The sequence below is a fragment of the Mycobacterium sp. NGS24 genome, assembly GCF_059813065.1.
This window is the reverse complement of the sequence record NZ_JCALDW010000001.1, coordinates 344,965-460,307: the sequence shown is the minus strand read 5'-3', so window position 1 is coordinate 460,307 and position 115,343 is coordinate 344,965. Positions and strand designations below refer to the sequence as shown.

107 protein-coding genes, 1 tRNA gene and 3 pseudogenes (2 of these 111 only partly in view) are annotated in these 115,343 nt (G+C 66.0%); 30 read left to right on the top strand and 81 right to left on the bottom strand.

Annotation, left to right across the window (positions count from 1 at the left end; translation table 11 throughout):
* Positions 1-181 carry the beginning of a M20/M25/M40 family metallo-hydrolase gene (locus AC5Y6Y_RS02110; protein ID WP_499929155.1) on the bottom strand. 1,160 nt of this gene lie to the left of the window's left edge, so the window shows 181 of its 1,341 coding nt (coding positions 1-181); the start codon lies at positions 179-181; its stop codon lies beyond the left edge, outside the window.
* A gap of 110 nt (positions 182-291) precedes the next feature.
* Here AC5Y6Y_RS02110 and AC5Y6Y_RS02105 point away from each other — a divergent pair.
* Positions 292-377 (top strand) — tRNA-Leu (locus AC5Y6Y_RS02105).
* On the opposite strand, the gene AC5Y6Y_RS02100 is transcribed toward AC5Y6Y_RS02105, so the two are convergent.
* The 4 genes from AC5Y6Y_RS02100 to AC5Y6Y_RS02085 form a co-directional block, all read right to left on the bottom strand.
* A complete protein-coding gene (locus tag AC5Y6Y_RS02100; RefSeq protein ID WP_011560558.1) occupies positions 359-2,005 on the bottom strand; it encodes a recombinase family protein in 1,647 nt (548 codons plus the stop codon). The genes AC5Y6Y_RS02105 and AC5Y6Y_RS02100 overlap by 19 nt on opposite strands.
* 189 nt (positions 2,006-2,194) lie before the next feature.
* Positions 2,195-3,694: a replication initiator gene (locus AC5Y6Y_RS02095; protein WP_011560559.1), complete on the bottom strand. Its 1,500-nt coding sequence runs from the start codon at positions 3,692-3,694 to the stop codon at positions 2,195-2,197.
* Between the two features lie 4 nt (positions 3,695-3,698).
* Positions 3,699-5,144, bottom strand: a complete 1,446-nt coding sequence (locus AC5Y6Y_RS02090; protein WP_017205322.1) for an FtsK/SpoIIIE domain-containing protein — start codon at positions 5,142-5,144, stop codon at positions 3,699-3,701.
* 92 nt (positions 5,145-5,236) lie between these two features.
* A complete protein-coding gene (locus AC5Y6Y_RS02085; RefSeq protein ID WP_011560561.1) occupies positions 5,237-5,581 on the bottom strand; it encodes an SCO3933 family regulatory protein in 345 nt (114 codons plus the stop codon).
* Between the two features lie 253 nt (positions 5,582-5,834).
* On the opposite strand from AC5Y6Y_RS02085, the gene AC5Y6Y_RS02080 reads away from it, so the two are divergent.
* A complete protein-coding gene (locus AC5Y6Y_RS02080) occupies positions 5,835-6,635 on the top strand; it encodes a hypothetical protein (RefSeq protein ID WP_011560562.1) in 801 nt (266 codons plus the stop codon).
* Between the two features lie 6 nt (positions 6,636-6,641).
* On the top strand, positions 6,642-7,109 hold the full coding sequence (locus AC5Y6Y_RS02075) for an NUDIX hydrolase (protein ID WP_005110618.1): 468 nt from the start codon (positions 6,642-6,644) through the stop codon (positions 7,107-7,109).
* A gap of 8 nt (positions 7,110-7,117) precedes the next feature.
* Here the strand turns inward: AC5Y6Y_RS02075 and AC5Y6Y_RS02070 are convergent, their stop codons facing one another.
* The 8 genes from AC5Y6Y_RS02070 to AC5Y6Y_RS02035 form a co-directional block, all read right to left on the bottom strand.
* On the bottom strand, positions 7,118-7,654 hold the full coding sequence (locus tag AC5Y6Y_RS02070) for an HD domain-containing protein (protein WP_005110615.1): 537 nt from the start codon (positions 7,652-7,654) through the stop codon (positions 7,118-7,120).
* A gap of 349 nt (positions 7,655-8,003) precedes the next feature.
* Positions 8,004-8,246, bottom strand: a complete 243-nt coding sequence (locus AC5Y6Y_RS02065) for a hypothetical protein (RefSeq protein WP_005110614.1) — start codon at positions 8,244-8,246, stop codon at positions 8,004-8,006.
* Entirely contained in the window at positions 8,243-10,018 is a 1,776-nt protein-coding gene (locus AC5Y6Y_RS02060; RefSeq protein ID WP_011768281.1) for a ThiF family adenylyltransferase, read from the bottom strand. Before AC5Y6Y_RS02060 ends, AC5Y6Y_RS02065 begins: the two co-directional genes overlap by 4 nt.
* The gene (locus AC5Y6Y_RS02055) at positions 10,015-11,028 is read right to left on the bottom strand and encodes an SMODS domain-containing nucleotidyltransferase (protein WP_005110610.1); all 1,014 of its coding nucleotides are present in this window, start codon (positions 11,026-11,028) and stop codon (positions 10,015-10,017) included. Before AC5Y6Y_RS02055 ends, AC5Y6Y_RS02060 begins: the two co-directional genes overlap by 4 nt.
* A complete protein-coding gene (locus tag AC5Y6Y_RS02050; RefSeq protein ID WP_011560565.1) occupies positions 11,015-12,130 on the bottom strand; it encodes a CBASS cGAMP-activated phospholipase in 1,116 nt (371 codons plus the stop codon). The genes AC5Y6Y_RS02055 and AC5Y6Y_RS02050 overlap by 14 nt, the downstream gene beginning before the upstream one ends.
* Before the next feature lie 177 nt (positions 12,131-12,307).
* A complete protein-coding gene (locus tag AC5Y6Y_RS02045) occupies positions 12,308-13,051 on the bottom strand; it encodes a nucleotidyl transferase AbiEii/AbiGii toxin family protein (protein WP_011560566.1) in 744 nt (247 codons plus the stop codon).
* The gene (locus tag AC5Y6Y_RS02040; RefSeq protein WP_017205323.1) at positions 13,048-13,959 is read right to left on the bottom strand and encodes a hypothetical protein; all 912 of its coding nucleotides are present in this window, start codon (positions 13,957-13,959) and stop codon (positions 13,048-13,050) included. Before AC5Y6Y_RS02040 ends, AC5Y6Y_RS02045 begins: the two co-directional genes overlap by 4 nt.
* A gap of 614 nt (positions 13,960-14,573) precedes the next feature.
* Positions 14,574-15,736 (bottom strand): IS3 family transposase gene (locus tag AC5Y6Y_RS02035; protein WP_225323256.1). Its coding sequence is split into 2 segments (ribosomal slippage): positions 14,574-15,449 and positions 15,452-15,736, totalling 1,161 coding nucleotides; the frame shifts between segments, so codons are not numbered across the junction.
* Between the two features lie 68 nt (positions 15,737-15,804).
* Here AC5Y6Y_RS02035 and AC5Y6Y_RS02030 point away from each other — a divergent pair.
* Positions 15,805-16,248: pseudogene (locus AC5Y6Y_RS02030) on the top strand (DDE-type integrase/transposase/recombinase); the annotation flags it as partial.
* Positions 16,249-16,288: 40 nt separating this feature from the next.
* Here AC5Y6Y_RS02030 and AC5Y6Y_RS02025 read toward each other — a convergent pair.
* The 14 genes from AC5Y6Y_RS02025 to AC5Y6Y_RS01960 form a co-directional block, all read right to left on the bottom strand.
* A complete protein-coding gene (locus AC5Y6Y_RS02025; protein ID WP_011856018.1) occupies positions 16,289-17,488 on the bottom strand; it encodes an acyl-CoA dehydrogenase family protein in 1,200 nt (399 codons plus the stop codon).
* Between the two features lie 160 nt (positions 17,489-17,648).
* On the bottom strand, positions 17,649-18,755 hold the full coding sequence (locus AC5Y6Y_RS02020) for an NDMA-dependent alcohol dehydrogenase (RefSeq protein ID WP_011560572.1): 1,107 nt from the start codon (positions 18,753-18,755) through the stop codon (positions 17,649-17,651).
* Between the two features lie 148 nt (positions 18,756-18,903).
* A complete protein-coding gene (locus AC5Y6Y_RS02015) occupies positions 18,904-19,314 on the bottom strand; it encodes an SCP2 sterol-binding domain-containing protein (protein ID WP_005110592.1) in 411 nt (136 codons plus the stop codon).
* Between the two features lie 91 nt (positions 19,315-19,405).
* Entirely contained in the window at positions 19,406-20,464 is a 1,059-nt protein-coding gene (locus AC5Y6Y_RS02010) for a BtrH N-terminal domain-containing protein (protein WP_005086581.1), read from the bottom strand.
* A gap of 49 nt (positions 20,465-20,513) precedes the next feature.
* Positions 20,514-21,659 (bottom strand): acyl-CoA dehydrogenase family protein, encoded by a 1,146-nt coding sequence (locus AC5Y6Y_RS02005; protein WP_005086582.1) that lies wholly within the window; start codon positions 21,657-21,659, stop codon positions 20,514-20,516.
* Between the two features lie 38 nt (positions 21,660-21,697).
* A complete protein-coding gene (locus AC5Y6Y_RS02000) occupies positions 21,698-23,317 on the bottom strand; it encodes a fatty acid--CoA ligase (RefSeq protein ID WP_017205326.1) in 1,620 nt (539 codons plus the stop codon).
* A 26-nt stretch (positions 23,318-23,343) separates the two neighbouring features.
* Positions 23,344-23,997: a transglutaminase-like domain-containing protein gene (locus tag AC5Y6Y_RS01995; protein ID WP_011560574.1), complete on the bottom strand. Its 654-nt coding sequence runs from the start codon at positions 23,995-23,997 to the stop codon at positions 23,344-23,346.
* Entirely contained in the window at positions 23,994-25,451 is a 1,458-nt protein-coding gene (locus tag AC5Y6Y_RS01990) for a cytochrome P450 (RefSeq protein ID WP_011560575.1), read from the bottom strand. Before AC5Y6Y_RS01990 ends, AC5Y6Y_RS01995 begins: the two co-directional genes overlap by 4 nt.
* Before the next feature lie 145 nt (positions 25,452-25,596).
* Entirely contained in the window at positions 25,597-27,096 is a 1,500-nt protein-coding gene (locus AC5Y6Y_RS01985; RefSeq protein ID WP_017205328.1) for a flavin-containing monooxygenase, read from the bottom strand.
* Positions 27,097-27,172: 76 nt separating this feature from the next.
* Complete coding sequence (locus tag AC5Y6Y_RS01980) at positions 27,173-28,138, bottom strand: alpha/beta hydrolase (protein ID WP_012296509.1); 966 nt, start codon at positions 28,136-28,138, stop codon at positions 27,173-27,175.
* Positions 28,135-29,652, bottom strand: coding sequence for a flavin-containing monooxygenase (locus tag AC5Y6Y_RS01975; protein ID WP_011560579.1), 1,518 nt, complete (start codon positions 29,650-29,652; stop codon positions 28,135-28,137). Before AC5Y6Y_RS01975 ends, AC5Y6Y_RS01980 begins: the two co-directional genes overlap by 4 nt.
* A 44-nt stretch (positions 29,653-29,696) precedes the next feature.
* The gene (locus tag AC5Y6Y_RS01970) at positions 29,697-31,190 is read right to left on the bottom strand and encodes a flavin-containing monooxygenase (protein ID WP_011560580.1); all 1,494 of its coding nucleotides are present in this window, start codon (positions 31,188-31,190) and stop codon (positions 29,697-29,699) included.
* Positions 31,187-32,110 carry a hypothetical protein gene (locus AC5Y6Y_RS01965; protein WP_005086594.1) on the bottom strand — a complete coding sequence of 308 codons (924 nt, stop codon included), beginning with the start codon at positions 32,108-32,110 and terminating at the stop codon, positions 31,187-31,189. Before AC5Y6Y_RS01965 ends, AC5Y6Y_RS01970 begins: the two co-directional genes overlap by 4 nt.
* A gap of 13 nt (positions 32,111-32,123) precedes the next feature.
* Positions 32,124-32,978, bottom strand: a complete 855-nt coding sequence (locus AC5Y6Y_RS01960) for an SDR family NAD(P)-dependent oxidoreductase (RefSeq protein WP_011560581.1) — start codon at positions 32,976-32,978, stop codon at positions 32,124-32,126.
* A 128-nt stretch (positions 32,979-33,106) separates the two neighbouring features.
* Between AC5Y6Y_RS01960 and AC5Y6Y_RS01955 the strand changes: the two genes are divergently transcribed.
* Positions 33,107-33,739 carry a TetR/AcrR family transcriptional regulator gene (locus AC5Y6Y_RS01955; RefSeq protein ID WP_005086596.1) on the top strand — a complete coding sequence of 211 codons (633 nt, stop codon included), beginning with the start codon at positions 33,107-33,109 and terminating at the stop codon, positions 33,737-33,739.
* Between the two features lie 181 nt (positions 33,740-33,920).
* Here the strand turns inward: AC5Y6Y_RS01955 and AC5Y6Y_RS01950 are convergent, their stop codons facing one another.
* Complete coding sequence (locus AC5Y6Y_RS01950) at positions 33,921-34,790, bottom strand: metal-dependent hydrolase (RefSeq protein WP_011560583.1); 870 nt, start codon at positions 34,788-34,790, stop codon at positions 33,921-33,923.
* A gap of 69 nt (positions 34,791-34,859) precedes the next feature.
* Between AC5Y6Y_RS01950 and AC5Y6Y_RS01945 the strand changes: the two genes are divergently transcribed.
* The 6 genes from AC5Y6Y_RS01945 (at position 34,860) to AC5Y6Y_RS01920 (ending at position 43,120) form a co-directional block, all read left to right on the top strand.
* Positions 34,860-35,534 carry a TetR/AcrR family transcriptional regulator gene (locus tag AC5Y6Y_RS01945; protein WP_011560584.1) on the top strand — a complete coding sequence of 225 codons (675 nt, stop codon included), beginning with the start codon at positions 34,860-34,862 and terminating at the stop codon, positions 35,532-35,534.
* A gap of 343 nt (positions 35,535-35,877) precedes the next feature.
* Positions 35,878-37,479, top strand: coding sequence for an acyl-CoA carboxylase subunit beta (locus tag AC5Y6Y_RS01940; protein ID WP_011560585.1), 1,602 nt, complete (start codon positions 35,878-35,880; stop codon positions 37,477-37,479).
* A 5-nt stretch (positions 37,480-37,484) separates the two neighbouring features.
* Entirely contained in the window at positions 37,485-39,518 is a 2,034-nt protein-coding gene (locus tag AC5Y6Y_RS01935; protein WP_005116476.1) for an ATP-binding protein, read from the top strand.
* 54 nt (positions 39,519-39,572) lie between these two features.
* A complete protein-coding gene (locus AC5Y6Y_RS01930; RefSeq protein WP_011560586.1) occupies positions 39,573-40,727 on the top strand; it encodes an acyl-CoA dehydrogenase family protein in 1,155 nt (384 codons plus the stop codon).
* A 26-nt stretch (positions 40,728-40,753) separates the two neighbouring features.
* Positions 40,754-42,307, top strand: a complete 1,554-nt coding sequence (locus AC5Y6Y_RS01925) for an acyl-CoA synthetase (RefSeq protein ID WP_011560587.1) — start codon at positions 40,754-40,756, stop codon at positions 42,305-42,307.
* A gap of 219 nt (positions 42,308-42,526) precedes the next feature.
* Positions 42,527-43,120 (top strand): TetR/AcrR family transcriptional regulator, encoded by a 594-nt coding sequence (locus AC5Y6Y_RS01920; protein WP_011560588.1) that lies wholly within the window; start codon positions 42,527-42,529, stop codon positions 43,118-43,120.
* Here AC5Y6Y_RS01920 and AC5Y6Y_RS01915 read toward each other — a convergent pair.
* The 11 genes from AC5Y6Y_RS01915 to AC5Y6Y_RS01865 form a co-directional block, all read right to left on the bottom strand.
* A complete protein-coding gene (locus AC5Y6Y_RS01915; RefSeq protein WP_011560589.1) occupies positions 43,117-44,841 on the bottom strand; it encodes an acyclic terpene utilization AtuA family protein in 1,725 nt (574 codons plus the stop codon). The two genes, AC5Y6Y_RS01920 and AC5Y6Y_RS01915, sit on opposite strands and share 4 nt — an antisense overlap.
* Entirely contained in the window at positions 44,838-45,650 is an 813-nt protein-coding gene (locus tag AC5Y6Y_RS01910) for a TIGR03084 family metal-binding protein (RefSeq protein WP_011560590.1), read from the bottom strand. The genes AC5Y6Y_RS01915 and AC5Y6Y_RS01910 overlap by 4 nt, the downstream gene beginning before the upstream one ends.
* Before the next feature lies 1 nt (position 45,651).
* The gene (locus tag AC5Y6Y_RS01905) at positions 45,652-46,419 is read right to left on the bottom strand and encodes an enoyl-CoA hydratase/isomerase family protein (protein WP_011560591.1); all 768 of its coding nucleotides are present in this window, start codon (positions 46,417-46,419) and stop codon (positions 45,652-45,654) included.
* Between the two features lie 43 nt (positions 46,420-46,462).
* On the bottom strand, positions 46,463-46,933 hold the full coding sequence (locus AC5Y6Y_RS01900; protein ID WP_011560592.1) for a hotdog family protein: 471 nt from the start codon (positions 46,931-46,933) through the stop codon (positions 46,463-46,465).
* Positions 46,930-47,421 carry an FAS1-like dehydratase domain-containing protein gene (locus tag AC5Y6Y_RS01895; protein ID WP_017205330.1) on the bottom strand — a complete coding sequence of 164 codons (492 nt, stop codon included), beginning with the start codon at positions 47,419-47,421 and terminating at the stop codon, positions 46,930-46,932. The genes AC5Y6Y_RS01900 and AC5Y6Y_RS01895 overlap by 4 nt, the downstream gene beginning before the upstream one ends.
* Positions 47,422-47,453: 32 nt before the next feature.
* Positions 47,454-47,879 carry a dihydroxy-acid dehydratase gene (locus AC5Y6Y_RS01890; RefSeq protein ID WP_011560594.1) on the bottom strand — a complete coding sequence of 142 codons (426 nt, stop codon included), beginning with the start codon at positions 47,877-47,879 and terminating at the stop codon, positions 47,454-47,456.
* A complete protein-coding gene (locus tag AC5Y6Y_RS01885) occupies positions 47,876-48,334 on the bottom strand; it encodes an FAS1-like dehydratase domain-containing protein (RefSeq protein WP_011560595.1) in 459 nt (152 codons plus the stop codon). The genes AC5Y6Y_RS01890 and AC5Y6Y_RS01885 overlap by 4 nt, the downstream gene beginning before the upstream one ends.
* Complete coding sequence (locus AC5Y6Y_RS01880) at positions 48,327-49,370, bottom strand: LLM class flavin-dependent oxidoreductase (protein ID WP_014382413.1); 1,044 nt, start codon at positions 49,368-49,370, stop codon at positions 48,327-48,329. Before AC5Y6Y_RS01880 ends, AC5Y6Y_RS01885 begins: the two co-directional genes overlap by 8 nt.
* Positions 49,367-49,804 carry a Zn-ribbon domain-containing OB-fold protein gene (locus tag AC5Y6Y_RS01875; RefSeq protein ID WP_011560597.1) on the bottom strand — a complete coding sequence of 146 codons (438 nt, stop codon included), beginning with the start codon at positions 49,802-49,804 and terminating at the stop codon, positions 49,367-49,369. The genes AC5Y6Y_RS01880 and AC5Y6Y_RS01875 overlap by 4 nt, the downstream gene beginning before the upstream one ends.
* The gene (locus AC5Y6Y_RS01870; RefSeq protein WP_011560598.1) at positions 49,801-50,967 is read right to left on the bottom strand and encodes a thiolase family protein; all 1,167 of its coding nucleotides are present in this window, start codon (positions 50,965-50,967) and stop codon (positions 49,801-49,803) included. Before AC5Y6Y_RS01870 ends, AC5Y6Y_RS01875 begins: the two co-directional genes overlap by 4 nt.
* A gap of 280 nt (positions 50,968-51,247) precedes the next feature.
* Positions 51,248-52,252 carry a helix-turn-helix domain-containing protein gene (locus AC5Y6Y_RS01865; RefSeq protein WP_011560599.1) on the bottom strand — a complete coding sequence of 335 codons (1,005 nt, stop codon included), beginning with the start codon at positions 52,250-52,252 and terminating at the stop codon, positions 51,248-51,250.
* Positions 52,253-52,366: 114 nt separating this feature from the next.
* On the opposite strand from AC5Y6Y_RS01865, the gene AC5Y6Y_RS01860 reads away from it, so the two are divergent.
* The 3 genes from AC5Y6Y_RS01860 to AC5Y6Y_RS01850 are packed head-to-tail and all read left to right on the top strand — an operon-like array spanning position 52,367 to position 55,302.
* A complete protein-coding gene (locus tag AC5Y6Y_RS01860; RefSeq protein ID WP_011560600.1) occupies positions 52,367-52,687 on the top strand; it encodes a 2Fe-2S iron-sulfur cluster-binding protein in 321 nt (106 codons plus the stop codon).
* A 30-nt stretch (positions 52,688-52,717) separates the two neighbouring features.
* Positions 52,718-54,106 (top strand): cytochrome P450, encoded by a 1,389-nt coding sequence (locus AC5Y6Y_RS01855; protein WP_011560601.1) that lies wholly within the window; start codon positions 52,718-52,720, stop codon positions 54,104-54,106.
* Positions 54,103-55,302, top strand: a complete 1,200-nt coding sequence (locus AC5Y6Y_RS01850) for an NAD(P)/FAD-dependent oxidoreductase (RefSeq protein WP_011560602.1) — start codon at positions 54,103-54,105, stop codon at positions 55,300-55,302. The genes AC5Y6Y_RS01855 and AC5Y6Y_RS01850 overlap by 4 nt, the downstream gene beginning before the upstream one ends.
* Positions 55,303-55,318: 16 nt before the next feature.
* Here the strand turns inward: AC5Y6Y_RS01850 and AC5Y6Y_RS01845 are convergent, their stop codons facing one another.
* The 4 genes from AC5Y6Y_RS01845 to AC5Y6Y_RS01830 form a co-directional block, all read right to left on the bottom strand.
* Complete coding sequence (locus AC5Y6Y_RS01845) at positions 55,319-55,900, bottom strand: TetR/AcrR family transcriptional regulator (RefSeq protein ID WP_005110548.1); 582 nt, start codon at positions 55,898-55,900, stop codon at positions 55,319-55,321.
* 90 nt (positions 55,901-55,990) lie between these two features.
* Positions 55,991-56,902, bottom strand: a complete 912-nt coding sequence (locus AC5Y6Y_RS01840) for an alpha/beta fold hydrolase (protein WP_011560604.1) — start codon at positions 56,900-56,902, stop codon at positions 55,991-55,993.
* Complete coding sequence (locus tag AC5Y6Y_RS01835; protein ID WP_011560605.1) at positions 56,902-57,339, bottom strand: PaaI family thioesterase; 438 nt, start codon at positions 57,337-57,339, stop codon at positions 56,902-56,904. The genes AC5Y6Y_RS01840 and AC5Y6Y_RS01835 overlap by 1 nt, the downstream gene beginning before the upstream one ends.
* A gap of 45 nt (positions 57,340-57,384) precedes the next feature.
* Positions 57,385-58,038, bottom strand: a complete 654-nt coding sequence (locus AC5Y6Y_RS01830; RefSeq protein WP_370474583.1) for a TetR/AcrR family transcriptional regulator — start codon at positions 58,036-58,038, stop codon at positions 57,385-57,387.
* Positions 58,039-58,122: 84 nt separating this feature from the next.
* Between AC5Y6Y_RS01830 and AC5Y6Y_RS01825 the strand changes: the two genes are divergently transcribed.
* Genes AC5Y6Y_RS01825 through AC5Y6Y_RS01815 form a run of 3 tightly spaced genes read left to right on the top strand, consistent with a single transcriptional unit; the run spans position 58,123 to position 61,327 of the window.
* Positions 58,123-59,616, top strand: a complete 1,494-nt coding sequence (locus AC5Y6Y_RS01825; RefSeq protein ID WP_024445489.1) for an acetyl-CoA acetyltransferase — start codon at positions 58,123-58,125, stop codon at positions 59,614-59,616.
* Positions 59,613-60,713, top strand: a complete 1,101-nt coding sequence (locus AC5Y6Y_RS01820) for a zinc-dependent alcohol dehydrogenase (protein WP_017205332.1) — start codon at positions 59,613-59,615, stop codon at positions 60,711-60,713. Before AC5Y6Y_RS01825 ends, AC5Y6Y_RS01820 begins: the two co-directional genes overlap by 4 nt.
* A gap of 35 nt (positions 60,714-60,748) precedes the next feature.
* A complete protein-coding gene (locus tag AC5Y6Y_RS01815; protein WP_014382408.1) occupies positions 60,749-61,327 on the top strand; it encodes a carboxymuconolactone decarboxylase family protein in 579 nt (192 codons plus the stop codon).
* A 267-nt stretch (positions 61,328-61,594) separates the two neighbouring features.
* Here the strand turns inward: AC5Y6Y_RS01815 and AC5Y6Y_RS01810 are convergent, their stop codons facing one another.
* Entirely contained in the window at positions 61,595-62,740 is a 1,146-nt protein-coding gene (locus tag AC5Y6Y_RS01810; protein ID WP_499929151.1) for a PPE family protein, read from the bottom strand.
* A 27-nt stretch (positions 62,741-62,767) separates the two neighbouring features.
* Positions 62,768-63,592: a PPE family protein, SVP subgroup gene (locus AC5Y6Y_RS01805; protein ID WP_463824443.1), complete on the bottom strand. Its 825-nt coding sequence runs from the start codon at positions 63,590-63,592 to the stop codon at positions 62,768-62,770.
* Positions 63,593-63,797: 205 nt separating this feature from the next.
* On the opposite strand from AC5Y6Y_RS01805, the pseudogene AC5Y6Y_RS01800 reads away from it, so the two are divergent.
* Positions 63,798-64,511: pseudogene (locus AC5Y6Y_RS01800) on the top strand (phosphoribosyltransferase); the annotation flags it as partial.
* 8 nt (positions 64,512-64,519) lie between these two features.
* Here the strand turns inward: AC5Y6Y_RS01800 and AC5Y6Y_RS01795 are convergent.
* The 20 genes from AC5Y6Y_RS01795 to AC5Y6Y_RS01700 all read right to left on the bottom strand — a co-directional run bounded on the left by AC5Y6Y_RS01795 (position 64,520) and on the right by AC5Y6Y_RS01700 (position 87,206).
* Positions 64,520-64,798, bottom strand: a complete 279-nt coding sequence (locus AC5Y6Y_RS01795; RefSeq protein ID WP_499929149.1) for a hypothetical protein — start codon at positions 64,796-64,798, stop codon at positions 64,520-64,522.
* A gap of 114 nt (positions 64,799-64,912) precedes the next feature.
* Complete coding sequence (gene wag31 / locus AC5Y6Y_RS01790) at positions 64,913-65,716, bottom strand: DivIVA-like cell division protein Wag31 (protein WP_463824445.1); 804 nt, start codon at positions 65,714-65,716, stop codon at positions 64,913-64,915.
* Positions 65,717-65,970: 254 nt separating this feature from the next.
* Positions 65,971-66,264, bottom strand: a complete 294-nt coding sequence (locus tag AC5Y6Y_RS01785) for a YggT family protein (protein ID WP_499919284.1) — start codon at positions 66,262-66,264, stop codon at positions 65,971-65,973.
* 192 nt (positions 66,265-66,456) lie between these two features.
* On the bottom strand, positions 66,457-67,140 hold the full coding sequence (locus AC5Y6Y_RS01780; protein WP_463824447.1) for a cell division protein SepF: 684 nt from the start codon (positions 67,138-67,140) through the stop codon (positions 66,457-66,459).
* A 64-nt stretch (positions 67,141-67,204) separates the two neighbouring features.
* Positions 67,205-67,993: a YggS family pyridoxal phosphate-dependent enzyme gene (locus AC5Y6Y_RS01775; protein WP_499923069.1), complete on the bottom strand. Its 789-nt coding sequence runs from the start codon at positions 67,991-67,993 to the stop codon at positions 67,205-67,207.
* A 5-nt stretch (positions 67,994-67,998) separates the two neighbouring features.
* Positions 67,999-68,706 (bottom strand): peptidoglycan editing factor PgeF, encoded by a 708-nt coding sequence (gene pgeF / locus AC5Y6Y_RS01770; RefSeq protein ID WP_463824449.1) that lies wholly within the window; start codon positions 68,704-68,706, stop codon positions 67,999-68,001.
* 100 nt (positions 68,707-68,806) lie between these two features.
* Positions 68,807-69,949 carry a cell division protein FtsZ gene (gene ftsZ, locus AC5Y6Y_RS01765; RefSeq protein WP_463824450.1) on the bottom strand — a complete coding sequence of 381 codons (1,143 nt, stop codon included), beginning with the start codon at positions 69,947-69,949 and terminating at the stop codon, positions 68,807-68,809.
* Positions 69,950-70,803: 854 nt separating this feature from the next.
* The gene (locus tag AC5Y6Y_RS01760; protein WP_499929338.1) at positions 70,804-71,721 is read right to left on the bottom strand and encodes a cell division protein FtsQ/DivIB; all 918 of its coding nucleotides are present in this window, start codon (positions 71,719-71,721) and stop codon (positions 70,804-70,806) included.
* Between the two features lie 41 nt (positions 71,722-71,762).
* Positions 71,763-73,220 (bottom strand): UDP-N-acetylmuramate--L-alanine ligase, encoded by a 1,458-nt coding sequence (gene murC / locus AC5Y6Y_RS01755; RefSeq protein ID WP_463824451.1) that lies wholly within the window; start codon positions 73,218-73,220, stop codon positions 71,763-71,765.
* Positions 73,217-74,419, bottom strand: coding sequence for an undecaprenyldiphospho-muramoylpentapeptide beta-N-acetylglucosaminyltransferase (murG, locus tag AC5Y6Y_RS01750; protein ID WP_499929146.1), 1,203 nt, complete (start codon positions 74,417-74,419; stop codon positions 73,217-73,219). Before murG ends, murC begins: the two co-directional genes overlap by 4 nt.
* Positions 74,416-75,993 (bottom strand): putative lipid II flippase FtsW, encoded by a 1,578-nt coding sequence (gene ftsW / locus AC5Y6Y_RS01745; RefSeq protein ID WP_499929144.1) that lies wholly within the window; start codon positions 75,991-75,993, stop codon positions 74,416-74,418. The genes murG and ftsW overlap by 4 nt, the downstream gene beginning before the upstream one ends.
* 5 nt (positions 75,994-75,998) lie before the next feature.
* Positions 75,999-77,444, bottom strand: coding sequence for a UDP-N-acetylmuramoyl-L-alanine--D-glutamate ligase (gene murD / locus AC5Y6Y_RS01740; RefSeq protein WP_499929142.1), 1,446 nt, complete (start codon positions 77,442-77,444; stop codon positions 75,999-76,001).
* Position 77,445: 1 nt separating this feature from the next.
* Complete coding sequence (mraY, locus tag AC5Y6Y_RS01735; RefSeq protein WP_499929140.1) at positions 77,446-78,546, bottom strand: phospho-N-acetylmuramoyl-pentapeptide-transferase; 1,101 nt, start codon at positions 78,544-78,546, stop codon at positions 77,446-77,448.
* Positions 78,543-80,042 (bottom strand): UDP-N-acetylmuramoyl-tripeptide--D-alanyl-D-alanine ligase, encoded by a 1,500-nt coding sequence (locus AC5Y6Y_RS01730; RefSeq protein ID WP_499929138.1) that lies wholly within the window; start codon positions 80,040-80,042, stop codon positions 78,543-78,545. Before AC5Y6Y_RS01730 ends, mraY begins: the two co-directional genes overlap by 4 nt.
* On the bottom strand, positions 80,039-81,625 hold the full coding sequence (locus AC5Y6Y_RS01725; protein ID WP_499929136.1) for a UDP-N-acetylmuramoyl-L-alanyl-D-glutamate--2,6-diaminopimelate ligase: 1,587 nt from the start codon (positions 81,623-81,625) through the stop codon (positions 80,039-80,041). The genes AC5Y6Y_RS01730 and AC5Y6Y_RS01725 overlap by 4 nt, the downstream gene beginning before the upstream one ends.
* 41 nt (positions 81,626-81,666) lie before the next feature.
* Positions 81,667-83,655, bottom strand: coding sequence for a peptidoglycan D,D-transpeptidase FtsI family protein (locus tag AC5Y6Y_RS01720; protein WP_463824457.1), 1,989 nt, complete (start codon positions 83,653-83,655; stop codon positions 81,667-81,669).
* The gene (gene ftsL / locus AC5Y6Y_RS01715; RefSeq protein WP_499929134.1) at positions 83,652-84,776 is read right to left on the bottom strand and encodes a cell division protein FtsL; all 1,125 of its coding nucleotides are present in this window, start codon (positions 84,774-84,776) and stop codon (positions 83,652-83,654) included. The genes AC5Y6Y_RS01720 and ftsL overlap by 4 nt, the downstream gene beginning before the upstream one ends.
* Positions 84,773-85,945: a 16S rRNA (cytosine(1402)-N(4))-methyltransferase RsmH gene (rsmH, locus tag AC5Y6Y_RS01710; protein ID WP_499923176.1), complete on the bottom strand. Its 1,173-nt coding sequence runs from the start codon at positions 85,943-85,945 to the stop codon at positions 84,773-84,775. Before rsmH ends, ftsL begins: the two co-directional genes overlap by 4 nt.
* Before the next feature lies 1 nt (position 85,946).
* Complete coding sequence (mraZ, locus tag AC5Y6Y_RS01705; protein WP_463824460.1) at positions 85,947-86,378, bottom strand: division/cell wall cluster transcriptional repressor MraZ; 432 nt, start codon at positions 86,376-86,378, stop codon at positions 85,947-85,949.
* A 423-nt stretch (positions 86,379-86,801) separates the two neighbouring features.
* A complete protein-coding gene (locus tag AC5Y6Y_RS01700; protein ID WP_463824461.1) occupies positions 86,802-87,206 on the bottom strand; it encodes an SCO2097 family morphological protein in 405 nt (134 codons plus the stop codon).
* A gap of 283 nt (positions 87,207-87,489) precedes the next feature.
* Between AC5Y6Y_RS01700 and AC5Y6Y_RS01695 the strand changes: the two genes are divergently transcribed.
* The gene (locus AC5Y6Y_RS01695) at positions 87,490-88,095 is read left to right on the top strand and encodes a GNAT family N-acetyltransferase (protein WP_463824462.1); all 606 of its coding nucleotides are present in this window, start codon (positions 87,490-87,492) and stop codon (positions 88,093-88,095) included.
* A 116-nt stretch (positions 88,096-88,211) separates the two neighbouring features.
* Positions 88,212-88,859: a lipoprotein LppM gene (gene lppM, locus AC5Y6Y_RS01690; RefSeq protein ID WP_463824914.1), complete on the top strand. Its 648-nt coding sequence runs from the start codon at positions 88,212-88,214 to the stop codon at positions 88,857-88,859.
* 1 nt (position 88,860) lies between these two features.
* Here the strand turns inward: lppM and AC5Y6Y_RS01685 are convergent, their stop codons facing one another.
* Positions 88,861-89,769 carry a mycobacterial-type methylenetetrahydrofolate reductase gene (locus AC5Y6Y_RS01685; RefSeq protein ID WP_499929131.1) on the bottom strand — a complete coding sequence of 303 codons (909 nt, stop codon included), beginning with the start codon at positions 89,767-89,769 and terminating at the stop codon, positions 88,861-88,863.
* Between the two features lie 234 nt (positions 89,770-90,003).
* Between AC5Y6Y_RS01685 and AC5Y6Y_RS01680 the strand changes: the two genes are divergently transcribed.
* Both AC5Y6Y_RS01680 and AC5Y6Y_RS01675 read left to right on the top strand, forming a co-directional pair.
* The gene (locus tag AC5Y6Y_RS01680) at positions 90,004-91,065 is read left to right on the top strand and encodes a polyprenyl synthetase family protein (RefSeq protein ID WP_463824464.1); all 1,062 of its coding nucleotides are present in this window, start codon (positions 90,004-90,006) and stop codon (positions 91,063-91,065) included.
* 4 nt (positions 91,066-91,069) lie between these two features.
* Positions 91,070-92,617, top strand: a complete 1,548-nt coding sequence (locus AC5Y6Y_RS01675; protein ID WP_499929129.1) for an alpha-(1->6)-mannopyranosyltransferase A — start codon at positions 91,070-91,072, stop codon at positions 92,615-92,617.
* Here AC5Y6Y_RS01675 and AC5Y6Y_RS01670 read toward each other — a convergent pair.
* Positions 92,604-93,008: an Rv2175c family DNA-binding protein gene (locus AC5Y6Y_RS01670; protein ID WP_463824466.1), complete on the bottom strand. Its 405-nt coding sequence runs from the start codon at positions 93,006-93,008 to the stop codon at positions 92,604-92,606. The genes AC5Y6Y_RS01675 and AC5Y6Y_RS01670 overlap by 14 nt on opposite strands.
* A 97-nt stretch (positions 93,009-93,105) precedes the next feature.
* Between AC5Y6Y_RS01670 and AC5Y6Y_RS01665 the strand changes: the two genes are divergently transcribed.
* Entirely contained in the window at positions 93,106-94,377 is a 1,272-nt protein-coding gene (locus AC5Y6Y_RS01665) for a protein kinase domain-containing protein (protein WP_499929127.1), read from the top strand.
* A 10-nt stretch (positions 94,378-94,387) separates the two neighbouring features.
* Here AC5Y6Y_RS01665 and AC5Y6Y_RS01660 read toward each other — a convergent pair whose 3' ends face one another.
* From AC5Y6Y_RS01660 to AC5Y6Y_RS01650, 3 genes are all read right to left on the bottom strand, one after another.
* Positions 94,388-95,776, bottom strand: coding sequence for a class II 3-deoxy-7-phosphoheptulonate synthase (locus AC5Y6Y_RS01660; RefSeq protein WP_463824468.1), 1,389 nt, complete (start codon positions 95,774-95,776; stop codon positions 94,388-94,390).
* Between the two features lie 36 nt (positions 95,777-95,812).
* Entirely contained in the window at positions 95,813-96,304 is a 492-nt protein-coding gene (locus AC5Y6Y_RS01655) for a polyadenylate-specific 3'-exoribonuclease AS (RefSeq protein WP_463824469.1), read from the bottom strand.
* Between the two features lie 147 nt (positions 96,305-96,451).
* Positions 96,452-97,345: a hypothetical protein gene (locus AC5Y6Y_RS01650; protein WP_463824470.1), complete on the bottom strand. Its 894-nt coding sequence runs from the start codon at positions 97,343-97,345 to the stop codon at positions 96,452-96,454.
* Between the two features lie 66 nt (positions 97,346-97,411).
* Here AC5Y6Y_RS01650 and AC5Y6Y_RS01645 point away from each other — a divergent pair, with 66 nt between their 5' ends.
* Positions 97,412-98,689 carry a glycosyltransferase 87 family protein gene (locus tag AC5Y6Y_RS01645; RefSeq protein WP_499923050.1) on the top strand — a complete coding sequence of 426 codons (1,278 nt, stop codon included), beginning with the start codon at positions 97,412-97,414 and terminating at the stop codon, positions 98,687-98,689.
* A 24-nt stretch (positions 98,690-98,713) separates the two neighbouring features.
* On the opposite strand, the gene AC5Y6Y_RS01640 is transcribed toward AC5Y6Y_RS01645, so the two are convergent.
* The 5 genes from AC5Y6Y_RS01640 to AC5Y6Y_RS01620 all read right to left on the bottom strand — a co-directional run bounded on the left by AC5Y6Y_RS01640 (position 98,714) and on the right by AC5Y6Y_RS01620 (position 102,156).
* Entirely contained in the window at positions 98,714-99,463 is a 750-nt protein-coding gene (locus AC5Y6Y_RS01640; RefSeq protein WP_463824472.1) for a lysophospholipid acyltransferase family protein, read from the bottom strand.
* A gap of 87 nt (positions 99,464-99,550) precedes the next feature.
* Entirely contained in the window at positions 99,551-99,946 is a 396-nt protein-coding gene (locus tag AC5Y6Y_RS01635) for a hypothetical protein (protein ID WP_499923047.1), read from the bottom strand.
* Complete coding sequence (locus AC5Y6Y_RS01630) at positions 99,943-101,217, bottom strand: ArsA family ATPase (RefSeq protein WP_463824915.1); 1,275 nt, start codon at positions 101,215-101,217, stop codon at positions 99,943-99,945. Before AC5Y6Y_RS01630 ends, AC5Y6Y_RS01635 begins: the two co-directional genes overlap by 4 nt.
* A complete protein-coding gene (locus AC5Y6Y_RS01625; RefSeq protein ID WP_499923046.1) occupies positions 101,214-101,648 on the bottom strand; it encodes an SRPBCC family protein in 435 nt (144 codons plus the stop codon). The genes AC5Y6Y_RS01630 and AC5Y6Y_RS01625 overlap by 4 nt, the downstream gene beginning before the upstream one ends.
* Positions 101,649-101,766: 118 nt before the next feature.
* On the bottom strand, positions 101,767-102,156 hold the full coding sequence (locus tag AC5Y6Y_RS01620) for a polyketide cyclase / dehydrase and lipid transport (protein ID WP_463824475.1): 390 nt from the start codon (positions 102,154-102,156) through the stop codon (positions 101,767-101,769).
* A gap of 104 nt (positions 102,157-102,260) precedes the next feature.
* Between AC5Y6Y_RS01620 and AC5Y6Y_RS01615 the strand changes: the two genes are divergently transcribed.
* Positions 102,261-104,063, top strand: a complete 1,803-nt coding sequence (locus tag AC5Y6Y_RS01615; protein WP_499929124.1) for an AMP-dependent synthetase/ligase — start codon at positions 102,261-102,263, stop codon at positions 104,061-104,063.
* Between the two features lie 24 nt (positions 104,064-104,087).
* On the opposite strand, the gene pimB is transcribed toward AC5Y6Y_RS01615, so the two are convergent.
* The 4 genes from pimB to AC5Y6Y_RS01595 form a co-directional block, all read right to left on the bottom strand.
* Positions 104,088-105,224, bottom strand: coding sequence for a GDP-mannose-dependent alpha-(1-6)-phosphatidylinositol monomannoside mannosyltransferase (gene pimB, locus AC5Y6Y_RS01610; protein WP_499929122.1), 1,137 nt, complete (start codon positions 105,222-105,224; stop codon positions 104,088-104,090).
* A gap of 51 nt (positions 105,225-105,275) precedes the next feature.
* Positions 105,276-106,097 carry a hypothetical protein gene (locus tag AC5Y6Y_RS01605; protein ID WP_499929120.1) on the bottom strand — a complete coding sequence of 274 codons (822 nt, stop codon included), beginning with the start codon at positions 106,095-106,097 and terminating at the stop codon, positions 105,276-105,278.
* Between the two features lie 41 nt (positions 106,098-106,138).
* The gene (ripC, locus tag AC5Y6Y_RS01600) at positions 106,139-107,293 is read right to left on the bottom strand and encodes a peptidoglycan hydrolase RipC (RefSeq protein ID WP_499929118.1); all 1,155 of its coding nucleotides are present in this window, start codon (positions 107,291-107,293) and stop codon (positions 106,139-106,141) included.
* Between the two features lie 173 nt (positions 107,294-107,466).
* Complete coding sequence (locus tag AC5Y6Y_RS01595) at positions 107,467-107,721, bottom strand: hypothetical protein (protein ID WP_463824480.1); 255 nt, start codon at positions 107,719-107,721, stop codon at positions 107,467-107,469.
* A 101-nt stretch (positions 107,722-107,822) separates the two neighbouring features.
* On the opposite strand from AC5Y6Y_RS01595, the pseudogene AC5Y6Y_RS01590 reads away from it, so the two are divergent.
* A pseudogene (locus AC5Y6Y_RS01590) lies at positions 107,823-109,673 on the top strand (DEDD exonuclease domain-containing protein); the annotation flags it as partial.
* On the opposite strand, the gene trpD reads toward AC5Y6Y_RS01590, so the two are convergent.
* The gene (trpD, locus tag AC5Y6Y_RS01585) at positions 109,611-110,690 is read right to left on the bottom strand and encodes an anthranilate phosphoribosyltransferase (protein WP_463824481.1); all 1,080 of its coding nucleotides are present in this window, start codon (positions 110,688-110,690) and stop codon (positions 109,611-109,613) included. The pseudogene AC5Y6Y_RS01590 and the gene trpD sit on opposite strands and share 63 nt — an antisense overlap.
* A gap of 139 nt (positions 110,691-110,829) precedes the next feature.
* Between trpD and ctaE the strand changes: the two genes are divergently transcribed.
* Genes ctaE through qcrB form a run of 4 tightly spaced genes read left to right on the top strand, consistent with a single transcriptional unit; the run spans position 110,830 to position 115,235 of the window.
* Positions 110,830-111,441 (top strand): aa3-type cytochrome oxidase subunit III, encoded by a 612-nt coding sequence (gene ctaE, locus AC5Y6Y_RS01580; protein WP_463824482.1) that lies wholly within the window; start codon positions 110,830-110,832, stop codon positions 111,439-111,441.
* Positions 111,442-111,481: 40 nt separating this feature from the next.
* Positions 111,482-112,345, top strand: a complete 864-nt coding sequence (gene qcrC / locus AC5Y6Y_RS01575) for a cytochrome bc1 complex diheme cytochrome c subunit (RefSeq protein WP_499929116.1) — start codon at positions 111,482-111,484, stop codon at positions 112,343-112,345.
* The gene (gene qcrA / locus AC5Y6Y_RS01570; protein ID WP_463824484.1) at positions 112,342-113,571 is read left to right on the top strand and encodes a cytochrome bc1 complex Rieske iron-sulfur subunit; all 1,230 of its coding nucleotides are present in this window, start codon (positions 112,342-112,344) and stop codon (positions 113,569-113,571) included. Before qcrC ends, qcrA begins: the two co-directional genes overlap by 4 nt.
* Positions 113,568-115,235 (top strand): cytochrome bc1 complex cytochrome b subunit, encoded by a 1,668-nt coding sequence (gene qcrB, locus AC5Y6Y_RS01565; RefSeq protein WP_463824485.1) that lies wholly within the window; start codon positions 113,568-113,570, stop codon positions 115,233-115,235. The genes qcrA and qcrB overlap by 4 nt, the downstream gene beginning before the upstream one ends.
* 62 nt (positions 115,236-115,297) lie before the next feature.
* On the opposite strand, the gene AC5Y6Y_RS01560 is transcribed toward qcrB, so the two are convergent.
* Positions 115,298-115,343: the final stretch of a DUF2561 family protein gene (locus tag AC5Y6Y_RS01560; protein WP_463824486.1), read on the bottom strand. Its footprint extends 605 nt past the window's final position; 46 of the gene's 651 nt are visible here — the last part of the coding sequence; its start codon lies off the right edge, out of view — the gene reads right to left on this strand; it ends in the stop codon at positions 115,298-115,300.

Sequence of the window (115,343 nt, the reverse complement as noted above, 5' to 3'; positions counted from 1 at the left end):
CGGACTCGACGTATTCGGTCCGGTAGCCGACCTCGGCCAGTTGCCCGGCTATCCACTGGGCACACTGCGCCTCGCCCTTGGTGGTCGCCAGATCGCCGGTGTTGGTGGTGTCGAACCGGATCAGCGTGCTGACCACCTCAGCCACGTCGTCGACGAAAACCTGGTCAGCGGGAAGGGTCACAGTCTCCTTTCCTACCACTCCGCAGCGCGCTCCCGCCGCCCGTGCTGGGCCGATTGGGTCGTGGCGGACCGATCCGATAGCCTTAGCTGCCAACTCTTGCGGTTGGTTATGTCCGAGTGGCGGAATGGCAGACGCGCTAGCTTGAGGTGCTAGTGCCCTACTAATGGGCGTGGGGGTTCAAGTCCCCCCTCGGACACATCCGGCGACACGACTCAGGTCGGCAGTCGCCGTGACTCGCCGAAGATGCGGGTCGTAGTCGAGACGCAGGCCCAAGCTTGCGTACACCTCGGCGCGCTCAGCTCCGGTTGCCGCGCCGAGGATGACCGACAGTCCGCCTAACTCCTTAACTAACTCACTGATCTCGGCGGCACACATGGCGCGGGGCCGCTCCACTCGCTCAACGCGTGCCCTCAGCTCGTCGCGCTCGGCGGTACGTTGACGCAACGCAGCAGTTAGATCCTCAACGGCCACGCCAGACTCCACGGCGGTGATCAAGGCAGCCACTTTGGCATTCGCCTCGCTCAGCTGGCGCTGCAAGGCGGCGTAGCCAGGTCCGGCCGCCGGGTCCACGTCTTGCCCGCGTGCGAGGTCTTCTGGATCGGCCAGAGTGGCGATCCATTCGTCGAGTCGCGCTGTCACTGCGTCTTCGCGGAGATAGACGGTGCGCGGATGATCACTCAGGTCCACAGGTACAGAACGTGACTTGCCGAACTCACAACGGTAGAGGATCCGCGTTGTTTGCTTCCCCGGCCGGGCGGCGCCCTGCATTCGCCGTCCACATGCGGCGCAGAACAGCAGCCCACGCAGCGCATACGGCACTGTCGATTCTCTGCTGCACACGCGACCGGGACCACGCCGCGCCTGCATCCGGAGACGAACAGCCTGCGCCAGCTCATCAGGGATCAGCTCTTCGTGCGTGCGTCGATCGGGTGCGATCCAGTCGGCCCGATCGCGCCACCGCATGCGAGTCTCATATCCCGCGGCGACATCATCGGGGTTCAAAAGGACCTCATACTTCTCCTGCTTGCCCCAGACACGGATACCGCGGTACGCAGGGTTGTCGAGAATGGCGCGGATCGCCGAATGGGACCATCCACGTGGGTCACGATGCCGGTTCCGTGCCGGGTCGTATTGGCTCGGTGATGGCACTCCATCGTCGGTGAGCTGCTGTGCGATGAAGCGCAAGCCAGCACCATCGGCATACATGCGATAGATCCGCTCGACGGTCGGGGCGGTCTCGGGGTCAGGCTCCAGGCGGTGAAGACGCTGCCCAAGACTTGCCTTGGCGGGGTTTGGGTGCGGGCCGGCATCGACGAGTTGATAACCGTACGGTGGGCGACCGCCGAGGTATCTGGTTGTGTCCTGCGCGAGTGCCGACATCGCGGTACGCACGCGCATCTGGATTCGCGCACGTTCTCCCTTGCTCATTCCGCCAAAGAGCGTCATCACGAGGTCGTGTGCCTCGGATCCGGGATCAACCGCTCCGCCAACTTCAGGCACCCATAGGCCGACCCCGTAGTGCGTGAGCACCGGGAAGGTGAGCGCAAATTGCGGTCCGTAGAACGCGCGAGCAGGTTCCCCGATCACGACGGCATCGAAGCCACGGCCACGAGAAGTGACATCTGCGAGCAGACGTGAAGCCTCCGGCCTGCGTTTCCAGGGAAGCGACCGGCTCTGGCCTATATCGAAGTAGTCGGCGGCGAGGACGCCGCCATGCGGACTGATCAGATCGATGGCACGACGTTTCTGCCAGCTGCGGCTCGCCTCCGGATCTTGGGCGTCCTCGGTACTCACTCGGCCATAGAAGGCGAACCTGAGGCTCATGCCACTCCCCTCCCTGATCTAGGCGTCCGGTCCCGCATAGCCAGTATGACGTTTACCAGCGCGCGGTTGGCCTCGCGCGGGAGCCGATACCGGTTCGGCAGGTCAATTTCAACACCTCCCTCTGACATGTTCGGAGCATCGACTCGAACGTCACACTCGGAGCGAGCATGTGTCGTAGTCGGGCATCTTTCAGCCATCGCTTGCCCCTAGCGGATCCCATTGTTCGTTGTGGGCTTGGCGACGTGCTTCTACCAGTCCGATGAGGCGGGAGTGGATGCGTTGGAGGGCCGCGGAATAGACGAGACTGCGATCGCCGAGGCTGCCGAGGCCGGCACGTTCGAACTCCCACGCCACCAGATCATCGCGACCGGCGAAGTCACAGTTGGGATCGTATTGGTATGCAGTGCTTTTCAAGCGTTCTTCACGCGTCCAAATGGCGCGCTGTTCGCGCAGCACGGTCATGGTAGTGGAATAACGGCGGGATTTGCTGGTGATGTGGCCGCGGAATCCGAGGGTGTGCAACCACCGCCCGATGCCGGACAGTCCTTTGTCCGCGAGATCGCTGATGGTGGTCAGGATGGTCCGCACATGCTCTGACACGTCCAGGTCGGGTATGGCTTCCGTAGATAGGCGGCGCGCGCTGATTCCGAGGTCTACCAAGGATTTGGTGACATACTTGGCGAGATAGCGTGCCACCAGCCGGCCAGACATGGACCGTCCTGAGCCTGACCCTGGTTCTGGTTCTGGTTCTGGTGGAGCACTTTTCACTGGTTTTGCGGATGCGGCGAGGGGTTGGGTGTCGATCTGTGTGCCGAAACGCATCGTCCGCGCATCGGTATCAGCGGTCGGATCGTCGATGGTGAGCGTGACGGTGCGGGCGGCGTGTTGGATGATGGTGGCGAGTTCGACTGCACCGATGGGTGATTCCCAATCGGTCTGATCGGGGTCGTCTTGGGGGTCCAGGCGGATCAGGGCGTGGATGTGTGGGATGGCGCGGGCTTGCAGTTCGACGATTTTGATGAAGCTCACCCGCACCGCATCCGGATCCACACCGGTGGCTTTCAGTTCTTTGCGGAGGGTGCGCCGCATGGTGATGGTGAAGCGTCGCCACAGTTCGGGAAGATGCCAGGCGAACAGGACATGCCCGGCATAGTCGTAGCACTCCGGACAGAGCGGCTGACCGACCCGCTCGTCGCCATGATCATGGGACATGCTGCACCACAATTGTTTTCCATGCGGGCAGCGGCGGTAGCCGCCGATCCGGTGCTGGTCTCGGCATACCTGCGCTTTCTTGTCCCCCGACGTCGTGGCGGTGTGGACGGCCCCGAAGCTGGGGGCAGTCAGGGTGAGGAAAACTTGCGGATGATCGCCCACCGCGGTGGGCATGCCGTGGTGGCCTCCCGCAGCGCCGGCGTGCACGAGTTGCCAGGTGTCGCGGGCGTAGAGATCTGAACACGACGGGCAAATGTGGGCGCGACGGTTGTTGCACCGCGTCCACACCACCCGCTGACGCCCGTACTCATCGGTACCGATCAGCTGGATGGGGTGAGCGCAGAATCCGACGGATTCTGCTCGTCGCCACCAGGATTGGTATCCCATCGACGCGGCCCGGCGCACCATCTGCTCGACCACTCGGGTGGTATCAACTGTATCCGGAACACCCGGCAGGGCAAGCTGCGCCGATGTCATGGAGCTATTCACCGCTGCCCTCACCCACGGTGTGCCCGGTATCGGTGTTGTGTGGCTGGTGGGTCTTGTTCGGTCGGCTCGGGGGTCGGCGGAACCGAGTGGCCAGCGCGGTGATGTCGTGGTCGGTGACGTGGAAGGCCCGCACCCGCTGGGCGTAGGCGGTGCCGTCAACCATCATGTAGCCAACACCCGGTGTCGCGTCGGGGATGCGGTCACATTCGGCGCCGGCATCGCGTGCTCCCTGTCCCAGGACCATAGTGGTTTGGGTGGCTTCAGTCAGGCGCAACCCGATCCGCACCGTGAACAGCTGCCTTAACGGCAGGGTGTCTTTGGCGGGGTCTTGCACCGCGGCGACGACGCTGATGCCGACTGCGCGGCCTTGCGAGAGCAGGAGGCCCAGGAGTTGTTCGATTTCGGTGCGGACCTTGCGGTCGGTCACATACGCACTCAGTGCTGCGATTTCATCGATCACTACCACGAACAACGGCTCCGACGTCGTGGGAGTGTGTAGTCGGGTGTGGCCGCGCAGACGATTCGCCCGGGCGTGCATCACCGTGACGAGCTGGCGTAGCAGCTCCAGGGTGGTGTCGGTGGCGTCGTGGGTGAACACGGTGAACAGGGGTGCTCCGGCACCGAGTTCCATGCCACCTTTGGGGTCGATGACACATAACCGCACCAGTCCGGTCTTCACCGCGGGGGCGATGCCGGCGATCAACGACCACAGCACTGAGCCTTTACCTGCGCCGGTTGCCCCGGCGATCAGCACATGGTGACCGAGCAGCGGCACTTGCCACCAATGCCGCGTTTCGGTGATCCCGACCCGCACCAGCGCCAGGTCCACCGGGGTTGCCGGGGCGGGCATGGGCAGGACGATCGGTTCAGCGAGCACGTCTGCCCGCATTAAAGTGATGCGCAGTTCGCCAGGCGAGGTGGCGGTGATGCTGATGCGGTCGGCGCGCCACGCGGCGGCCAGCGCGTCGGACTGTTTATGCCAATCTGCCACGGACTGGCCGGTGACGATGCGCACCGCCAGCACATCGGTGGTTTTACCGATTGTCACCGTGCGCAGGGTGGGAGTGAGGGTGCGGCCGCCGAGTGTGGCCGTCAGGCCGTGCAAGGTGCAGGTCGATTCCCAGGTGCGGGTGTAGCGCGACCACGTGAGCCAGCGCCGCCGTACCGGTTCGGTCACCCAGGCGCGAAATGACCCCGGTTGGAGCCAGGCCCAGCCCGCATACCCGGCACTGCACACGATCGCGCAGATCAGGCCCACGCGTGGGCCGTGGCTGATGGCAAGCACGAGGCTGGCGATGATGGGCACGTTGATCGCCGGGAACAGCACCGCCCACCAGAGCACATACCCGGCTGCGGTGAACAGCGACATGACCAGTTCTCCGAACCAGTCGTCATCGCCTGATCCACTGTTGGTGGTGTTCTTATTGTTCGATGTCATGAGAGATGCCCTCCGTGAGCGTGTGGTCAACAGCAATGCCCGGGGTGGCGGGGTGCGGTGATCGGTTCACCGCACCCCACACCCGCTTGGGGTTACTTCTGCGGGCGTGTCTGCTCACTCGGCGCAGCACCACTGGCGGTGGCGGGGGTGAGGGCATCAGCGCGGAACGCCACCCCGCTGCGATCACCTTGGGCCCACGGGATGGCCACCAGACCAACCACCGAAATAGACTGCGTGACTGTAACTTTGGGGTCTCCTGCCACGGTGACATTGAGTACTTCGCCGCCGGAGTCATCCAGCGCGAGGACCTGGGTGGCGTACATCGGCATCCCGGTGGCGGTGTCGACTTTCGGGGCGCCGGTTTCGAAGTTCAGCCGTGGCTCCGGAGCGCGGGTGACGATAAAACGAGTTCCAGACGTATCGATTCTCAAACGCATTGTCCTACTAGTCCTTTCGTGAGATGTTGACGCCGGTCCGGCGCTGGATTCAGTTCACGTGGACATCACGGACGTTGCGAGAGACATGTGCCGACATTTCCGACACATCCACGGGCATTTCGGACACGGCCGGACATACCCACGGACATCACACCGACACTATCGCCGCAGGGTGGCGGCAATCGCATGGCAAACTAGACACCACGCGCTGAAGGATGGATACGGACGACACGGGAAGATGTGCGCTGACACGATGGACGAGCAGGACGGCACCGAGGCCGCCATCACTCCCAACGATCGCCTCGCGCAGCGGCTACAGGCCAAAGGTCTGTCCTCGCAGCGGTTCGCCACCGCGGTGGGTGTCGATATCAAGTCGGTGCGACGCTGGCTGGCCGATAGCGACTACAGAATTCGCGAACACAACGCCCGCAGCGCCAGCGAGGTGCTCGACTGCACTCCGCATGACCTGTGGCCCAAGCAGTACCCGGCCGCTACCCCCCGTGCAGTGACAACAGCGTCTGCGGGTGGGCCATTCACCGCGACCCTGTATGCCAGCCGTACTCAGCTGCCGATCACGACGTGGCAGCAGCATTTCGCCGACGCCACCACCGGCATCGACATCCTCGTGCTCGCGGCCACGTTCCTGTTCGACACCCTCGACGGATTCCTCGACACCCTGCTCGCCGCCGCCGCCCGCGGTGTGTCGGTGCGGTTTCTCGTCGGGGATCCCGACACTGCGACCACGATCTTGCGCGGTGAGGAGGAAGGGATCGGCGAGGCTGTCATCGCCCGCTGCCGCACGTCGGTGGAGTTGCTCGCCCCTCACGCTTGTACCCCGGGGCTGGACATTCGCACCCACGACACCGCGCTCTACACGTCGATCTTTCGGGTCGATGACGCCATGATTGTCAACTTCCACATCTACGGCTCACCCGGGCGCAACAACCCTGTGCTGGTTCTGTCACGTCACCATGAGCCAAGGCTCTGGACCACCCTCGAAGACGCTTTCACCCAGGTCTGGAACCGCGCCAGACCGCTGACCGCGAAAGGCTGACCCCCGATGCGCACCGACTACTACAATGACCCCAACGCCCCGGCGCCCAACAGTGTCGTTCCGTCCGCCTCGGCCATCGTCACCGACGAACAAGGTCGTATTCTGCTGATCAAACGCCGCGACAACACCCTGTGGGCGTTACCCGGCGGCGGACACGACATCGGCGAAACCATCGCCGACACCGCCGTGCGGGAAGTCAAAGAAGAAACCGGGCTCGACGTCGAAGTCACGGGTCTGGTCGGTGTCTACACCAACCCCCACCACGTGGTCGCGTTCACCGATGGCGAAGTGCGCCAACAATTCTCGCTACTGTTCGCCACCACGGTGCTCGGCGGGACCCTCGCCATCGACCACGAAAGCACCGACATCGCCTGGACTGCCCCCGACGACATCGCTGGCCTGGATATGCATCCGTCGATGCGACTGCGCGTCGAGCACTACCTGCAACGCCGCGACAGCCCCTACCTCGGCTGACCGCTGGGCTACAGCCAGTCGCGTACTCGCCGGACCGCCGCCAACAATTCGTCGCGGCCCGCGTCGACCGCCCGGTGCACCGGGTCCTCGGATCCATAACGCGCCAACACGTCGCGTAGTCGATCTCGCGGTGATATCGGCGCCCCGTCAGGTCCAGTCGTCAGATCGCAAAAAGTCAACGCATCAAGGACATTGCTGGGCGGATCGCTGAACGCGGACAAACCCGACAAGCCCCGCTCGGCAGCCTCCGCGTGCGCTCCGGTATGAAAGGCCACCAAGGAAGCGACCAGCTCCCCGAAACCCGCCGATCGCACGAACTCCGCTCCATCAAGGGGATGAAAACCGGTCCGGCGCACCGACGGTGCGTAACCGATATCGTGCAACCACCCCGCCGCGACCAGACAGTCCGCCGTTTGAGCATCGAAACGCCGGCTCAACCGCTCGGCAGTCGTCGCGACCCCCCGGACATGCGCCAACCGCCGCGGCTGCTCAGCCAGCCGCGCCTCGGCCTCGCGCCGTGCACGCTGCGCCAAAACTACGCTCACAACCGCCAGCCTACGAGCCCCAGCACCATGCCGCAGCCCCGTCGCGGCTGATGGCGCAGATCCTGGACACCCGCGACCCGCAGGAACCGGCGGCCACCAGCAGGCTTCGCTACGCTCGCTCTGCTCCCGTCCGCTGGCGCTCCCGTCCGCGCCGCTCCCTGCGCTCCGCCCTCCGTCCGCCGCCACGCATGCATGCACCCACGACCGGCGCCGGAACTAAGTCGCAGGCCACAGCGCTGGCATCACGACGAGGCGCAGCTGCCCTCGCTGCTCGCCGCATCGAGACGCCGCGAGCGGCAGGCCGGACCAATAGCCTGACCGTCGCTGACCTGCGATGTGAGAACTTTCTTTACTGGTATCGAGACACCTGCTCGATACAGCGGCGAAGGCGTACCGCCGCTAACAGGAAGAAGTGCAGGTCACGTTCAAGAGTTTGGAGTTCCACGTGGTCGGCGTGCCGCTTGTTGAAGCGTCGGTCGATGCGTCCTGATTGGAGCGCCACGGCGTTGATCCAGTTGGTTGCCTCGGTGCGAAGACGCTCGACAATGACGCCCTCTGATGGGGCATTGCGTTGACGTTCCGTTGCCCTCATTCTGTCCCTGCTGTGTGATCCATGGGGTGCGTTACACCGGGGAGGAAGTGGTGTCGGGGGCCGCTGGCCGCGTGCGGCAGAGCGATGAGGTGTGTGCCCGAAACCGCGGAGTCCGGTTGTTGGAGGTGGCTTCCGATCAGGTTGACGAGTGTGGCTGCGACCGCTACGAGGTCGGCTGCCGAGCCGTGGAATGTGGGGACCGAGCAGCCCCTGGTTGGTATAAGTTCGTCATCGCTGGGTTCTTGCCACAGCGTGTGGTAGAGCTCAAGTCCGCTGTCGCCCTGGATTGTTCGGCCAGCGTCTTGATCGATGCTGGAAACTGTCGCTGTTGCGCTTGCGGCGCACAGCACGGCTAGGCCGAGCGTGCCAGAGCGAGCGTCTGTGGCGACCTGAGCGATCAATGCCTTTCGCGTCGGCGCAGTTGCCAACGCATCGAGACAGCTCGTGATGCCGTTGTTCACTGTGGCGTCGATGATGAGATCCGCTGCCAGGCATGACGTGTGGTCTTCTGGGAGGTGCCCTTCTGCGACGGTGACCGTCAGGTCATCACGGATCGCGCGGAGCCGTCCAGCGAGTGCCTCGGCTTTGGAACGGCCAATGTCGTCTTCGACGTAGTTTTGTCGGACGAGCAAGCCGCCGGTGACGATGCCAGGGTCGCACACGGTGATCTCCGATGCTCCTGCGCGAGCGATGAATTCGGCGATCCATGATCCGAGCCCGCCGCAGCCCCAGATGTGGACAGTCTTTCGTTGAAATCCGTTCACGGGGCGGCCGTCGTCGCGGCGGGTTGTCACTTCGGGTCGTTCGTCGGACATCCTGCACCACTCAATCGGGATTTCAGTGTTGATCTTCGCGGGGTCGAGAACAACCCCCACACCCCGTTGCTGCGCGACCTCGCGGAGCGCATTCGCCGTTGGGGTGGGGAGCCGTCCGCCCAAGAGGTGGGGTGGGCCTCCAGCGGGGTGCGGCACGGCGAGGACGAAGTATTGCTCGGCGTCGTGGTGATTTCGTAACGCACTCGCCAGGAGGGCGGTGAGGAACGCCGGCGATTGCGGTGCGATCCGGGGAGCCCGTCCTTCGAGGCGGTCAAGGTAGGGGTCGTCCAGGAGAGCAAGCAGTAGCGCGAATGTGGATGCGGCACCGAACGGCAGCGCGGTGGCCAGGGTAATTACCGGTACGCGATGCCCGGCAGCTCCAGGCGAGTACGTCAGGTCGTATCGGTGCGTTGACCGGGCGATCAGGTGAGCCGTTTGGTGGCGCTTCGCCGGTCCGGGTTCTCGGGTAACGATCGTCGGTGTGTCATGTGCCTGATGCGGCACTCCGCCAACAGCGTGGTACATGGCGGTGGCGGCGTCGAAGTTTCCGGCGGCCGCGTCGACGAGCCAGTCCCAAAGGCGGGTGAGTAGGCCGGCCACACCAAGCGTCGGCTGCCATTCCCGTGAAGGATCCAAATAGATGCATAGTCGTTGACCCGCGAGCACATGGGGGTAGCCGAGAAACCGAGTGTGATCAACGTCGATAGCCGGTAGCGAGTACGAAGAGGGGCGAAGCTGAAGGATGAACTCCTCGGTCTCTTGAAGTTGCAGGCCACCCGGATGATGCGGGATGGCGGCCGTGCGTAGCGAGATGCGGAGCGACGCCTCGCCGCTAGCGTCGAGCGTGGGTCTTCCTCGGACCTGGATTTCGTTGGGACGTTGTTGCGCTAGCGCTTTGAGTTCGGCGAGGAGATGCTTCTGCCAGCCCGTCAGCGTGGGCTGGTGGCGTCTGGTCACCCTGCCCGACCAGAGCGCCCCACTGTTGAGTCCGCGGCAGAGGTGGCTGCTGGAAACTTCGCGCTAGCGGTTGTTGTGGCCGGCGCCTTGAATCCGTCGCCGAAGATGTTCTGCCACAGCTGGACACTGCGGTCTTTGTCTTTCTCCTCGTAGGCCGCTTCGATGTCGGCGGCATGCACGTGGATTCGGTCACGGAAGTAGCTGTAGGTCGCCTGAGCGCTCTCGGGGTCTGGTCCCCACCGGTGGTCGAACGTCACGCCGGAACCGGACGGGTCGGCGATGGAGGGCTTGATCGGGTTCGCTTGCAACCAGGTGTCGAGGTCTTGCACGACATGAAGAAGAGTTGTGGGGACGTTGCTGTAGTAACTCGGGTCCAGGAGCTTGCGCAAGTCTGTTACCTGCTCCCCCAGCATGGTGGTCAGCAGGACTGAACGTGTGCCGGTGAACGAATTCTTGTGATCACGAAGGTATTTCATGAGTCTGATCACTTTGCGTAAGTTCCCGCTGGCGATAGAGTCCTGTTTCTTCATCCAATCGGTGAAACCCTGCGGGTTCGTCAGCTCCCACTCGTTGTCGTCGCGGTTGACGATGACCTCTCGACCGTCGGCCAGGTTGAGGTGAGGGACGATGTCGACGTGCATGGAGTTGGCGTAGACGAGCCGCGCGCAGCGGCACTTACGTGAGTGCGGCATGGTGCCGTAGGTGCTGTGCCGATGCAGGGCTGCGTAGACCTCATCGATGTAGGTCTTGGGGTTGTCGGCCCAGTCCGGGTTCTGGCTCATGTCGAGCATGAAGTCGGCGTCGAACTCGTTGTCACCGACGGGGTTGATGATCGTGCGGTGTGCCCAGGAGCCTTGCGGCGTCTTGCCGGTGATCAGCGCACCGATTTCGACGTCGGCTTTGAGTGCCTTGTAGATGGCTTCGACGCGCTGGTTGAGTAGGTCCAGTTTGAACTGGCTGAGATTGACCGTGTCTTTCAGCAAGACGTTGAAGTGGTCAGCGAGTTGCATTGGGGGCCTCCGTGTGTGAAATGCTGCCCGGATCGTCGCGGTGTCGGCGTCCGTTCACCGGTGTGTATGCGGGCGCCTGGTGGTCAGCGAATTTCGCGGTGTAGCTAGGGCTGAGTTCTCGGCTGACTGAGGCAGCGAGGCCGGCCACGTCCTTTGGGTCCGCCGAGTCCAGTGCGTAGAGGCCGCCGGGCACTAGAGCGTCGAAGCGCGTGTAGTTGGATTTGCCGATCAAGTGTTCGGCGAGGCCCTGTCCGCCACGGCTGCTGGCGTTAAGGATCAGCGGGGCAATCGGTCTTGCCCAGTGTAAGAGTCCGCCGCGGTCCAAGCGCTTGGGGTGATCGGTCAGCTGATCAATGGTGCCGACGTTGAGGACGGTAATCGCGTCGAGAGGAACACCGAGCATGCTGACGGCCTCGGCGATCGCGACGACAGCCGGGTTGTTGGCCCATACTCCGCCGTCAATGAGCCTGTGTCCGTCGACGTACGCCGCGGGGAAGTACAGCGGCGCCGCCGAGGTCGCCAGTGCAACGTCCACCATCGGTATGCGCCAGTCGCGGGTCAGCCGTGTGTGGTGCGGAGTCTTGAAGATGTGCACGGCCCCGCGTTGTACATCCCACGCGGGAATGACGAGTCGCTTCGTGCTGTCGCCAAGGAGTCGGGCTCCGAGGACGCCGGTCAACGCTTGCCGCAGCGCCTCTGCGTCATAGATGGGCGATCTCAGCTGCCGTGGTCGGCGCCATCCTCGCCGCCTCGACGCCGGAAAGACTTTCTCGACCAGTTCTTCGTAGTGGGAGACAATCTCCTTCGGCGTGAGGCCCGCACCGAGACCCAGTGCGACGATGCCGCCCGCCGACGTGCCAGCAATGAGGTCGAAGGAATCGGTGATCCTAACGCCCAGATCCTGCTCCAGACGTGCAAGCACATGCGCAGTGAACAACGCCTTGGCGCCCCCTCCATCGAGAGCGAGGACCTGGAAGCGCTCGGGGCGCGGGCCAGCCGCCTCGCGCTCGGCTGCTGGATAGACCTGCGCGGCGAATTCGCCAGGTCCCGGCGAGGACGTACCATTATCAAGGTTGGCAGGCGTCGCGGGAACTACATCCATGTAACTAGACTACGCCGCTCCGCCGACAACGACCTAGCCGTTATTGCCACCGGCGTGGGGACCCGCGCAGCCAGCAGCCATGTCAATGCTCCGGCTCAGCATTTGCCGGCTCCGTCGAGACCGAAACCGTTTCGCTCGGCGTAGCCGCACGGAAACGAACGACTGTCTGCTGGTGCGTCATCGCGACACGATGGCGACATGGCGCCGGAGCAGCGCCCGCACTCTGGCCGGCACCCTCGTCGGCGGACTGGAGATCATCTGCGCTGCCACACGCGCAGCGTCGCCGCGCTCGCCGGCCTTTGTGATCTTGGGGTCGCCCAGGCGCCACGGCGAAGCGTGGTAATCGGGTTGTGACGCGACGATCTCCAGTAGTGTCTCGATATCCTGGAGGTCACGTTCGGAGTCGCGAACGGTACGTGCCAGCATCTTCAACACGAATGCTGCCTCGACGTCGGGAACCGGAATTTCGAACTCAACCGTGTCGCCGTCGGTGAGTCGGGCTGTGACGGCGACTTCGATCGGCGGTAGGGCGAGCGCCAACCGCAGCCCTGGCGCTCCGTCGAAGGCTCGTTCGCCGATGATCCGCTTGCCTGGTTTGGCTGCGGTGGGAACTAAGAGGTCGACCGCTTGCTCACCCCGCTCGTAGCGGTTGCCGCACTCAGCGGTGTACCCCAGTGCGGTGAGTCGATCGTGGAGGTTCCCGGTGGACGCCACGTTGACGTCGATCCCGGTGTCTGCGTCGGAGGTCAGTCGCGGTATGCCCGACACGTTGTAGACGTGCCGCAGCAGTCGCACCATGTGACCGCCGATGACGCGGTACTCGATGTCGGCAGTGACTGCGGCCACGTCACGCAGTGCACGCATTCCGTTGTCGTCGGCCACCGCAGTGCAGGCGATTTGCACCGATGCTGTTCCGGTCACCGGTGCACGATCCAGTCGCTGAGATGCTGCGGTGCACCGTCGCCAAGATCGGCACCGCCGCTGAGGTCCTGAAGCGCAATCACTGGATCCACAGTGATGATGTCGGAACGCTGCGTATCACGAACCCGCCGCCACCAGGCCGCGGTCGTCCAGACGGTCGGGTCGGCGGGAACCCGCACAGTCAAGGTCGCTTCCTCGGCGGTGGCCTCCACCAAACCGAACTCGGAGAGGTCGACCAGTTCTTTGGCATAGACCAGACCTCTGGTTGGTACCTGCCACGGTCGCAGGACGTCGGCGGCGACCTCGCCGCCAGCAAGGATCGGCACGGTGAGCTCGGCGCCGAGTCGGGTCGCACTGCGCACCTGCTCCACTACCGGATCCATTCCATACCAGTACGTTTCGACAAGTCCGCTGTCCGCAGGTACCAATGCCAGTTTCACCAGGAGCTCCCGGCGCGCAGCCTCGGTCATCGGCGTGTCCGGCAGCGGATCCTTCTCGGTCATTTTGGACACCGCCTGCTGGCTAACTCCGATGGCCGCGGCAATGTCGCGTTGGCGGAGGTGACCGCGCGTAAGCACACAGACCCGTTCAGCCGCCCGCCGCCGCCAGCTGCGCTCGCTGGCGGCGCGGGGCGGCCGTCCTGGTGTTGGCGTTCGGTAGGTTCGCCCGGAGAGCACCAGTTCGCCGGTGCTGCCGACGCTGAGATCCACGTCAGCCTGAGCCAGGAGCGCTGAACGTGCCTCATCTGAGATGGTCTCGCACACCACGAATACGCGGCGGCCTGGATGGCGGCGCACACGACTAAGGACTGCGGCCGGAGATGGCACACGTTCTGCCAGAACCAGGTCCGCTACTACGGCGCGGCCATCGATTCGGTATGTGATGCTGTGTGCATCACCAGTCACCATCCGCACGCCTGCGTCGACCAAGCGGGCAGGAATCGAAGCAGAGAGCACGTCTGTTACTCTACTCAGTGACTACTTGTCAAACAACCTATTGTCGATAAATAGCGTTCTGGTTGTTTGACTTCGACCAACCAGTGGCGTACAAACCGTCCATTGATCCGTCATACGCTGGTGGAGTTTAACGGGCCTAGCGTCGAGGAACCTGAGCAGATAGAGCTACTCTGACGTTTTCGCGGCGACGCCGGTAGCCCAGGCATCGCTGACAGCCGCTGACTCTTAATCAGCGGGTCTGGGGTTCGAAACCCTGACGGCGCACCATGCAAACGCAATGCTCAGGCAGGGTTGTTGTCGTTTCGGAGTGTTTGCTGCCTGTGACAGATGTGACCGATGTGACCGAAAGGTCTCCATATTGTCCCCGCGCTGCGGAAGCAGACCCACCACAGCAAACGGCGCGTCGGCGTGACATGTGAGACCGCCGTCCTAAGGTCGTGCCGTGTCTAATATGCCTCCCGACCCCGATGCATCTGACTCACGCGAGGACGGTGCACCTACCAAAGAGGCCTGTGCCAAGCTCTATCAGGAAGTGGGTCTGCTGCACGATCAGGTGACAATTTCGGTCACGCGGCCTGACTGGCCGTCGTGGTCATGATGGCTTCGTATTCGACGGGGGTCAACCGGCCGAGGGCGCCTTGGCGGCGACGTCGGTGGTAGGTGCGTTCGATCCAAGTGACGATGGCGATCCGCAGCTCCTCTCGGGTGGCCCAGCGGCGGCGGTCGAGGACGTTCTTCTGCAGCAGGCTGAAGAAGCTCTCCATCGCCGCGTTGTCGCCGGCCGCGCCGACACGTCCCATTGAGCCGACCATGCCGTGATGGTGCAGGGCCTGGACGAACTTTCGACTTCGAAACTGCGACCCTCTGTCCGTGTGAACCACGCAGCCGGCGACCACCCCACGGCGGCCGACCGCGTTGCGCAGCGCGGCGGTCGCCAGGCGTGACTTCATTCGGGAGTCGATCGAATAACCCACGATGCGGTTGGAGAATGCATCCTTGATCGCGCAGAGGTAGAGCTTGCCCTCGCCGGTATAATGCTCAGTTATGTCGCTGAGCCACAACATGTTTGGCGTTTCAGCGGTGAAGTCGCGCTGGACCAGATCGTCGTGCACCGGCGGTCCTGGTTTGCCGTTCTTGCCGCGCTTCTTGCCGAACACGCTCCACAACTGCTGCTGTGAGCAGATGCGCCAGGCGGTGCGCTCGGCCATCGGCTCGCCGGCCTCACGGGCCTCCTCGACGAGGTAGCGGTAGCCGAACTCGGGGTCCTCGCCGTGCGCGTCGAACAGGGCGTTGGCGCGGTATGCCTCGACGAGTTCGGCATTGGTGATGGGATTTGCCCGCCAGCGGTAGTAGGGCTGGCGGGCGAGCTTGAGTACCCGGCGCGTCACCGCGACGGGAATCCCGTCGGCGGCGAGCTCACTTACGAGCGGGTAGACCCTTTTCCCGGCAGATTGGCCTGCGACAAGTACGCCGCTGCCCGCCGTAAGACTTCATTCTCTTGTTCCAACAACCGATTTCGGCGTCGTAGCTCGCGCAGATCAGCGGAGTCATTGGTGCTCTTACCTGGCTTGGCGCCCTCGTCGACGTCGGCTTGGCGCATCCACTTGGTCAACGTCATCGGGTGCACGCCGAAATCGGTGGCGATCTGCTCGATCGTCACCCCGTCGTCGCGGTTACGGGCAACGCGGACGACGTCGTCGCGAAATTCACGGGGGTAGGGCCTAGGCACACTGACATCCTTCCAGCCCGCCCGCTTTGGGCAAGCCAACTCAGATGTCACCTATTGGTGCAGCAGACCCGATGATCGTGGGCTGGCGGGTAGCGTCGCACATGCGTACCACCATGGTGCTGGATGCGTTGGAGATGGCTCGTTGGTCACGCGGAAACACATTGCCGGGCTTGACATGTCACTCCGATGCCGGATCGCAATTCACCTCTATCCGCTATGGCGAACGGCTCGCCGAGATCGGAGCGGTCCGCTCGATCGGCACGATCGGAGACAGCTACGATAATGCCCTGGAGACGGTGAACGGCTACTACAAGGCGGAGCTGATCTACGGGCCAGTCCGCACCAGGCCGTGGAAGACCGTCGAGGACGTCGAACTCGCGACCCTGAGCTGGGTGTACTGGCACAACACCAGCCGCTTACACAGCTACCTTAATGACATCCCACCCACCGAGTTCGAAGCCGCGTTCCACGATGCACATGGGACCGACCAACCCCTGGCCGGAATCCAATAACCCGAGCCTCCGGGAAAGTCAGGGCGATTCAATCAAGTAGCTAGAGTCCGATACGTTTGGCGATGACCTCGTTCATGATTTCGTTGGTGCCGCCGCCTATTCCGAGAATTCGGCAATCTCGATAGTGTCTCTCGATCTCAGACTCACGCATGTAGCCCATCCCACCGAAGATCTGAACCGCCTCATTGACCACGTAGTCGCACGCATACACAGCGGTGTTCTTGGCCATCGACACCTCGGCAACGACATCCTCCCCCGCTAGCCACCTCTGCATGACCGCACGGGTGTAGGTGCACGCCACGTCGACCTGTCGAGCCATCTCCGCAAGCTTATGGCGAATGATCTGGCGCCCCGTCAAGGGTCTACCGAACGTTTCACGTTCCCGCGCCCAACTCTTGGCAAGGTCGAGAGCCCGACCCGCCGTCGCGTACGCCTGGACGGCGATGCCGAGCCGTTCAGCCTGAAATTGCTGCATGATCTGCAAAAACCCACTGTTCTCTGCCCCCACCAGGTTGTCAGCCGGTACGCGAACGTCGACGAAAGACAACTCGGCGGTGTCGCTACATCGCCACCCCATCTTGTCTAACCGGCGGGACACTTCGAATCCAGGCGAATTCTTGTCGATCACAAGCAATGAAACTCCACCGTAACCCGGTCCGCCGGTGCGTACCGCCGTAGTAACGAAGTCCGCTCGAACTCCGCTGGTGATGAACGTCTTTGCTCCGTTGACCACGTAGGTGTCCCCCTCGCGCACCGCGCGTGTGCGCAGATTCGCGACATCTGAGCCTGCCCCAGGCTCGGTAACGCCCAGCGAGCCGATCATCTTTCCTGCGAGCGTAGGACGGACATATCGTTGAATCAGGGCGTCGGAGCCATTGGCGGCAATGTGGGGAAGGGCAATGCCATGGGTGAACAAGGCGGCGCAGACGCCAGTGGACCCGCCTGCGGCCAGGATGGCCTCAGTGACCAGTGCAGAGTCAATCGCATTGCCGCCGCTGCCGCCGACTTCTTCCGGGAACCCGATTCTGAGAAGCCCCACCTCGGCAGCATTGAGATGCAGGTCGCGCGGAATCTCACCCACGTGCTCCCATTCCGCTAGCTTCGGCGCGATTTCACGTTCCGAGAAAGACCGCGCCATTTGGCTCAGCGCTCGTCGCTCCGGCGTGGTCCACACCTCCGGGGCGATAGCGAAACGAGCAGCCCCATCCCTGCTTGCCGTGGTCGTGCCAGCGTCCGTCATCTCAGCCTCCCAGAGAATGTGATAGATGATCGATGAGGTGTCTGATGCTTGCCGTCCTCACGACGGGAAAGAAGGACCCGACGCCAACCACCCAAGGGGCCCGGCCGCATGATCTGCAGCAACGCAAGGACATGGAGACCAGCAGTGGGCATGATGCTCTTCAGAACCGGACCAGCCCTCGGATATTTTTTCCTGAACGCATATCCTGGTAGCCCTCATTAATTTGGTCGAGGGAGTATTCGCGGGTGACCAACTCATCGAGCTTCAACAACCCAGCGGAGTACAGCTCGACCAGTCGCGGAATATCGTGCGGCGCATTGGATGAGCCATACAAAGCGCCACGAATCTGCTTCTCGTAAAGCGTCATTTCAAGCAGTGATCCTGAGATCGATGAGTCGTCGGGGTGCCCGATGGCCGTGACCACGACGCGCCCGCGCTTTCCGACCAAGGCCAGCGCTTCCGCGGTGTAGGAGGCCTCAGCCACATCGGTGGTGAGGATGCAGACATCAGCCAGCTTGCCCAGCGTCATATCGCTGACCAGCGACCAAGCTTCATCCATCGAGGCCGCGGTGTGCGTCGCACCGAACCCGCTCGCTTGCTCTCGCTTGAACTTCACCGGATCGACCGCCACAATCGCCAGCGCTCCCGCGATTCGCGCGCCCTGAATCGCATTCATTCCGATTCCGCCCGCTCCCACTACCACGACGGTGTCCCCGGCGCGCACCTCCCCAGTCCGCACCGCAGATCCGTAACCGGTCGTGACGCCGCAACCGATCAAGGCTGCCCGATCCAGGGGGATTCCGCCGTCAATCTTGACCACGGACGCCTGCGGCACCACTGTGTACTCGGAAAACGTCCCGAGCAAACACATCTGCCCGACGTCCTCGCCTCGTGCGTGAAAGCGATAGGTGCCGTCGATCTGCGGTCCCATCATGAGCGCCGCTCCCAACTCACAGAGATTGCCCATGCCGCGCGCGCAGTACGAGCAGCGCCCACACGAGGGAAGGAAGGTCAAGATGACAGAATCACCTTCGGACAGTTCCTCAACCCCTTCGCCGCACTCCACGACTGTGCCAGCACCCTCATGACCCCCCACTACCGGCAATGGGATCGGGAGGTCGCCGGTCACCAGATGTTCGTCGGAATGGCACAAGCCGGTGGCCGCCAGCCGCACGAGGACCTCCCCGGGACCTGGCGGATCCAAATCGACTTCTTCGACCTCCCACTTCTGCTCCAAGCCCCACAAAACAGCCGCACGTGTCTTCATGTTGAAGTCCCTTCTATCGAATTACGCTTCTCGAGTAGTTATCCCGACCGCGCACGGTGGTCGCGCGAACTGTCCTGGATGATCTCCGGGCACATCGCCCAGAGGCCCGCGCCGCTCACCCGGGCCCGGGCGCGGTACCGCACCGACATCACACATTGAGCAGGTCGTGACGCTTGTCGGCCTCAAGGATTGCCCGGTATTCCGGAAAGAGGTTCTTTGCCTGCGGTATGAGCTTGATCAGTTTGGTGACAGGACCTTTCGCTCGTACAGTTCCTTTCGCCATCGCCATGGTCAAGTTCACCTTCCCCAACCAGAACCTGTTGCCGGTATCCGCGGACATGAACAATTCGACATTCGGTGTAACGCCACTGTCCGCGCCGGTCTCTACGACCTTCTCCGGCATATCCACGGTTACTACCGCATCCGGATCGGTGTAGTGGATCCGTAACACCACCCCGGACCCGGCAAGTCTGTTCGCAAGGTCTTCGTTCTCCAAACCTCGTCGAAAGATGCCGGCGAGGTAGCGGTAAACCTCTTCCGCATCAGCGAAGACAGCCATCGTGATTCTCCCTTCCTATGACACAATTCAAAGCGCTCAAATAAATCTGCTGGGTCGCAACCAGTTCGGCTTGCTCCGAAGCAATCAGAACTCATAGGAGTAGATCTCCTGCCTCCCTCAGCGCCTCCGCGAGTCGACGTTCGGCTGTCGGCAATTGCGCAGCCACGGACGCGGCGCCGCTCGCTCTTCGGTGCGGATCTGCACCGCGGTCATAAGCGGCGTGCGCAACCGCGGTCCACAACTCAGATGCGGTCTTTGCAGCCTCCGCTGCTTTAAACGCAGGTTCGAAACTCAACTCTTCAGCGACGCGCCGACATCCACGTGCTTGCAGATCTCGGAACAGACCGCCTCCGGTTCCGGCTTTTTCGATGAAGGCGCTCAGCGCAAACAAGGCTCCGTCGAGGGTGTCGTCGTCAAAGATCTTCGGCCACCGCTTGAGATCCTCCACAAAAGTCGATACCCCTGGTAGCCCACGCACCTGAATTTCACAATCGGAGTCCTCGGTGATCGGCGCGCTCACACACGAACCCTGCATCGCGTCCGCGGACCTACGGAAGGCCGACCGGGCAGCATTGCCGAGATCTGGTGCCGCGCCGGGCCACTCGACTACGTAGGTGGTGTGCCGCGTGGGGACGGGAAATCCCGTCGATGCCCGCGCCTTCCGTAGATTCTCGTAAGGCACGGCTTGAGGTGTATCGCGATCGTTATCGACCACGAAGGCGAGTTCCTCGTCGTCGTCGTACCCTACGATCACGACATCGTGCCGGCTCATACTCAGACGCGTTCTCAGATAGGGCAATTCGGCGATGTCAGTCCACACCATGACCGGCGTACCGGCATCGATCTGTTCGGTCACCCATTTCCACCCGAGATCGGGGTCGTCTGTCGAACGACACTCGAAGCGCGCGCCCAACCGGGTCAAGTATTCGTCTTCGAGGTCCGCGCTGCGTCCAACGAGGTAGATCGGTGGACGTAGGTGGGCCGAGCGAACATACGAGAAGTCGAGGGCCCCGCCGAGAGCAAACACGATGCCTTCGTCCGGGGTGTCATCACCCCAACGGATCCCGGCCCATTCGGTCAAATCCCGAAGAGCCCCCGATCCGCAGTGGCCGCCCATGTCGTGGCGATACGGCACCACCATCGATGCCATCAGTCCTCCTCCTCTAGATGACTAACGTGCGGGCGGCAACTCCTCTGAGTCATAGGGAACGCGAGATGATTTCCTTCATCACCTCGTTCGTGCCGGCATAGATTTTTTGCACGCGCTGATCCACCCACAACCTCGAGATGGGGTACTCGGTCATGTAGCCATATCCGCCGTGAAGCTGCATACAGTCATCGAGTACCTTCATCGCTCGCTCAGTGGTCCACCACTTCGCCATGGCGACGGTCTGCACGTCGAGTTGACCCGCAAGGTGCAGGTCGATGCAGTAGTCGAGGAACACTCGTGCGATGCGCGTTTCTGTCGCGGCTTCAGCCAGCGTGAACTTGGTGTTCTGAAAGCCAAAGACAGGCCGACCGAACGCCTCCCGCTCACGCGTGTACTTGAGCGTCTGCTCCAGGGCAAGTTCCATCGCTGCGACAGCCCCCACCGCGACGATGAGTCGCTCTTGTGGCAGCTGCGTCATCAGCTGAATGAAGCCCTGTCCCTCAGACTGGCCCAGTAGATGCGAGCGCGGAACTCTCACTTCATCGAAGAACAACTCGGAGGTGTCCTGGCCGCGCTGGCCGATTTTGTCGAGAACCTTGCCGCGCCGGAATCCCGCCCGGTCAGCCTCGACAACGATCAAAGAGATGCCCGCAGCGCCCTGGCTCGGATCTGTCTTGGCAACAACGATGATGAGGTCGGCCTGTTGGCCGTTGGTGATGAAAGTCTTGGAGCCGGTGATCACGTACTCGTCACCGTCCAGGAGGGCTTTTGTCTTGACGCTCTGCAGATCGGACCCGGTCCCCGGTTCTGTCATGGCGATCGCCCCGATCATTTCACCGGACGCCATCTTGGGAAGCCACTGCGCGCGCAGCTCTTCAGTCGCGTACTGCAGGATGTAGTGGGCGACGATTCCGCTGTGCAGTCCCGCGCCCCATGAGCTGTCACCTATGCGGGCCTGCTCTTCAAGCACGACCGCTTCGTGCGCGAAAGTGCCACCGCCTCCGCCGTATTCCTCAGGTATAGACATGCAGAGCAGGCCCAGCTCGCCTGCTCGGTTCCACAGTTCTCGGTCGACGTGGTGCTGGTCTGCAAAGCGGTTCGCATGCGGCGCCAATTCGGCCGAGAAGAACTTCGCAGCGAGGTCACGAAGCTCGAGTAATTCGGCATTCATCCAGGGAGAGATTGGTGAGGACATGATTACCTTCCGACTGTTGGAATTCCAGGGATTTGACGTTATGACGTTTCGATTTCGATGAGGTATTCGCCGGCAGAGTGGCGCGCACGGATGACCTTTTTGTCGTACTTTCCGACGCTCGTCCTCGGAATATCGGACACGAAGCTCCATCGCTCGGGAATCCACCATTTGGCGACTTTGTCCGCAAGGAACGATCGGAGTTGGTCAATGTCAACGTCGGTTCCGGGGTGGACGACGACAAGCGCCAACGGCCTTTCCTGCCATTTATCGTCCGCGACGCCGACTACCGCCGCTTCGTACACGGCAGGGTGGCCGATCAGCGTGTTTTCCAGCTCCACCGAGGAGATCCATTCGCCACCTGACTTGATGACGTCTTTCGAGCGGTCGGTCAGTGTCAGATAGCCCTCGGCGTCGATCTTGCCCACATCACCGGTACGCAGCCATCCTTCGTCGAACTTCTCCGTATCGTTGTTTCCGAAATAGGACCCGGTGATCCAGGGACCGCGCGCCTGGATCTCCCCAACTGATTGCCCGTCCCACGGCACGTCTTTCCCGTCGTCGTCCCGCAACCGGATTTCGACACCGCAGATCGGTCGGCCCTGGGATGCGCGCAGCTCCCAGCGCCGCGTCGCGTCGGCTCTGTGAGCCGGACGTGCAACGGTCGCCAACGGAGAGGTTTCGGTCATACCCCAGGCCTGCACAATGGGCACGTCGTACTTCTCTTCGAATGCCCGCATCAACGAAAGCGGAACAGCAGACCCCCCGCACGCGACCAGCCGTAACGAAGAAATGTCCCGCTCAGGGTGCGAATCCAGATATCGGTCGACATCGTTCCAGATCGTCGGCACTGCACCGGCCAAGGTCGGTCTGGTGTCTTCGATGATCGACACCAACGGTTCGGCTTGGAGATACCGGTCAGGCAGTACCAGATCCGCACCGGACATCAACGCTGCGTAAATAAGCCCCCACGCATTGGCGTGAAACATTGGGACGATGGCCAGCACACGGTCGGCCTCGCTGACTGACAAAGCGTTAGCTGTGCAGGCGGTCAGGGAGTGAAGGTACGTCGAACGGTGGCTGTAGACGACGCCTTTGGGATCTCCGGTGGTACCGCTCGTATAACACATGGCCGCGGCGGACAGCTCGTCGAGCTCAGGCCAGTCAAATGATTCTTCTTGGCCGGCAAGCACTTCCTCGTAACGCAGAACGGTCTTCCCGCATCCCTGGAGCGGGGCAAGGTCGCCCTCTCCGGTGACGATGACGGTGTGCACCGACGCCATCGCTGGGAGCGCGCGCGCCAACAACGGGGCAACCGAAGCGTCGACTAGGACGATCTGATCGCTCGCGTGATTGGCGATGTACGCCAGTTGCTCTGGGGCCAAACGAATGTTGAGCGTGTGCAGGACCGCGCCCATGGAGGGAATCGCACAGTAGGCCTCCAGATGTTCCTGGTTGCTCCACTGGAAGGTGGCCACGCGTTGGTCTGCCGTGACGCCAAGACTGCGCAGCGCATTGGCAAGGCGAGCCACTCGCGCCAGCACAATGCGGTAAGGCGTTCTCCGATATCCATTTCCGGTCGGAGTGACGACCTCGCTGTCACCGTGTATGGCTGCCGCATGCTGGACGATCGCCGACACCGTGAGCGGAACATTTTGCATTGTGCTTTGCATCGTGTAGTGCCCTTTCAGGCGAAGAGGTCGGGACGGCTGTTCGGCTGATCGATGAATGTGCCGTAATGCGTTCTCAGTGCTTGCAGGATGTCTGCTAGGGGTAGATCGTCGTAGGCTCCCCGGTCGCGCAGATACTCCATGTGCTGGGTGCCGTCAGCGGTGAAACCATGGAGTAGCGCGTCGCTACGGCCGTCGAATTCGATCGGCGAGACACCGAAGCGTGCGCACAGCTCGCGATTGAACGCCGGGGTGGCCTTTACCCACGCACCGTTGAGGAACATGAGACTGTAGCCGTGGTAGACGAAAACGTCGCTACCACCCATCCGCTCGCGCAATGCCTTGGTCTGGAGGTGGTTTCGGACGTCGGCGAACCCCAGCCGCGCCGGGATTCCCGCCGCTCGGCACGCTGCAGTCAAGAGCACGGCCTTCGGGACGCAGTAGGCCCGTTCTGCGGTCGCGACGGTGCTGGCGCGATACGCGTGCGGGTTGTCGGTCACCGTGTAGGGGTCGTACCAAATGGAGTCACGGACCGCGGTGAAGATGGCGATGGCCTTCTCGGTGTCGCCGCAGGCACCACGGATCGCCGATGACACGAAGTCACGTACCGAATCTTGTTGCCAGTCAAGAAACTCCGTGGGTTCGAGGTAGGGGCTGTGGTCGACGGTCATCGGCGCTTCATCTCCAACGGAAGTCCGTCCACCGGAATGGGCAGCGAGGTGTTGTCCCATCGGACGTGATAGTTCTCCGGAACCTTCCAAGTGAACGAACGCAGCATCCTGTGCAGGATTGCTTTGACTTCGAGCGTCCCGAATTGCATGCCGATGCACTTGTGCGCTCCACCTCCGAACGGAACCCAGGCGAATCGGTGGTGTTGGTCTTCGCGCCGAGGCTCGTCGAAACGTGAGGGATCGAACCGCTCCGGATCACTCCAGATCGTTCGATCGAAGTGATTCACGGCAGGCGTTATAGCGCATAACGTGTTCGAGGGGATGTGATATCCATCGATGGCGACATCTCGAACCGTCTTGCGCATCACCAGCGGAACAGGTGCAAGCAGTCTGAGCGCTTCCTTGATCACGAGGTCGATGACCGTCATCTTCTCCAGGGCCTCGATGTCCGGCAACCCGTCACCGATGGCCGCGGCTTCCGCAGCCGCAGCCTCCTGCCACTGCGGATACTTGGCAAGGAAATAGGTGACCGCTGTGGTGGTGATCGTCGAGGTGTCGTGGGCCGCCATCATCAAGAAGATCATGTGATTCACCACATCCTCGTCGGAAAACCGCTCCCCGTCTTCGGTCGTGGCTTGACAGAGAGCAGCGAACAGATCCTCCGTTTCACCGGCTCGCGCGGCCGGCAGATGCCGGAAGAAGTAGTCCTCCAAAACGCGCCGCCCTTGCACACCAGCGCGGAATCTGGTTCCCGGAAGCGGAGCACGCACAAGGGAACTCGCCGCCCGGACCGTAGCGACGAACGCCTTGTTGACAGCATCGCTCTCGTCCTTGCCGCGGCCGCCCATGAAGACGTCGGTAGCGATGTCGAGGGTGAGTTCCTTCAACAGTGGGTAGATTCGAACCGACGGGCCCACCGGCCACGCAGGCACTGCCGAGCGAACGCATGGCGTTACCTGTTCGACGTATCCGGTCAGGCGCGGACGCGTAAACGCCTCCTGCATGATGCGCCGGTGCATCAAGTGCTCGTCGAAGCTCATGAGCATCAAACCGCGATGGAAGAAGGCGTCGATCAGGAAGGACCAGCCATCCTGAGAGAATGCTTTCGCTTCGCTCGTGAACGCCTCTCGAGTGGCGTCAGGGCCGGCGATGACCACCATCTTGGTGCCGAACGCGCCCATCCACGACACCGAACCCAGACGGTCGTAGCGCTCTCGACTGAAATCCGAGCCGAATCGGATGTAGTCGAGCGTGTGACCTACGAAGGGCAGTCCGGCATCCCCCCGGACGGCTTTCAATCCACTGCCCGCGGGTGCCGGTGCCAGTTCACGAACCGGCCAGTCCCGGCTCCATCGACGCCATCTGTCGTCGACGGCGTGAGGCGCGGGGACCATGATCACAGAGGACAACCGCTCCTTCACGTGGTGCGCAGGTGCGAGAAGGTGATTCGTCATGGTTCCTCCTGGACGCTGGGCCGCTTTGACGGCGTCCACCAGTCTTTACAAAGATGCCATTGATGTCAATATCTAGACATTATTGGCCTAGCGGTTAAGTGCGCGTCTCGTGCCCTTAGTCGGCCAGGCTCGGTTCTGCAGGGTCTCAGACCTTTAGACGCCCGACGTTTCTCAAGACGTAATCGCCGCTGTGCGGCTTCCGGGTAAGGAGTCGATAAACCAAGGTAGGCCCCGGCCAGTTCGTCGGGATTTCCCCGCTCGAGGTTCGATACCAGCTCGCACACAGCGCCCACACCGACCTCCGTAGTCGCCTTCTCAAGCGCGTGTTGTAGCGTTGCGCGCTCTCCGTCCTGACATCGATCGCATGACCCGGATGAGCAGCCACGGCTTTGATGAGCGTTGCGATGTGACGGACTTGTGACTCGATCATGTAGAGGATCGACCCCGAGCCCACATTCGTGTTGGGACCATAAAGCAGGAACAGGTTCGGGAACATGGGGACAGTGATGCCCAGATATGCGTACGCCTGGGTCTTCCACACCTCGGCCAAGGAGACTCCGCGAGAGCCGCGCACGGACATCGGGGCGAGAAAATCGGTGGCGCGAAACCCGGTTCCGTAGATCACGACATCTGCAGGACGAAACTCTCCATCCACGGTCTTGACACCGTTGTCGCAGAGCTCTGCGATAGCCTTCGGCACCAACGACACGCGATCACTCGCGATTGCTGGATAGTAATCATTCGAGAACAGCACTCGCTTGCACCCTGGCGCGTCCGAAGGCATCAATTGCTCGCGCAAAGATGGGCTAGCAACCTGCCGATGTAGGTGGCGGCGCGCGATCGCACCGAGGACGCGTGAGAGGGGCTTCGCGTCGACTAGCGTCACAGCGAGCAACTCGAAAATTAGCCATACCGCGAAACGCTCGAGGCGCAGCGCCATCGGCAATAACTCGCTCACCCTGTCGTGAAGGACTCCATACCTGCTGTCCCACTTCGGCAAGATCCACGGAGCCGTGCGCTGATATAGCGTGACATGCTCCGCCTCCTGGGCGATGTGTGGCACGAATTGGATGGCACTAGCTCCTGTGCCGATGACGGCTACTTGCTTGCCGCGAAGCGAAACCGATCGGTCCCAACGCGCCGAATGAAAGCGCGGCCCCTGGAAGGTGTCTGCGTCGGCAATAACGGGTACGTGGGGCAAGGAGAGCTGACCCACGGCCGAGACGACGACATCGCAGGTTATTGTCTCGTTCGAGTTCGTAACCAGGGTCCAACGCCCTAGCTGGTCATCGAAGGTCATTGCGACAACTTCGGTCTGGGTACGCAGATGCGCGGCCAGTCCGCCACTCTCCACGAGTTGTTGGAGGTACTTGAGTATCTCGGGTTGCTCGGCATATCGCCGTGACCAACGAGGATTGGGCTTGTACGAGAGTGAGTACAACGCTGACGGCACGTCGCAGGCCGCTCCCGGATAGGTGTTGTCACGCCAAACACCCCCGATGTCTGCAGCCTTTTCCAGGATCGTGAAGTTCGTGAACCCGTCCTTCTTCAGCCGGTGGGCCATCGCAACCCCGGCGAAGCCGGCCCCGATGATCACGATCGACGGATCGTATGCGCGACAGGCCGTCGCGAAGTTGCTGCTCATGAGGCAGAGACGACTGACTTCACGCTGCGGCGGTCGAGGTGGTGTAGGTGTAGGAGCATTGCCTGTTCGGACACTTTCACCTGACTTCCGAGGCTTCAAGGAAGCGTCCCGCTCGATGAATCGCGTCTCGGGCTTCGGGAAGAATCCGGAACATAGCCTGGAATACATGGATCTGTCCCCGGTATACCTGGATCTCGACGTGGGATCCAGCTGATTGAAGTCGCTCGGCGAGACGGCGCGAGTCATCGATCAACATTTCTCTCCCGCCCACCTGAATGAGGATCGGCGGCATCGAGGTGAGGTCCGCGTCAAGCACGCTGAGGCGCGGATCTCCGCGATCTGCGCCACCTACGTAGAGGTCAAGAGCGCGCGCCGCTGATTGAGCGGAGGCAAAAGGATCCCGGCGGCGAATTTCACGCGCTCTGGCAAGTTCGCACCTGAGATCCAGGACGGGAGACATCAGCAGCATCGCATCAGGGAGCGGCAATCCAACTGCACGTGCGCCCAAGGCCGTGGCCATCGTGAGCTGACCGCCCGCTGAATCGCCGGCAACCGCGACGGTGCGCTGACAAGAACCCGGGGACCCTCCGCTGGTAAGCCAGCGATACGCATTCAGCGCATCGTCCGCGGCTGCGGGATAGGGATACCGCGGGGCAAGACGATACTTCACTGCGAAGATGGGGCGCCCGCTCGCCGAGGCGAGTTCACCAAGAAGACCGCGGTGCGTCTCCGGCGAGCACATAGAATAGGCGCCGCCGTGGATGTACAGCAAAGGGTTGGCATGCGGATTAATGGCAGGCGTGGTGATCCAGTCCCCACGAACCGGGCCTCCGGCGAATACAGTGTCAACCTTGCGCACTGTGACGCCGCGCCGAGGCCGTGAGGCTACGAGCGCTGTTCGAAGCACGCGATCCATCACCGCAAGTCCGTAGGCGTTTGATGGCATCAGCTGCGCCAGTGGCCGCAGCGTGGTTCGCGAGGACATCGCGACGAGATGACTGGCAAGACTGGGCTGCCAGTCAGGGGCATCCATTCTGGTCACCGGGGACACACCTCTTCGGGCCGATTCTCGAATCGGTAGTCCGAGAGGCGAAAGGTGCGGCTCCGCCAATAGGTCTCCAGAGTCGTTGATGGACGGAGTGGAACGTCACCGTGCCTGTCGAAGTAGTAGCTGTTGGCATTGGAACAGCTCGGCTGCCAGAAAACCTGTCTGTGACGCCGCCTTAGCACTTCGGCGAAATAACGGTCGTTCGCCTCCTTCTTGACCTCCACGCAGTTAGCACCCAGCGCCCGCGCGCGACGAAGACACCGGACGATGTGCCGACTCTGCGCCTCGATGAGCGTGAAGTACGAGGAACCGTTGTAGCCGTACGGGCCGAAGATGTTGAAATGATTCGGAAATCCCGGGACGCTCACCCCTTCGAAGGCCTGCAGTCGATGCTCGTCCCACCATGTAGCCTGCTCCAGCCCGCCGCGTCCCTTCAATACGTAAGTTGGCATGTTGCCCGACTCCATCACTTTGAAGCCGGTGGCCAGGATCAAGACGTCAATGGGATGAGCTTTGCCGTCTCGAGTATGGACGGATGCATGGTCGATATGGGTTATGCCGCTCGTCTCGAGCGAAACGTTGGACCGGTTGTACGTTGCGAGATAGGAATTGTGGAAGCTGGGTCGTTTACAGCCCAACGAGTAGCGCGGAATGAGTTGTTCTCTCGTCGTCGGGTCATGGACCTCACGCCGCATGTACCGCTTTGCGGCGCTCTCCATGACATCGGCGAACGGTATCACCGTATGAAAGTGAGCGGCGATTGGGAAAGTGATTTCCACGAACGCCTGGCTGGCGGTCCGGGTCGCCAATTGTGCCCCCGGCAGGAAATGTAGAAGCCTTCCACCCCACGTCGGTATGGGGAAGTCTGGCTTCGGCAGACAATAAATTGGAGTTCGCTGAAATACCGTCAGACTCTCTGCTTTCTTTGCGACTTCGGGTATCAGTTGCACCGCCGATGCACCGGTACCGATTACTGCAACCCTCTTCCCGCTGAGATCTTTGGCATTGTCCCATCTAGCCGTGTGGAGCGTAACGCCGGCGAAATCTCGCACCCCCTTGATTTCAGGCCACTTTGGCCGACTGAGAACGCCGGAGCAATTTATCACGAAGCGTGCCGTGAACTCCTCACCATTGGCACTGGTCAAATGCCACCGTGTTGCGTTCTCGTCGAAACAAGCCTCGGTAATGGTTGTGTTGAAACGAATATGGTCCCAGAGCCGATACTTTTCAACACATCGCTCGGCATAGGCTTTGAGCTCATTGCCGTGGGCGTACGTGCGCGACCAAGAGGGCCGCATTTCGTATGAGAATTGATAACTGAACGACGGTATATCGACAGCGATACCCGGGTAGGTGTTCCAGTGCCACGTACCACCTACGCCATCGGCGTCATCAACCATCAAGAAGTCGGTAAATCCCGCCTTCATCAAGCTAATGCCAGACCCGATGCCGGAAAATCCAGCTCCTATGATAATTATCTCGTAATTACGGTCGGACTTGCGATCCATTCCTGTATTTCACCGTTCTGACGGTCAGCCCTGCAAACTTGTATTCAGAGTGATTGCGTCAGCTCGACGTGTGTATCGTCGCGCCGGGTTATCACGTAATCATGAGGATCCAAGCGGGATAGTTCTCTCATAAACTGGGTCGCGAAACCTGGGTACATCGTGCCGTTGTAGCCGTCCTCGGTCAAATACCAACTGCTGCACCCCGAATTCCAAGTCGTTCGTCGAAGGCGGCGCTGAATTTCGGAGTGATAGCGGTCCTGACGATCCTCCCTCACATCCAAAGTGCCGATGTCATTTTGCTGAAGGAGCTTGATCGCCTTGACTATATAGTCAATTGCAGCCTCCATATATACGAGCGCCGAGTTGTGGCCTGGCCCGGAATTCGGTCCGAAAGTGAAGAATAAGTTCGGATACCCGGCCACGCTCACGCTCTTGAAGGCAAATGTCCCCTGAGACCATTCATCGCCGAGCTTCCGACCGCCGAGGCCGCTAATCGGGAACGGGGTGCCACGTTTGGCCACATCGAAGCCAGTGGCAAATACGATACAGTCCACTTCGTGCTCGACACCGTCGGCGGTCCGAACACCGTTGGGTGACAATGTGGCGATCGGCCAGCTGATCAGCTTGCAGTTATCCGCCTGTAGCGCAGGGTAATAATCACTGGTCATGAGCATGCGCTTGCATCCAGGCCTGAAATGGGGCGTCAACTGACGTCTCAACCAGGAGTCTTTCACCTGCCGACGGAGATGAGCCTTGGCCGCCAGCTGTATCGCGGACGTCGCGGCGGTGTTCCAGACCATACCCACTGCCATCACTTCGTGGGCCCAAAACCACGCGTCGCGGAGCGCTTGTTCGCTCACCGGCAGGTGTGTGAAGGTCGAACGCGCCCAGGCCGGATGCCTGAAGTTCACCCTGGGCAACACCCAGCCGGGCGTTCTCTGGAAGACTTTGACCGAGGCAGCCGACTTTACGAGCTCGGGAATGATCTGAACCGCGCTCGCGCCTGTCCCGATGACTGCAACCCTCTTACCGCCGAGATCGTAGCCATGGTCCCATCGAGCGCTGTGGATCTTTTTTCCACCGTACGAGTCAATACCCCGAATATCGGGAAAGCTGGCGTTGGCAAGTGGTCCACTGGCCATCACAACTGACCGGGTGTGATACCGCTTTCCATCTGCCGTGTCGGCCATCCAGATGCCGGCACTCTCATCGAATTCCAAGGCAGTCACGTCGGTATCAAACTGGATGAACCGGGCAAGATCGTACTTGTCGACCATATCGTCGATATATTCGAGGATCTCAGCGCTCCCCGAGTAGGTACGAGTCCAGCCCGGATTCGGCTCGAACGAGTAGGAGTAGAGAAGCGAGGGAATATCGCAGGCCGCACCGGGATAAGTATTGTCTCGCCAGGTGCCTCCGACGCGATCTGACCGTTCCAGGATGACGAAGTCATCCGTGCCCTCTTGAAGCAGTCTGATCGCCGCACCGATACCTGCGAACCCGGCGCCGACGATCAACGTCGTCGTGGTGCCTGTCATTTGGCAACCGGTTCGTAGGTCAGTTCGTCCGTCCAGGATGGCGGCCGACCGAAAATCTGAACAGGGAAAACATCGATCGCATTGCCAAGGCGCTGAGACACGAAGTGCAGAGGCTGGGACCGCTTGATGGACGACGACATGTGCGCCTTCAAGATGTGATAGCCGGGCACCCTCCGCGTATGCTCACTGCGATCGCCGACATTGGCATACCGCGTCACTGCGTTGTATAACTTCTCCTCGGACAGACCCATAGCGTTGAGATTCATCAACATGCGCGTCAGGAGCGGGATATACAGCAACGCGCCGGTGAGAATGCGCGGGTCGACAAGAGCACCCGCAGTTTGAATGGCGTGGATTCGCATCGGGCTGGCGCCCAGGTCATTCAAGACCTGGAAGCCAACCGCGAGATGCCTTGATTCGTCGCTGTTGACCTTGTTGAACACCTCCCCGCACACAGGGTCGTCAACCTCATCGAGGAGAAACTTCAGCAGCGCTCCATCGAGCGCAGTCTCCAGTGCCGGAATCGCGGCCCCGATGACGGTCAGGGGCAGGGCTTCCGCATAACGGTCCAGCCATTCGATGACCAGCCGAATATTCTTGTTCGGGACCGGTTTCTCGCCTTCCTCGAGCATGCCCCAGCGACGCATCAAGGCAAGTTCGGCATTGGCGTGACGCTGCTCCTCGGCGTGAAAGTAACGGTAAATGTCTCCGAGCGCTTCGAATGGCGCCTTTGGAGCCATCGCGGCGAAGGCACGTGCTCCAACATGCTCAATCCACACCACGTCGGACATGAATTGCTTGAGTTTGGGACGCTGTTCATCGGTGATCAGTTCCGCGCCAGGGGCGTTCCAATCGATATCGGCAAGAGCCCATTGCTTGTTTTTGATTGTCTCGAGCATGTCACTGTATGCGAAAGCCATTTTCCCTGCTCCTCTACTCGGCTGAATCGTTCCATGAGGCCATGCGCTCCACGAGGCCCAGCGTGCGAGTAAAGGGGCCGGGTAGGGCTCTCTTGAGTTGCCACAAGACTTTGGCATCGAGTTGGGGTACTACATAAATTTGTCCGCGATCGTGCGCGTTCAACGTCGTTCGAGCAACGTGCTGTGGCGAAATGCCGGTCCATTTCATCAGGTTGGCCGCGAGTCTTGCAGCCGCCTCGTCGATTTGAGGATTGTTGACGATGTTCGTCTTCACGAAGGTGGGGCAAAGCACTGTGACGTTGATGTCAGTACCGCTCAGTTCGGCCGCCAATGTCTCCGACAGAGCGAGCACCCCGGCCTTGCTCACGTTGTAAGCCGCCATCCGAGGGGCCGAGCCAAAGCTCGCTGCCGACGCCACATTGATGACTCCGCCATGCCCATTGCTGCGGAGCCGAGGCACAAAAGTCTCGCAGCCGTAGATAACGCCCCAGAGGTTGACAGAAATCGCCGCGTTCCAGTCCTCGATCGACGTCGCGCCGATGCGGTTGCCGCCCGCACCGATTCCGGCGTTGTTGATGACGAGGCTCGCAGCCTTCTCGAACCAGTCTTCGCTCACATCAGCGAGGTTGCGGACCTGCTCAAGATCGGTGACATCGCATTCGATGTCGAAGCCCTCGCCGCCAGCCTGCCTCACCAACTCTGCCGACTCTTTTGCAGTGACGGGATCTTTGTCGGCGCACACCACGCGTCCACCTCGGCGCGCAAGCTCCACGGCGAATGCGCGGCCGATACCGCTTCCTGCGCCCGTGACGACTGCATCGGCGCGGTGCGTTCTGCCTGGTGCGCCGCCGAAGGGCAGCAATCTCATCCGTCTGCCTTTCGGGTCGCGACATGGACGTCTGCTGTGGGGAAACTCTCATCTGGGGGCACCAGCCACCATTGGTGTCGCATGCCACCAGTTTGGTGGTGGAACGAGCACCTTGTCAAGATGGAGAGGTGCGGTCGAGAAACAAGCGCTGGGGTGGTCGGACCGGGGCCGAGCGTCGTGCCGAGCGACGGCAGCAATTGATCGAGGCCGCAACCGAGATTTGGAGTGAGAGCGGTTGGGCCGCGGTCACTATGCGCGGCGTATGCGCCCGCACAGGGCTGAACGATCGATACTTCTACGAGGGCTTCAAGACGCGCGATGAGCTGCTCGTTGCTGCGTGGGATGGCGTCCGCAATGACATGCTCGGCGAGGTCGCCGCGCTCTTCAACGAGCGTGCGAATCGGCCGCCGATCGAAACCATCACCGCGGCGATCACCATCGTGGTCGACCGGATCGCACGCGATCCCGGCCGGGCACGCATCCTCCTCGCTCAGCATGTCGGTAGCTCACCGCTACAAGACCGCCGCGCCGTGGCGCTACAGGAAGCAACGCAGTTGGTCGTTGAGGCAAGCCGGCCACACCTCCGACAAGATGCCGACGAGATAGCCCTTCGCATGGACACCCTGATCGCTGTCGGGGGATTCGTCGAAGTCATCACCGCCTGGCACTCCGGTTTGCTTGCGGTGACCGAGAAAGAAGTGGTCGCGCACACCAGCAGACTTGCTGAAACCCTGGCTCAACGCTATGTCATCAGCGACTGATCGAGGCTCACAACAGGCCAGCCAGCCCCGTGGCGATCGCTGCGAACCGCATTTGCGGGTCCGACCGCCACCTTCACCGGCCACCGAGCACCGAATCCGTGAGTCACCGACGCGTCGCACCCTGTTCGGAAGGAGCGACGCAGGAACGGTGCTCCTGCGTCGCCGCACTTCCGCATCTTTGCTATCCCGACGAAGCGATAACTCGCTGTGAACCGTCTTGGTCGAACAGTTCTTTGCTCCAATGCTCCAGGACCGCGGCGCTGTCCCAATCATCAGGATGGAAACCCGGGCGATTGTAGGAACGGAAACGCCGCAGCGCATCGGCGGTGAACATCGGGGTGCGACTAAAGCGGTACAGACTGCGCACCAGGGTGACCGGGTTATATGAGGCTCTATCAGCGGCCATAGACAAGGCAGTCTGCAGAATGAGCTCGCCGAACAGAATTACTGAAGCGATCCGCATGCCCCGTACACGGGTGCGCTCGGTTGCTCCCACCAGCCGATAGACATCAAAGGCAACCGCTTTGTGCTCCGACTCCTCGAAGGCATGCCACAGCAGAATCGGTCGAACCTCTGTCTGGCCGATGAGCTTCTGGGCGTCTTCGCTGGTAAGAATGATTTCTGCCAGCGTAGCGGTGTAGTGCTCCAACGCGGAGGTCATGGACAGCCGCATTTCCGGCGAAAAGCGCCGTTCCAATCGCTTGATCAAGCGTCCGACATGACGGTCGATTCGCGCGGTCGGATAACCCATGACCTGGAGTCGCTCGTTTAGGAGACGATGCTGGTGTCGATGTGTGGCCTCTTGTCCGATGAAACCCTTGACCGCTGTCTCTAGTTGGGGATCGTCGATGGAACTCTGGAAGTTCCTGACCGAGCGGATGAAGAAATCCTCGCCTTCCGGGAACGTCGCAGAAAGCACCGAGATGAAATGGCTCATCACCAGGTCGCCATCGACAAAATGTTGCCGCTTCGTGGAGGTCGGCATCGGAAACCGAACGCGCCTGGGTTTTGGCAGCACCCGGGTCGGGGTCGGGGCTTGATCGTCCGACATTTGAGGTCCTTCCTCGAAGTTTGGATCTGACTTTATGCCTTGTCAGATAAGACTGCCAGACTGTAGGACATGAGTCCAGCACGTGTCTATGGCGGGCTGTCCGCAACTCAACGCGATGCACAGCGTCGCGTGATGTTGATTGATGCCGCGGTCTCAATCATGGGCACCCACGGAGCTACCGCGTGCACCGTGACCGCCGTGTGTGCGAAATCAGGAGTGACGAGCCGGTACTTCTACCAACAGTTTCGCGATCGAGACGCGCTCTTGCGTGCGGTATTTGCCAAGATCTCCACTACCTTCCAAGCGGTGATAACCAGCGCCATTCCGGACGACACGGTTGCTCCTCAAGAACTGGCTTACGCTCCGATCAAGGCCCTGGTTCAGGTGATCGAGAACGATCCCCGCATGGCCCGCATACTGTTTGTCGAGTCGGGCGCAGAACCCCTCCTTCGGCAGCTGCGAAGCGATCTGATGACCGATTTTGCGGAGCTGGTGCTCAGAGAGGCCCGCTTGCACCTCGATATACCCAGCGATGTGCTCCAAGTCGCAGATCTCGCCGCTACCTACGGTGTCGGGGGCCTGTTCGAGATACTCCGTCGCTGGATAGATGGACAACTGAACCTCTCGACTGAAATGCTCATCGAGCACTGTGCGGGTTTTCTCGGCATTCTCGGCCTGTATACCCTCGGACAGGCGCCTGATCAGGCCGCTCCGCCGCTGGCCAAAGCCGAGGAGACCCGATAGATTCTGGCCGACCGGCGTTATGCACTACTCGGTTGGCTGAAGGGCATGGCGCGACACTGACAATCGCTGCGGGTGTTCACCCGAGATCGCGAACCGTAGACTCCACGCGCGCCGGACGAGGAACTCGATACGACCTCGCACGGGCCCTGTGTGCCGTCCCTCCCCAGTCAATTCCTTCGATCGCTCGATCTGCAGCGAACGCACCGCTTCGATCCTCGCCATTCGACGGAACCACGGCGCGGAACAAATCCGACGCCCGCCTGCGCCGTTGTCACCTGATGTTAATTGCGGCTAACATCAGCGCCTAGTAGATCGACGTCGATGCTCGCCCGGAAGGAAAACTTTGGTACAGGTCCTGCCCGATCGGGTCGACGACACCGCGCCCGGCTATCTCAAGAACCGCGAAGGACTGAGCGCGCAACTCGACACCATCGCGGAGCAACTGGCGCTGGTCAACGGCGGCGGCGGCGCGAAATACGTTGCGCGCCACCGTAAGCGGGGCAAGCTGCTTGTCCGCGAGCGCATCGAGCTGATGCTCGACCCCGACACGGCGTTCCTCGAACTATGCCCCTTCGCCGCCTGGGGCAGTAAGTTCCCCGTCGGCGGTAGCGTGGTGGTAGGCATCGGCGTGGTCGAGGGCATCGAGTCGATGATCATCGCCCACGACCCCACCGTCCGCGGCGGCGCATCGAACCCTTATACCTTCCGCAAGGTGTTCCGCGGCATGGCCATCGCGCGGGAGAACCGACTGCCCATCATCAACATCGTCGAATCTGGCGGCGCCGACCTGCCCACACAGGCAGAGATCTTCGTGCCCGGCGGACAGCTGTTCCACGACTTGACCCAGCACAGCGCAGCGGGGCTGCCGACACTGGCCCTGGTCTTCGGCAACTCGACCGCGGGAGGTGCGTACGTCCCGGGCATGTGCGACTACGTCGTGATGGTGCGCAACCGTTCCAAGGTGTTCCTCGGCGGTCCGCCGCTGGTCAAGATGGCCACGGGCGAGGTCTCCGATGACGAGTCGCTCGGCGGCGCCGACATGCACGCCCGCACCTCGGGGCTGGCCGATTACATGGCCGAGGACGAGCAGGATGCGATCCGCATCGGCCGTCGCATCATGGCGCGGCTCAACTGGCGGAAGAACGGCCCCGGACCCACCACGCCGCCGCACCCACCGGTGCACGACCCCGATCAGCTGCTCGGCATCGCGTCGGTCGATCCGAAGGTGCCCTTCGACCCCCGCGACGTCATCGCCCGAGTGGTCGACGGCTCGGCCTTCGACGAGTTCAAACCTCTCTACGGCACGTCACTCGTCACCGGCTGGGCCTCGATCCACGGCTTCCCGGTCGGCATCCTCGCAAACGCACGGGGCATCCTGTTCAGTGAGGAGGCCGAGAAAGGTTCGCAGTTCATCCAACTGGCAAATCAGATCGACACCCCCCTCATCTTCCTGCAGAACACCACCGGTTTCATGGTCGGTGCCGAGTACGAACAGGGCGGCATCATCAAGGACGGCGCCAAGATGATCAACGCCGTATCAAACAGCACGGTCCCCCACGTGACCATCACCATGGGTGCGTCCTACGGTGCCGGGAACTACGGCATGTGCGGGCGATCGTACTCACCGCGTTTCCTATTCGCTTGGCCTAACTCGAAGTCGGCCGTGATGGGTCCGGCGCAACTGGCCGGAGTGCTGTCCATCGTGGCGCGCGAGTCCGCCGCCGACCGCGGGCTGCCCTTCGACGAGCAGGCCGACGCCCAGATGCGCGCCGCCGTCGAGGAACAGATCGAGCGCGAATCCGTCGCACTGGCCAACAGCGGCCGACTTTACGACGACGGGATCATCGATCCCCGCGATACGCGGACCGTTCTCGGGTTCTGCCTGTCGGTGATCCACAACGGCGAGGTCCGTGGCCAGCGTGGCTACGGCGTGTTCCGGATGTGATGGCGATGCCCAAGATCCGCAAGGTCCTGGTCGCCAACCGTGGCGAGATCGCGCGGCGGGTGTTCCGCACTTGCCGCGATCTCGGGATCGCCACCGTCGCGGTCTATTCCGACGCCGACGCCGACGCGTGGCACGTCGCCGACGCCGACGAGGCCGTGCACCTTCCCGGCTCGTCTGCCGCCGAGACCTACCTCGACATCCACCGGATCATCGCCGCTGCCTCGCTCACCGGCGCGGACGCAGTACACCCCGGCTACGGCTTCCTTTCGGAAAACGCCGGGTTCGCGCGCGCCTGTGCCGCCGCCGACCTCGTCTTCATCGGTCCGCCGCCCGGGGCGATCGACGCGATGGGCTCGAAGCTGCAGGCCAAGAAGACGATGTCCGACGCGGGGGTGCCTGTGCTGCCCGGTGGCGACACGACGGGGCTATCGGCCGAGCAGCTGGCGAAGCTGGCCGCCGACGTCGGCTACCCCGTGCTGGTCAAGGCCAGCGCCGGCGGCGGTGGCCGAGGCATGCGCATTGTCGCGTCGCCGGACGAGCTCGACGAAGCGGTCACCTCCGCTTCGCGTGAGGCCGCCGCCGCGTTCGCCGACGGCACCGTCTTCCTCGAGCGTTACGTCCAGCGCCCACGCCACGTCGAGATCCAGATCATGGCCGACACGCACGGAAACGTCGTCTCTCTGTTCGAGCGCGAGTGCTCCGTGCAGCGTCGACACCAGAAGGTGATCGAGGAGGCGCCGTCACCGGTCGTCGACGACGCGTTGCGCGCTCGGATGAGCGAGGCCGCCATCGCCGCCGCGCGCGCCGTCGGCTACGTAGGCGCCGGGACGGTCGAGTTCGTCTACGACGCCGCTCAGGATGGCAAAGCCGACTCCTTCGCCTTCCTAGAGATGAACACCCGGCTGCAGGTCGAGCACCCGGTTACCGAGCTGATCACCGGCCTCGACCTGGTGCGTGCCCAGCTGCTCGTAGCCATGGGCCGCCCGCTGCCTGAGGAGATGCACAACCCGCGAATTCGCGGTCACGCGGTCGAGGCCCGGCTGTGCGCCGAGGATCCGGCCGATGACTACCGGCCCTGTACCGGCACCCTGCGCACCTTGGATGTCCCGGCGCTTGCCGGCGTGCGGGTTGACTCGGGTTTTCGTGCCGGTTCGGTCATCAGTCATTACTACGATTCGCTGCTGGCCAAGGTCATCGCGTGGGCACCAACGCGCGACGAGGCACTTGCCAGCCTCTCGGCGGCGCTGGCCGGCGCCCGTATTCACGGCGTGACCACCAATCGCAACCTGCTTGTTCGCGTCCTGCGCCATGACGAGTTCGCCGGGCGGGGCACCGACACTGGGTTCCTTGACCGACACGACGTCGCCCAACTCGGCGCTGCCCTCCCAGACACGCAGTCCGAGCGCCTGCACGCCGTCGCGGCGACCGTGGCCGGGGTGGCCGCGCGGCGTGCCGTCGCAACTCTGCAGGCCACGTTGCCCGCCGGCTGGCGCAACAACCCTTCGCAGCCGCAGACCACAACCTGGCAGACCCAGGGCGGGCGCGAAGTGCGCGTCGGGTACACGTTAGGTTCGACAGGGACCTGCCTGCAGGTCGACGACGAGCCGTTGGCCGACGTCGAGGTTGTCGAGGGCAGTAGCGAGCGGGTGGTGCTGCGCGTCGACGGGGTGCGCCGCACTTATGATGTCGTCCTCGACGGCGATGTTGCCCACCTCGACTCGGTCGCCGGCTACTCCGCCCTGCGGCTGGCGCCACGCTTCGTCGACCCGAGCACTCTGAACCCGCCCGGGTCGCTCACCGCGCCGATGCCGGGCTCGGTGATCCGACTACCGGTCGCCGAGGGCGAGACGGTGTCAGCCGGTCAAACGCTCGTCGTCCTGGAGGCGATGAAGATGGAGCACACCGTCGCGAGCCCGATCGACGGGGTGCTGAGCGCCCTGCCGGTCCAGGTCGGCCATCAGGTCTCGAGCGGTGACGTCCTCGCCGTGGTCGAGGCGGTGGACGGCGGTGAAGTGGCGTCGGACGCCACGGAGCTCTAATGAAGCCGGCGCGCTCCCGATCGGTGGCGCGTCGATACCGATGTGAGGAGTGTCATGGAATTGCACGAGACAGAGGAACGTCAGGACCTGCGCAAGGCGGTCGCCGAGATCGCCAAGGACTTCGGACACGAGTACTACCTGGAAAAGTCGCTGGCCGGCGGGAAGAGCACCGAGCTGTGGCAGGCCGTGGGCAAACAGGGCTTCCTCGGGGTGAACCTTTCCGAGCAGTACGGCGGCGGCGGCGGCGGCATCTACGACATGCAGATCGTCGGTGAGGAGCTCGCCGCGGCGGGCTGCCCGCTGCTGATGACCGTCGTCTCGCCGACCATCTGCGGCACGATCATCCAGGCATTCGGCAGTGAGGAACTCAAGCAGCAGTGGCTGCCGGGCATCGCCAGCGGCGAGACGATCATGGCATTCGCGATCACCGAGCCGGACGCGGGCTCGAACTCGCACAACATCTCCACGACCGCGAAACGCGACGGCGACGACTGGGTCATCAACGGCACCAAGTACTACATTTCTGGTGTCGACGAAGCCGAAGCGATCCTGGTCGTCACCCGAACGTCTACCAACGACAGTGGTCGCGGACTACTCAGCTTGCTCGTCGTGCCCACCGATGTCCCCGGGCTCACCAAGTCACTCATCCCGGTGCAGGCGGTCACTCCAGAGAAGCAGTTCACTCTATTCTTCGATGACGTCCGCGTGCCGGCCGCCAACCTTATCGGCGCGGAGAACGAGGGCCTGCGCCAGGTCTTCATGGGCCTGAACCCGGAGCGAATCATGGGGGCGGCGCTCGGCAACGGCATCGGTCGCTACGCGCTGGATAAAGCCGCCGATTACGCCCGCAACCGCCACGTGTGGGGAACGCCGATCGGCTCGCACCAAGGCGTATCGCACCCGCTCGCCCACGCCAAGATCCAGGTTGAGCTGGCCCGGTTGATGACTCAGCGTGCCGCCTCCCTGCACGACGCCGGCGATCCGGGGTCGGGTGAGGCGTCGAACATGGCGAAATATGCCGCAGCCGAGGCGGGCATCCTGGCGCTCGACCAGGCGATTCAAACCCACGGCGGCAACGGCATGGCCACCGAGTACGGCCTCGCCACGTTGTGGGGTCCGGCCCGGCTCATGCGCACCGCGCCGATCAGCCGCGAAATGATCCTCAACTTCGTGGCGCAGCACAGCCTGAAACTGCCCGCGTCCTACTGAGTCGCCGCGGAATGAAAGGGAATCGAATGCAACTCGGCATCGGTCAGTGGGTGAGCCGGCGCGCCTTCCTCAACGGCGGGCGCACCGCGTTGATCAGCAACGGCGCGCACATCACCTACGCCGACCTCGATCGGCGCACCAACCAGGTCGCCGCCGCACTCATCGCCCTCGGCGTGCGCAAGGGCGATCGGGTCGCGATGCTGCTGGTCAATTCGACCGAGTTCATCGAGGTGCTGCTGGGCTGCGCCAAAATCGGCGCACTTGCAGTTCCGCTCAACGTGCGCCTTGCCGGACCCGAGATCGGCTACATCCTGGCCGACTCAGGCGCCGATGTTCTGGTCTTCCACGAGCCGTTCGCCGCGCAGGCCAGGAGCGCCGTCACCGAGTCCGGAGTCCGCGTGCGCCATGTCGTGCGCGCCGGTGGGGTGCCGGCGCCGGGCGAGCTCGGCTACGAAGACGTCGTCTCGGGCGCCGCGCCCGAACCGCTCAACGGTGACGTCGACGGCCGCGACCCCGCGTTCATCATGTACACGTCGGGGACGACGGGCCGACCCAAGGGCGCGATCCTCACCCACGACAACCTGCTATGGAACGCGATCAACGTCCTCGGCACCGACATCGGCCTGCGGGGCGAGGACGTCACCGTCGCGGTGGCGCCGATGTTCCACATCGGCGGGCTGGGAGTACACACCCTGCCGCTGTTGTACGTCGGCGGCACCAGCGTGATCATGCCGTCCTTCGAGCCGCGAGCGACGTTACAGGCGATGGCCGACCACCACGTCACGGTCCAGTTCATGGTGCCGGCCATGTGGACCGCACTCACACAGGTGCCCGACTTCGACTCCTTCAACCTGTCTGCGCTGCGTTTCGCCATGGGCGGCGGGTCGCCCGTCCCCCTCACGGTCATCGACTTCATGCGCGAGCGAGGCGTGCCCTTCACCGAGGGCTTCGGCATGACCGAGACCGCTCCCTTGGTGACCGTCCTCGACGCCGAGAACGTCAGCACGCGGGCCGGGTCGATCGGCCGCGTCGCAATGCATGTCGACGCCCGCATCGTCGACGACGACGACCGCGACGTCGCGACCGACACCGTGGGCGAACTGATCGTGCGCGGCCCGAATGTGTTCACCGGCTACTGGATGAAGGCCGAGGCGAGCGCCGAGGCGTTACGCGGGGGCTGGTTCCACACGGGCGACCTCGGGCGCATGGACGCCGAGGGCTTCATCACCCTCGTCGACCGCAAGAAGGACATGATCATCTCCGGCGGCGAGAACGTCTACCCGATCGAGGTCGAGCAGGTTCTCTTCCGCCACCCGGCGGTGTTCGACGCCGCCGTGATCGGCGGTAAGGACGCGAAGTGGGGCGAACGCGTCGTCGCGGTCGTGGTCGCCGACCCGGCGACACAGGCGCCGAGCGCCGAGGAGATCGTAGCGTGGTGCCGGGAGCGGCTGGCACACTTCAAGTGTCCGCGTGACGTGCACTTCGTCGCCGAACTGCCGCGCAATGCCACCGGCAAGCTGCTCAAGACCGAGCTGCGCGCGCAGTTCACGGGCATCGAGGGCGGAGTCGTTTTGCGCTGAGTCGTGCCGCTGCACATCGCGGGTTCGAAGCAGGGCCCCTAAATCATGAACTGAGAAGAGGATGCGACAGCATCGGCGGGGGCTAGCGGTTTCGTTCACCTCCCTTGATTTGGTGCGGCGGGTGCCGACGCAGGCAACCCCAGCGCCGGTAGGATCCCAGCCCGGCCCAGCGGATCGGACGGCGAACAACGTAACCACAAATCGACAGGAGGCCTGAAAGTGGCCGGTTTGCGCCGCAAACTGCTCCTCGAGGCCGCCGCCGACCTGTTCGCGCGGCAAGGCTTTCACGCCGTGGGCATCGACGACATCGGTGCCGCAGCAGGGGTGAGCGGGCCGGCCGTCTACCGGCACTTTCAGAACAAGGACGCGATCCTGCGCGAGTTATGCGACGCCGCCATGACTGAGCTGCTGGCCGGCGCCCGGCGCGCCACCAACGCCGGCACACCGACGGAGGTCCTGCACGCCCTTGTCGACCTACACGCGGCCTTCGGCGCGCGACGACGCGGCCTGTTGGCCGTCTACGCCCGCGAGCACCGCTCGCTGTCGCCGCTGGCGACCCGTGCCCTGCGACGCCGACAGCACAGGTACGAGTCCTTCTGGGTCGACGCGCTCGTACGAGCACGGGGCGATCTGGACCGTGAGCGCGCACAGGGCCTGGTCGCCGCCGTGCTGTCATTGCTCAACGCGTCCGCGTACATGCCGGCGTCGCTGGACGACGCGACGATTGAGGCGATGCTGGCCGCCGCGGCCGTTGCGGCGCTGTTCAGCCGCGCGGTTACACAGCAGGTAGACGGCGCCCCGCACCGGATTTAGTGTGTGTCGAGCAGCGATTCGGGAACGTCCACCACTCGGGATCGCACGTACTCCCCGAGCCCCTTGGCCTGCGCGTCCGGCCGGGTCGAGGAGGCCACCCCGTCACCGAGCAAGCCGTGCACCACCACGTTGAGCGCGCGCAGGTTCGGCAGTTCGAAGCGCTCGATGCGCAGGTGCGCCGTCTCCGGCCCGAGCAGTGTGCGCAGCCGCTCGACGCTCAGGTACTCGCGCGCCCACGCGTAACCGGGGTCGTCGCGTGCCCACAGTCCGAGGTTGGCGTTGCCGCCCTTATCTCCGGACCGCGCACCGAGTACCGACCCGAGCGGCGCGAGCCGCGTCGGCCCGGATGGCGCCGGCAGCTTCGCGGGCGGGGCGATCCCAGCCGGCGGGACCGCACCGGTCGGCGGGTCAGGGATCACGTGCCGATTGCCGTCGGCGTCGACGAGCACGTGCGTGAGGGCCGAGCGCGGAACGTAGGCCGGCCGGTAGACGCCGAACGCGGTCTCCGAGGACGGTGGCGTGGTGGTGTGGAAGCCGGCGAAACCAGCCAGGGCGATCTCCATGACCCCGCCGGAGAAGGCTCGGCCCACCTTTCGCGGGTCGGCGTCCTTCACCGTCACACGCAGGTGCGCGCAGGCTTGCTCGTTCGTCGGCGCATCGGAGACGTCGAAACGCAACAGTCGCACGTCGACTTCGTCGAAGGCGTCGCGTCCGCCGAGAACGTCGAAGAGCTGCTGTTCGGCGAAGGCCGCCTTGGCCTCGATGTCGAGGCCGGTGAGCACCATGGTCATCGTGTTGCGGAAGCCGCCCACCTCGTTCAGCGCCACCTTCAACGTGTCCGGCGGCGGACTGCCTTTCGTACCGCTGATCGCGACACGGTGCTCACCCTGTTGAGCCAGGCGAATGGTGTCGAAGTGGGCGACGACGTCGGGGCCGAGGTAGGCAGGTTCAGCGATCTCGTAGAGCAGCTGGGCGGTGACCGTGCCGACTGAGACCAGTCCCCCGGTGCCGGGATGCTTCGTGATCACCGAAGAGCCGTCCTCGGCGACCTCGGCGATCGGAAACCCCGGGTAGCGGCGGTCGGTGATCTCGTCGAGGAACGCGTAGTTGCCGCCCGTCGCCTGAGGGCCGCACTCGATCACGTGCCCGGCGACGACCGCACCCGCGAGCCGATCCCAGTCGGCGCGTGCCCAGGCGTGCCACCAGGCCGCGGGACCGACCACGAGGGATGCGTCGGTGACCCGGCCGGTCACGACGACGTCGGCGCCCGAATGCAGCGCCTCGGTGATGCCCCAGGCGCCGAGGTAGGCGTTGGCCGACACCGGTTTGATGTCGCCGACGGGCGGCGTGATTGCGTGGAGGTCGCCACGTAGGTCGTCGCCCTCGACGTGCGCGACGCGCGCGGTGAGGCCGAGACGTGCGGACAGCTCGCGCAACGCGGCGGCCAAGCCGGCGGGATTCAGCCCGCCCGCGTTCGCGACGACCTTGATGCCACGATCGAGACAGGTGCCCAGCACCTGTTCCATTTGGGTGAGGAAAGTCCGCGCGTACCCGCCGGACGGGTCTTTGGCCTGGGCCTTGGCCAGGATGAGCATGGTCAGCTCGGCCAGATAGTCACCGCACAGGACGTCGATCGGTCCGCCCTCGACCATCTCGCGGGCTGCGGCGATGCGGTCGCCGTAAAAGCCGGAGCAGTTGCCGATGCGGACCGGGACGCTCACCGCTGACCCCCTGCGAACTGGCCCGCCACGCGCCCGCCGCCAGGGGGCCCCGCGAAGGCCTGGGCGATCGCGAGCCACTGGTCGGCCAGCGGTCCGTCGGCGACCAAAGCGGTGTCGTCGCGGTGGCGGCGTTGGGTCACCAACAGGCAAAAGTCCAGCGCCGGCCCGCTCACGCGGTTGGCGGCGTCGGCTGGCCCCCACGTCCAGACGCTGCCGTCCGGAGCGGTCAGCTCGACGCGTACCGGGTCCGCGGGGAGGTCCAGACCGTTGGCCAGGTAGCTGAAAGCGCGCGCACCCACCCCGATGTGGGCCACGTGCCGCAGCCGTGCCGTGGCCTCGCGGGTCGCGCCGAGCGCGTCGACGATGTCCTGGCCGTGCGCCCAGGTCTCCATGAGTCGCGCTGTCAGCGACGAGACCGCGCTCATCGTCGGCCCGAACCACGGCAGGCGGGTCGCCGGGGCAATGTCCGCGAACGCCGCAACGAGGGCTGCACGCGACGTGTCGAACCACGCGAGCAGGTCGGCAGCCGGCATTTGACGGTAGCGCTCAGCGATGACGTCGGGTGAGATGCTTCCGTCGGCCATCATCGGCAGGTAGTCGCTGCTGAAACCGTCGGGGTCGGTGGCCGAGCGCACCGCCACGTCGTCGAAGAACGCCAGATGGCTGATCTGGTCGCGGATCGCCCAGCCCACGGCCGGAGTCGGCGCGTCCCAGCCGCGCGGACCTTCGGGCAGCGGTGCGATGAGTTCGCGCAACGCGGCCGTTTCGGCTTCGATGTCGGCGATTACCGACTGCATGGTCACCGCCATGTCAGCGTCCCTTCCACTGTGGTGCGCGCTTCTCGCGGAACGCCGTCGGGCCTTCCTGCGCGTCGTCGCTCAGATAGACCGGCTCCCATATCTCGTCGGCCAGGTCGTAGGCGGCGGCGAGGTGGTGCTGTGCCGAGAGGTACACGGTGCGCTTGGACGCAAGCACCGATAGCGGTGCGTTCGCGGCGATGCTGAGCGCCAACTGCCGGGTACGCTCGCGCAACTGATCGGCCGGCACCACCTCATTGACTAAGCCGACCTGGTGGGCGCGCTCGGCGGTGATCGGGTCGCCGGTCAGCAGGATCTGCATGGCAACGCGTGGGGGCACCAGCCACGATAGCGGTGCCGCCCACGGCGACCCGCGGCCGACTTTGACCTCGCTGACGGCGAAGGTCGCGTGTTCGGCAGCCACGACCAGGTCGCACTGCTGCGCGAGCAGGAAGCCCCCGGCGAACGCGACACCGTTGACGGCCGCGATCGTCGGCTTCGCGACATCGATGTTGCGGCCGAACTGCGGAGCGAAGTCCTTCGGGGGCACCTTGAGCGCGTTCTGCGCCATCTCCTTCAAGTCCCCGCCGGCGCAGAACGCCTTATCGCCCACGCCGGTGAGGACGAGCACCTTCGCCGCGTCGTCGTCATTGAAGCGGCGTACCGCGTCGAAAAGCCCCGTGCGCACAGCGTTGTTCAGCGCGTTGCGCGCCTCGGGCCGGTTGATCGTCAGCCAGGCCACGCTGTCGACGACCTCGTAGCGAACCGGTTGCTCGGCCACCGAGCCTCCGTCCCTCACCGTCGCCTCGCATGTGAGTGGCAGCTCACCCCGGCACCTCGACAAACGGGTCGGCCAGCTCAACGGTGGCTTCACTCGGCACGCACGGACCATCTTCGCTCGAGACGAGCAACTCGAGGTCGACGAGGCGCCGTCCGCCATCGTCGCGTTTGGCCACGACCTTGCCGCTCAGGGTTGCGGTCTGGCCCGGATAGATCGACCGGATCATTGAGATTCTGCGGCGCCGGATGAGCGCGTCGGGTCCGGCCCATTCGTTGAGGCCGCGGTCGATGAAGCCATGGAAGAAGAGGGTTGACAGGTAGATCGTGCGCTGGCCCTGGCTGCGCGCGTAGTCGGGGTCGTGGTGACCGGGGAACCAGTCCCATGTCGAAGCCGCGTTCATGCAGATGCGCTTGTAGCTGATCTCGATCGAGACGGGCGTCAGGGTGTCGCCGACGGCGATGTCCTCGAACCGCACGGGGACGCGGACCATGCTGCGCTCGGTGGAGTCGTTCATGATGCGCCTTCACTATCGGCGGTGTCGTATCGGAAGAGCACGTTGGTGTTGCGGCCGATGACCTCACCGTGCTGGTCGGAGAAGGTGCTCACCGTGGTGATGAACACACCGGTGCCCACCCGCGTCGTCTTGGGCTCGGAGATCGAGGCGATCTCCTCCACGATCGACACGTGATCGCCTACCCGGGGCCGGCGTTCGAACTCCGTCGTCGTCGAGGCGTTGATGATGTGGTGGCCCGGCAACGGGACGCTGAGCGCGAACATCATGTCGGCACGCGCTAGGTACCCGGGCACCCACTGCGGCGCGAAGCCGAGGCTCATCAGCAGCCCGGGCGGGCAGTCCTCACCCTCCCAGTAACGGGGGTTCGCGTCCTCGACGAGCGAGCAGTAGTACAACACCATCGAGCGGTCGATCGGGAACCACGCATGCCGCGGTTCGGAGCGATGACCGACCCACGCCCGGCCTTCGTCGAAGGTCCCGAACGTCATCCCGAGGCCGGTGACGTCGCTCGTTGGCGCGCTCACCGGGTCACCTGCACGACGGCGCTCCCCTTTATCGCGGGTTCGCCGGTCTGGCGCGTGACCACGAGTTCGAGGTCTGCCACCTGCTGCCCTCCGGCCTCGCGCACGCCGGTGACCCTGCCGCCGAAGCTGAGCAGGTCACCGGGCCATACCTGACCGGTGAACCGGATGCGGAACGAGCGGATGTTGGCCAGCCCCACCCAGGCGGTCAGCCGCTGCGCGAGCACACCGCCGTGCAGCAGTCCCATGCCGAACACACCGGGCATGCCGGCCGCGCGGGCGAACTCTTCGTCGTGGTGGATCGGGTTGAAGTCGCCGCCGGAGCCGGCGTAGCGAACGATGTGCGAGCGCGTCAGCGGGCCGAACTGTGAGGTCGGCATCTCGTCGCCGATGGCCAACGCCACCGGCGCGGGGGATGTCGTCATTGGGTGGAGCCTCCGGTTTCGATCAAGACGTCGGTCTGGCGCACGACGAGTTCGTCGCGCTGGTTGGTGAAGTCGGTCTCGATCGTCACGATTGTCATGATGCCGCCGCGCTTCCCCTCGCGGCTGGTCACGTTCGACACCCGACGAGTCTCGGTGAGCTCGTCGCCGACGAACACCGGCGCGAAATACTCCCAGCCGCACTCACCGTGCAGTACGCGTCGCAGGTCGAGCCCGAGGGCGCCGAACATGTCGTCGTCGGCGCGCCAGTGAGCCGAGGAGACGACGAAGGTCGGAGGAGCGGGGATCGCGCCGAAGCCGGCGGCGCGGGCGGCCGCGACGTCCTGGTAGATCGGGTCGCGGTCGCCGAGCGAAAGTGCGAACTCGCGCACTTTGGACCGGTCGACGGGAAACGTGGTCCTCCCGAGTTGCGTCCCGATGAGCGATGCGTCAGCCACTCTGGTCACCTTTCCCGCCGGCGAAGGCCGGCGCACAATCGCGAATGAGGCTGCCGAGGTTCTCGGCGATGCGCTCGGGCGCGAGACCAATCGAGGGTGAGTAGAGAACGATGTGGTCCAGCACGCCCTCGTAGCGGCGCAGCCCTTCTCGGACCTCGGCGGCGGTGCCGGCCACCGCCATCGCGTCGATCATGTCGTCGGTGACCGCGGCGAACATGGCCGGCAGGTCACGCCGTGCGAACGCGTCGCGGATGGCCGCTGCCTGCCTGGCGAAACCGCTGACGTCGAGCACGTGCTCGTAGGTCTTCACCGAGGAGTAGAACGCGATCTGCTGCGCGGCCTCACGACGTGCGATCTGTGGGTCGTCGTGCACCGCGCAGATGACCATCGAGACGATCTCAATGTCGGCGGGATCGCGTCCGGCCCGCTCCGCACCGCGCACGACGGCTGGGCGGGCGACCTCCTCGACGTAAGTCGTGGTGAACAGCGGATGACCAGCCAACCCGTCGGCTACGCGCCCTGCCACCTCGCACATCCGCGGACGCACGCCCGCGGTGATGATCGGGATCGCTCGCTTCGGCGGCGCGACGTCGCCGGTTGGGACGAGATTCATCCGGTAGAAGCGCCCCTCATGGCGCACGGGGCCCTCGTGCAGGTTCCAGATCCGACGCACGAGCGGGACCAGCTCCTCCATGCGCAGAGCGGGAGCGGAGGTGTCCTCCACGCCGTGCCAGTCGCTCATCATGCGGCGTGTACCGTTGCCGAGCCCGAGTACGACGCGCCCGCCTGAAAGCTCGTCGAGGTCACGCGCCTCGGTGGCGAGCACGAGCGGGCTGCGCCCGACGCCATACAGGATCGACGACCCGATGCGGCAGCGCTTTGTGCGCGCGGCCATCGCGGCCATCGAGATCGAGCCGGAGCGCGAGTAGAACTCCGAGGCCCAGGCGGCGTCGAAGCCGGCGAGGTCGGTAGCCTCGGCGGTCTCGACAAGGGTGGCCAAGTCCGCGCCGAGCACCGAGACCCCGTACGTGGTCACGACGCCGCCAGCCTGAATCGGACCAGCCCAAGGTCCTCGTTCACCCGCTCGAACACTGCGCGCACTCTCGCCCCGATCGCAACTTCATCTGGGGCCACGCCCTCGAGACTGGCCAACAACTGCGGCCCCTCGTCCAGACGAACGAGCACGACGACGTACGGCTCGCTGCGCGGGAACGAGTCCCACGGGGGGCGGTACACCGGCGCGAAACTGACGATCTCACCAGTACCCGCCGCGGTCTCCCAGGCCAACTCACCGTCATGGCAGACGGGACACACCAGCCGCGGGTAGAGGAAAGGGTGGTCGTTCGCGCACCGCTGGAAGACGAGTACACCGCGGGCCGCTGCTGCGAAGTAGGGACGGTTGACATCGGTCAGCGGCGGCAGCGCCTCAGGATCGTGCAGACCGTCGAGAGAACTCGAAGCTGCGGTCATGACGCTCCCTCCATCACCATGCTGACGTGACTGCACAGCATCGAGCCGTAGCTGTGCACGAACGCGGTATCCGCCCCGGGCACCTGACGGCCCTCGGCGCGACCGGACAACTGCCAGTAACCCTCAAGGATCTGCGAAATGCCAGAGGAGGTCCCGGTGTGCCCGAACCGGATTAGGCCGCCGTCGGTGTTCACCGGAAGGTCGCCCCCCGGATCGGCGCAGCCGTCACGGTAGAAATCGCCTGCCCCACCGGGCTTCACGAAACCCGCCTCCTCAAGGATCATCGCCGGGTTGGAGGCGAAGGCGTCGTAGAGCAAAGCGATGTCGACGTCGGCCGGCGCCCGTCCGGAGCGCTCAAAGGCCATCGGACCCGAACGGGCGGCCCCGGTACGACCCGGCCGGGCCAGCGAGGTCAGAAAACCGTGGGTGTGACCCTCTCCAAAGCCCAGCAAATGCACCGGCCGGTGCTTGCCCGCGCGAGCCCGGCGGGCCGAGCCCAGCACCAGCGCGCCACCGCCCTCGCAGGGAATCGAGCAGTGGTAGAAGTGGAACGGCCCGGCGATCGGCCGGGACGCCAGCACGTCCTCCACAGTCAGGCGTTGAGCGCCGTGCGCGATAGCCGCGGGGTTCAGTGCGGCCCAACGGTCCTGCGACACGGTGACCTCGGCGATGTCCGCCTTGCCCTGTCCCGTCTCGTGCATCCAGGCCTGCGCGATCAAACCGTAGAGCGCCGGCACGGACGGTCCATAGGGCATCTCGAACGCGTGGTCACACACCAGCGCCATCAGTTCGCGCCCGCCATCGCGGATCGGTGGAAACTTGCCCGCCGACACGACCAGCACCGTCTCGGCCTCGCCCCGGGCGATGACGTTACTCGCCATGCGCGTCATGGCGAGATGGGTCCCGCCGCCAAGCTGACAGGTCATCTGAAGTTTCAGATTGTGCAGCCCGAGATAGTCCATGAGGTCCTCGGACAGGAAGATCGAACCCTCGTTCGTCATCGGCCCGGCGCACACCAGACCGTCGACCTCGTCTGGGACCACCCCTGCGTCGGCGAGAGCCGCGACCGCGGCGCGCACATGCAATTCAGTGGAGGTGTACGGAACGTTTCTCCCTGGAGCGAGTTCGGCGGCACCGATGATGGCCGGCTGGTCGTGTGGCATCCGGACTCCTCTCGACCACGCGTCCAACGCCGGTCCCGACGTGAACGACGGTTAGCATAGCGTGCCTAGAGGTCCGCGTCACCCCCGCCCGCACCCGCCGCTAGCGCGGTATGGATTCTCTGGAATGTCCTTGCGCCTCTTCCCAAGAGGGTGCTGCGATGACCGAAACCCGCGCCGATCGTGTCGTTTCTCGACGATGTCCAGGTGACAGATGAGGCCGATCGTGAAGCCCGCTGGTTCCGATGGTCGCCCGGCACACGCCGGGGCGGATCTATAGCCCTCAGTCGCGCGTTTTTCTGAAGTGGCGCGGTGAACGACCGGTCCACCGTTTGAAGGCATGTGTGAAGTTCGTGAGCTCCGCGTACCCGAGTTCTGCCGCGATCTCGCTTACAGACAACGATCTGTCGAGAAGTCGCAGAATTGCTCGCTCCCGCAAGAACGACTGACGCAATTCGCGAAAGGTGGTCCCCTCTTCGCGGAGGCGCCGCTTCAACGTGCTCGGGGATATCGAAAGCTCGCCCGCCGTCCGGCTGATGTTCGTTTTTCCGGGATCTTTTTCGAGCAGGTCCCTTACTTTTTCGGAGACCGACGTGTCACGTCGTTGATCGAGAGTTCGCTGCAAATCGGTGACGGCAATCCGGTACGCCACAGGATCGGAGAATCGACAGACCTCCTCGAGCGAAGCCGCGGGAACGTGGACGAACGAGCTGGGGGCGTCGAAGAAGATCCGACCCGCCAACACTTCGTCATGAAGAACCCACGACTCCGGCGCTGAATGACTTAAATGCAGTTCAATATTCGGTACGGCACCCGCGAGCATGTCGAGCAGACGCAACAGCGCCAGCCCACCGTAGGTGACGGCCAGGCAGTTCAGGCCCGCGTCACCGGTGCGACCGGTGAGCCCGATCGTGAGGCCGCGTTCCGTCGAATGGAACGTCGGGCTGAGGGCTGTGGTGATCACCGGCAGATAAGCAAGCAACTCGACAACCTCGGCTACCGAGCCCGCGCTGACCAAGGGAACACTGAGTGCCCCAAAGGACGTCAGTTTGGCGTGTTCAGCGAACGCGAAACCCAGACGGGTTCCCTGATCACAATCGAAATCGGAATATATCTCCCTGAACCACCGTAAGGGGACCTGCGCGTCGCGACCCACCAACATCGACTCGGTAACGTGCTCGCGAACCATGATGCTGCGGAGCGCAATGCTGGCGTCATGCCCCAGCGCCTCACTGTCCAGCATCTGCAGGAAAGCCAGCGCTGGCATACCCGAGTCGTCGAGTTTCACGTGCCTCCCTGCGCGTGAGCTAAAAACACAACTTTTTGACTCCTGCGAGCCTAGCGACGCTGGTCACGCGCGACAACGCTAAATAGAGGAGTTCCAAATTGAGGAGAGTTAATCATGGCAGTCGTCACCTTCGTCTCTCACGACGGCGAGAAGTACGAAGCCCCCTTGGCCGAAGGGCAGTCCTTGATGCAGGTTGCGGTCAACAACGCGGTGCCCGGCATCGACGGCGATTGTGGAGGGGAAGCCGCATGCGGAACGTGCCACGTGATCGTCGCTCCCGAGTGGTCGGACACGGTGGGACTCTGCGGCGCCAACGAAGAGGAGATGCTCGCGATGAACCCCGAGCGTCAGCGGACGTCGAGGCTGTCTTGCCAGATGTCCGCCTCCGAGGCATGGGATGGCTTGACGGTCGAGCTACCTGAGTTCCAGCTCTGAAACAACGTCATGGATTTGGAGGAAACAATAATGAGTATTCCCGCGGCAGTGGCCGCCAAAGCCCAGTCTGCCGTGCCTCTGGAGCTGCAAATCCGCGGCGCACACCTCTACGACAAGACACGCCGGTGGGTAACCGGAACCAATGGTAAGAAGATCTTCACCGAGACGCCCATTCCTCCGGTCGAGGACGTTGATATCGCCGACATCGATCTCAGCAACCCGTTCCTCTACCGCCAAGGCCGCTGGAAGTCCTACTTCGAACGCGTGCGCAACGAGGCGCCGGTGCACTACCAGGCTCACAGTGCGTTCGGCCCGTTCTGGTCGGTGACCCGCCACGCGGACATCATCGCCGTCGACAAGAACCACGAGGCTTTCTCCGCAGAGCCGTTCATCATCATCGGGAGACCGCCCCGCTTCATGGACATCGCCATGTTCATCGCGATGGATCCGCCACAACACGACTTGCAGCGCGCTTCCGTCCAAGGGGTTGTCGCGCCGAAGAACCTGCGCGAGATGGAGGGGCTGATCCGCTCGCGTGTCCAGGAAGTGCTGGACGATCTACCGGTGGATCAGCCGTTCAATTGGGTGCACCACGTCTCCATCGAACTGACAGCGCGCATGCTCGCGACCCTGCTGGACTTCCCGTACGAGCAGCGGCACAAGCTCGTGGAATGGTCGGACCTCGCCACCTCCATGGAGCAAGCCAATGGTGGTCCTTCCGACAACGACAGAGTGTTTCGTGGCATGGTCGACATGGCGAAGGGTCTCAGCGCTCTCTGGCATGACAAGGCGGCCCGTACCGCCAACGGGGAGCGACCGGGCTTCGATCTGATCACGATGCTGCAGGCCAACGAGGACACTAAGGATCTCATCGACCGCCCGATGGAATTCCTCGGCAATTTGGTACTGCTGATCGTCGGGGGAAACGACACGACTCGCAACTCGATGAGCGGAGGGGTTCTCGCCTTGAACCAGTTCCCCGATCAGTTCGAGAAGTTGAAGGCGAACCCTGACCTGATTCCCAACATGGTATCCGAGATCATTCGCTGGCAGACCCCGTTGGCGTACATGCGCCGAGTCGCGAAAAAAGACATCATGTTGAACGGGCAATTCATCCGCAAGGGCGACAAGGTCGTGATGTGGTACGCCTCTGGTAACCGCGATGAGCGTGTCTTCGAGCGGGCCGATGAGTTGATCATCGATAGGAGCAACGCCCGCAATCACATCTCGTTCGGGTTCGGCGTGCACAGGTGCATGGGAAACCGACTTGCTGAGTTGCAGCTTCGAATCCTGTGGGAGGAATTGCTCCCTCGCTTTGAGAACATCGAGGTGGTCGGCGAACCCGAGTATGTGCAATCGAATTTCGTCAGGGGTATCAGCAAGCTGATGGTTCGCCTCACTCCCAGGCCAAGTGCGTGACTCCCGAACGAGCGGTGATCGTCGGCGCGAGCCACGCCGGCGCGCAGTTGGCAGCTAATCTTCGAAGGGAGGGGTGGTCTGGGGAGGTCGTGCTCATCGGCGACGAGGGGGGACTGCCCTACCACCGGCCTCCGTTGTCGAAGGGATACCTGGCCGGCAAGAACGGCCTCGACGACCTCCTGATTCGCGGCGCTGATTTCTACGAAAAGCAGCACATTCGACTCTTGAATGCGACCGTGGAGGCGATCCACCGGAGTGCCAAGCGTGTGTCTCTGAGCACCGGCGACACGCTGACGTACACCAAGCTCGCGTTGTGCACCGGCGCAAGGGCCAGACGACTCCCCACACCAGGGGTGGATCTTCCCGGAATTCACTACCTGCGTACCGCTGCAGACGTCGAGTTGATCCGTGCCGCCGCTACACCGGGTCGGAGGGTTGTGATCGTGGGCGGCGGTTACATCGGGTTGGAAACGGCGGCCTCGCTGTGTTCGCTCGGCATGAACGTCACCGTCCTCGAGGCAACCGAGCGTGTACTCGAACGGGTCACCGCGCCGGAGGTTTCCGCGTTTTACACCCGAATCCACAACGGCGAGGGAGTGGAGATCCGAACACACGCTCTCGTCGAAGCCTTCTCCGGCAACGGCAGAGTGCAGGAGGTCGTGCTGGCAGGCGGCGAACCGATCCCCGCCGACTTGGTCATCGTCGGCGTCGGTGTGGTGCCGAACACCGAGCTCGCCTCGGCCGCAGGATTATCCGTCGACAACGGCATCGTGATCGACGACCAGGCCCGCACCAGCGACCCCGACATCGTGGCCGCCGGCGACTGCACCAGCCACACCATGGCTCGATACGGCTCGCGTATTCGTTTGGAATCCGTATCGAGCGCCGGCGAGCAGGCCAAGATCGCTGCGGCGACAATCTGCGGAAAACACAGCGCAATCGCTGCGCTTCCGTGGTTCTGGTCCGACCAGTACGATCTCAAACTCCAGATCGCCGGTCTCAACACCGGATACGACGAAGTGGTCTTCAGCGGCGACCCGTCGCGTGACCGTGACTTCAGCTGCTTCTACTTCCGCGATCGTGAACTCATCGCCGCCGACTGCGTCAACCGTCCTCGCGATTTCATGTTCAGTAAGCGGGCCATCAGCCAGCAGCTCCGAGTTGACCGCTCAGAGCTCCTCGCCGGCTCGATCTGACACGAGAGCTTGCTAGTTACAAACTGTGGACAACTCCCAGGTACCTGAGTGCTACGCGGGAGATCCGCTCACCGGTGGTGGCGATGTCCGCGGCTGGGAGTACAACATGACTCACTGTCAGTCGCACCAGAACATCTGCGACCTCCTCAACGTCTTCGGGATCGAGATCGTCGAAGTGGTCGTTAAACCACGTGATCAGAGCCGCGGAGCAGAGCTGAAGCAGGGAAGCCGACGTCGGCAGAAGAGGTAGGACTCCAGTAGACGACGAGCCACCGCGATCATTCCCCGAAGGGTTGGACGTCAGAACTGCCTTGAGGAGCGGGCTGTCTTCTGCTTCACAGAGGGTGAATTGCACCGCTGCGGTGATGCCGCCCCGCACGTCGCCCACGTGTTCGGCAAGGACGGCAAGAATGCCTTCCATAAAGCGCTGGCCCTCCGACACCACAAGCGCGTCGCCGAGCCCCTGTTTGTCGCCGAACTCTTTGTACAACGTCGGGCGGGAGACGCCGACCGATTCGGCAACCTCGCTCATCCGGACCTGATCCCAGCCCTTCTCGATGGCGAGTTCTCGTGTCGCCCTCAAAACCTTTTCGCGCACATGCCGGCGGAAAGACACCCGCGCTGGTTCAGTTGGCATAGGAGCAGGATAGGCGCCAGCCCTACATGGGCAGTCAACCGACAGCAGGGTTCATGTGGTCCTGTCGAGGAATTCGACGACCGCCGTCGAGAATGCGTCGTTGTTGTCGCCGGCAATCATGTGTCCCGCGCCCGATACGTCAACGGTTTGCGCGTGCGGAACGACGGTCAGGAAATGCTTTACTGTCTCTTCGGAGACCATGTCAGATAGTAGGCCCCGGACCAGCAGCGTTGGCGCGGACACCTGCCTCGCACCATCAAGAAGGAACGCGCTCATCATGTCGAAGTCTTTAGCGCCTTCGTCTGGATCACCCTGCAGGAACTGGAAATTCGACGTCACGAAAGCTGGATCCCATCGCCAGGCCCAGCGACCGTCTTCGCGACGGGCGAGGACTTTTCGGAGGCCGTCGAGGTTTTCGGGGCGAGGGCGGTGCGGGTTGTAGGCGGCGATCACGTCAGCGGCCGACTCTAGGCTGTCGAAACCTTCGGGGTGTGCCGACATGAACGCTACGACTCGTCGGGCGCCTTCCATCTCCATTCGCGGAGTGACGTCAACCAGGACGACGGCCTGCCATAGGTCCGGCGGGGCGAGCAAGTGTGTTCCGAGAATGGTCAAGCCGCCCAGAGAGGCGCCGATCGCGGCGACGGGGCGGCCGGAATCGGCGTATGAGCGCACGGCCAATAGGTCGGATCCAAGCCGGTCCCCGTCGTAGCGTCCGTCGGGGTCCCAGTCGCTGTCCCCGTGTCCCCTGGTGTCGTACGCGGCCACCGTGTAGCCCCGCTGGTGCAGGCGTTGGGCGGTGACGTCCCAGGCGTGTCGGCTTTGACCTCCGCCGTGAAGGAGCAACACGACCGCCCGCGGCGCATCACAGCGGTAGAGGTCGACCGCCAGCGTCAGCCCGTCCGCCGTGGGCACGCGCTCGACCACAGGAGCCGACGAATCGCCTGTTCTCTTTGCCGACATCAGGAGCTCGTCTTCGGTGCGACGACGGTGACGGTTCCCTGGGCCGCACACACCGCTCTGCCGTCGTTGCAGATGTCGATACGCGCCACACCGCTGGTTCTGCCCAGCGAGATGATCTCGGCTGTGGCTACACAGGTGCCGCTAGAGACCGGACGAAGCAGATTCAGTTTGAACTCCGTTGTCGCGACCCAAGATCCCAGTGGAATCACGGGATAAAACACCACTCCGAGGCAGTGGTCGACCATGGCCGATAAGCAGCCCCCATGCAGGTTCCCGAAAGGCGTCTTCAGGTCGTCGCGTGCGTCCATCTCCGCGACGAGCCGTCCCGCAGTGAATTCGGTGTGACGGAAGCCGAGGTAACCGGCCAACCCGCCCGTGGTTTCTGCTGCGCTCTTTAGTTGCTCAGCGACCTGTTCGTTGAACGTGGTGAATTGCACAGGCCCTCCTACCTCATCTGCCGTCGAGACATTACGCCATAGATGTCACATCGGTCGAGCGTGGTCACCCGCCAGGATCGCCGGAAGGAGAAACCTCGACAGAAACGCCCGGAGTCCGTCACGACTGCGCTCCCGCGGCCCTCGAACAGTCAGCAGGCTCAATATCGTGCGGACAACCCACTCGGCGGCGTCGTCGACGGAGACGCCCGGTTCCACGCAACTCCAGTGTCTGGTGAAGATGGGACGCAGAAATTCGGTGACGATTTCGAAGAGGGACGTCGAGGTCCCCGCCGCGAGACCCACGCCGGCGAGTTCCTCGTCGCTGCCGAACAACAATCCGATGATCTCTTCGCGGCGCGCGGCCTCAACCGTGTATTCCACGAAATCGACGAGCGCGGAGCCCAGGTCGGCGTGCGCCGCGATCCGCGGGCTGATGCGGTCGAGATAGCGCTCGGCGGCGCGAATGATGACACCCGACATCACCGCCTCCCGACTGGGGAAGTAGCGATACACCGTTGCCCTGGACACACCCGCTGTTCTGCCGATGTCCTCCATGGTCGTGCCCACCACACCGCAACTCTCGAGGCACCGCTCGGCAGCATCGAGCAACCGGTCGCGAGCGGACCCACGATCTGTCGGCGCGGCGGCGCCCCATCTCAACAACCTCGTCGACACACAGCCAGTATGCCGCGAGCGCACACCATTGTGACTTGCCCACGCACATGACACCATCGCAGTTATGTCTCAAGTCAGCCCCGTGGCCCTGAGCGGATGCCGATGCCGATGTTGGTAGAAGCGCGTACCCCGGTTGTCGTCGGCGTGGGCGAAGTTACCCATCGCGGGAACGACTTCGTGGACCCGATCGACTTGGCGGTAGAAGCCGCACGCCGCGCGGTCAAAGACGCAAGTCGCCCGGTCGAGCGGCGCATCGACACCGTCGCGACTCCGGGCATCCTGGTCATACCGCGCGACAATCCCGCCAGCAGGATCGCCGAAGCGATGCACATCAGTCCCGCCCGCCGCATCAGCTGTCCCGTCGGCGGAAACACCCCGCAGTATCTCGTCGAAGTGTTGGGTGGCGAAATAGGCGAAGGCCGTGCAGATGTCGTCCTGGTCGTCGGGGCGGAGAGCGGGCATTCCGCACGCAAGCTTCAGGGCGGGGCACTTCTCGACTCGCCGCCCCCACCCCGCTCCGACGACGAATCCCTGGGCGACGCCCGCCCCGGGCTGAGTCAAGCCGAATTGTCGGTGGGTCTGAGTTGGCCGCACGAGGTGTATCCCATCTTCGAGTCCGCGATCGCCGCGCGCCACGGCCGCGACTTCGATGCTCAACGGGAGTGGCTGGGCACGCTGATGGCCCCGTTCACAGCCGAGGCGGCACGCCATCCGGAACAGGCCTGGTTCCCACGCGCACGAAGTGCCACCGAACTCAGCGAAGTCACCGCGGAAAACCGCATGGTCTGCTTGCCCTATCCCAAGCTGCTCAACAGCATCATGTCCGTCGACATGGCTGCCGCCTTCATTCTCATGGCGGCCGAGGTGGCGGACGAATTAGGCGTCGCGCGCGATCGTTGGGTCTTTCCCTGGTCAGCAGCGACTTGCAACGACGTGTACTTCCCCGTGGAACGGCCGGACCTCAGCCGCTCATCGGGTATCGAGGTAGCGGCACGGAAGGCTCTCGATGCGGGCCGGTTGACCACCGACGACATCCGGTGGTTCGACCTCTACTCCTGCTTCCCGTCGGCAATTGAGATGGCTGCCGAGGCTCTCGACTTGGACCCCCTCGACGACAGAGGCCTCACAGTAACCGGAGGCCTGCCTTATCACGGCGGTCCCGGAAACAATTACGTCAGCCACTCGATCGTGGAGATGGTCCGACGGTGCCGACGCGACCCAACCGATGCCGGACTCGTCACCGGCCTCGGGTGGTATTCGACGAAGCATTCGGTCGGTGTGTGGTCGGCCACCCCGCCACCAGCCGGGTGGCGACTGCTCGACACGGCGGTCGAACAAGCTCAAATCGATTCATCGCGGCTGGCCGTCGCAGGCGCCGACGAGGCGACCGGTTGCGCGACAGTCGACGGATACACCGTCGTCTACGACCGAGACGGCCAACCTCGATGGACTCCGATCATCGCGCACCTGTCCGACGGGCAAAGAGTCGTCGCACGCAGCGACGATCCGCAGATCGCCGAGGCGATGGGCGCGGAAATGTACGTAGGTAAAACGGTGTGCCTCCGAAACACAGGGTCGTTCACCGGGTTCGAGCTTCCATGATCGCCGAGGCGATGGTGCTGACCGGACCGCGGAGTCTGCAGCGGCGCCAGATGACCATCCCCGACGTCGGCGACCGGGGTGCGATCCTGCGAGTTGAAGCATGCGGTCTGTGCGGAACAGATCACGAACAATTCACCGGACACCTGCCTGCCGGCTTCTCATTCGTTCCAGGGCACGAAATCGTCGGCATCGTCGAACATGTTGGCGCTGCGGCTGGCCAACGCTGGGGTGTACAAGCCGGCCAGCGCGTGGCCGTTGAGGTGTTCCGGTCCTGCCGAGACTGCCCCGAGTGCCGCCGCGGCGAATACCGGCGGTGCGCGGTGAACGGCATCGCCACCATGTTCGGGTTTGTCGACGTGGAGGTCGGCGCGGGCTTATGGGGCGGATACGCCACCCATGTGGAGCTTCCGTGGGACGCGATGCTGCTCCCGATTGCCGAAGACATGGACCCCGTTCTCGCCACGTTGTTCAACCCTCTCGGGGCCGGTATCCAGTGGGGGGCGACTCTTCCCGACACCAAGGCCGGGGACGTCGTAGCGATCCTGGGGCCCGGCATCCGCGGAATCTGTGCGGCGGTGGCGGCCAAAGAGGCGGGAGCCGCGTTCGTCGCGATGACCGGCGTAGGCCCACGCGACGAACAACGACTGGCCATAGCCAGATCATTCGGTGTCGACCTGCCCATCGATGTATCGCAGGACGATGCAGTGACCGCGCTCCAGCGTGAGACAGGCGGACGGCTTGCCGACGTGGTCGTCGACGTCACCGCTAAAGCACCCTCCGCGTTCGCCGATGCCGTCGGCCTTGCCAGGCCCGGCGGCACAATTGTGGTGGCCGGCACCCGTGGAGGAGGCGGCACGCCCCGGTTTGAACCAGACTTGTTGGTCTATAAAGAATTACACGTCGTAGGCGCACTCGGCGTGGAGTATCCCGCCCACCGGGCAGCCCTCGAGATTCTCGCCCTGGGCCGCTGGCCGTTCGACCGGATCACCAGAGAATCAACCGGATTCGCTGGGCTCGCGCAGCTGCTCACTTCGCTTGCAGATGAAAGTGCCCGATCAAGTGGGGCGCTGCACAACGTCTTTTTGCCCACGCCCTAACGGCGTGGGCAGAGGTTCAACAGAGAGGGCCACCCGTGACCATGGCGGAACGCGTACCGATGCTCGACCGTGAGCAGGCCCAGCTGCGAGCTGCCGAATGTGGGTTGCCCGAAGAGTTGGCAGACCTGTCGGTATTCCGCGTGGCACTTCATCAGCCGCGTGTGGCGGTTGCGCTGTATGGGCTGCTAGACGCGTTACTCTTCCGCGGTTCCCTTGACGCGCGGCTACGCGAGCTGGTCATCATGCGCATCGGCTGGATTACTGGCTCCGAATACGAATGGACTCAACATTGGCGAATCGCCACACTGCTCGGCGTGCCTGAGCATGATCTCCTGGCGGTGCGCGACTGGCAGAATTCCGAAAGCCTCGGGCCAGTCGAGCGTGCGGTCCTCGCAGCGACCGATGATGTGGTACGCGACGGGGTCATCTCCGAGGAAAACTGGGCTGGGTGCCAGAAGGCATTCAATAGCGATCACGCCGTTTTGGTCGAACTTGTCGGAGCAATCGCCAATTGGCGGCTCTTTTCGATCCTGCTTCGATCTCTGAATATTCCGCTTGAGTCCGGTACCGACGGCTGGCCGCCCGATGGGCGAGCTCCTCAGGGTTGCGATTGAGCGAAAAACGTGGACCGGTGCTTGACCGAAGCGGTCAGCGCCCCAATCGCCAGACCACGACCCGTGTCGTAGACGGACAAGTCCCCCCTCGGACACACGACTGAGGCGAGCGAAATGAACGCTCGCGTTCATTTCCGAGCCGAGGGAGTGTGTTGAGCGGCGCAGCCGCGAACACACCTCCGACAAGCCGACTGAGGCGAGCGAATGAACGCTCGCGTTCATTTCCGAGCCGAGGGAGTGTGTTGAGCGGCGCAGCCGCGAACACACCTACACGAGGACCTGCCGGGGCATCACGGTCGGCTGAATCCCATAGCGTGGGCCAACACCGTAGCCGCCGCGGCCCGCCGAGGCGTAGGCCGGCATCCCGGTGGCCACATTCATCACCCCAGCACCCTGCTCTGCCGGCACCGTCCAGCCCGAACCGGCCAACGGCGCGGTGGACGCTGCCATCGTGGCCGGGGTGGCGGCCGACCACGAGGCGGGCACCGAGAGCTTGCCGACCGTCGTCGCCTGGCCGGCCGCCGCGGATACCGACGCAGCACTCGCGCCGCCGGAACCCAGACCCGCAGCCATTTGCGCCGGCCCGATCCCGACGGCGCCCAAATCCGGCGGGAACTGGCTCGCGATCAGGCCCGCGTCGAAGGTGTGCGAGTACAGCACTGCAGTGACAATTGCGTTGAAACCGTTCCAGGCCGCCATGTCGATAATGCCGTTGGGGATGTTCTGCACCAGGCTGTCGCTGAAGAAGTCGCCGACGGCCGATGCCGGCGCCGCCGCCGCTGGGTTTGCCAGCGACTGAACGACACTCGGCGTGCTGGACACCAAGGCGGACAGCCCTGTCGAGGTGCCGGCGGCCTGATCCGCCGTGGCGCTCGGCGCGGGGTTGGCGGCCGGGGTCGGTGCGGTCAGCGGGTCCAGTCGCCCGGCCAGCGCCGACGATCCGGCGTAGCCGTACATCGCGGCGGCGTCCTGGGCCCACATCTCGCCGTAGAGCGCTTCGTTGGCCGCGATCGCGGGCGTGTTCTGACCCACGATGTTGGTGGCGACGAGTGTTGCCAGCTGGGCGCGATTGGCCGCGACGACCGCCGGCGGCACCGTCATTGCGTACGCGGCCTCGTAGGCGGCCGCCGACGCCATCGCCTGGTCGGCCGCGTGCTGCAGCGACGCAGAGGTGGTGAGCAGCCATTGCACATAGGGGGCGGCGGCGGTGGCCATCGTCGCTGAGGACGGGCCCCGCCATTCGTCCTCGGTCAACGTCGAGATCACCGACTCGGCGGCCGTCGCCGTGCTGCTCAGTTCGGCAGCCAAGTTGCTGTAGGCCGCGGCGGCGGCCATCAGCGGCGCCGCTCCCGGGCCGGTGTACATACGGGTTGAATTGATCTCCGGGGACAGCGCGCCAAAATCAAAAGGCATTTCTCGGTCCTTACTGAAGTGGGGGGTTCAGACAACGGTCGGCTTGGGCATGACGATCGGTTTGAGGCCGTAGCGCGGCGCCCCGAATCCGGCACTCGAACGGTCGGCCGATGCGATCGCCGGCAGGCCGGCGGGCACCGTCGTGATCGGCGCGGAATGCGCCGCGGCGCTGGTCCAGCCCGCGCCCGTCAGCGTTGCCGGCGTTCCGCCAGCAACAGGCATGCCGGCCGCCCAACTCGGTGGCACCGATATCGCCCCGATCGACACGGCCTCGCCGACACTTGCCGCCACCGGTGGTCCAGCGATAGCCGAGGTCGGTAACGCGGGCGCCGCACCGACGCCCAGCGGCGGGAAATCGGCCATCGCGGGATTCCAAGTCACCGAACCGGGCAGGAACTGCCCCTGGCCGAGCGCGATGAAGTTCGACGCCGCGGCGCCGACATTCTGGAACCAGTTGAACGGCGTGCCGATGATCGCGTCGTCGGACGCGGCCGCCTCCGCCGGGCTGGCGGCCGCCGCGGATGCCGCGTTGGTGAGGCCGGACATCGATTCCGAGCCGGCCGCGCTCTGATTGGCCCCCTCGGTCTCGCCGTAGGCGTCGGCATTGGACCCGAGGGTGGTGACCAGCTGTTGATGCACGGCTCTGGCTTGCGCGCTGACCTGCTGATACCAGGTGCCGTAGGCCGCGAACTGTGCAGCCTGCAGTGCGGACACCTCGTCGGCGGCGGCCGGGACGACGCTGGTGGTCGGTGGCGCGGCGGCGGCATCCTCGGCGGCCATGGCCGTCCCGAGGTGTTGCAGTGCGCCCGCTGCGGCCGTCAATGCTTGGGGGTACGTGGTCACGAAGGACATCGGGTTCTCCTATCGGCAGCGCCGCCCGTTTCGGAGGTCGGCCGGCGGTGGATGACCCGTTTATTAAGCGCGCCTGCCAGCACGGGAACCAGGAATTTCGGCAATGTTTCGGAAATACGTCGGTAATCCCGCTGTAACGAGCAACCGAGTTGCTGCTGACTGCCCAGCGGCGCGGTGAGTCAGTAGGCTTTGGTGGTTGCCAGCACAGGGCGGAGTGCGACCCATGAACCCACCGCGGACCCCATCGAGAGCCCTGTTTCGGCGCACGCCGACCCGCACGTTTCGCGACCGACGCGAAGCCGGCCGCGTCTTGGCCGACTCCCTGGCCGCCTACCGCGGCAAGCCGGATCTGCTGGTCCTCGGGCTCGCCCGGGGTGGCGTCCCGGTGGGATGGGAAGTCGCCGCCGGGCTGGACGCCGACCTCGACGTGTTTCTGGTGCGCAAGCTGGGTGTCCCGACGCAACCGGAATTGGCGATGGGGGCGTTGGCCAGCGGCGGCCGGGTGGTGATGAACGAGGACGTGCTGTCCAGCCTGCGCATCTCCGACGAGCAGGTGCACAGGGTAATCGAGGCCGAGTCGGCCGAACTGCGGCGGCGCGAACTGGCCTACCGCGGCGGGCGTCCCGGCGCCGACCCGCGCGCCAGGATTGCGGTTCTGGTCGACGACGGCATCGCTACCGGCGCCAGCATGTTGGCCGCGGTGCGGGCGGTGCGCGCCGCCGGGCCACAGGCGGTGGTGGTCGCGGTTCCCGTCGGGCCGGCCTCAGGGTGCCGGATGCTGGCGCGCGAAGCCGACGACGTGGTGTGCGCCACCATGCCCCGGGACTTCAACGCCGTCGGGCAGGTCTATGCCGACTTCCATCAGGTCAGCGACGACGAGGTGCGCGCCCTGCTGTCCACTGCGACCGAACCGCGGTAGACCGACCGCTACTTGGCGTCCTCATCGCGACGCGCCGGTTCCTCGGGCGCCTCGACGTCTTCGTCCGGATAGTCGACGGTGTCCTCGGACTCGGCGTCCGCATCGGCGTCCTCATCGACGGCCGCATCGCGCTGCTGACGTTCCCGGACCGCGTCCACAATCAGCAGGATCACGCCCACCACGCTGGCGCCGATGCACACCCAGGCAACCAACACGTTGCTGGTCACTACCGCGAACACCAGCGCCACAAGCCCGATCAGGGCCAATACCAGCGCAATGATCAACATCGGTCATCCCTCCAGCCGCGAGGCGCGACTGCCAAACCTACCAGGGTCGATGACGCTGAACTCGCGGCTGGCGCGTGTCCGGCGTCGCGTTCCGGGCAGGTTGCCGCCCAGCGGTCAGTTGGCGCCGCGGTTGAACTGTTCGAAGCCGCCGGCGTCCGCGCTGGAATCGACCGGAGCCGCCGATCCGCGCTGGCCGAGTTCTTCGAGCTGGGACTCCAGATATGTCTTCAGGCGGGTCCGGTACTCGCGCTCGAAGGTCCGCAACTGCTCGAGACGGCCTTCCAGCACGGTGCGCTGCTGGTTGATGGTCCCCATGATTTCGGAGTGCTTGCGTTCGGCATCGGCCTGCAGCGCGTCCGCCTTCTCCTGCGCCTGGCGCAGCTGGCTCTCCGAGCGCGCCGTGGCATCCGCCAGCATCGCGTCCGCGCGCTGCCGCGCTTCGGAGACCGTGGTCTCGGCGGTGTGCCGCGCCTCGCTGAGGATCTGATCGGCGTTCGCGCGGGCATCGGCCAGCATCTTGTCCGACTCGGCCTTGGCGGTGCTGGTCAGACGGTCGGCGGTGTCCTGGGCCAGGCTGAGCACGCGGGCCGCCTTGAGCGCCTGCTCCTCGTTGGAGGAGCTCGGTTGCGCCGGCGCCGGGGTCGGCGCGGCCTGCTTGACCGGCTCGGGCTCGGGCTCGTAGGCCGGGATCGGCTGGGCCACCGTGGGCGCGGCACCGGAGGCGCCGCCTCCCGCGGCCAGCTCCTGGTCCAACTCGGCGATCCGCTGCCGCAGATCGGAGTTCTCCTCGATCAGTCGGGTCAGTTCGTTCTCCACCAGGTCAAGGAAGGCGTCAACCTCGTCCTCGTTGTACCCGCGCTTGCCGATAGGCGGCTTACTGAACGCCACATTGTGGACGTCGGCAGGTGTAAGCGGCATTCTTTGTCCCCTCGAGTTCCTGGACGGTCGAACAATCTGAAAGTGTAGAACGGTGCGGTAGCCGTCGCGCAACTGCCGCCCATCCTGTCACACCAGACTCGGCGGTTGCCGATTGGAGTAATAAATAAGGACAGATTTCATTCTTTTTAGAGCTCTGCAGCCAATAAATCACATTCCTTAGATTTCAAAAAACACGCGCCTGAGTTGACGCCAAATCGTGGCCAAACCGTCTCTAAAAGACCAACTCGGGTCGCCTACGTGGCGCCGTCGGCTGCGCCGAGCGCGAGTTGCATGCCGATGAAGGCGATCAACAACAGCACCAGGATGGACAGGTCCAGGCGCACGGCGCCGATGGTGATCGGCGGGATGAGTCGGCGCAGCAGCTTCACCGGCGGATCGGTGATCGACATGATGATCTCCAGGATCACCACAGTGATGCCGGTGGGCCGCCAGTCACGGCTGAACGAGCGGATCCACTCGATGACGACCCGGAAGACCAGCAGCAACCAGAAGGCCAGCAGGGTGTACCCGACGATGTACAGCAACACAACCAACGAGAGTCCCGACCTTCACGATGACGTTGATGAGAATGTCCGTCGCCGCCGGCGTAGCGGCGACAGCAAGCCTACCGACCCGCCCCGTTCCCGTGGTGGGCTGTCGACAGCGCACCGCCCGGTCGGCCAGTTGGTGACCTACCGGGCGGTGCGGAAACTATTCGGCGCAAGCCCCTGCCGGTGAGCTTATTGGTAAGCGTAGAAACCGGTTTCGGCGATCCGGCGACGTTCCTCCGGGGACACGTCGACGTCCGCGGGTGAGAGCAGGAACACCTTGGTGGCGACCTTGTCGAACGAGCCGCGCAGCGCGAACGCCAGGCCCGCGGCGAAGTCGACCAGCCGCTTGGCGTCGGCGTTGTCCATCGACACCAGGTCCATGATCACCGGAGTGCCGTCGCGGAACCGCTCGCCGATGGTGCGCGCCTCGCTGTAGTCCTTGGGACGCAGCGTGGTGATCTTCGACAGCGGGTGGCCTTCCTCGAACATCATCGCCATCCGGCGCGGGTCCATCGCCAACGCGCCGCGGGTGGCGCCGCCGCGTCCCAGCCACGAACCCAGCCGCGGCCGAGCCAGGTCGGCACGGTCGAACCCGCCCGTCGGGAAGCGCGGCTCGTCGGCATAGCCGCCGCGGTAACTGCTGGGCGGCGGGTAGTCGGCCGGCTCACCGCGCAGGTCGCCGCGCGGGTCGGCGCGGGGATCTCTGCGCGGATCGTCGTAATCGCGGTCACGGTCCTCATAACGACCGTATTCATCGTCGAATCGCGGCCGCGAATAACCGCGCGATGGCGCGCGGTCGTCGTAATACTCGTCGTCGTAATCCTCCATCGGAGCCATCCCGAAGTAGGCCTTGACCTTATGCAGTGTGCTCATCGTACGACCCCTTCTAGCCTGGGATATCTGTTGCCTGTGATGAAGATGTGACTACAGTGACTATTCACGGTGACCGTAACCGCCGTTGACCCAATAGCGCGGTACCGACACGCACACACGTCGAACCATGTTTGACGGCGATTTCGAAGTCACCCGACATGCCGGCCGACAGCCCGACCGCCGTCGGGAACGCCGCGCGCACCCGCTGGTGCTCGGATTGCAGCCGGTCAAAGGCCTGTTCCGGGTCCCATTCCACGGGCGGGATGCCCATCAGACCGACCAGTTCCAGGCTGCGCGAGTCCTGCACCTGGGCGCAGATCCGGTCCACCGCACCGGGTTCGTCCATGTCGACGCCACCGCGCGACACATCGCCGTCGAGGCTGACCTGGACGTAGACCCGCAGCCGGTTCTCCCGCTCGTGCCCGGCCAGCGCACCGGTCACCGCCCGGTCGAGCGCGGTCACCAACTGCATGCTGTCGACGGAGTGGACGGTGTGCGCCCAGCGCGCCAGGGACCGGGCTTTTTTGCGCTGAATCTGACCGACCATGTGCCAATGCAAATCCCGCAATCCGGTGTGTTGTGCAGCGGCCGTCAACAGCCGGGTGACTTCACTCACCTTCGCCGCAGCTTCCTGTTCGCGCGATTCGCCAACGGCCCGACAACCTAATCGGGACAAAATCGCTACGTCGGTTGCTGGGAAGAATTTGGTAATTGGGAGCAGCTCAATTTCTGCGACATTGCGGCCGGCGGCCGCGGCGGCCGCAGCCAGCCGGGATCGCACCGCCCCCAGGGCCGTGGTCAATTCCGTCTGGCGGTCGCCGCCGCCTCCCCGCACCGGGTTCTCCGTGGCCATCACACTCATTCCATCCACACCAACGACGCCAGCCGTCCGGTCGGCGCACCGCGCCGGTGGCTGAACAGCGTCGCGTCGGAAATGGTGCAGCGCGGATCGACCTCGATCGAAGTCACTCCCAAATCGCGGAGCTGGCAAGCGATTCCGGCACGCAGGTCCAGTCCGGGCGTTCCGGCGGCGGTCGTGGTTCGACTGCCCGGCAGCGTCGTCTCGACCTCGTCGGCCATCGCGGCGGGCACTTCATAGCGACTGCCGCTGGCCGCCGGGCCGAGCAGTGCGGAAATGTCGCCGGGCCGCGCACCCCGGCTCACCATGGCCTCTACCGCGCGGGTCACCACGCCATGTTGGGCCCCGACCCGACCGGCGTGCACCGCCCCGACCACACCGGCGCGCGCGTCGGCGAGCAGGACCGGCACGCAGTCGGCGGTCAGTACCACCAGCGCCAGGCCCGGCGTGCCGGTCACGACCCCGTCGGTGTCGTCGATCGCCGCGTGTCGCGGCTCGTCGACCACCGCGATGCGGTCACCGTGTACCTGGTTCATCCACACCAGCCGCTCGTCGGGCAGGCCGACGGCCGCAGCCAGCCGGGCACGGTTGGCAGCGACGGCCGACGGGTCGTCACCGACGTGGTCGCCGAGATTGAAGCTGTCGAACGGCGGCTTCGACACACCGCCCGCCCGGGTGGTGGTCACCCGACGGATGCGAACGCTCACCTGCCCAGTATCTGGAATCGGTTGCCCGCCAGAGTGCTTCGACGTGAGGCCATTATGTTTCGAGGCCGGTTCGTCGCGCAGTGGCAAGCAAATCGAGACCTCAGCGGCGCATGAAGGGCGGCACGTCGACGTCATCGTCGTCACCGCCGATGCTCAGCGTCGCACCGTTGGTGTGCACCGGCACGCTGACGGCGTCGACCGGCTCGAACAACGTGGAGGTGAGCTTGCCGGCCTTGGCGGTCTCAATCCGGTGGGCGCCGCCGGTCTCGGTGGCGCTGGTGACCGGCTTGCGGCCCGGCCCGGCATCGAAGCCGGCCGCGATGACGGTGACGCGCACCTCGTCGCCGAGCGAGTCGTCGATCACGGTACCGAAGATGATGTTCGCGTCCTGATGCGCGGCGTCCTGCACCAACGAGGCTGCCTCGTTGATCTCGAAGAGCCCCAGGTCGCTGCCGCCGGCGATCGACATCAGCACGCCCTGCGCACCTTCCATCGACGCTTCCAGCAGCGGCGAGTTGATCGCGATCTCGGCGGCCTTGAGCGAGCGGCCCTCGCCGCGAGCCGAGCCGATGCCCATCAGCGCGGTGCCCGCGCCGGACATGATGCCCTTGACGTCGGCGAAGTCGACGTTGATCAGGCCCGGTGTGGTGATCAGATCGGTGATGCCCTGCACGCCGTTGAGCAGCACCTCGTCGGCGCTGCGGAAGGCGTCCATCAGCGACACGGCGGCGTCACCCATCTGCAGCAGCCGGTCGTTGGGGATCACGATCAGCGTGTCGCAGCTCTCCCGCAGCGCTGAGATGCCGTTTTCGGCCTGATTGCTGCGCCGTTTGCCCTCGAAGGAGAAGGGCCGGGTGACCACACCGACGGTCAGCGCGCCGAGTTTGCGCGCGATGTTGGCGACGACGGGCGCGCCGCCGGTGCCGGTGCCACCACCCTCACCCGCGGTGACGAAGACCATGTCGGCGCCGCGCAGCAGCTCCTCGATCTCCTCCTTGGCGTCCTCGGCGGCCTTCTTGCCGACCTCGGGGTCGGCACCGGCGCCCAGGCCACGCGTCGAGTCGCGGCCGACGTCCAGCTTGACGTCGGCGTCGCTCATCAACAGGGCCTGCGCATCGGTGTTGATCGCGATGAACTCCACGCCTTTGAGGCCTTGTTCGATCATCCGGTTGACGGCGTTGACGCCGCCACCACCAATGCCCACGACCTTGATGACGGCCAGATAGTTATGTGGGGGGGTCATCATTCGTCTTCCTCCCTGAGGGCTCACGTTCCCCTGAATGTCTTCGGTGCGGTGTGTCTACTTGCAAAAGTCTCAACCTCAACCATAGAGTTAGAGTTATGTCAAGTAGTTCCGCGTAACCAGAACCGTATGGGTACGACGGGCACTAACGCCGCAGGCGCGCCGACGCGCCGCGGGTGATTTTTGTGCTGTGTCTTCGCCGAGCGTGAGCGTGGTCGCCGAGCGTCACACCAGCGCGACACCCGCGACTGATTTGGCGCCCGCCCCAGCCGGCGCCCCACCCAGCGTCACACCAGCGCAACGTTCGACGCCCAGCGTCACACCAGCGTGACACCCGCGACTGATTTGGCGCCCGCCCCGGCCGGCGCCCCACCGAGCGTCACACCAGCGCAACGTTCGACGCCCAGCGTCACACCAGCGCGACATCCGCGATTGATTTGGCGCCCGCCCCGGCCAGCGCCCCACCGAGCGTCACGCCAGCGCAACGTTCGACGCCCAGCGTCACACCAGCGCGACACCCGCGATTGATTTGGCGCCCGCCCCGGCCAGCGCCCCACCGAGCGTCACGCCAGCGCAACGTTCGACGCCCAGCGTCACACCAGCGCGACACCCGCGATTGATTAGGCGCCCGCCCCAGCCGGCGCCCCACCGAGCGTCACGCCAGCGCAAGGTTCGACGCCCAGCGTCACACCAGCGTGACATCCGCGATTGATTTGGCGCCCGCCCCAGCCGGCGCCCCACCGAGCGTCACGCCAGCGCAACGTTCGACGCCGACCATCACACTGGCGTGACAAACGCGGGGACCGCGCGCCGAGCGTCACGCGGGCGTGGCAATCCCGGGGTGGACCCGGCGGCTACTTGACGGTCGGCAGGTCAGGGCTGGACACGTCATAGGTGCGGCCGGGCTGGGTCAGCAGCGCCGCGAGCTTCTCCGCCTTCTCCTCCGCACGGTCGGTGGTCCCCCAGATCACCACCCGGCCGTCGGAGAGTGTCAGCGTGATCGAGGACACCGACGGGGCCGCGATCCGGCCCACCTCCCCGGCGACCTCGGGTCGCAGGGCCATCAGCACCTTGAGCGCCGCCAGCGTAGGCGGATCCGTCGGGCCGGGGTTCTCGACGTCGATGTACGGCAGCGCCGGCGGCGGCGGGTCGTTCGCGAAATCGACGCCATCGCGGTCGAACAGATGGGGTCCGTCCGGGAAATCCTTCACCACCACCGGGATTCGCTCGACGATGGTGACGCGCAGCGCCGACGGGTACTCGCGCTGCACCCGGGCGCTGGCCACCCGCCGGATCGCGGCCACCCGCTCGGCGACCTGGCTGGTGTTGATCTGCAGCAACGGCGTCCCGACCCGCACCTGCGCCGCGTTCAGGACGTCCTCGCGGGTCACCACTCCGGTCCCGGTGACCACAATATTGCGGGCCGACATCGCCGGCGTGAAGTACAGGATCAGCCCCAGCCCGACGCCAACGACCACCATGATCACCGTCGCGAGCAGCATCTTGAGCCCGCGGACCACGCCGCGCGCAACAGGTTTGGGCTCGGGCAGGACGTTGCCGCGGGCGCGCCGCTTGGCCTCCCGGCGGGCCTGTTCGATCGCGACGGCCCGGGCCTGGGCGGCGCGCCGCTCGGCGCGTTCCCGGCGTTCGCGCCGGCGTGGACCTTCGAAATCGTCCGGCTCGGAGGTTTCCTCCGGCGGCGCGGGTTGTTCGGTCGCAATAGGTTCGGTGGCGCCGGACTCAGGTACCGCTTCGGCCGGACCGTCGACCAGGTCGGCTCCGCGGGACGCGGACTCCTCGGGGTCGGGCTCGCTCACTGCAACACTCCCGGGCGACCCGGCGCGCTGCGGTTCGACCGGGAGCGCAACGCCGCCACGATCTCGGGCCCCAGCAGCGTCACGTCACCGGCGCCCATGGTGACGATGAGGTCACCCGGACCGGCTGCGGCCGCCACCTCGCCGGCCACCATCGAGAAATCCGGCAGGTAGCGCACCGGCACACTCACGTGCTCGGCGACGCTGGCTCCGCTCACCCCGGCCAACGGTTGCTCGCGGGCACCGTAGACGTCGAGCACGAACACTTCGTCGGCGGCATCCAGGGCCCGACCGAATTCGTGGGCGAAAGCCTTTGTCCGCGAATACAAGTGCGGCTGGAACACGACCAACGAGCGCCCGCCGCCGCGCTGCTCGACCACCGACCGCACCGCGGCCAGGGTGGCCGCGACCTCGGTTGGGTGGTGGGCGTAGTCGTCGAACACCTGCACCGAGTCGGCGGTGCCGACCAGTTCGAAGCGGCGCCGCACCCCCTCGAAACCGGCCAGCCCGTCGAGCACCTCCTCGACCGGCGCGCCGATCTCGGTCGCCGCCAGCAGCGCCCCCAACGCATTGAGCGCCATGTGCCGTCCCGGCACCGACAGCCGCATCACCCGCTGCTGCGCCTCGCCGCGAAGTTGCAGGTGGGCCACCGCCTCGGTGCCGTGCTGCTCCCAGGACAACAGGGTCGCGGCCAGGTCGTCGCCGGTGGACCCGTACCGCAGCACCCGGATACCCAGCGCCGCGGTGCGCTGGGCCAGCGCCGCCGCCCCCGGGTCATCGGTGCACACCACCAGCGCGCCGCCCGGCGCCAGCCGCTCGACGAACGCGTCGAACACCCCGACATAGGCGTCGGTGCTGCCGTAGAAGTCCAGGTGGTCGGACTCGATGTTGGTGACCACCGCGACGTTGGGTGTGTACTCCAGCAGCGTGCCGTCGCTTTCGTCGGCTTCGGCGACGAAGTAGTGACCGCTGCCGTGGTGGGCGTTGGTGCCGGCCTCCCCCAGTTCGCCACCGACCGCGAATGACGGGTCGCGCCCGCAGTGCTGCAGCGCCACGATCAACATCGACGTGGTGGTGGTTTTGCCGTGCGTGCCGGTGACCATCAGCGTGGTGCGCCCGGCCATCAGCTTGGCCAGCACCACCGGCCGTAGCACGACCGGGATGCCACGCCGTCGGGCCTCGACCAGCTCGGGGTTGGTTTTCGGGATGGCGGCGTGGGTGGTGATGACGGCGGTGAGCCCGCCAGGCAGCAGATCCAGCGAGGACGCGTCGTGCCCGATGCGGATCTTGGCGCCGCGGGCCAGCAGCGCATGCAGACCTCGCGACTCCTTGGCATCGGACCCCGAGACCAGCCCGCCGCGGTCCAGCAGGATGCGGGCGATGCCCGACATGCCGGCGCCGCCGATGCCGACCATGTGCACCCGGTGCAGCTCCGGGGGCAGCTGTTCGGCGCTCACCGCCGTCCTCCGGAGGAGGCCGAGCGCGCGAGATCCAGCGCCGCCTGCGCCACCCGCAGCGCGGCGTCGCGATGCCCGACGAGCGCAGCCGCCGCCGTCATGGCCGCCAGCCTCGTGGGGTCGTTGAGCAGCCCGGCGACTTCCCGTACCACCAGCTCCGGCGTCAGGGCCGCGTCGGCGACCACCATGCCGCCGCCGGCGTTGACCACCGGCAGCGCGTTGAGCCGTTGTTCGCCGTTGCCGATCGGCAGCGGCACGTAGATGGCCGGCAGCCCGACGGCCGACACCTCGGCCACCGTCATCGCCCCGGACCGGCAGATCGCCATGTCGGCCGCGGCGTACGCCAGATCCATCCGGTCCAGGTAGGGCAATGCGACGTAGGGCGGGTCCCCCGGTTCGGGGGTGCGCAGGTCCAGGGTGTTCTTGGGGCCGTGCGCGTGCAGCACCGAGACCCCCGCGCCGGCCAGCCCGGCGGCCGCCGCCGACACCGCCCGGTTGAGCGAGACCGCGCCCTGGGAACCGCCGAAGACCAGCAGCACCCGCGCGTCCTCGGGGAAACCGAAGTAGGCGCGCGCCTCGCTGCGCAGCGCGGCCCGGTCCAGTGCGGTGATCGCCGCCCGCACCGGCACCCCGACCACCTCGGCACCGTGCAGACCCGACCCCGGCACCGCGGCCAGCACCCGGTCGGCCGAGCGGGCACCGACCCGGTTGGCCAGTCCCGCCCGGGCGTTGGCTTCGTGGATCACCACTGGGACGCGATGGCGTCGGCGTCCCGAGACCCGGCTACCGCGGGCGGCCAGGTAGGCCGGTAGCGCGACGTAGCCGCCGAAGCCGATGACGACGTCGGCGCGCACGTCGTCGAGCACCGCCCTGGCCTCTCGGACCGCGCGCCACACCCGCGGTGGTAGCCGGGCCAGGTCACCGCTGGGTTTGCGGGGCAGCGGCACCGGGGTGATCAGTTCGAGGTGGTAGCCGCGGGCGGGCACCAGCCGGGTCTCCAGCCCGCGCGCGGTGCCCAACGCGGTGATCCGGATCTGGGGGTCCAGCGAGGTCAGCGCGTCGGCGACGGCCATCGCGGGTTCCACATGCCCGGCGGTCCCGCCTCCGGCCAACACGACCGACAAGGACGGCAACGCGCTACCGGCGGGCAGGGGCGCTGCCCCCAACCCGCCGGTGGACTCGCTGACCATGTCGTTCACCCGTAACGCTGACCTTCCAATGCGCGAGCGCGCCCCATGCGGCGCCGGCCGGCGTACTGCTGGCCAGATCCATGATGCCTCTTCTGCAAGTGCGCGTTGCCCGCAGACCGGCGACCCGACCGTTCCGCGGTGCGCGCCGACGCCTGCCGCGGCGGGGTGGCGGCGCGGCGGACCGGCGGCTTGGGCTGCGGTTTGGCGCGTTTGCGGTCGCGGAATGTTTCCAGACGGGTGGGTGCGTACGGCTCGGGCACCGGCAGCCGCAGCAGCCGGTTGACCTTGTCGTCGCGCCCGGCGCGCAGCGCGGCCACCGCTTCGGGCTCGTTGCGAGCTGCGTTGGCCATGATGCCGATCATGAAAAGTGTTGTCGCCGTTGATGTTCCACCAGCTGAGATGAGCGGCAGCTGCAATCCGGTGACCGGCAGCAGACCGATTACATAGCCGATGTTGATGAACGCCTGGCCCAGGATCCACAGCGTGGTGGTCGCGGTCAGCAACCGCAGGAACGGGTCGGCCGAGCGGCGCGCGATCCGCATCCCGGTGTAGGCGAACAGTCCGAACAGGCCCAGCAAGCCGACCGCGCCGATCAGTCCGAGTTCCTCGCCGATGATGGCGAAGATGAAGTCGTTGTGGGCATTGGGCAGATAGTTCCATTTGGCCACGCCCTGGCCCAGCCCGTCGCCGAAGATGCCGCCGTGGGCGAGCGCGTACTTGGCCTGGCGCGCCTGGTAACCGGTGTCCATCGGGTCGTTCTCCGGGTCCAGCCAGGACCGCACCCGGTCGGAGCGGTAGCCCGCCGACATCGAGAAGATCGCCCCGGCGATGACCACCATGACCAGACCGCTGATGAACACCCGCAGGTCCAGGCCGGCGTACCACAGCAGGCCCAGCAGGATGATGCCGAGCGAGACGGTCTGCCCGAGGTCGGGCTGGGCCATGATCAGCCCCAGCGCGATCAGCGAGGCCGGTACCAGCGGCACCAGGATGTCGCGCAGCCCGGCCCGCTCGGCGCGGCGCGCCGCCAACAGGTGGGCCCCCCAGATTGCGAACGCGATCTTGGCCAACTCCGACGGCTGCATCGAGAAGCCGGCGATCACGAACCACTTCCGCGACCCGTTGACGAGGTTGCCGATGCCAGGAACGAGCACCAGGACCAGCAGGATGCAGGTGACGGCGTAGCTGGTGAAGGCGATGCGGCGGATGAAGCGCACCGACATCCGCAGTCCGGCGTAGCAGGCGACCAGGCCGACGATCGTCCACATCACCTGTTTGCCGAAGATGATCCACGCCGACCCGTCGTTGCCGTAGGACTCGACGCCGGAGGCGGACAGCACCATGATCAGGCCCAGGCTCGTCAGCAATGCCGCGACGGCGATGATCAGATGAAACGAGGTCATCGGCCGCCCCAGCCAGGTGCCGAACCGGGTGCGTGGGCCCGACGGCGGCGCGGGGCTCTTGGTGGGCTGGTCAGCGCCGGCCGGATCCTGCTCGGCCGCCGCGGCCACGCCTTCGGCATCGGAGTTCTCGTCGCCGACGGTCTTGTCCCGGCGCAGCAGCCGGGTCAGCGCGATAGCCACGCCGCCTACCGGACCGCGGCGCGGACGGCGGCGGCAAAGGCGTCACCGCGGGCGGCGTAGCCGCTGAACTGGTCGAACGAGGCGCCGGCCGGGGCGAGCAGCACGGTGTCGCCGGGTGTGGCGAATTCGCGGGCCGCGGCCACCGCCGCGGTCATCACCCGGGTGCCGATGGTCTCGACGTCGTTATTAACTTGCGTCACATTAGTAACAAATGCCCCACCAGTCTCATGCATCACATCATCCTCGCCTGTGACGACGTGTACGACGGGGACATCGGGCGCGTGTCGCGATAACGCGTCGGCAACCTCGCCGCGATCCCGGCCGATCAGGACCGCCCCGACCAGCCGGGATGCGATGCGGGCGACCTCGGCGTCCACCGACGCGCCCTTGAGCAGTCCGCCGGCCAACCAGACCACCCGGGGGTAGGCCAGCACCGACGCCTCGGCGGCGTGCGGGTTGGTGGCTTTGGAATCGTCGACGTAGGTGATGCCGTCGACCACCGCGACCACCTCCGAGCGGTGCCGGCCGGGCTGGAACGCCGAGATCGCCGACTCGATGGCCGGGGCAGCAACGCCCACCGCGCGGGCCAGCGCGGCCGCCGCCAGCGCGTCGAGCACGCCGACCGGGCCGGGCACCGGTATCGCGCTGACCGCCAGCAACGGCAGGTCGTCGGCAAAAGCGCGGTCCACCAGGAACCCGCCGCGCACGCCCAACTCCCCGGCAGCGGGTTCGCCGAGGCGGAAACCCACCCGCTGCGACGCGGTGTCGACCAATGCCGCGGCGCGGGCGTCGTCGAGGCCGACCACCGCCACCCGGCCGGTGAGCACCCGCGCCTTGGCCGCGGCGTAGTCGGCCATGGTGCCGTGCCAGTCCAGATGGTCCTCGGCGACATTGAGCACCGCGCCCGCCTCGGGCCGCAGCGACGGCGCCCAGAACAGCTGGAAGCTGGACAACTCGACAGCCAACACGTCCGACGGCTTGTCGAGCACGTCCAGCACCGGGTCGCCGATGTTGCCGCACAGGGCGCTGCGCAGCCCGCCGGCGGTCACCATGGCGTGCAGCATCGAGGTGGTGGTGGTCTTGCCGTTGGTGCCGGTCACCACCAGCCAGCGCCGCGGCGGCCCGTAGTGGCCTGATGCGTCCAGCCGCCAGGCCAGTTCCACGTCACCCCAGATGGGCACGCCGGCCGCCGCGGCAGCCGCCAGCACCGGAGTACTCGGCTGGAAACCGGGACTGGTGACGACCAGCACGTAGTCGGCGATCTGCCGGATCGCGGCCGCCGGAGCCACAGTGGCCACGCCCCGGTCGGCGTACGGGCGCAGCATGGCGGGGTCGTCGTCGCAGAGGGTCGGGGCGGCGCCGAACCCGTGCAGCGCCGCCAACACCGCCCGGCCGGTCACCCGCGCACCGGCGATCAGGACGGGCGCGCCCGCCGTCAAGGGGCCCAGCACGTCACGCACCGATCGTGGAGAGGTACTCGCCGTAGAACAGGGCCACGCCCAACCCGCAGGTGATCGCCGTGAGCAACCAGAACCGGATGATCACTGTGGTTTCCGCCCAGCCGGACAACTCGAAATGATGATGGAACGGCGCCATCCGGAAGACGCGGCGCCCGGTCGTGCGGAAGGCCAGAATCTGCAGGACCACCGAGGTGACTTCGGCGACGAACAACGAACCGAGCACCACAGCGAGGATTTCGGTGCGGCTGGTCACCGACAGCCCGGCGATGATGCCGCCCAGCGCCAGCGACCCGGTGTCGCCCATGAAGATCTTGGCCGGGGCGGCGTTCCACCACAGAAAACCGATGCAGGCTCCGGCGGTGGCCGCCGCCACCAATGCCAGGTCCAGCGGGTCGCGCACGTTGTAACAGCCCTGCAGCCAGGTCTGCGGCCCCAGCAAGGCCATCGACGCGCACGCGTTGCGGAACTGCCAGAAGGTGATCAGCACGTAGGCGCCCGCGACCATCGCCATGCAGCCCGCGGCCAGCCCGTCCAGCCCGTCGGTGAAATTGACCGCGTTGGACCAGGCGCTGACCATCACCACGCAGAACAGCACGAACATGGCCGGGGTGAAGGTGATGGTGGCGATGTCGCGGACATAGGACAGATCCGTGCTGCCCGGCGTCAGGCCGGCAGCGTTGCGGAACTGCAGCACCAGCACCGCGAACAGCACGGCGGCGGTGATCTGCCCGATGGTCTTGGCCGTCTTGTTCAGCCCCAGGTTGCGCGAACGGCGAATCTTGATCAGGTCGTCCAGAAAACCGACGCCGCCCAGCGCGGTAGCCAGCCCCAGCACCAGCAGGCCGGAGGCGGTCACGCCGTCGCCGTCGAAGAGCAGGCCGAACAGGTGCGTGCTCAGGTAGCCGGCCCAGATACCGGCCAGGATCGCCACCCCACCCATCGACGGCGTGCCCCGTTTGCTCTGGTGGGTGGGCGGGCCGTCCTCGCGGATCTGGTGACCGAAACCCTGCCGGGTGAACAGCCGGATCAACGCCGGGGTGAGCAGGATGGACACGGTCACCGCAATGGCGACGGCGATCAGGATCTGTCTCACGCGGGGTCACCTTCGGCGACGAGCGCGTCGGCCATCGCGCCCAGACCGGCCGAGTTGGACGCCTTGACCAGCACCACGTCGCCGGCTCGCAGCTCGGCGCGCAGCAGCGCCAGGGCGGCGTCCCGGTCGGGTACCTGGACGGCCTCCGATCCCCACGAGCCCTCCATCACCGCACCCTGGTGCATGGCGCTCATCGACCTCCCGGTTCCCACGACTACAAGTCGAGACACATCTAATCGCACCGCGAGCCGGCCGATGCGATCGTGCTCGGTTATCGCGTCGTCGCCGAGTTCGGCCATCTCCCCCAGCACCGCCCAGCTGCGCCGCCGATCACCGGTCTGATCGGCCGCGCCGTGCGCCATCCACGCCAACGCCTGCAGTCCGGCCCGCATCGAGTCGGGGTTGGCGTTGTACGCGTCGTCGATCACGGTCACCCCGTCAGAGCGGGTGCTGACCTGCATGCGGTGCCGCGACACCGGCCCGGCACCGGCGAGCACCGCGGCCACCTGTGCGACGTCGGCGCCGCATTCGAGGGCGACGGCAGCCGCGCACAGGGCGTTGCCCACCTGATGATCGCCCGAGACGCCGAGCTGGATCTCGGCGTGCGCGCCGCCGGCGTGCAGGGTGAAGCGGGGACGCGCCAGTTCGTCGAGGGCGACCGGGCCGGCCCACACGTCGGCGTCGCGGTGCCGGCTCACCCGGACCACGCGGGCCGCGGTCACGTGCGCCATCGCGGCGACCATCGGGTCGTCCGCGTTGAGGATGACCACCCCGTCAGGCGAAACTGCTTGCGGCAGTTCCGATTTGGTCTGCGCGATGATCTCGCGTGAGCCGAACTCGCCTAGGTGCGCGGTGCCGACGTTGAGGACCACGCCGATCGACGGCGGGGCGATCTCGGCCAGGGCGGCGATATTGCCGGGGTGGCGCGCGGACATCTCCAGCACCAGGAAGTCGGTGTCGCGGGTGGCCCGCAGCACCGTCCAGGGATGGCCCAGTTCGTTGTTGAACGATCCCGGCGGAGCGACGACTTCGCCGAGTGGCTGCAGAACGGCGGCCACCAGATCCTTGGTCGAGGTCTTGCCCGACGATCCGGTGATGCCGATGATCCGCAGCTTGCCGGCCACCAGCTCGGCAGCTACTGCAGCGGCGAGGTTGGCCAGCGCGGCCAGCACCGCCGCGCCGGAACCGTCCACGTCGTGTTCGAGGACGCCGGCCCGGCCGTCCGGCGCCGGACGCGGCGCCACCACGATGGCCGGTACGCCCACCGGGCGGGCGGCCAGCACCACCGCCGCGCCGGCGGCCACCGCCGCCCCGGCATGGTCGTGACCGTCGGCGCGCGCCCCGGGCAGGGCGAGGAACAGTCCGCCGGGACCGACGGCACGCGAGTCGAATTCCACCGTCCCGGTGACGTGGGTGGCCGCAGCCTGCTCGGCGGAGATGTCGGCCAGGGTGCCGCCGACGATCTCGGCGATGCGGGCGACGGTCAGGTCGATCACACGCGGTCCTGTAGCGCGTCGGCCAGTTCGACGCGGTCGTCGAACGGGCGCACCTCGCTGGCACCGCGCTGACCGGTTTCGTGTCCTTTGCCGGCGATCAGCACCACGTCACCGGGCGCTGCCCAGGCCACCGCGCGCCGGATCGCCGCGCGCCGGTCGCCGAGCTCCAGCACCTGGGCCTTACCGCCGGCGGCGCCGGCCAGGATCTCGCGGCGGATCGCGGCGGGATCCTCACTGCGCGGGTTGTCGTCGGTGACGATCACCAGATCGGCCAGTTCGGCGGCGATTTCACCCATCGGCGCCCGCTTGCCGGGGTCGCGGTCGCCTCCGGCACCGAACACCACCGCCAATCGCCGATCCGGGTGCCGCAGGGTGCTCAGCACCGCACGCAGCGCTTCGGGTTTGTGGGCGTAGTCGACCAGGGCGACGAAATCCTGGCCGCGGTCGACCAACTCGAGCCGCCCGGGTACCCGGGTACGGCGCAACCCCGGCGCCGCCTGTTCCGGCCGCACCCCGATCACATCCAGAATCGCCAGTGCGACAAGACAATTCGCGATGTTGTAGTGGCCCGGCAAGTCGATCCCGACGCGGTGCTGCGCGCCGGCGGGGTCGATGGCGGTGAACTCCTGCCCGGCCGGTCCCACTGGCGTGACGTCGGCGGCGCGCCAGTGCGCGGGCCGGCCGGTGACGCTGACGGTGATCGGATCGGTTGCCCGCCCGGCCATCGCGCGTCCGGCGTCGTCGTCGATGCACACCACGGCGCGGCGGGCGTGCAGCGCCGAGGCCGGGTCGAAGAGCAGTGCCTTGGCTTCGAAGTACTCCTGCATGGTCTGGTGGAAATCCAGATGGTCCCGCGAGAGGTTGGTGAACGCCCCGATCGCGAACTCGGTGCCGTCCACCCGGCCGAGGCTCAGCGCGTGACTGGACACCTCCATCACCACGGTGTCCACCCCGCGCTCGGCCATCGCCGCATACAAGGCCTGCAGGGCGGGTGCCTCCGGCGTGGTCAGCGCGCTGGGGATGTCGGTGCCGTCGATCCGGATGCCGATGGTGCCGATCAGCCCGGCGATCCGACCGGCCGCCCGCAGCCCGGCCTCGACCAGATAGGTCGTGGTGGTCTTGCCGGACGTACCGGTGATGCCGACCACCGCCATCCGCGCCGACGGCCGCCCGTAGACGGTGGCTGCCAGGCCGCCGAGCACGCTGCGGGGCGCCGGATGCACCAGCACCGGGATCTCGACAGCACCCATCTCGGCCAGGCCGGCGGCGTCGGTGAGCAGCGCGACCGCGCCGCGTTCGATCGCCTGACCGGCGTGCCGGGCGCCGTGGGTGACCGAACCGGGCAGGGCCGCGAACAGGTCACCGGGCCGCACGTCCTGACCACGCAACGTCACCCCGGTGACCGGCAGGTCTGGGACGCAATCTGGTCGATCGGGGCCCGACGGCAGCACCGCGCCGACCTGGGCGGCCAACACATCCAGCGGGATCCCGGCGCCGGTGCTGGGACGCAGGTCCGTGGGGGCCAACGCCACAGTCACCACCTCCGTACGACGTCGCGTGATCGCGATGATCAGCCATGACACCCTACCTAGCCACACCCCTCGGGTGCGGGTGCGGAAGTCGGCTACATCGCCTGCAAGGTGAGCGGTGGGCCCGGATCCGGTGACAGCGGCACGTTCTCGCGTTGCATCAGCCAGCCGGCGATGTTGTGGAACAGCGGCGCGGCGGAGTGCCCCGGGGTGCCGTCGGCGTTGCGCTGCGGGTTGTCCATCATGATGCCGATGACGTAGCGCGGGTTGTCGACGGTGGCCATGCCCGCAAAGGTGATCCAGTAGACGTCGTCGAAATAGCACCCGCAACTCGGGTTGATCTGCTGCGCGGTGCCGGTCTTGCCGGCCATCTGATAGCCGGGCACCGACGCTGCGGGTCCGGTGCCCTGCTGGTAACCCATCGGGTCCTGCTGCACCACCGCGCGCAACATGTTGCGCACCGTCTGCGCGGTCTGCGCCGACACCACCCGGATGCCGTCCGGGCGGGGTTCCTCGGTTCGCGTGCCGTCCGGTGCGACGGTGGCCTTCAGGATGCGCGGCGGGATGCGCACCCCGTCGTTGGCGATGGCCTGGTACATGCCGGCCATCTGCAGCAGGGTCATTGAAACACCCTGTCCGATCGGGAGATTGGAGAAGGTGCTGCCCGACCACTGGTCGATCGGGGGCACCAGGCCCGCGCTCTCGCCGGGCAACCCGACGCCGGTGCGTTGACCGAGGCCGAACTTGCGCACCATGTCGTAGAAGCGCTCCGGACCGACCCGCTGCGCCAGCATCAACGTGCCGACGTTGGACGACTTCCCGAAGACGCCGGTCGTGGTGTAGGGCATCACGCCGTGTTCCCAGGCGTCGTGGATGGTGACCCCGCCCATCGAGATGGTGCCGGGCACCTGCAACACCTCGTCGGGGTTGGACAGGCCGTACTCGATGACCGAGGACGCGGTGATGATCTTGTTCACCGAGCCCGGTTCGAATGGCGAGGACACCGGCAGGTTGCCCAGTTGCCGCTCCCCCTGCCGCCCGAGGTCCTGGGACGGGTCGAAGGTGTTGTCGTTGGCCATGGCCAGCACTTCGCCGGTCCTGGCGTCCAGCACGACCGCCGAGACGGTGTGCGCGCCGGACGCGTTCTTGGCCTGCTGCACCTGCTGCTGGACGTAGAACTGGATATCGTCGTCGAGGGTGAGCTGGATGGTCGAGCCGTGCACCGCCTTGTGCCGGTTGCGATAGCTGCCGGGGATCACGACGCCGTCGGACCCGCGGTCGTAGGTGACCGCACCGTCGGTGCCGGCCAGCATGGCGTCCAGCGCATCTTCCAGACCCAGCAGACCGTGGCCGTCCCAGTCGATGCCGCCGACGATGTTGGCTGCCAGCGACCCGCCGGGGTACTGACGCAGGTCCTGGCGCTCGGAGCCGACCTCGGGGAACTTCGCCGAGATCGCGTGTGCGACAGCGGGATCCACTGCGCGGGCCAGGTAGACGAACGACTCGTTGCTCTGCAGCTTCTTCAGGATGGTCGCCGCGTCGGGCTTGTTGTTCAGTCGGCCGGCCACCTCTTTGGCGATGGCGGCGAGCCGCTCCTGGGGGTCCGGTGCGCGCGACGACTTCTTCTTGGCCTCTTCCAGCTGCTGGCGGACCCGGTTGGGCTGGAAGGTCAGCGCGCGGGCCTCGATGGTGAACGCGAGCCGGTCGTTGTGGCGGTCCACGATGGCGCCGCGGATCGCCCGTTCGACGTCGGTGACCTTGAGCTGGCCGGCGGCCTGGGCGTTGAGCTGCGAGGCGTTGGACACCTGCAGGTAGAACAGCTGAGCGATGGCGACCAGCATCAGTACGAAGATGATGCCGTTGCCCGCGCGATGCCGGAAGATGAACGAGGCGCCCCGGGTGGTGACTTCGGCCGCCTGGCGGGTGCGCCGAGCGCGCGCCGAGTGTCCTGCCGGCGCTGCCTCGGGCCGGGCGGTCGCCCGGGATCGCTTGGCGTCGGCGGCTTTCCGTGATCGCTTGGGTTGCCGCACCGCCTGGGCGTCGCGGGCTTTGCGGGGAGTGCGCCGCTCCTCGCCGCGGTTCATCGGGTGGCCCCGGGGGCCGCGGGCGCCGTCGGTATGACGGGCCCGAACTGTTCGGGGTTGGCCGGCAGCGGGGTGGTCACCAGGCCCGGTGGCTGCGGTGTGGGTACCAGCACCGGCGACTGCGGTGTGGGTACCAGCACCGGCGGCTGCGCGGCGGGCGCCGGGAGCGCGAACCCGTTGGACGGCAGCAGGTCGGCGTGCACGGAGTTGGGCGCCGGGGTGGGCACTGCCGATCCCGGCACGGGTAGCGGACCACCCGGCACGGTCGTCGGAGCCCCCGGTGTCATACCGGGAAGGTGGGGGCCGTCCAGGGTGGTTGCGCCGTTCGGCCCGCGCTGCAAGACCTGCGGCGGCGTCGGGTCCCCGGTGCCCGGTGCGACCCGGACCGCAACCTCAGGTGGGCTCACCACCGGCGGTGGCGGGGGTGGCGGGGGCGCCGCGTCGGGCAGTTTGGCGTTCAACGGCGGCGGCGGCACGCCGTCGGCGGGCCGCGGTGTGCCCACCACCACCCAGGTGCCGTCCGGTGCCTGAACCAGGTGGGCAGTGTCCCTGGTGGGGATCATGCCCTGCTTGCGCGCCGCCTCGGCCAGCGCCGGCGCCGATTCCGCCTCCCGCACGTCGCGCTCCAGCGACTCCTTCTGCTGTTGCAGCATCCGGGTCCGCTCCCGGGCATCGCTGAGCTGATAGGAGCGCTCAGCCGCGTCGGTGGACAACCACAGCGTCAGTCCCAGCCCCACTCCGAGCGAACCGATGACCAGCACCACGAACGGAATACGGCTGAGCAGCGTGTGTGGCCGCAGGTCGATCTCGGCCAGCCGGGCGGCCAGCCGTTCGGTGAGTTTGGGCCGTACCACCTTGGGCGCCTTGGCTTTCCGGGCCTTGGCCCGAGCCTTGGCCTGGCTGGTGTTCTTCGCCCGGCCCGGCCGTTCCGCGGGTCGGGTTATCGGGCTGGTCTGCGGCCCCGATCTGGGCACCCGGGCTTCGCGGTTGGCACCCGCCGGCGTGCGCGACGGGTTGCGGCGCTGCGACGCGTCAGCCGCGTTGCGGGCACTGGTCCGGGCCGCACGTCGACCGCGACGATCGGTGTCGCGACGTTTCGACGCCTCGCGCTGTGTGCTCATGCATAGCCCTTCCCGCTTGCCCGCTCTACTCGTTGCAGTGCCCGCAACCGCACCGGGGTGCTGCGGGGGTTGCGCTCCATCTCGGCCGCATCGGCACGTTCGGCGCCGTGCGTCAGCGACCGGAATCGCGGCTCGTGGCCGGGAAGTTCGACCGGCAACCCCGGTGGTGTCCGGGAGGCCGTCGCGTCGGCGAAGGCGCGTTTGACGATCCGGTCCTCCAGCGACTGGTAGGCCAGCACCACGATCCGGCCACCCACCGCGAGTGCGTCCAGTGCGGCGGGAATGGCGCTGCGCAACGACCCCAGTTCGTCGTTGACCGCGATGCGCAGCGCCTGGAAGGTCCGTTTGGCCGGGTGTCCGCCAGTCCGCCGGGCCGGCGCCGGAATCGCCTCGTAGAGCAGCGCGACCAGGTCGGCGGTGGAGGTGAACGGGGTGCGGGCGCGTCGCCGTACGATCTGGGCCGCGATGCGCCGGGCAAAGCGCTCCTCGCCGTAGCGGTGCAGAATGCCGGCCAGCTCCGCTTCGGGGTAGGTGTTCACCACGTCGGCTGCCGTCAGCGGCGACGACGGGTCCATCCGCATGTCCAGCGGTGCCTCTTTGGCGTAGGCGAAGCCCCGCTCGGCCCGATCGAGCTGCATCGAGGACACGCCCAGATCGAACAGCACTCCGTCGATGGAGTCTGTTGCGCCACAACCGGTTTCATCGAGCGCGGCGTCGATGCCGTCGTAGCGGGTGTGGACCAGCGTGATCCGGTCGGCGAAGCGGGCCAGCCGGGCGCCGGCGATGTCGAGCGCGGTCGGGTCGCGGTCGAGCCCGATCAGTCGCAGCCCCGGCAGGGCGGTGAGGAACCGTTCGGCATGCCCACCGGCCCCGAGCGTCGCGTCGACCAGGACGGCACCGGAACCGTCGGAGTGGTGTCGGGTCAGCGCCGGGTCGAGCAATTCGATGCACCGCTGCGCCAGCACCGGCACATGACCGAAATCACCTGCGCTGCTTCCTGATTCGCCGGAATCCGGGTCAGGCACTTGGACACCTCCCCGGTTCGGGCCGCACCGAATTACCGGCCTGGTCGCCCGTGCACCGTGGTCTCTGACCGAAAGCACGCACCTGACGTTGGGGAAGTACGCCAGGGTCGGTTCGGGCAGAGACCACGGTGCACCGGCATGCACCTCAGAAGATGTCGCCGAGTGCTTCATCGCTGGCCGCGGAGAAGTTCTCTTCGTGGATTTGCTGATAGTTGTTCCAGGCCTGCGCATCCCAGATCTCGATGAAGTCGACCGCACCGATCACCACGCAGTCCTTGGACAGCCCGGCGTAACGACGGTGGTCGGCCGACAACGTGATGCGACCCTGCGCGTCGGGGTGTTGCTCATCGGTGCCGGCGGCGAGATTACGCAGGAAGGCCCGTGCCTCGGGGTTGCTGCGGGGCGCCTTGCTGGCCCGTCGTGCCAGCTGCTCGAACTCCGAGCGCGGGTAGACGGCGAGGCTGTGGTCCTGGCTCTTGGTGACCATCAACCCCCCTGCCAACGCGTCGCGAAACTTGGCCGGCAGCGTGAGCCGCCACTTGTCGTCGAGCTTGGGCGTGTAGGTGCCGAGAAACACGGCGGCACCTCCAACTTGCTTCTCACCCAAACACTTCGGCCACCATACCCCACAATCCCCCACTTCTCCCCATAAACACCCCTTCCGCGAGTGTCGAAGCGGCGAATCACCGAACCGGGTCGCCATCGGGGTGCGCAAGACTGCCGCAGACAGGGTTCGAAGACCCAGAAAAGCGCATTTCAGAGCCTATTTGGCAGCGCCGAGACGGTGGTGGGGCGAGGTGGGGGGCACTGGACACAAGTTCGCTACGAGTTCGGCACGGAATGGCTTCGTACGCCGCGTTGTGGGTGTCCGGCGGTCCGGAATCTGCCACTGTGTCCGTCGACCCGGCGCGGGACGCTCCGGCACCGACCGGCACGGGCAGGCCGGCGAACAGAAACGGGGCAGCCGCTCGGCTACCCCGTCATGTGTTGGCGCGCAGGACTACTCGTCGAAGCGACGCCGGAACCGGTCCTCCATGCGGCTGGTGAACGAACCACCGCCGCCCTTGGCGCGACGCGAGCGCGACGCACTCGGCGGCGACACCCCGTGATCCGCTTTGCCGGGCAACGGCCGACCGGTGACCGCGTACACCACACCGGCGAACATCACCACGAATCCCAGCACGCTCAACACCGGGAAGGTCCCGATCATCGTGGCTTTGAATGCCACCCCGGAGACCAGCATGGCCAGGCCGACCACGAACAACGCGGTGCCCTGCAGACGGCGCCGCGCGGTCGGGGCACGAAAGCCACCGCCGCGGACACTCGACGCGAACTTGGGATCCTCGGCGTAGAGGGCGCTCTCGATCTGATCGAGCATTCGCTGCTCATGATCGGAGAGTGGCATTCGTCCCTCCTTGCCGAAAGATTGTGACGTCATCACCGATAGCACACATATAGCCCGTTGCGGGGCAATTAACTCCGATGATACGAGGTCATTTAGTGCGGTACCACTGATTCGCCCGCGATTCTATCCCGGCGACGACCGCCGCCGCGATACGGCCCGCGACAGCACCGGGTGCCACGCCGCACATCCTGGCTCGGCAAGACTGCTTGTCGCGCAGCCGAGCCCGCGTCCGATACTGGACCCACCGATCCGACCCCGACCACGCTGAGGAGGACACCGCGACGTGGCGATCTTCCTCGTCGACCTGCCGGCTGCCGAAATGGAGCGCCGCCTCACCGACGCGCTGCGGGTGTATGTCGACGCGATGCGCTACCCGCGCGGCACCGAGAACCAGCGTGCCGCGATGTGGTTGGAACACACCCGCCGGCCCGGCTGGCAGGCGGTGGCCGCGGTCGAGGTGGGCAAGCGGGCCGCGGACGGCCCGCCACCCCCGGCGGCCGAACTCCGTAACGCACCGCTGGTGGGCATCGCCTACGGATACCCGGGCGCCCCTGGCCAGTGGTGGCAACAGCAGGTCATCCTGGGGTTGCAGCGCAGCGGTCTGGCGCCGGCAGCCATCGACCGGCTGATGACCAGTTACTTCGAACTGACCGAACTGCACATTCACCCCCGCGCCCAGGGCCGGGGACTCGGCGAGGCGCTGGCCCGCCGGCTGCTGGCGGGTCGCCACGAGGCGAACGTCCTGCTGTCCACGCCGGAGACCAACGGCGAGTCCAACCGGGCCTGGCGGCTGTACCGACGGCTGGGCTTCACCGACGTCATCCGCAGCTACTACTTCGCCGGTGATCCGCGCGCGTTCGCCATTCTGGGACGCGCCCTGCCGCTATGACCGGATGGCGCAGCTGTGCGGCACACCGGGTCTGGCACGATGACCTGGTGCGCGCCAGCTCTCCCCCACTTTCCCCGCTGCGCTCCCGCCGGAGCCGCAAGCTGCTGGCCATCGTCATGCTGCTCATGGTGGTGCCGCTGGCCACCGGATGCCTGCGGGTCCGGGCCTCGCTGACCGTCTCGCCCGACGATTTGGTGTCCGGCGAAATCATCGCGGCCGCCAAACCGAAGAACAACAAGGACACCGGGCCGCAACTGGACTCGAACCTGCCGTTCGGTCAGAAAGTCGCGATCTCGAACTACGACAGCGACGGCTACGTCGGCTCACAGGCGGTGTTCTCCGATCTGACCTTCGCCGAGTTGCCCCAGCTGGCCCACATGAACCCCGACGCCGCGGGGGTCAACCTGTCGATGCGCCGCAACGGCAACCTGGTGATCCTGGAAGGTCGCGCCGATCTGACCTCGGTGACCGACCCCGACGCCGAAGTCGGGTTGACCGTCGCCTTCCCGGGCACCGTCACCTCCACCAACGGTGACCGGATCGAGCCCGAAGTCGTGCAGTGGAAACTCAAACCGGGAGTGGTCAGCACCATGACCGCGACGGCCCGCTACACCGACCCCAACACCCGCTCGTTCACCGGGGCCGGCATCTGGCTGGGCATCGCATCATTCGCGGTCGCCGGGGTGGTGGCGATGCTGGCGTGGGTCAGCCGGGACCGCTCGCCGCGGTTCACCGCGCCCACCGACCAGTCGTCGTCGGCCTGAGTTACTGCCCGCCCACTGTCTCCGGCGAGGGCGCCCAGTAGGCGAGCATCTCGGCGAAGGTGTCGAAAGCCGGCCCGGAAACCCCGTAGGTGGCCTCCAGGTGGATGCTCAGCGGAAAACCGAGGTCGGCGACCCCGTCGACCACCCGCTTGTACAGGTCGACGAGTTGAGCGCGTTTGTCCGCGGGCTCGCTGGCCGCCAGCTTCTTGACGAACTCCTGCTCCTCGGCCACCGCGGAGTTACCCGGATCCTGGATCAGCCAGTTGATCAGCCCGACCCGGCTCTCCACTTTGGGCACGAAGCCGAACGACAGCAGGATTTCCGGCCGGTGGTCGGTCTCCTTGGCGAAATCGGTCAGGAACCCGACGATGGCGTCGGAGTAGAGCAACTGGGTCATGCCGTAGGTCGCGCCCTGGTTGCATTTGAAGTTCAGCCGGCCGTGTTCGCCGTCCCGGGTCGGAATCACGATCACGCCGCGATTGGTCACCGCGTCGCGATAGATCGACAACGCGTCGGTGGGCGCCACGCCCGAGCCCTCGCCATCGTTCATGGTGCGCGGCACCCCGACGAAAACCACGCCCTGCATGCCGGCCGCCGTCAGCGCAGCCAGGCGCTCGCCCAGGGTGTGCTGGTCCAGGAACGCGGTCACCTGGGTGCACAGGCCGTACAACCCGGGCAGCTCCGGCTTGATGATCGACCAGAAGTCCAGCACGTCGAGCTTGGGCTTCATCGGCACCGGACGGTCGTCGTCCTCGGCGATCATGCCGGGGATCATCACGTGCCGCAGCCGCCCGTCCAGGCCCGACTCGGCGGCGTACCGCACCACCTTGTGCGCGTCCTCCAAAGCCCGCTCGCGGCCGTCGTCCACATTCGGTGGCACCAATTCCAGCGCGATGGTGTTGAGCGTCACGCGGCCCCTCATTCTGCAGACAAGTTGTTCTCGCGCTCCGTCGCGCAAAGCTTGGACAGACCCCACGACAGCATAGGGGCGCGGTAGTCAGCGGCTCCGAGCCGCCGGTGGCTGCGGCTCCGCGTACTCCGGCAAACACCGCGGCGGCATACACTGTCGGGCCAGAGGCACACCGAATCGGAAAGGGGCGCCGCGCTGAGTCTGGAAGCATCGGCAACGTCGGCGACCGTCGAGGTGGCCGGCGCTGTCACCGAGCAACTGCGGCGGTACCTGGACGACCGGCGCGGTGAATCCGGTTACCTCGGAGCCGAGTTCGACTCCCTGACCGATTGGCTGGCGGACTTCGTCCTCACCGGCGGCAAGCGCCTGCGGCCGGTGTTCGCTTACTGGGGGTGGGACGCGGTCGCCGGCCGGGCGCCCGATCCCGATGCGCTGCTGCTGTTCTCCGCGCTGGAACTGCTGCACGCCTTCGCCCTGATCCACGACGACGTGATCGACGCATCGGCCACCCGCCGCGGCAAGCCGACCGCCCACATGCACTTCGCAGCGCTGCACCGCGCGCGCCGGTGGCGCGGGTCCGCCGACCAGTTCGGCATCTCGGCGGCGATCCTGCTCGGCGACATCACCCACACGTGGGCAAACGATGTGGTGTCCCGTGCGCCGCTGACCGCCGAGGCCCGGGACCGGGTCGAGCGGGTCTGGACGGCGATCCGCACCGAGGTGCTCGGCGGCCAGTACCTCGACGTGGTCGCCGAAGCCTCGGTATCGGCTTCGGCTGACGAATCGCTGGCCGCCGCGATGACCGTCGCCACCTTCAAGACCGCCTGCTACACGGTGACCCGTCCACTGCAGCTCGGGGCGGCCGCCGCCGCCGACCGTCCGGAGGTGGCCGCCGTCTTCGAGGCGTTCGGCACCGATCTGGGGGTGGCGTTCCAGCTGCGCGACGACGTGCTCGGGGTGTTCGGTGACCCCGAGGTCACGGGCAAGCCGTCCGGGGACGATCTGCGGTCGGGTAAGCGCACCGTGCTGCTGGCCGAGACCACCCGCCTGGCCGAGACGTCCGATCCGGCGGCGGCCCGGCTGTTGCGCGAATCGATCGGCACCGACCTGACCGACGCCCAGGTGCGCGAACTACGGCAATTGATCGAGGGGGTGGGCGCGCTGGCCGCCGCGGAGAACCGGATCACCGAACTCACCGAACGTGCGCTGACCACGCTGGCCTCGGCGCCGATCAGCGCGAGCGCCAAAGCAGGGTTGACCGACCTGGCCCGAGTGGCCACCGACCGGTCCGCCTGAATCGATGAGCGCTCCGACGCCGACCCCGGCCGCCGACACCACGGCTCCGAAAGTAACTGTGGGCCAACGCTTTTCCCGCTTCCGCACGGTCGCTACCGGCTCCGAGGGCGGGCCGGCGCGACTGGGGTTCGTGGGGTCCGTGCTGATCACCCTGGGCGGTCTGGGTGCGGGCAGCACCCGCCAGCACGACCCCCTGCTGGAGGCGATCCACATGTCCTGGCTGCGGTTCGGCCATGGGCTGGTGCTCTCGTCGATCGTGCTGTGGGTCGGCGTGGGTCTGATGCTGATCGCCTGGGTGCGGCTGGGTCGACGGGTGCTCGCCGGCGCGGCCGACGAGTTCACCATGCGGGTGACCACCGCCTGCTGGCTGGCCCCGCTGTTGCTCTCGGCACCGGTGTTCAGTCGCGACACGTACTCCTACCTGGCTCAGGGGGCGTTGTTGCGCGACGGCTTCGACCCGTACGCGGTGGGCCCGGTCGGCAATCCGAACTCGCTGCTGGACGACGTGAGCCCGATCTGGACGATCACCACCGCCCCGTATGGTCCGGCGTTCATTTTGGTGGCCAAGTTGGTGACGATGCTCGTCGGCAACAACGTGGTGGCCGGAACCATGCTGCTGCGGCTGTGCATGTTGCCCGGGCTGGCGTTGCTGATCTGGGCGGCGCCGCGGCTGGCACGCCACGTCGGCGCCGACGGCGCCAGGGCGCTGTGGATCTGCGTGCTGAACCCGCTGGTGCTGATCCATCTGATGGGCGGGGTGCACAACGAGATGCTGATGGTGGGCCTGATGGCGGCCGGCATCGCGTTGACGCTGCGACGCCGGCAGGTAGCCGGGATCGTGTTGCTCACTTTCGCAATCGCCGTCAAGGCCACCGCGGGGCTAGCGTTGCCGTTCCTGGGGTGGGTGTGGATGCGGCATCTGCGCGACGACCGGGGCTGGCGGCCGGTGCCGGCGTTCCTGGTCGCCGCGCTGTCCACGGTGGCGATTTTCGTGGCGGTGTTCGGGGTGATTTCGGTCGCGGCCGGGGTCGGCCTGGGCTGGCTGACCGCGCTGGCCGGGTCGGTGAAGATCATCAACTGGCTCACGGTGCCAACCGCCGCCGCGAACCTGATTCACGCTTTCACCAGCGGGTTTCTGCCGGTGCAGTTCTACGCCGTGCTGCGGATCGCCCGGCTGGTGGGCATCGGCGTGATCGCGGTGTCACTCCCGGTGCTGTGGTGGCGGTACCGCCGCGACGACCGTGCCGCGCTGACCGGCATCGCCGCGGTGATGCTGGTGGTGGTGTTGTTCGTGCCCGCCGCACTGCCCTGGTACTACTCGTGGCCGCTGGCGGTGCTGGCCCCGCTGGCCCAGTCGCGACGCGCGATGGCCGTGATCGCCGGATTCTCGACGTGGATCATGGTGATCTTCAAACCCGACGGCTCGCACGGCATGTACTCCTGGCTGCACGTCGGGCTGGCGACCGCGGCCGCGCTGTGGGCCTGGCATTCGCTGAACCGCGCCCCGGAAGCCGAGGACGCGCCGGACGACGCTGCCCTCAGTACGCCATAGCCTGGGCGCGCCGCACCACTTCGCGGGCCTGGTGCGCATGCAACGCATCGACCGGGCGCGCGTTGTTCAGGGCGTCCCGGGAGCCGTCGCGGGTGACGGTCAATGAGGGGTCCGGGGTGAAGAGCCAGCGCACGATCTCGGTGTCGTGGTAGCCGCCGTCGTGCAGGATCGTCAACAACCCGGGCAGGCTCTTGACGACCTGGCCGGACGTGGTGAAGAAGACCTGCGGCACCACGAGGCCTCCGGCGCGGCGCACCGCGACCAGGTGTCCCTCCCGCAGCTGCTGCTGCACTTTGCTCACCGGTATGCCGAGCAGTTCGGCGACCCGGGACAGGTCGTAGGTCGGTTCTTCAGGATCGAGTACGTCGTCGCCGGCCGGGATGCTGCCCACCAGGTCAGTCTAGAACCGCAGGACGGCCGCGTCTGCGCCTTCGCTGCGGAATCTGCGCCTACCGCGGGTCAGTCGCGTCGACCCCTACGATGACTGCGTGGCCGAACCTGGATCGCCCGGCGTCCCGCCGGGACGCACCGGCCCGTACCGTCGCCCGGCCGGGGACCCGCTGCACGACGCGCTGCTCGACGGCCGCTACCTCATTCAGGAAAAGATCGCCAGCGGCGGCACCTCGACGGTGTATCGCGGCCTGGACACCCGCCTGGACCGGCCCGTCGCGGTGAAGGTGATGGACCCGCGTTACTCCGGTGACCAGCAGTTCCTGACCCGGTTCCAGCTCGAGGCGCGCACCGTGGCCCGGCTGAAGAACCCGAACCTGGTCGCGGTCTACGACCAGGGCCAAGACGGGAGGTACCCGTTTCTGGTGATGGAGTTGATCGACGGCGGCACGCTGCGTGAGCTGCTGATCGAGCGCGGACCGATGCCCCCGCACGCGGTGATAGCGGTACTGCGCCCGGTGTTGAACGGGCTGGCCGCCGCGCACCGGGCCGGTCTGGTGCACCGCGACGTCAAACCGGAGAACGTGCTGATCTCCGACGACGGCGAGGTCAAGATCGCCGATTTCGGTCTGGTCCGCGCCGTGGCGGCAGCGGGAATCACCTCGGCCAGCGTGATCTTGGGCACCGCCGCCTACCTGTCACCCGAGCAGGTGCGCGACGGCACCGCCGGACCCCGCAGCGACGTCTACTCGGTGGGGATTCTGACCTACGAACTGCTGACCGGGCGAACCCCGTTCACTGGCGACACCGCGCTGTCCATCGCGTATCAGCGGCTGGACACCGAGGTCCCGCCGCCGGGCGCCGCGATCGAGGGCGTGCCCACGCAGCTCGACGACTTCGTCGCCTGCGCCACCGCGCTCGACCCCGCGCAGCGCTACGCCGACGCCATCGAGATGGCCGCCGACGTGGAATCGATCGCCGAAGAGCTGAATCTGCCGGACTTCCGGGTGCCGACGCCGCGCAACTCCGCCCAGCACCGCTCTGCGGCGCTGCACCACGATCGGATGGCCGGGCGCCCGGCCGGCGCGCCGGTGCCCCACCCCACCCGTCAGTTCACCCGGGAACCCGGGGACTGGCCCGAACCCGACGATCCGGATGTGCCGGCCGACTTCGATCAGGACGTCGACTTCGACGCCGACGATTCCGGGCACTTCGCCGGCATCCCGCTCGACGAGTTCAGGTGGGAGCGCCAGCACGGCCGGCGCATGATCCTGATCTGGGCGGCGGTGGTGCTGACCCTGACCGGGCTGGTTGCGACCGCGGGCTGGAACATCGGGGTGCACCTGAGCAGCCTGCTGCACGCCGGCTGATCGGCCGGGGTCAGTCGCGCAGCATCTCCGCGACCAGGAACGCCAGCTCCAGCGACTGCTGGGTGTTCAGCCGCGGGTCGCACGCCGTCTCGTAGCGGCCGGACAGGTCGCTGTCGGAGATGTCCTGCGCGCCGCCGAGGCACTCGGTGACGTTCTCGCCGGTGATCTCGACGTGGATGCCACCCGGATGCGTACCCAGCGCGCGATGCACCTCGAAGAAGCCCTGCACCTCGTCGACGATGCGATCGAAGTGCCGCGTCTTGTACCCCGTCGAGGACTCGTGGGTGTTGCCGTGCATCGGGTCGCACTGCCAGATGACCTGGTGGCCCGCGGCCTGGACCTTCTCGATGATCGGCGGCAGCACGTCGCGCACCTTGTTGTTGCCCAACCGGCTCACCAGCGTCAACCGGCCCGGCCTGTTGTGCGGGTCGAGCCGCTCGACGTACTCCACGGCCAACTCGGGGGTCATGGTGGGCCCGATCTTGACGCCGATCGGGTTGGCGATCACCTCGGCGAAAGCGACGTGCGCACCGTCGAGTTGGCGGGTCCGTTCGCCGATCCACACCGTGTGCGCCGACAGGTCGTAAAGCTGCGGTTCGCCGTTCTCGTCCTCGGACAGGCGCAACATGGACCGCTCGTAGTCGAGCACCAGCGCCTCGTGGCTGGCGTAGATCTCGGCGGTCTGCAGGTTGCGGTCGGCCACCCCGCAGGCGCTCATGAACCGCAGCGCGCGGTCGATCTCGCTGGCCAGCGCCTCGTAGCGGGCGCCGGCCGGCGAGGTGCGCACGAATTCACGGTTCCAGTCGTGGGCCAGGTGCAGCGAGGAGAAGCCCGACGACGTCAGCGCGCGCACCAGGTTCATCGCGGCGCTGGCGTTGGCGTAGGCGCGCACGAGGCGGGACGGGTCGTGGTCGCGGACCGCGGCGTCGGGCGCGAAGCCGTTGATCATGTCACCGCGGTAGGACTTCAGGCCCAGCGCGTCGATGTCGGCCGACCGGGGTTTGGCGTACTGGCCGGCGATGCGCGCCACCTTGACCACCGGCATGCTGGCGCCGTAGGTCAGCACCACGGCCATCTGCAGCAGGGTGCGGATGTTGCCCCGGATGTGCGGCTCGGTGTTGTCGGTGAAGGTTTCCGCACAGTCGCCGCCCTGCAGCAGGAATGCCTCGCCGCGAGCGACCTGGGCGAGGTGTTCCTGCAGGCGGACGATCTCTGACGACACCGTCACCGGCGGCACGCTCTCGAGCACCGTGCGCATCGCCGCGGCCTGCTCGGTGTCCCAGCTGGGCTGCTGAGCGGCTGGTTTGGCCAGCGCTGCGTCCAGTTGCGCACGCAAATCGGCGGGCAGCGGCGGCAGCGGCGGCAGCTGGTCGATAGGGATATCGACGGTCCAGTTCATCGGTCCATCGTAACTGTGGCCGTGCGCACCGGCTGATCAGGGCGAACGCTGCTCCGCGGTGATTATCCGGTAGCGGTGCAACTGATCCCGCGCGTCGACCAGGGCGTCGTGCACGTCAGCCGACCGCGGCGGCAGCCGCGGGCAGCCCCGGTCTTCCCACAACTGGCGCAGCTCGCGGGTGAACCGGGGTATCGCTTTGGGCAGAGCGGGCATCGGGCCCCACAGCTGGCACAGCGCCACATGGTCGTAGGCGCCCACCCACGCCCACAGTTCGATCGGGTCGGGGCCGTCCACCCGCAGGAACTCGGTCAGGTCGGCGCGGATCCGGCTGCGCGAGCGCCACAGCTGGGAGGCCGGCGAGGGCAGCTTGGGCAGCACGTGGGTCCGCACCCAGGGCCCGGCACGCTGCGGGTCGAATTCGGTGGATACCGCGTAATACTCGCGGCCGTCCTCGGCGACCACCCCGATCGAGATCAGCTCGATGGTGCGGCCGTCCTCGATGAACTCGGTGTCGTAGAAATACCGCACCGCCGCAGCTTAGTGCGACTCAGCTCGGGCTAGCCCGGCTCCGCCCGGCTCCGCTCGGCTCCGCTCGGCTCCGCCCGGCGAGCAGACGCAGAATCGCACGATCCGGCCCGCCGGAGTGCGATTCTGCGTCTGCTCGCGCAGGGGGGGTCAGCTGCTGATAGGGATGGGCTCGGTGCCGTCGGGCGGCGGGGCGGGGTGCACATCCAGGTCCAGTTGGGCGTCGACGGTGCGGTCGTCGGGCAGCTGCGGCGTTCCCGCGATCGCGCCTTGCAGCCACAGCTTGGCCCGCACCACCGGACGCCGCCATCGGCGCTCGCGGGCCAGCGCGCGCCGCATCTTGCCCGGCCGGGTGGTGTAGCGCCAGCGCGCCCACGGTGCATGCGGCCGCGACAACCGAACCGCGCCGATCACCAGCAGCACCACCAGGAACATGCCCAGCAGACCGGTCCACACCTTGCCCTTGAGCAGCACGACCACCGCCAGCGGCAACGTCACCACCACCGCGCCGACCAGGGTGCTCTGCAGCACCACCCAGTCGCCGTCGTAGCGGATCGGCAACAGGAACATCAGCGGGTGCAGGCCCAGGATCAGCAGACCGGCGACGGCCACCGCGGCGAACACCGCGTCCACCGAGGTGCGCCCGTCCTGCTCCCAGTACACGTCGGACAGGTGCAGGATCAGCGCGTATTCGTCGAGCACCAGCGCCGCGCCGATGCCGAAGAAGGTCGCGGCCACCGACAGCTGGGGTACCTGACCGTCGACCGACAACGTCACCAACGTCAGTCCGGCGACCATCACCAGCACCACCCCGAACGTGACGTGGTGGATGTGCAGCGACCCGACGTGGATGTTGCGCGGCTGCCACCATTTGGCCGGGGCACCGCCGCGGACGTCCCGGTGGCGGATGATGCGGACAAAGGTGCGGGTGACGAAAAACGTCAGGATGAAGGCCACCAGGCAGCACAGCAGCGGCAGATGGCCGCGATCGATGATGTCGTGCTGCAGCCAGTGGTGCACTCCCCACAAGCTACGCCAGCGCATCCGCACAACCCGGAAGCCGCGCTGTGCGAACAACACCCGGCGCCGCAACGATAGGCTGTCCTCGACATGAGTAAATGGCGGTCGCCCGACGTGGGCAGTCGACTCGGGCGGGTTTCGCTGTGGTGCCTGCTCTGGCTCCTCGCCGCGCTGGCACTGGGCTACGCGTGCTGGGACCTGTTCGTCGACATCCCTTATCGCATCGATATCGACATCTACCAGATGGGTGCCCAGGCCTGGTTGGACGGCCGTCCGCTCTACAGCGGCAACGTGTTGTTCCACACACCGATCGTCGATCTGCCCTTCACTTATCCCCCGTTGTCCGCGATCGTGTTCAGCCCGTTCGCCTGGATGGGCATGGCGGCCGCCACGCACGTGATCACCGTCTTGACCCTGCTGGTGTTGTTGGTGTCGACGACCATCGTGCTGAGCAGCCTGAACGTCTGGGACGACTCCCGGCTGCTGCCCGGCCCGGCTTTGTTGCGCCGGTCCTGGCTGGCGGTGCTGATCGTCGCGGCGGCCACCGTCTGGCTGGAACCGATCAACTCGAACTTCGCCTATGGTCAGATCAATGCGGTGCTGATGACCCTGGTGATCGCCGACTGCTTCCCGCGTCGCACTCCCTGGCCGCGCGGAGTGCTGCTGGGGGTGGGCATCGCGCTCAAACTGACCCCGGCGGTGTTCCTGCTGTATTTTCTGCTGCGCCGCGACACCCGGGCCGCGCTCACTGCGCTGGGCACCTTCACGGTCGCGACGCTGGTCGGCTTCGTGCTGGCCTGGGGCGACTCCTGGGAGTACTGGACGCACACGCTGCGGCACACCGATCGCATCGGGGACTCCGCGCTGAACACTGACCAGAACATCGCCGGGTCGCTGGCCCGGCTGGGGCTCGGCGAACACGCGCGGCTGCCGTGGTGGGTGCTGGCGTGCCTGGTGGTGCTGGCGCTGACCGTGTGGGCCATGCGTAGGGTGCTGCGGGCCGACGAGCCGTCGCTGGCCGTTATCTGCGTGGCCCTGTTCGGGCTGGTGGTGTCCCCGGTGTCGTGGTCGCACCACTGGGTCTGGATGCTGCCCGCGGTCATGGTGCTGTCGGTGCTGGCCTGGCGGCGGCGCAACGTCGCGCTGGCCGTGGTCGCCGCCGCAGGCGTGGCGCTGATGCGGTGGACGCCGATCGACCTGCTGCCCAAGCATCACGAGTTGACCGCGGCCTGGTGGCGGCAGCTGTTGGGGATGTCCTACGTGTGGTGGGCACTGGCGGTGATCCTCGTCGCGGGCCTCACGGTCACCGCGAAGCTGACATCACCACGCACTACCGCCCCCGAACGCACGCCGGTAGCGGCCGCCTAGCTATTCCGGGTCACTCGGGGCTAGTCAACCGGCGGCGGTCTCAGGGATCCGCGCCGCGTCGGAGGTCTCCGACTTGGACCCCGCCGGCCCGTCTTCGGTGGCGCTGCCGTCCTTGACGCTGGCCGCGTAGATGTCGACGTACTCCTGCTCGGACAAGCCCATCAGCTCGTACATCACCTCGTCGATGACGGCACGCTCGATGAAGTGGTTGCCGGCCAGCCCGTCGAACCTGGAGAAGTCCATGGGCTCACCGAAGCGCACCGTGACGCGGCCGAACCGCAACCGGGATGTGCCGGGCGGGTTGACCACGTTGGTCCCGATCATCGCCACCGGGATCACCGGGACCCCGGTCTGCAGGGCGAGCCGGGCCAGCCCGGTCTTGCCCTTGTACAGCCGACCGTCGGGGGAACGGGTGCCTTCGGGGTACATGCCCAGCAGCTTGCCCTGGCCCAGAACCTCTTTGGCGGTCTCCAGCGCGGCCTGCGCGGCTTCGGAGTCGCTGCGGTCGATCGGCACCTGGCCGACGGCGGTGTAGAACCAGCGGTTGAACCAGCCCTTGAGCCCGGTGCCGGTGAAGTATTCGGCTTTGGCCAGGAAGGTGATTCGCCGACGCACCACCAGCGGCAGGAAGAAGCTGTCCATGACCGCCAGGTGATTGCTGGCCAGGATCGCCGGGCCGGAACTCGGAACGTGTTCCAGCCCTTCGACTTTGGGACGACCGAGCAGGGACAGCAACGGGCCGAGGAGGACGTACTTAAACAGGTAGTACCACATGGTTCTCCCTCATGCCCCACACCGGAACGGTGTCTGCGCCAACTGTACCCATCGACGATGGCTCCGACCACCTCGCAACCGGGTGGCTCACTCGTGCAGCGTAACGGGGATGGGCTGGTAGCGCGTTTTCGCGGTGCCGTCGCCGGTGGCGCTGTTAACGTCGGCGCCCGGGCCACCGGAATCGGCACCACCGGATACGTCGTCTTCGGGAGGCACCACGGTGTCGTCGATGTCGGCGACGATCGCCCGGACCACTTCCAGCAGCGCGACACTGTGGTTGGCGATGATCGTCACCAGCGGATGCTGCTCGCCAGTCACCACCGCCGCCAGCGCGCACACCGGGCACCACACCTGCTGGCACTTGCCGGCCCCGCCGCTGATCGCCGTCATGGCTGCCGCACGCACCCCGGGATCGATGCCGTCCAGGATCGACTGCGCCAGCCGGCGCAGTTCGGGACCGATGTCGGTATGAGCCCCACTCACTTTGGCCATACCTCCGGATCTGGTCGAAATCGTACTGTCAGCTCGGTGCCGCGCAATTGGGCGTCCAGCACCGTACATCGTCGCAGTACCGAAGCCAACCTCACCCGGCGACGCACCCCACCTGCGCTGATGACCAGATCGTCGTCGGACCGCCCCAGGGTGAGCGAGCCGGGATCGAGTTGGGGCAACGCTAGTCGCAGTCGGTATATCGAATCCAGCCCCGACCCCGATTCCAGGTCGACGACGGGACGAATGGGGCCGGGCGGGGACTCGCCGCGACGGCGCCGGGCACTGTCGAGCAGTCCGGCCAGGGCCTTGGGTCCGATCGGCTCGCCGGCCTGGTGCGGCACCAGCACCAGCGCCACGTCGCCGATGGTGACGTCCAACTCCTCCAGCACCGCGCGTTGCTCGGAGATCCGTTCGGCATACCAGTAAAACGCGGGATGGTCCGGCAGGCTGCGGTACTCATAGTTCTCGTCACGCACCAGCACCTGGTTGACCAGGAGTTCCTCTACCCGAACACCCATCAGGGCCAACGACCCCAGCGTCCGGGCGGCCTCCGCGGCAACCACCCGCTCGGGGGTCAGCACCAGGTGCGCGCTGACCGACTCCCCGTCGGCCAGCAGCGAGCCCAGACGATCGACGCTGTCGCTGATGCGTTCCAGTAGGTTCACCACCGCGCCCGACCGGGCGTCGTCGGCGCCGATGCTCAGTCGGCGGTGCCGCGGCCACGCGCGTTCGACATAGAGGCCGAAGGTCGCAGGCAAAGTCAGCATGCGCAGGGCGTCGGCGGTGGAGGCGCAATCGACGACGATGCGGTCCCAGCGGCCGGAGGAGGCGAGTTCGCCGACCGCGTGCAGACCCAGCACTTCTTGGATGCCGGGCAGCGCCGACAGTTCTTCGGGGGCCATGCTGGCCAGGTCGGAGTCGGGCAGTTGCGCATCGAGCGCCTCGGCGACGTCGCGCCAGCGGTGCTCCAGCAACGCGAGCGTGTCCAGGGCCAGGGCGTCCAGGGAGCCGCCGCTGGGCTCGGCGTCTTCGGTTTCCAGATCGGTGAAGACTCGGACTGCGTCGCCGGTACCCGTCGGCGGCACCGGGACACCCAGTACGTCGCCCAGCGAGTGCGCCTGGTCGGTGGACACGATCAGCACCCGCCGACCACCGCTGGCATCGCACACCGCGGTAGCAGCTGCCAGGGTGGACTTCCCTACCCCGCCCTTGCCGACGAAAAGGCTGATCCGAGCCGGGGTGGGCGCGGCGGAATCACTCAGCCCTCGACTCGTTTCTTCAGGTCTTTCAACGCGCCGTCGATAATCCTGCGCTCGGCCTTGCGCTTGAGCATGCCGATCATCGGGACGGCCAGGTCAACAGCGAGTTGGTAGGTGACGTCGGTGCCAGAACCCTTGGGCGCCAAGATGTATGAGCCCTCGAGGGACTTGAGCAGCGAACTGGACTCCAGCGTCCAACTCAGCGAGTTGCGGTCCGCGGGCCACTCGTAGTTCATGATCAGGGTGTCCCGGAAGATGGTTGCGTCCATCAGCATGCGGGCCTTCTTGGCGTAGCCGTCGTCGTCGGTCTCGAGGACTTCGACCTGCTTGTACTCGTTGATCCAGTCCGGGTAGGACTCGAGGTCGGCGATCGCCGCCATCACCTCGGCCGGATCGGCGTCGATATAGATTGTCTGCTCCGTCTTGTCCGCCACCTGGCAGTCCCTTTCGCGTTCCCGTCCCGCACCGTTCTCGGGAGCGCCCTTCTCCCGGCTGAAACGGTACTCCCCTGAGCTGCGTCCTTCGGTCGGCTCGATGCCAACCTCGACCCGGTTAAACTACCGGAGAAACACCGACCGGACGTGACTCTTCCAGGGTCGTCTTCACCTCGAACGCCATTTTCTTGCCCGCTACTCGGCGCCGGTGCGTCATCTTCGCCAGGTTCAGTTTGGCCAACTCCGCGGCCGAGACGCCGCTCGGCTCGGCGTGCAGGAAATAGTGCAGGATCACGCCGTCCAGCGACGGTTCCAGCCAGACTTCCATGGTTCCGGTCAGGGCTCCGGTGACCGCCCATCGGATGCCCTTCTCGGCACGGTTTTCGGTGACCTGCAGCCGCAGATCGGGCCACCACCGGCGCCACTTCGACTGATCGGCGACCGCGGCCCCGACCAGCGCCCCGTCGGCCGCGACATACGTCTGGTCAGCAATCTGGATGCTGTTCATCGCCTCAGCTTCACATACTGGCCGACGTCGCGACGGTGCGACCCGGTACCGCACTAGGCTGTTCACAGCAAGCCGACCCCACCTAGGTCAAGCGAGGAAATAGAGTGCGTCAGTACAGTGTCCCTGCCCGCTTTTCGGTAGCCGAGCACGACAATGTGGCGGCCGTGGTGTTCGAGCACGAACGCGACGACCCTGACTATGTGATCTACCAACGCCGGATCGACGGCGTCTGGACCGATGTCACCTGCGCCGAAGCCGCAAGTCAAATTCGTTCTGCCGCACTGGGTTTGATCGGCCTGGGCGTCGAGGCCGGGGACCGGGTCAGTATCTTCTCGGCGACCCGCTACGAGTGGGCGATCCTCGATCTGGCGATCCTGGCGGTGGGTGCGGTCACGGTGCCGATCTATGAAACGTCGTCGGCCGAGCAGGTTCGCTGGGTGCTGAAGAACTCCGAAGCGGTATTGGCGTTCGCCGAAACCGACGCGCACGCGGCGACCGTCACCGAACTCACCGGCGACCTGCCCGCACTGCGCCGGGTGCTGCACATCGACGGCTCCGGTCCCAAGGCTCTGGATCAGTTGGTGGAGGCCGGCGAATCGGTCGACCCCGCCGAGCTGACCGCACGCCAGGAGGGGCTGCGGTCCGAGGATCCCGCGACGCTGATCTACACCTCGGGTACCACCGGACGGCCGAAGGGCTGCCAACTCACCCATTCCAACCTGCTGCACGAGATCCGCGGTACCCGGGACTGCCTGCCGACGTTGCTGTGCGAGGGCCAGCGGCTGTTGGTTTTCCTGCCGCTGGCCCACGTGCTGGCCCGCGCGCTGACCCTGTCCGCGTTCACCAGCAAAGTCACGGTCGGCTTCACCAGCGACATCAAGAACCTGCTGCCGCTGTTCGCGGAGTTCAAACCGACTGTGGTGGTATCGGTTCCGCGGGTGTTCGAGAAGGTCTACAACACGGCCGCGCAGAACGCCTCCAACGACGGCAAAGGCCCCATCTTTAAGGCTGCGGCGCAGACCGCGGTCGACTGGAGCCGCGCGTTCGACGACGGCAAGCCCGGCCTGGTGCTGCGCACCAAACACGCGGTGTTCGATCGGCTGGTCTACCACAAACTGCGCGCGGCGCTCGGTGGCGACTGCCATGCTGCGGTGTCCGGCGGGGCACCGCTGGGCGCCCGGCTGGGGCACTTCTACCGCGGTGTCGGCCTGACCATCTACGAGGGCTACGGCCTGACCGAGACCAGTGCCGCGATCACCGTCAACCAGGTCAACGGCCTCAAGATCGGGACCGTCGGCAGCCTGTTGCCCGGCAACAGCCTCAAGATCGCCGAAGACAAGGAACTGCTGGTGCGCGGGGGCGTGGTGTTCAGCGGTTATTGGCAGAACGAGCAGGCCACCGAGGAAGCCTTCGCCGACGGCTGGTTCCGCACCGGAGATCTGGGTTCCATCGACGAAGACGGCTTCCTGAGCATCACCGGCCGCAAGAAGGAGCTGATCGTCACCGCGGGCGGCAAGAACGTTGCGCCCGCGGTGCTCGAGGACCAGTTGCGGTCGCACCCGCTGATCAGCCAGGCGATGGTGGTCGGGGACAACAAGCCGTTCATCGGCGCGCTGATCACCATCGATCCCGAGGCGTTCGACGGCTGGAAGAGTCGCAACAGCAAAGCCGACAGTGCCTCGGTGGGCGATCTGGCCACCGATCCCGATCTGATGGCGGAGGTGGATACCGCCGTCAAGCAGGCCAACCTGCAGGTGTCGAACGCCGAGTCGATCCGCAAGTTCCGGATTCTGCCGGTGGACTTCACCGAGGACACCGGCGAGCTGACACCGACCATGAAGGTCAAGCGCAACGTGGTGGCCGAGAAATTCGCGTCCGACATCGAAGCGATCTACGACAAGGAATAGCGACGGGCGCGTGGCCGGCCGGGATCAGTCCCCGGACAACAGGCCCGCGAGCCGCTCGGTCAAGGTGTCCCAGCGCCACTGCGCCTGCACCCACTCCCGGCCGGCGGCACCCATCGCCGCCGCCCGGTCGCGATCGGTCAGCAGCCCGGTGACAGCTGCGCCGATGTCCTGCACCGAGTTGCCGTCGACCACCAGCCCGGTCTTGTTGTGCTGCACCGCTTCCGGAGCTCCACCGGAATCGCCGGCGACCACCGGTACCCCGGTGGCTGAGGCTTCGAGGAACACGATGCCCAGCCCCTCGACGTCCATTCCGGCGCCGCGGGTACGGCACGGCATGGCGAACACGTCGGCCATCGCGTGATGGGCGGGCAGTTCGTCGCCCGGCACCCCGCCGGTGAAGGTCACGTGGTCGGCGACCCCACGGTCGCGCGCCAACGCGCGCAGCGTCTCCAGATAAGGTCCGCCACCGACGATCACCAGCGCCGCGCCGTCAACCTGCTGCCGGATCGCCGGCAGTGCCTTGATCAGCATGTCCTGGCCCTTGCGGGGCACCAGCCGGGACAGGCACAGCACCGTCGGCCGGTCCCCCAGCCGGTAGCGCTTGCGCAGCTCGGCGCGGGCGGCCGGGTCCGGCCGGAACCGGTCGCTGTTCACCCCGGGCGGCAGGTACTCCAGTGACGCGCCGGGCCCGAAGGCGGGCGCGAACCGGGATCGGGTGTAGCGGCTGACGAAGGTCACGACGTCGGTCCCGTCGCCGATGCGGCGCAGCACCGACCGCGCCACCGGCAGCATCGACCAGCCCACTTCGTGGCCGTGGGTGCTGGCCAGCACCCGGGTGGCCCCGGCCTGCCGGGCGCGCGGCGCCAGCAGGGCCAGCGGTGCGGCCGCGCCGAACCAGACCGTGTCGATGTCATGCTCGGCGATCAGCCGGCGCATCCGGGCGTCCACGGTGGGAACGGGCAGCATCAGCGTGGTGGGATGGCGCACCACGCGATAGCCGGCGGCGGCGTCAAAAGCCTCGGCGCCCTTCCACTTCGGCGCATACACGGTCACGGTGTGCGCACCGGCGCCGGCCAGCCGGCTGACGAATTCCGCCAGATACGACTGGATCCCGCCGCGCCGCGGCGGAAAGTCGTTGGTTACCAGCAGGACCCGGCTCACCACGTCACGTTAGCCCGGCCGGTCCGCAAACCGGTCCTCGGCGCGCGCAGATCAGGCTCGGTCGGCCGCCCAGTTCCGCCACCGGTTCGGCAGGTCGGCAGCGTCGACGCCGAGCACGGCACGGATGGCGGTCTGCACATCGCCATGCCCCACCCCGCAAGCGGACCGGTACAGTTCGCGCAATTTCGGCACCCCGTAGATATCGGCGACGAACCGCGCGAACCACCACGCCCGGTCGTATACCTGCGAGCGCTGCGGACCGGTGGCGTCCAGTTCGGAGTCCGTGGGCAGGGTGGTTGCCGCGTCGGCGGGCACCGCGGTCGGCGGCCTGGCCACGTAGTCGGCCACACCTTCGGCCAGCCACCGGGGCGCGTCGGTAGCCGTGTCCGCCCGAGCGGCGAAGTGAAAAAGCTCGTGCGTCAACACAATTCGCAATGCACCCACGCTCATCCCGGCCGCGCCGGGCGCGAACACGATCCGGGCGCCCAGGGCGGTGCGCAGCGCCGGATCGACCCGGTCGACCACGGTGACCGCGGCGATGTCCGTCCACTGCGCCGCCGGACCACCCCCGGCTGCGACCCGGAACTGCTCATCGGTACCGGTGGCGATCACCGGGATCTCGGGTGACCAGTCAGGGCCCCAGAACGCGACCACCGCCTCGACAGCCGGGCGCATGTCCGCTGCTACCCGGGACAGCAGGCGACCGGCATCGGGCCCACCTTCATTCGTTGACCGCACGATGCGATCCGGCGTGGTGCCCACGGCGAATCGGTGCTCGATGCTGTCCGACGACGTGGTGACAACCGGGGCGGGTTGCTCGGCCTGCTGGTGAACCGCGACGACCAGCGCCGCACACAGCTCAGCGACCAGCACGCACGCCAGCAGCAGGGAACGCCGGCGTGAGGCCGCGATCGTCAGTAGCGGCGGGCGTCGTAGATCGGACCGGAGGAGTCCATCGGTACCACCCGGACCGGCTGGCCGAAGGTGGAGGAATGGACCATCATTCCGTCGCCGATATAGATGCCGGTGTGTGACGCATCGGAGTAGAAGGTCAGCACGTCACCGGGCTGCAGCTCGCCGAGCGACACCGGCTGACCGCCGTGCGCCAGCGCCTGACTGGAGTGCGGCAACGAGATGCCGGCCTGCTGGAAGGCCCACATGACCAGGCCGGAGCAGTCGAATCCACCGGGCGCGGCACCACCCCACACGTAGGGCGACCCGATCTGGGTCAACGCGGCCTGGACCACGACGGCACGGTCCCCGCCACCCCCGCCTCCGCCGGGCTGCATGGTGAACGGCGCGCCGGTCACCGGCGGCTCGCCAGGCGCGGGAGCGCCCTCGGGGGCCGGTGGAGCACCCGGCGGCAGGGCCTCGGGAGCCGGTGCCCCCGGAACCTGCTCGGGCACCGGACCGGGACTGGCCAGCGCGGTGCGCTGCGCCGGGGTCAGCGCCAGGTATTGCGACTTCACCACGGCGATCTGCACCTGCAGCTGACTCTGTTTGTGCTGCAGGTTCGCCCGCACCGCAGCGGCCTGCTCGGCGGCGGCCTTGGCGTCCGCCGCGGACTTGGCGGAGATCTGCGCGGCCTTGGCGGCCTGCTCGCCGGCGGCCTTGAAGCTGGCCATCTGCGCGGACATCTGACCTGCCATCACCCGCTGCACGGACAGCCCGTCGATGAGCAGCTGCGGAGAGTCGGCGGTCAGGATGGCGTCCAACCCGTCGGTGCGGCCACCCATGTAGGTCGCGGCGGCGAGCTTGTTCACTGCGGTCTGGAAGGTGGCCAACTTCGCTTGCGCGGCGCCCACGGCAGCCTGGTCGTCCACGAGCTTCTTGTCCGCGGCCCGCTGGGCGGCCAGCTTCTCGTTCAGGTCGAGTTGGGCGCTGTGCATCGCCTCGGTGGTCTGCTCGGCCTGACGGGAGAGTTCGTTCAGTTTTGCCAGTGCGTCCTCGGCCGGATCGGCCATCACCGCGGCGGCCGTGATGCCGGAAAACACGACGAAGCTCGTCAACGAACCGATGGCAAACTGCTTGATTGCGCGCGCGGTCAAGTGCCTAAAGTCGAGCCTCAAGATTTGCTTCCTTAAACTGCCATCGACGCCAATGCGACGAGCTGGTTTAGGTCTCAAACAGGTTACGAAATGATATCGACGTTTGTCCAAAGGGGCGGGTTAAGAAATTAGGTAGATTTCTGTCATTTTTATGTGAAGCCGGGTTCATGCCGTCGTCGACCCTACACGAGGTATCACGCCACGCCAGACTCCCTTCCGCGCCGGATCGGCACCAGGCGCAGCCGCGGCGCCATCCCCACCTCTGCCAGCGCTTCCAACGCGACTTGCTCGTCGTAGGAAAGGGTTTCAGGTACGCCGAGCAAGACGCTCACCACACAGTCGCGGCATCCCGGGCCGCGCACCGCGCAGTCATCGCAGTCGATGACGACCGGCTCCCCCGGGCGTGGCGCACTGCCACCGCGGCTTTCGGTTCCGCTGCTGAATGCCATCTGAGTCGGTCCTCTCGGTCGGGCCTGCGTACTGAAATGCACGGTAACCGCGGGCACCGACAACAACGGTCGGCGTGGGAAATCAACAGGTGTCGGTGCGCATGCCTAACGTCACGGTCATGGGCGCGAGCGGTGGGACCCAACTCAGCTTCGCCGGGATGGACAGCTGGGCGGCGCCTACCGAACCGACCCTGCGCGAAACCACGTTTGTCGTCGTCGATCTGGAGACCACCGGCGGTCGGGCCGTCGGCCGCGACGGTGCCACCCCGGACGCGATCACCGAGATCGGCGCGGTCAAGGTGCGCGGGGGTGCCGTCCTGGGTGAATTCGCCACCCTGGTCGACCCGCAGCGCAGCATCCCGCCGCAGATCGTGCAACTGACCGGCATCACCACCGCCATGGTGTGCGACGCCCCCACCATCGACGCAGTGCTGCCGATGTTCCTCGAATTCGCCGGCGACGCGGTGCTGGTGGCCCACAACGCCGGCTTCGACATGGGTTTTCTGCGCGCGGCCACCGAGCGCTGCCGGTTGCGCTGGCCCCGGCCCAAGGTGCTGTGCACGGTCCGGTTGGCCCGGCGGGTGCTCAGCCGGGAGGAAGCGCCCAGCGTGCGGCTGGCCGAGCTGGCCCGGCTGTTCGCCGTGGCAACCCAGCCCACGCACCGCGCGCTGGACGATGCGCGGGCCACCGTGGACGTCCTGCACGCGCTCATCGAGCGGGTCGGCAACCAGGGCATTCACACCTACTCCGCGCTGCGCTCGTACCTGCCCGACGTCACCCCCGCGCAGCGGCGCAAACGGGTCTTCGCCGATGCGCTGCCACGCCGCCCGGGCGTCTACCTGTTCCGCGGACCCGCGGCGGAGGTGCTTTACGTCGGCACCGCCGTGGACCTGCGCCGCCGGGTCAGCCAGTACTTCAACGGCGCCGATCCGCGCAGCCGGATGAAGGAGATGGTCGCCCTGGCCGACGGGGTCGACCACGTCGAGTGCGCGCACGCGCTGGAAGCCGGGGTGCGCGAACTCCGTCTGCTGGCCGCCCACGCCCCGCCGTACAACCGCCGGTCGCGGTTCCCGCACCGCTGGTGGTGGGTGGTGCTCACCGACGAGGCGTTCCCGCGCTTCTCGGTGGTCCGCAACCCCCGGCATGACCAGGTCGTCGGCCCGTTCCGGTCCCGCGCCGACGCTGTGGACACCGCACACCTGCTGGCCCGGTTCACCGGGGTGCGGACCTGCACCAAGCGCCTAACCCGCTCCGCCCGGCACGGTCCCGCATGTCCGGAACTGGAAATCTCGCCGTGCCCCGCCGCCCGGGATGTGACGGCCGAGCAGTACGCCGCGGCGACACGGCGCGCGTCGAGGTTGATCGAGGGCACCGACAACACGGCGCTGGGCGCGGCCGTCGCCCACGTCGCGGCCCTGGCCGCCCGGCATCACTACGAGAGCGCGGCCCGGCTGCGCGATCACATTGCCACTGCCGTCGAGGCGCTTTGGCGTGGGCAACGGCTGCGTGCCCTGACCGTGCTGCCCGAACTGATCGCCGCCAAGCCGGACGGCTCGGACGGCTCGGACGGCTACCAGCTCGCCGTCATCCGGCACGGCCGGCTGGCCGCGGCAGGCACCGCGCGGCGCGGGGTGCCGCCGATGCCGGTGGTCGAGGCGATTGTCGCGGGGGCGCAGTCGATCCTGCCGTCGCCCGCCCCGCTGGGCGGCACGCTGGTGGAAGAGACCGCGCTGATCGTCCGTTGGCTGGCGACGCCGGGGGTGCGGATCGTGCGGGTCGCCGGCGACGCCGACACCCCGGGGTGGGCCACACCGCTGCGGTCGGCGGGCGCCTGGGCCGGCTGGGCGGCCACCGCACGATCGGCGCGGGTCGCCGGTGAGCAAACCAGCTCAGACCTGCTGACTGAACCGCACCCAACGCGCGAGCAGCTGTTCGGCCGCGCCGCTGTCGATCGCGGCGCTGGCCCGGCGCAGCCCGTCTTCCCAGGCCGGCAGCCATTCAGCGCGGCTGGATAATCCCGCGTGGGCAACCAGGGCGCCGGCTGCGTTGAGCACCACGGCGTCGCGCACCGGGCCCCGGGCGCCGCCCAGTACGGCGCGCACCTCCGCGGCGTTGACCTGGGCGTCGCCGCCACGCAGCTGCTCGAGATCGGCGCGGGCGAACCCGAACCCCGCCGGATCGAACTTGAGCTTGTCCACGGTGCCCGCCTGCACGCGCCAGATGGTGCTCGTCGTGGTGGTCGTGAGTTCGTCGAGTCCGTCGTCCCCGTGCACCACCAGCACGCTGGACCGGCGTGCGGCGAACACCCCGGCCATCACCTCGGCCAGGTCGGCGAAGGCGCAACCGATCAGTCCGGCCCGCGGGCGGGCCGGATTGGTAAGCGGCCCAAGGAGATTGAAGACCGTCGGCACACCGATCTCGCGACGCACCACCGATGTGTGCCGGTACGACGGGTGGAACTGCGGCGCGAAGCAGAACCCGATCCCCAGTTCGCGCAGGCTACGGGCGACCTGCTCGGGCCCCAGGTCGATGCGCACCCCGAGCGCTTCGAGCGTGTCGGCACCGCCGGACAGCGACGAGGCCGCCCGGTTGCCGTGTTTGACCACCGGAACGCCCGCCGCCGCCACCACGATGGACGCCATCGTGGACAGGTTGACGGTATTGACCCCGTCACCGCCGGTGCCGACCACGTCCACGGCGTCGGCGGGCACCGCATCGGCCGGCATCGGGCGGGCGTGGTCGAGCATGACGCCGGCGAGTTCGCTCACTTCGTCGGCCCGCGGACCCTTCATTTTCAGCGCTACCGCGAACGCCGCGATCTGGGCCGGTTGCGCCTCCCCGGCCATGATCTGATCCATGGCCCAGCCGGCCTGGCCCCGGATCAGATCCTGCTGCTGGGTCAGCCGGCCCAGCACCTGCGGCCACGTCGGCACCGCAGCGGACACCACACCCCCGGACGACGCAGCCACGCGCCGATGGTCCCACGCGCTTCGAACACGGCCCAACCGGCGTCCTGAGCCGCTGGCAGACCGGGCCCGGCCCACCGAATTTCCGGAAATTAGTCACCCGGGTAGTGCGCGACAACTACAAAGCGTCATACTTGCGGATGTGACGAGTGCGGTAGGGACCTCGGGTACTGCGATTACCTCGCGGGTGCATTCGCTGAACCGGCCCAACATGGTCAGTGTCGGCACCATTGTGTGGCTTTCCAGCGAGCTCATGTTCTTTGCTGGCCTGTTCGCGTTCTACTTCACGGCGCGAGCACAGGCGGCGGGGAACTGGCCGCCGCCGCCGACCGAGCTGAATCTCTACCAGGCGGTGCCGGTGACGCTGGTGCTGATCGCGTCGTCGTTCACCTGCCAGATGGGGGTCTTCGCGGCCGAACGCGGCGACGTCTTCGGGTTGCGCCGCTGGTACCTGCTCACGTTCGGGATGGGGTTGTTCTTCATCCTCGGTCAGGCCTACGAGTACGTGCACCTGGTGACGCACGGGACCACCATCCCGGGCAGCGCCTACGGCAGCGTGTTCTACCTGGCGACCGGCTTCCACGGGCTGCACGTCACCGGAGGTTTGATCGCCTTCATCTTCCTGCTGGCGCGCACCACCATGAGCAAGTTCACCCCTGCGCAGGCCACCGCCAGCATCGTCGTCTCGTACTACTGGCACTTCGTGGACATCGTGTGGATCGCGCTGTTCGCCGTGATCTATTTCATCCGTTGAGCGACCCCCGAAACACAGGCCCGAGAACAGGAGTGCTCAGTTGAGAAAACTGGGATCCACCCGATCCGGCCGGCGGCCTAGCCAGCCGGAGAAGCCGCGCACCGACCGCTCGCGGCGACGGCTGCGCCGTCGGCTGACCAGCGGACTGCTGCTGCTGATCGCCCTGACCTTCGCCGGCGGCCTGGCCGCGGTGCTCACGCCGACGCCGCAGGTCGCGATGGCCGACGAGTCCGGTGCGGCCATTCTGCGCACCGGCAAGCAGCTCTTCGACACCTCGTGCGTGTCCTGCCACGGCGCCAACCTGCAGGGCGTGCCCGACCACGGGCCCAGCCTGATCGGGGTCGGCGAGGCGGCCGTCTATTTCCAGGTGTCCACCGGCCGCATGCCCGCGATGCGCGGCGAAGCTCAGGCCCAGCGCAAGGAACCGATCTTCGACGAACGCCAGATCGACGCGCTCGGCGCCTATGTGCAGGCCAACGGCGGCGGTCCCACCGTGCTGCGCAATCCCGACAACAGCCTGCAGATGGAGTCGCTGCGCGGCACCGACCTGGGTCGCGGCGGCGACCTGTTCCGGCTCAACTGCGCTTCCTGCCACAACTTCACCGGCAAGGGCGGTGCGCTGTCGTCCGGCAAGTACGCCCCCGACCTGGGGCCCGCCAACGAGCAGCAGATCCTCACCGCGATGCTGACCGGACCGCAGAACATGCCGAAGTTCTCCGACCGGCAGCTGTCCTTGGAGGCGAAGCGGGACATCATCGGCTACGTGCGGACCGTCGCTGAGGAACGCACCCCCGGTGGCTACGGGTTGGGCGGATTCGGGCCCGCACCCGAGGGCATGGCGATGTGGATCATCGGCATGGTCAGCGCCATCGGACTGGCACTGTGGATTGGGGCGCGCACATGAGCGAAAGACCTGACCCGACCGAGCGCGACGGCGCGGCCGGCACCGACACCGACACGGCCACTCACCAGGGCCAGAAAGAGCCGGACGACGCCGCACTGGCCGCGATGTCCACCCAGGAGCTGCTCGACCTCGGCAGCAAGATCGACGGTGTCGACATCGTCTATAAGGAGCCGCGCTGGCCGGTCGCAGGCACCAAGGCCGAGAAGCGCGCCGCGCGCTCGGTCGCGACCTGGCTGTTGCTGGGCGGCGGTTTCGGACTCGCGCTGCTGGTGGTCTTCCTGTTCTGGCCGTGGGAGTACAAGCCCAGGGGCGTCGACGGCAACCTGATGTACTCGCTGGCCACCCCGCTGTACGGCTTCACCTTCGGGATGTCCGTGCTGTCCATCGCGATCGGGGCCGTGCTCTTCCAGAAACGCTTTATCCCGGAAGAGATTACGATTCAGGACCGGCACGACGGCGCCTCCCGCGAGATCGACCGCAGGACCGTGGTGGCGAACCTGACCGACGCCTATGAAGGCTCGACGATCGGCCGGCGCAAGCTGATCGGGCTGTCGTTCGGGATGGGTATGGGCGCGTTCGGCCTCGGCACCCTGGTCGCGTTTGCCGGCGGCCTGATCAAGAACCCGTGGAAACCGGTCGTGCCCACTGCGGAGGGCATGAAGGCGGTGCTGTGGACGTCGGGGTGGACCCCGCGGACCAAAGGCGAGACCATCTACCTGGCCCGGGCCACCGGTGCCCACGACGGCCCGCCGTTCATCAAGATGCGTCCCGAGGACCTCGACGCCGGCGGCATGGAAACAGTGTTCCCGTGGCGCGAGTCCGACGGTGACGGCACCACTGTGGAGTCCCACGAGAAGCTCTCCGAGATCTCGCTGGGCGTCCGCAACCCGGTGATGCTCATCCGCATCAAGCCCAGTGACCTCGACCGGGTGGTCAAGCGCAAGGGCCAGGAGAGCTTCAACTTCGGTGAGTTCTTCGCCTTCACCAAGGTCTGCTCACATCTGGGTTGCCCCTCGTCGCTGTACGAGCAGCAGTCCTACCGGATCCTGTGCCCTTGCCACCAGTCGCAGTTCGACGCGTTGCATTTCGCCAAGCCGATCTTCGGTCCGGCGGCCCGTGCGCTGGCGCAGCTGCCGATCACAATCGATAAAAGCGGGTATTTGGTCGCCAACGGCGACTTCATCGAGCCCGTCGGTCCGGCCTTCTGGGAGCGCACCACAACATGAGTCCAAAATTCAGTCCCCCCAAAATCGGTGACGTGCTGGCCAGCCAGGGCGAAGGCATCGACACCCGGTACCACCCGTCGGCGGCCGTCCGTCGTCAGCTCAACAAGGTGTTCCCGACGCACTGGTCGTTCCTGCTCGGTGAGATCGCGCTGTACAGCTTCATCGTCCTGCTGCTCACCGGCGTATGGCTGACCCTGTTCTTCGACCCGTCGATGGCCGAGGTCACCTATAACGGCGTCTACCAGCCGCTGCGCGGGGTGGAGATGTCGCGGGCTTATGAGACCGCGCTGAACATCTCCTTTGAGATCCGGGGCGGGCTGTTCGTGCGTCAGGTCCACCACTGGGCCGCGCTGATGTTCTCCGCGTCGATCATGGTCCACCTGGCCCGCATCTTCTTCACCGGCGCCTTCCGCCGGCCTCGCGAGGCCAACTGGGTGATCGGGTCGCTGCTGCTGATCCTGTCGATGTTCGAGGGTTACTTCGGTTACTCGCTGCCCGACGACCTGCTTTCCGGCATCGGACTGCGGGCCGCGCTGTCCTCGATCACCCTGGGCATGCCTGTCATCGGGACCTGGCTGCACTGGGCGCTGTTCGGCGGCGACTTCCCCGGCACCATCCTGATCCCGCGGCTGTACGCGCTGCACATCCTGCTGATCCCGGGCATCATTCTGGCCCTGATCGGCGTGCACATGGCGCTGGTGTGGTTCCAGAAGCACACCCAGTTCCCCGGCCCCGGTCGCACCGAGCACAACGTCGTCGGCGTGCGGGTGATGCCGGGCTTCGCGGTCAAGTCCGGCGCCTACTTCGCCTGCATCGTCGGCGTGCTCGGCCTGATGGGCGGGCTGCTGCAGATCAACCCGATCTGGAACCTGGGCCCCTACAAGCCGTCTCAGGTGTCGGCGGGCTCGCAGCCCGACTTCTACATGATGTGGACCGAGGGCCTGGCTCGTATCTGGCCGGCCTGGGAGTTCTACTTCTTCCACCACACGATTCCCGCGGTGGTGTGGGTCGGCATCATCATGGGGCTGGTCTTCGTCCTGCTGATCATCTACCCCTTCCTGGAGAAGCGGTTCACCGGCGACTACGCGCACCACAACCTGCTGCAGCGGCCCCGCGACGTGCCGGTGCGCACCGGGATCGGCGCGATGGCGATCAGTTTCTACATGGTGCTGACGCTGGCGGCAATGAACGACATCATCGCGTTCAAGTTCCACATCTCGTTGAACGCGACCACCTGGATCGCCCGGATCGGCATGGTGATCCTGCCGCCGCTGGTCTACTTCATCGCCTACCGGTGGGCCGTCGGCCTGCAGCGCAGCGACCGCGAGGTCCTCGAGCACGGCGTGGAGACCGGCATCATCAAACGCCTGCCGCACGGTGCCTACATCGAACTGCACCAGCCGCTGGGCCCCGTCGACGACCACGGTCACCCGCTGCCCCTGGAATACCAGGGCGCACCGTTGCCCAAGAAGATGAACAAACTGGGCTCCGCCGGTTCGCCGGGCAGCGGCAGCTTCCTCACCGCCGACCCTGCGTCGGAGGATTCGGCGCTGCGCGAGGCGGGCCACGCGGCCGAACACCGGGCTCTCACGGCGTTGCGCGAGCACCAGGAGCGCAGCACGAACGGTTCGTCGAACGGTTCGTCCAACGGGGAGCACCACTAGCGCCGCTGCGCTCCGCAATCCGGAGGCCACACCGCCGCAGTCGGTGGCAGTGGCCGCCAGACCTAGTGCCCGGCGTGACCCTGCCGCAACTGCCGCACGTAGAACCAT

Coding starts and splice junctions, on each gene's coding strand:
- AC5Y6Y_RS02100 (WP_011560558.1), bottom strand. CDS start 2,005: ATGAGCCTCAGGTTCGCCTTCTATGGCCGAGTGAGTACCGAGGACGCC.
- AC5Y6Y_RS02095 (WP_011560559.1), bottom strand. CDS start 3,694: ATGACATCGGCGCAGCTTGCCCTGCCGGGTGTTCCGGATACAGTTGAT.
- AC5Y6Y_RS02090 (WP_017205322.1), bottom strand. CDS start 5,144: ATGACATCGAACAATAAGAACACCACCAACAGTGGATCAGGCGATGAC.
- AC5Y6Y_RS02085 (WP_011560561.1), bottom strand. CDS start 5,581: ATGCGTTTGAGAATCGATACGTCTGGAACTCGTTTTATCGTCACCCGC.
- AC5Y6Y_RS02080 (WP_011560562.1), top strand. CDS start 5,835: ATGGACGAGCAGGACGGCACCGAGGCCGCCATCACTCCCAACGATCGC.
- AC5Y6Y_RS02075 (WP_005110618.1), top strand. CDS start 6,642: ATGCGCACCGACTACTACAATGACCCCAACGCCCCGGCGCCCAACAGT.
- AC5Y6Y_RS02065 (WP_005110614.1), bottom strand. CDS start 8,246: ATGAGGGCAACGGAACGTCAACGCAATGCCCCATCAGAGGGCGTCATT.
- AC5Y6Y_RS02055 (WP_005110610.1), bottom strand. CDS start 11,028: ATGCAACTCGCTGACCACTTCAACGTCTTGCTGAAAGACACGGTCAAT.
- AC5Y6Y_RS02050 (WP_011560565.1), bottom strand. CDS start 12,130: ATGGATGTAGTTCCCGCGACGCCTGCCAACCTTGATAATGGTACGTCC.
- AC5Y6Y_RS02040 (WP_017205323.1), bottom strand. CDS start 13,959: ATGGTGACTGGTGATGCACACAGCATCACATACCGAATCGATGGCCGC.
- AC5Y6Y_RS02025 (WP_011856018.1), bottom strand. CDS start 17,488: ATGACGGACGCTGGCACGACCACGGCAAGCAGGGATGGGGCTGCTCGT.
- AC5Y6Y_RS02020 (WP_011560572.1), bottom strand. CDS start 18,755: ATGAAGACACGTGCGGCTGTTTTGTGGGGCTTGGAGCAGAAGTGGGAG.
- AC5Y6Y_RS02015 (WP_005110592.1), bottom strand. CDS start 19,314: ATGGCTGTCTTCGCTGATGCGGAAGAGGTTTACCGCTACCTCGCCGGC.
- AC5Y6Y_RS02010 (WP_005086581.1), bottom strand. CDS start 20,464: ATGGCATCGATGGTGGTGCCGTATCGCCACGACATGGGCGGCCACTGC.
- AC5Y6Y_RS02005 (WP_005086582.1), bottom strand. CDS start 21,659: ATGTCCTCACCAATCTCTCCCTGGATGAATGCCGAATTACTCGAGCTT.
- AC5Y6Y_RS02000 (WP_017205326.1), bottom strand. CDS start 23,317: ATGCAAAATGTTCCGCTCACGGTGTCGGCGATCGTCCAGCATGCGGCA.
- AC5Y6Y_RS01995 (WP_011560574.1), bottom strand. CDS start 23,997: ATGACCGTCGACCACAGCCCCTACCTCGAACCCACGGAGTTTCTTGAC.
- AC5Y6Y_RS01990 (WP_011560575.1), bottom strand. CDS start 25,451: ATGACGAATCACCTTCTCGCACCTGCGCACCACGTGAAGGAGCGGTTG.
- AC5Y6Y_RS01985 (WP_017205328.1), bottom strand. CDS start 27,096: ATGAGCAGCAACTTCGCGACGGCCTGTCGCGCATACGATCCGTCGATC.
- AC5Y6Y_RS01975 (WP_011560579.1), bottom strand. CDS start 29,652: ATGGATCGCAAGTCCGACCGTAATTACGAGATAATTATCATAGGAGCT.
- AC5Y6Y_RS01970 (WP_011560580.1), bottom strand. CDS start 31,190: ATGACAGGCACCACGACGACGTTGATCGTCGGCGCCGGGTTCGCAGGT.
- AC5Y6Y_RS01965 (WP_005086594.1), bottom strand. CDS start 32,110: ATGGCTTTCGCATACAGTGACATGCTCGAGACAATCAAAAACAAGCAA.
- AC5Y6Y_RS01960 (WP_011560581.1), bottom strand. CDS start 32,978: ATGAGATTGCTGCCCTTCGGCGGCGCACCAGGCAGAACGCACCGCGCC.
- AC5Y6Y_RS01950 (WP_011560583.1), bottom strand. CDS start 34,790: ATGTCGGACGATCAAGCCCCGACCCCGACCCGGGTGCTGCCAAAACCC.
- AC5Y6Y_RS01945 (WP_011560584.1), top strand. CDS start 34,860: ATGAGTCCAGCACGTGTCTATGGCGGGCTGTCCGCAACTCAACGCGAT.
- AC5Y6Y_RS01935 (WP_005116476.1), top strand. CDS start 37,485: ATGCCCAAGATCCGCAAGGTCCTGGTCGCCAACCGTGGCGAGATCGCG.
- AC5Y6Y_RS01930 (WP_011560586.1), top strand. CDS start 39,573: ATGGAATTGCACGAGACAGAGGAACGTCAGGACCTGCGCAAGGCGGTC.
- AC5Y6Y_RS01925 (WP_011560587.1), top strand. CDS start 40,754: ATGCAACTCGGCATCGGTCAGTGGGTGAGCCGGCGCGCCTTCCTCAAC.
- AC5Y6Y_RS01910 (WP_011560590.1), bottom strand. CDS start 45,650: ATGGCGGTGACCATGCAGTCGGTAATCGCCGACATCGAAGCCGAAACG.
- AC5Y6Y_RS01900 (WP_011560592.1), bottom strand. CDS start 46,933: ATGAACGACTCCACCGAGCGCAGCATGGTCCGCGTCCCCGTGCGGTTC.
- AC5Y6Y_RS01895 (WP_017205330.1), bottom strand. CDS start 47,421: ATGACGTTCGGGACCTTCGACGAAGGCCGGGCGTGGGTCGGTCATCGC.
- AC5Y6Y_RS01890 (WP_011560594.1), bottom strand. CDS start 47,879: ATGACGACATCCCCCGCGCCGGTGGCGTTGGCCATCGGCGACGAGATG.
- AC5Y6Y_RS01875 (WP_011560597.1), bottom strand. CDS start 49,804: ATGACCGCAGCTTCGAGTTCTCTCGACGGTCTGCACGATCCTGAGGCG.
- AC5Y6Y_RS01870 (WP_011560598.1), bottom strand. CDS start 50,967: ATGCCACACGACCAGCCGGCCATCATCGGTGCCGCCGAACTCGCTCCA.
- AC5Y6Y_RS01860 (WP_011560600.1), top strand. CDS start 52,367: ATGGCAGTCGTCACCTTCGTCTCTCACGACGGCGAGAAGTACGAAGCC.
- AC5Y6Y_RS01855 (WP_011560601.1), top strand. CDS start 52,718: ATGAGTATTCCCGCGGCAGTGGCCGCCAAAGCCCAGTCTGCCGTGCCT.
- AC5Y6Y_RS01840 (WP_011560604.1), bottom strand. CDS start 56,902: ATGTCGGCAAAGAGAACAGGCGATTCGTCGGCTCCTGTGGTCGAGCGC.
- AC5Y6Y_RS01825 (WP_024445489.1), top strand. CDS start 58,123: ATGTTGGTAGAAGCGCGTACCCCGGTTGTCGTCGGCGTGGGCGAAGTT.
- AC5Y6Y_RS01820 (WP_017205332.1), top strand. CDS start 59,613: ATGATCGCCGAGGCGATGGTGCTGACCGGACCGCGGAGTCTGCAGCGG.
- AC5Y6Y_RS01810 (WP_499929151.1), bottom strand. CDS start 62,740: ATGCCTTTTGATTTTGGCGCGCTGTCCCCGGAGATCAATTCAACCCGT.
- AC5Y6Y_RS01805 (WP_463824443.1), bottom strand. CDS start 63,592: ATGTCCTTCGTGACCACGTACCCCCAAGCATTGACGGCCGCAGCGGGC.
- AC5Y6Y_RS01795 (WP_499929149.1), bottom strand. CDS start 64,798: ATGTTGATCATTGCGCTGGTATTGGCCCTGATCGGGCTTGTGGCGCTG.
- wag31 (WP_463824445.1), bottom strand. CDS start 65,716: ATGCCGCTTACACCTGCCGACGTCCACAATGTGGCGTTCAGTAAGCCG.
- AC5Y6Y_RS01780 (WP_463824447.1), bottom strand. CDS start 67,140: ATGAGCACACTGCATAAGGTCAAGGCCTACTTCGGGATGGCTCCGATG.
- AC5Y6Y_RS01775 (WP_499923069.1), bottom strand. CDS start 67,993: ATGGCCACGGAGAACCCGGTGCGGGGAGGCGGCGGCGACCGCCAGACG.
- ftsZ (WP_463824450.1), bottom strand. CDS start 69,949: ATGACCCCCCCACATAACTATCTGGCCGTCATCAAGGTCGTGGGCATT.
- AC5Y6Y_RS01720 (WP_463824457.1), bottom strand. CDS start 83,655: ATGAACCGCGGCGAGGAGCGGCGCACTCCCCGCAAAGCCCGCGACGCC.
- ftsL (WP_499929134.1), bottom strand. CDS start 84,776: ATGAGCACACAGCGCGAGGCGTCGAAACGTCGCGACACCGATCGTCGC.
- AC5Y6Y_RS01700 (WP_463824461.1), bottom strand. CDS start 87,206: ATGCCACTCTCCGATCATGAGCAGCGAATGCTCGATCAGATCGAGAGC.
- lppM (WP_463824914.1), top strand. CDS start 88,212: ATGCTGCTCATGGTGGTGCCGCTGGCCACCGGATGCCTGCGGGTCCGG.
- AC5Y6Y_RS01675 (WP_499929129.1), top strand. CDS start 91,070: ATGAGCGCTCCGACGCCGACCCCGGCCGCCGACACCACGGCTCCGAAA.
- AC5Y6Y_RS01660 (WP_463824468.1), bottom strand. CDS start 95,776: ATGAACTGGACCGTCGATATCCCTATCGACCAGCTGCCGCCGCTGCCG.
- AC5Y6Y_RS01650 (WP_463824470.1), bottom strand. CDS start 97,345: ATGCGCTGGCGTAGCTTGTGGGGAGTGCACCACTGGCTGCAGCACGAC.
- AC5Y6Y_RS01645 (WP_499923050.1), top strand. CDS start 97,412: ATGAGTAAATGGCGGTCGCCCGACGTGGGCAGTCGACTCGGGCGGGTT.
- AC5Y6Y_RS01640 (WP_463824472.1), bottom strand. CDS start 99,463: ATGTGGTACTACCTGTTTAAGTACGTCCTCCTCGGCCCGTTGCTGTCC.
- AC5Y6Y_RS01620 (WP_463824475.1), bottom strand. CDS start 102,156: ATGAACAGCATCCAGATTGCTGACCAGACGTATGTCGCGGCCGACGGG.
- AC5Y6Y_RS01595 (WP_463824480.1), bottom strand. CDS start 107,721: ATGGCATTCAGCAGCGGAACCGAAAGCCGCGGTGGCAGTGCGCCACGC.
- qcrA (WP_463824484.1), top strand. CDS start 112,342: ATGAGCGAAAGACCTGACCCGACCGAGCGCGACGGCGCGGCCGGCACC.
- qcrB (WP_463824485.1), top strand. CDS start 113,568: ATGAGTCCAAAATTCAGTCCCCCCAAAATCGGTGACGTGCTGGCCAGC.